Genomic DNA, 115,343 nt, shown 5'->3' on the forward strand with positions numbered 1-115,343 from the left:
TCTTTCATATTTTGCGTTAACGTATTGAATGACCAATTCCATGCATGAAGGATGGTCCCGTTTTTGACCGATGAATCGGTCACCTCATTCGATTTGTTTGCAGTTTCAGCGTTTGCAGCCGCCGGGCCTGACAAAACCAAATGAAACAGCAATAAAAATCCGGCGAATAACGGCAGTAAAGAGGTTTTGAATCGTTTTTTAAACATTTTTGACACTCCTTATTTGATTTTTGAAGACTGACTGCGGAGTCAAAAATTCCTCTTACTCTTTCTTCAGCTTCCTCCTTTCAATTATTGTGAAGACTGGAGAATTATGTTAACGCTTACATCTCAACTTATCACACCCTCTCTATCAAAGCAACGCGGCAGAGTGAATTCAAATCTATATTCCTATCAAATAAAAAGACTTTTTTCTCTTATAAACAAAAAAAGAAACCACCATCAAGATGATTTCTTCTTTACTTCTTCTTTTACCGCTCTTCTGTAAGCCAGCTTCACAATCACATATCGAAGCAGAAACAGAATGCCGCCGCAGACGATAAAAAGAAGGATCATTTTCAGCCAAGCGAAGAATGTATGGGGAATCCCCCTGTCGTACATCGTAAGCACCACTACCGCAAAGGCGACAGCTATTGATTCTATGAATTGCTGCTTCACCCGTTTATGCAGTTCTTCCTCGGTGTCTATTCTCGGCATCAGCATTCCAGAAGCTGATGCCCTGATGCAGTAATATAAGATGATAATGAACAAAAACACAAGGCTCGAGACCCATTCTTTAAACGGAAATTCAAACATAATGCCGCGGATGATCACATCCAGGAGCGCAAACGCCCCGGCTAACTTGCCGATCTCCGACCAGATCTTTTGTTCTTTTTCTTTTACTCTCTTATTTTTCCCATTCACGCCTGAAAGTCTGTTATGCAGATTATTCATGACCTTCCTCCCGCACTTTTACGAATGGCTTATGGCTTACATGTTACAATAACAGCCCGCGCTTCTGCAACGAATAAATGAAAAGCCCGCCGTACAAGCCGGCGGGCAGCAATGTTTAAAACGGCCCCCAATTGATCAGGACACCGATACAAATAAACACAAGCCCGATTAAGAACCAAATCAGAGCGAGCGGCAGCATAAACCGAAGCCACTTGACGTACGGAATTCCGCTGGCGGCAAGCACTGCCATCAAAACGCCGGACGTCGGGTTCACACAATTGACGACCCCTTCTCCAAGCATAACCGCTTCCACCGCGACCTGTCTCGTGATGCCCATCAAATCAGCGAGCGGCGCCAGAATCGGAATGAATACAACCGCTTCGCCCGATCCTGAAGAGATGAGAAAATGAAGCAGGGCGCTGGCGATATACATGCCGATTGCGCCTGCCATCGGACTGAACCCGTCCAAAACCGAAGCCAAAGCATTGACGACTGTATCCAGCAGCTTCCCATTTTCAAGAATGACAGAAATGCTCCGCGCCATCCCGACAATCAGCGCACCGTATACAAGGCTCTGACAGCCAATAATAAAAGTTTTGGCAATATCGTTTGCCGCAAGTCCTCCAATGAATCCGGCAAGGACAGAAATAAAAATAAACGTCGCAGCCATTTGGGAATCTGACCAGCCGAGCTTCAATGCGCCGTACAAAAATCCGATCAGCGACAAACCCGCCACTCCCAAAATCAGCTTATGGCGAACGGTAAACGGCACAGACTTATCTTCTTCTTGATTCGCATCGCTCAATCCTGCCGCCGGGAACCAGTTTGTGCCTAACACACTGGCATCCTTTGATTTCTTTAATTTTCTTGTATACCAATAGATATAAATAATAGAAGACACCAAAAAGCATAAGTATATGACCACACGAAGGCCGATCCCCGAAAACAGAGGCAGCTCCGCAATCGATTGAGATAAGCCAAGCGGAGACGGTGATAAAATGGTAGAGTTAAACCCGGCATAGCAGCCAATATAAATAACAGCCGCACCCGCGACCGCATCCCATTTTAAGGAGCGTGCGACAATAAGGCCGATGGGGATGAATCCGATCACTGAATTCACGACAATTCCAGTCGTTCCAAGAATAGAAAACAACGCACCAACAATACAAATAAATAATAATTGCTTTGTGCGGAACTTGCTGATGACATTGTAAATCAGTCCGTTGATGGCACCTGTTTTTTCTAAAATAGCGATCGTGCCGCCTGTGAATAAAATCAGAAAAATAATAGACGCTGATCCGACCATTCCATCCTGAAGAGAAGTGAAAAAGCTGATCAGGCTGACCGGAGACTGTTCAATTGAATGGTAGCTTCCCGGCACCGCAGTGGTAACCTCCCCCTTCGTCACACGGTCAAATTCTCCCGCCGGCACAATATACGAAGCAACGGCGCAAATGAAAGCGATGATAAATAAGAGGACATAGGCGTCAGGCATGTTAAAGGCGGTGCGTTTTTTCTTTGGCTGTGTTTCGGCTGCTGGCATACTCATATTTCGATCCATCCCCCTTTTTTAGAAAATAGTTATTATTCTGAAAAATATAAATATGTGCTATATTATAAACAGCCTATCTACCTGTTTCAATATAAAAAAAAAGAATGAAGGAGGTTTTCCTTGCCATGCAAAAACTCTCAGAAGAAATGAAACAAACCGTAATGGACATCTTTGAACATCTTCACGCCAATCCAGAAGTCAGCTGGAAAGAATATGAGACAACTGAATTTCTTAAACAAAAACTCGAAGATGCAGGGTGCCGCACGCGCATGTTTTCAGATTGTACCGGAGTTGTCGGCGAAATAGGTTCGGGTTCGCCTGTTGTAGCTGTCCGCGCTGACATTGATGCATTATGGCAGGAGGTCAACGGCACATTTCGCGCCAATCATTCCTGCGGGCATGATTCGCATATGACAATGGCTTTAGGTACGTTAATGCTGCTGAAAAAACAGCCGCAGCTTCCGAGCGGAACGATACGTTTTATCTTTCAGCCAGCAGAAGAAAAAGGCGGAGGCGCTCTGAAAATGATAAAGGAAGGCGTGCTTGATGACGTCGACTATTTGTATGGCGTCCACGTCCGTCCAATTCAGGAAACCCAAAACGGCCGCTGCGCTCCATCCATTCTGCACGGGTCAAGCCAGCACATTGAAGGCACAATCATCGGAGAGGAAGCTCATGGCGCGCGGCCGCATCTTGGCAAAAACAGCATCGAAATCGCGGCATTTCTCGTCCATAAGCTGGGGCTGATTCACATCGATCCGAAAATCCCGCACACTGTCAAAATGACAAAGCTTCAAGCCGGCGGCGACAGCTCCAACATCATTCCCGGAAAAGCGACCTTCAGCCTTGACCTGCGGGCGCAAACAAATGAAGCCATGGAGACGCTGATCGCCGAAACGGAAAGAGCCTGCGAAGCGGCCGCCGCGGCATTCGGCGCGAAGATCGAGCTGCAAAAGGAACACAGCCTTCCTGCGGCAACACAAAACAAAGAAGCTGAAGCGATCATGGCAGAAGCAATTACAGATATCATCGGGGCTGAGCAGCTAGATGAACCGCTTGTCACAACCGGCGGTGAGGATTTCCATTTTTATGCCGTAAAAGTGCCGAACCTTAAAACGACCATGCTTGGCCTCGGCTGCGGACTTCAGCCAGGACTCCATCACCCGCATATGACCTTTGACAGAAACGCGATGTTTACAGGGATTCACATATTAGCAAACGCCGTCTTAAAAACGTTTCAAAAAGCGGATACACTCGCATCAGCCAATGCTTCTTAAATCAAAAAAGCAGCCTGCGAACAGGCTGCTTTCTTCATTATTTCTTCAAATCTTCAATTGAGTTGACGTTTTTCATATATTGAGGCACAACAAGACCCATCTTCACGCCAGTCATACTGGTGCCTATATCGTCATATTTGCCTTTGTATTTAGCGGCGTATGCTTTATGGGTATTCGGCAGCCATGCGGAAAGGGATGCGTCGGCGCTTCCCGTCGCAACCGCGGTCCACATTGGACCAGCCTCTACCTGAGTAAGCGTTACGTCATAGCCCAAGTCTTCTAAGACTTTGCCAACCACGTTTGTACTTGCAATCTCACTGTCCCACGCCACATAGGCAAGGTTGATTTTGTCTCCCTTCACCTTTTGAACGCCTTTTGTCCACTCCGCAACCTGATCTTTGTGTTTCTTCACATACTCAGCTGCGGCTTTGGCAGGTTTTTCGCCTTCTTCCACCTTGATCATGACTTCGCCCATGTCGTCTTGCGACCATTTAAACTGGCTCAGTAGCTTTACGGCATTCGGCTGTTCTTTGCTGAAGCCTTTGCGCGTGATCGTATGGATTTCCTCTGCGCTGCCATAAGATTGTTTCGAATCATCGAGATATTTCAGCTTATATCTGGAGAACATCCAGTGCGGTGTCCATCCTGTAATGATGATCGGTTTCTTACGGTCGTATGACTTTTTGAGCGTAGCAGTCATCGCGGCGCTTGACGCCGAAATCAATGTCCAGTCATTTAGGTCATAATCCTTCATCGCTTGATCGGTCAGGGCCATAATCCCTGAACCAGGGTCAATACCGATGATGGTCTTATTCACCTGTTCAGCCGCGGATGCATTTTCGTCGTTTTCTGACCCGCAAGCCGCAAGTGAGAGCGCCAGCATGGCGGAAACGCCGATACCGATGATTTTTTTAAACATCAGGCATTCCCCCTGCTTTTCTTCTTCACCTTAATATTTTGAGTAATGCGGTCCAGCGTAATGGCAACGATAACGATAGCGATACCTGCCTCTACGCCGACCCCGGTTTTCAGCTGTGTAACTGCACTGTATACTTCAGAACCAAGCCCAGGCGCACCGACCATTGCGGCGATAACAACCATTGATAACGCAAGCATAATGCTTTGGTTGATTCCGGCCAGAATGGTTTTTGTCGCAAGCGGAAGCTGAACTTTAAACAATCGCTGAGCTGTTGTAGAACCGAACGCCTCAGTCGCTTCAATCAGATCCGCCGGCACTTGTTTAATACCGAGAACCGTCATGCGGATTGTCGGCGGCATCGCGAAGATAACAGATGCAACGACACCCGGCACAACACCGATGTTGAAGAAGAAAATCGCCGGCAATAGATATACGAAAGCAGGCATTGTCTGCATTAAATCAAGAATAGGCGTTACAATACGGCGAACCGTTTCTTTCTGGGACGCCCAAATTCCGATCGGAACCCCGACCACAATCGAAATAATGACAGATGTCAGAACAAGCGCTAATGTTTGCAGCATTGGGTCCCAATATCCTAAATAATCGATCAGGAGGAATCCAATCAATGTAAATAACGCAATTCCCCTTGTACTGATCCACCACGCAAGTGCGGCGAAAATAATCGTTAACAAAATAGATGGAATAAATCCAAGTCCGCTGACAATTCCATTTACAAAAGCGGCCAAACCGTTTGCGATTCCATCGAAGAATCCGCCAAACGTCATCGTAATCCAGTCAACAAAACGGTCAATGATATCTGCTAAAGGTATTCTAGGCAGTCTATCCATTTTACTTCACCTCCTGTGCAGAAGGATCTTGTGTTTGCTCATCAGTGCCTTCAACATTGATATAATCGTTATTGCCCGCAAGTGCGCCAATCAGCGCGCCTCTTACGACAATCCCTTTCATTCTTTGCTTTTCATCTACAACCGCAATTGGAATATTCGCGTCAGACACAACGTCAAAAATCTCAGTCAGATACGTATTCTCTGGTACAGTCGTAAATTCCGTATTCAAGATATCCTGAAGGGATAAATCAGACTCGGCTGCTTTTTTCGCATCAGCTGCGTAAATGACACCTAACAATTGTTTCTGTTTATCGACTGCATAAATAGATGAAATCCCCAGGTTTTTCATCAGTGTTAACGCAACGCGAGGCCCTTTATCAATCCGCACCGTTTCAGCGCGTTTCATAATGTGGCCGGCAGTTAATACTTTAGACAAATCAACGTCCTCAACGAATTTCTCAACATATTCGTTGGACGGATTCATGAGGATTTCTTCCGGCGTGCCGATCTGAACGATATTTCCGTCCTTCATCAGAGCGATTCTGTCGCCGATGCGAAGCGCTTCGTCCAGGTCGTGCGTAATAAAAATAATCGTTTTTCCGACATTATCATGCAGATCCAGAAGCTCATCCTGCATATCTTTACGGATTAAAGGATCAAGCGCACTGAATGCTTCGTCCATCAGAAGGATGTCCGGATTATTCGTCAAAGCGCGGGCAAGGCCGACACGCTGCTGCATTCCGCCCGAAAGCTGATCAGGGTATTGGTGTTCAAAGCCTTCAAGTCCGACAAGTTTAAGCGACTCCAGCGCTTTTTGCTGGCGCTCCTGTTTGTCTACACCTTGAAGCTCCAGTCCGTATTCTGTGTTTTCAAGTATCGTTCTGTGCGGGAACAGAGCGAACTTTTGGAAGACCATACTGATTTTTTTCCGGCGGACTTCCCGGAGCTGGTCTTTAGACATATTTGTTATCATGTCACCATCAATGTAAATTTTTCCGGCAGTCGGTTCAATAAGCCGGTTTAACAGCCGTACTAAAGTTGATTTACCGCTCCCTGATAGACCCATGATGACAAATATCTCACCATCATATACATCAAAATCTGCTTGGTTAACCCCAACGGTTGATCCGGTAGCTTTCAGGATCTCTTTTTTATTTTTTCCGTCGGCAAGCATTTGAACTGCTTTCTTGGTTTGTTTCCCAAAAATCTTAGAGACTTTCTCGACTTTTATCTTAATCGGTTTCTCATCTACACTCATATTTTCCCTCCATATTAAGCAATCTTTATTACCGTAACATTTATGTAACAACACATACAAACCGCATATTCTCTTTTATTCTGTACCATTTCATGATAAACATCCCTGTGACCCCAAGACCTTATTTATGCTTCTAAATACTCTGTAATCCTCCTTTATTATTGTATTTTACGGGTAAAATTAAGCCTTTTTTTAATTGAAAACGCTATTATTGAACCGAAAATCCTTATTCCTCTTATGACTTCAAGCTCCTATACTGGAAAAATAAGTTGCGTTTTCATCTCTATATAATGTATTATAGTTTCATGACTATGAAACTATCAGAAGACCATATCAGAGCTCACATATTTAAAGCATTGTCTGACGAATCCAGGCTTGCCATTGTTCGTACGCTTTATTACAGCGGAAAAGAACTCAGCTGCGGTGAAGTAGGTGAAAAATGCAATATTGTCAAAACCACAGCATCTTATCATTTCAAAACGCTGCGTGAAGCGGGATTGACTGCAACGCGAAAAGATTCACGGACAAAATATGTCAGGCTGCGTGAAGACACATTTCAAACATACCTGCCTGGCTTTCTGGAGACCCTCTAAGAAGGGTTTTCTATATACATATCTGTTTCATAGTTTCATAATTATAAAACTATAGGAGTGTTAAACGTGAAACTTATTTGGCTTTTTTTCAGTGTAATGTTTGTCATCGGCACAGATACCTTTTTGCTCTCACCGCTTCTCCCGCTTTTGCAGGACCAATTCCATGTCTCCACTGATTTGTCAGGCTGGATGGTCAGTGCTTATGCGCTCGGTTATGCGCTGTTTGCTTTGGCAGCCGGTCCGATCTCTGACCGCTTTAATCGGAAAACAGTGATGCTGTCGGGGCTTGCGGGCTTTATCCTTTCCACGTTTTTATGCGGCATCGCTCCCTCCTTTTCCGCCATGTGTGCTTTCCGTTTTGCCGCCGGCGTCAGCGCGGCGTTTGTGACGCCTCAAATTTGGGCATCCATCCCTGTCATCGTCCATCCCTCAAAAGTATTAAAAAGCATGGGGATTGCAACAGCAGGATTAGCTGCTTCACAAATGCTCGGGCTTCCGATCGGCGGATTTTTGGCTTCCTTCACTTGGCACACGCCCTTTTTCGTTCTGTCAGCAGGCTCGCTGGTTCTCCTGTTCATTTTGGCGGCGGCCATGCCAGATATTCGTCCTGCAGAAGCCGCAGCACACCGTTCATCTATAGCCAGCCCTTATCGTGAGCTGTTTTCACTGCCAAAAACATCGATGATCCTGCTTGCTTATTTTCTCTTTCAAACAGGGAATTTCGCCACGTTCAGCTTTCTCGGCACGTGGCTTTCTGCAGATTATCATTTAACCGTATCCCAAATCGGCGCCGCGATGCTTGTACTGGGGCTGGGAAATATGCTTGGAAGCCTAATAGGAAGCAAAATTGCATCAAAGCTCGGAACGTGTAAGACATTAATCAGCGGCATGCTGCTGATGGGCGCGCTCTATTTTTCCCTTCCTTTCTTTCCTAACTTATTTATTGTAGAAGCCAGCTTTTTTCTGACTTTCTTTATAGCGGGAATCATTTTTCCGTTAATGATGGGGATATTCCAATCCATTTCACCGAACGCGCGCGGAACGATTGCATCTCTTTCCAATGCGGCTATGTATGCAGGAACCACTGTCGGCACATGCCTTGCCGGATTTTTATATCAAAACACGCATCATTTTGGAGCTGTCACGGCGTTTACGGCGATTTTATTTGTCTTGTCTATGGCCCTTTATCAAACAAGCAGAAAAAACAAACCGCAAGCTGCCGGTTTCCATGTAAAAAGCACCTCATGAAGAGGTGCTTTTGTTATTCAAGCTCAGTTTGTTTCGTTTCTTTCCCCATAATCAAAATACACGCGACCGCCAGTAAAATGGCAATGCAAAAGATTGAAAAAATCACTGAAAACGAAATATGGCGGGCGGCGAGTGTTCCGACGAGCAGCGGGCCGAAAATGCCGCCGATTCTTCCAAACGCCGCTGTGGTTCCTGAACCTGTCGCGCGAATCGATGTTGGGTATTGCTCCGGTGTATAGGCATACAGCACGCCCCACGCGCCAAGATTAAAGAAGGACAACAGCATTCCAGCCGTCAGCAGCAGCCCTAAGGAATCTGCCGTTCCGAAGAAATACGCGCTTCCCGCTGTTCCGATCAAATAAATGACCAGTATCCATTTCCGGCCCGCCTTTTCGATCAGCCACGCAGCCGAAAAATAGCCCGGAAGCTGAGCAAGCGTCATCAGCAGAACATATTCAAAGCTTTGAATCATGCTGAATCCTTTTAACAGCATCACACTCGGCAGCCACAAAAACATCCCATAATAAGAAAAGACAACGCAGAACCAGACGATCGACAGCATTACCGTCGGCCGAATATACTGTTTCGCCCAAACGCTTTTCACGTTCTCCCACACCGATTTCTTTTTCATAGAAAGCGATTCGTACTTTGGCGAATCAGGCAATCCTGTCCGCAAGTACAGCGCATAAAATGCCGACAGTGCGGTTAAAAGCAAAGCCGTCTGCCAGCCGAAGCTTGGAATGACAAAATAGGAAATAAGCGCCGCTGCCAACCAGCCCACAGCCCAAAAGCTTTCGAGAAGCACAATGATCCGGCCCCGTTTTTCAGGCACAACCGCTTCCGAAACAAGTGTTGAAGCGACAGGCAGTTCGCCGCCAAGTCCCATCCCAATTACAAAACGCAGAATGAGAAATGCCGATAAGCTTGTGACGAAAGCTGATATACCGCTTCCGATTGAAAAGCATAAAAGGGTAATGATAAATACTTTTTTGCGGCCGATTCGATCAGCCAGCAATCCAAACAAAAACGCACCCACAGCCATGCCGATGGAATTTACGCTTCCGATCCATTTCATTTCTTCAGGTGAAAGATTCCACTCCACATGGAGCGCGGCGATAATAAACGATAATATTCCGACATCCATTGCATCAAACAGCCACCCTAAACCGGCGACACCCAGCAGCTTACGCTGGGATATAGGCTGTTGTTTTCCCATAGCCAACACCTCTGATATGCAAAATAATTACCGTTTAAGTTTACACCTGTCTTTACACGTTGTCATTACCTAATTGATGTCAATCAAAAACCCCGCTTATGATTCACAAGCGGGGGTCTTTTTATTGCTGTAATGCTGCTTTTTTAATATTATCCTGCAGCTGGGCAATTCGTCTTGCGCCCTCTTCCCGAAGGCGTTTGTTTTCTTCTTCGATTTGTTTTGTTTCCTGCATGCCGCTGACAATCGTGTTCCAAGAGGATTCGATCGTTTCTATATCAATGCTTGGTCTGCCGGCCATTCTGGCAATTTCAACACTCTGGTTCGAGATGTTCTCCGCATTGCGTTTCAGCATCTCATTTGTCCGGCGGTCAAGCTCGCTCATAGAGTCAGCCACAAGCTTTTGGCGTTTCACCGTAACAGCCTGAATAATGCCGTTTTTGAAAATCGGAATCGTGATGATAAAAGCGGAGTTGATTTTCCCGATCAGCTTAGCGTTACCGCGCTGGAGCAGTCGGATCTGCGGTGCGGTTTGAAGCGCCACCATTCGCGCCATATCAAGATCATACACGCGTTCCTCAAGCGCCTGAATGCCGTTGCGCAGCGTATCGAGCTGCATTTGCGCAAGCTGGTTTCCGCTTGCCGCTTTTTCTTCATATGAAGGAAGGATTGACTGCATCTCTTCCAGCTTCATTTGACCGGCAACAACGTATTTTTCAAGCTCCATGTAGTAGTTGATATTGTTTTCATACATTTCATCGAGCGTGTAGTTTGTTTTTGTCATCTCATCTTTATATTTGGAAATCTCAACGTTGATTTTTTCAATTTCTCCGCCGAGCGTCTGGTACTTTTTAAAGATTTTCTCAATCATGCTGCCGCCGCGTTTGAAGATTTTGGCCATCAGTCCCTTGGGTTCGTCAAAATCATTTTTGTCAAAGCGGTCCATGATTTTTCCAAGCTGAGTCAGCATTGTGCCTGAATCTGTCACGCTTGTTGTTTTCATCATTCCCAAGATGCGGTCAGAGAACTTGGAAATTTCAACAGCCGGCTCCTTTCCATACTCCAGCAGCTCCATTTGGTTTTTCACGTCAATTTGCTGGGCGAGGCGCTGCACCTCTGGTTCCTGGCGGAGCTGCAGGCGGATATCGTCTGCCTTTTGCTGAGAAATTTCTTCGTTTTTATCGAGAACAAGCGGATTTTGATTTTCTGTTGTCATGCTTTTCTTCTCTCCTTACTTTTGGGTAATCGTTCTGAACAGCCTTTTCACGAGCGAAGGCTCTTTATAGTCCTGCTGAAACACCATGTCGTCCAGCCAGTGGATATCATACTGATCCTCTTCAATATAATGCTCAATGTCTTGATGTCCGGGTGGATTATAAATGACGATATCAATGCCGATTTCATTCAAAAACAGCAGGGCTGCGGCGTCTGATCGTGTGAGCTCACCGTTCATTTCCGTATGATACAGCACCAGTTTCGGAACAGTCTGCGCATAGTCGAACATTTGAATCAATTTCAACAGGTTAGCGGGAAGGTTTGTTGTTTGTTTAAATAAGTAGATCTGAACATCCTTGACCTGTTCCTGATGCAATGCCTTCAGCCGCGGGTGTCTGCACATTCTCGAGATCGTTTTGGCGATCGCGGTCTGAATGCCTGCCGGAAGCTGTTTGTACTGCCACACATTGCTTGCGATCAGCTTTTCCGGATCGATGTTTCCTTCATGATCAAGCGCGTGGCTGTAATGAAATTGATAGTTTGATTTGATTTCTTCTGTAAACGGAAAGCTTCGAACCATTTCCGTTTCTGGATAATCCGCCATTGTATGAAGTCTGTTCCAATATTCTTTATTGTCCTTCGACACACCCATCATTTTGGCAAACACATTCGGAATATCGATCGAATGTTTATCGGCTTTGAAATTCGGGCGAATAAACGCACGTTCTTTCGCAATTAAAAACAGTTCATCATAGGTCGTTTTCAGCGTCACGGAAACCGGTGTGTGGTCTCTGAACTGCCAAGGTTTGTACAGCATGGATTCCTCGTGATTCAGCACATGCTCAAATTCCTTTGTCGATCGATACGCCACCGTTGATTTACGGTCAGGTTTTTCTTTCGGGAATGGCTGAAGATCTGAGACATCCGGAAGCTTTTCCGTGAAGCTTAGCTCCTGCTTAGGGTCAAGGAGCGTCAGCTGATCGGTTCCCGCCGGATGGAACAATAGAACATCACAGCCGACAAGCATCAAATAATATAAGAAATACAGCTGGCTTTTCGTCGCGTCTCCATACCAGACCACCTTCGGCATCTCCTGCTCTATATCGGCTTTTTCCAGCCAAGGATTCAGGTGGTTCAAGGAAAACTTTGAAACATCAAGAAGCACTCTGCGAAAATCAGGATGATTCAGCCCCTGCTCATGATTTTCGGCAAAAGTATGTAAAAGCGTCATCAGTGCTTTTCTTAAATGGCGGTGCAGCAAAGGATTGGAATGCTTCGCAATCAGCTGTTCCCCGTCCAGAAAGGCGACAAAGCGGCTGATCGAAAGGCCTTTTTCCTTCTGGTTGATGGAATGAATATGCTGAAGCGCCTGAAATGTTTCGGGTGCAATTGTTTTATCAAGTGTTTCGCTCAGGACATAAATATGATCGTTTACAGAAAGTTCATACAGCTCGTTAAAGTAGTCGGTCTCATCAATGGGCGTGCCCAGTATTTGCCCGGCAAGCCGCGAAAAAGAAAGACCTTGTTCATTCTCATAGTGATCCCGCTCCGGCAATGGCTGAAACAGTATGCTTTTCCAATCCCCATCGGCCGGAACAGCTTTATGAATAATTAGCTCTTCTTGTCTCATCATATCCTCCTTTCTGGTTTGTTTGTGTATATTACACGTGTTTTAATTTGGATATTTGCGATAAAACTGACGCTGTGATTTCTTCACCCGCCAGCATGCCGCTTGCAATCGTTTTGCGTAATTCCGGATCGTGACTCAATACCTCTCCGTGCGCGGGTGCGATGCCAAAATCGGCTTCCCGGATCAGTTCAAGATCAAGCAGCGAGTCTCCAGCCGTATAGATTTCATCAAGAGAGAGCCTGGATTTCAGGTATTCAACTGCTTTCCACTTATTAAGCGGATTGGGAATAAAGTAAAGCTTCCGCCCCTGCAGAGATACTTGCCAGCCCTTATCGGCGCCCCACTCTTTCACAGCGGATATATCGATACACGGTATTTTTTCCTCATGTAAAATGAGATACACGAAATAGTGATGGGCGATTCGGGTTCTTTTTACCGCCTCTGATAAAGAGAGACCTGCGATTTCCCTCAGCATGGCCTCGATCGGCAGACACGACGCCAGCTCCTCTTTCATCAGCTCGTCCCACTCTTTCAGAGGCTCGCCGTCTTTTAAGATGCACCCGCCATTTGTTGTCACCGCGTATTCCGGCACAATGTCCTGCTGGAAACATACGATTCTCTTATACTGTTCGTTTGTACGCGTGGTGACGGGGATAAAATAGTGATCCTTCTGAATCTGATTTAAATGCTCTTTTACGGCTGAGGAAATATAAGAAAGCTCCCGCCCATTTAATGTTTCAATCAGCTCAATCCCGGCTTCCTTATCGGGCGTGCCGATCATGCGCCTTGAATAAATTAATGTTCTGTCTAAATCGCTGGCAAACGCGTTCATAGGCTTTTCTCCGCCGGACGAATCAGCCCGCAGCAGCTGTAAGACATGTTCTCGTATTCTTCTACAGGCACTCCCCGATCCTTTGCCAGTAAAAGAATGTGTTTCAGCGTTTCTTCAGCGCCAGGCTGAATCAGTATTTTCCAAGGCACTCTGCGAAGAAGCACACGGGTCGTTTCTCCGACACCAGGTTTAATCAGATTCGTATTGCTGATGCCAAATTGCTTTCGGATCGTCTCAATGGAAGCCAAACCGTCCCAAGCCGGTTTCATACGTGCGCGCTGCAAGCCAATCGCCAGACGTTCTGCTTCTTTAAAAATAGACGGAAATTGCTCGGCTATCGTTTCAATATAGAATACAGAAACATCCTCTTCGCTCAGCTCACGGTAATATTTCGCCCCGTGAAAATCATCCGGCCCGATCCATTTTTCATTTAAGACCGTGCGGCTGACAAGACCCGAGACCGTAGAGTTCAAGCAGGCACTCGGAATCAGAAAATCCTCCTTCGTTCCGTAGATGTCCGCGCAATCACCCGGATCGGCAAGCACCGCAATTTCTGAGGATAGTCTCGTGTTCCAGCGCTGGTTAAACTGTTCGATGGATCGATTCAGTTCTTTAGTAATAGCGCCTTTGCCTGTCCAGCCGTCGATAAAGGCGATTTTTCCGTCTGGATGATGCTTCAGCATATACTGCAAGGCGTTTTCATCAATTCCCCTGTCCCGAATAATCGATATGCTGTAGTGCGGAACTGAGACGTGATACTTCATCTTGATGTACCGTTTGATCAATACACCGATCGGTGTGCCCGCCCTTGCCAGACTGCACAAAACTGTATGCTCACCGTGTTTGGCGAAAAGCTGCTCCGCTACAGCTCCGGCCGCTGACGCAACCTTCTGTTTACTGTCTTCAAGCGAGGCATAAAACAGTTTCATATATTCATCTGTCGGCTTATATTCGATCGGCAGCATCTCTGAGTAATGGGTGCCGCTTTGGATCGAGCGTTCCCGTTCTTCCGTGCTTTTTTCAATCGAAACGGCGGACAAATCTTTTAATAGAAAGGTGACATCCTCCTTCGGATAGCTCCCAATCTGGTCAATTATCTCTGTCAATTCAGATCACGCCTTTCCTGAAAGAGTTACAATGTGGACATGCGGCACTTCTTTTTCTTTGAATATATGAAAAATCGGCTGTAACGCCTCATCCGAAACGGTCTTTTCAAGACAGAAAAAGACCTCGTCATACGCTCCGGCGGGGAGGTTATAGATAAAATGGCGAACCGCCTCATCTTCGGGATTCATAAATGAATAACCGTTTTGCACAGCATAGCCCGCTTTGACAACAGGGTGAATCGGGCTGCGGGTAGTAGAATGACAGGAAATGGAGCCCTGAAGATGCGCCGCGATTTTCATAGGAATGTACATCAGCTCTCCCGTTCCAAGCACAAGCGTCCTTCTCCCCTTCCGATACTGCTCCACATGCTGCGCAGCTAGGCAGCAGGCCTCGTGAACTGCCTGCCTGTCACTCGCCTTTAAGCCAAACCGCCCTGTTTCCTTCACATAAAAATGCTCGTCTGCGAATATGGCCGGCTGATAAGGTAAGGATGCAAAGAAGCCGGACAAGTCGATGTCTGTTCTGTTTATTGCTGATTCCTGCGGCTTCGGTCTGTAATCGTAGGAGGACTCTGACAAAAGCTCTCCCTTAAAAGAAATGCGCCCAGACAGTAAAGCTGTTGTTGATATGGTAACCCCTAGTTCCCGTTCCGCTTCAGCATAAGCTTGTTTGTGCTCCTCAGTGCGCCAATCCAATAAAGACAAAACAGCGTATTCTTTGCGGGGGAACTTCGATTGTATATCCCGAATGATATGCAGTGCGGTTTTTCCTGTCGTGATTTCATCATCCACGAGAATCACCGGGCAATCGTTGTTAATCATATGAGGTTCCGCATAGCACAGCTGGTCGGTCGCATGGGAGTGCTCCTCGACAAAGGTAATGGAAGGCTCGTTGTTTCGTATCAATTCACGTGTTGTATGGACATACGACGCATTCTCAATGCAGTCATAAACCGCGTGTCCAAGGGCTGTCGCCGTTTCCGCAAACCCGATCACAAGCGGCGCCTCCTCTAGTGCAATGCGCTGGTTTTGCAATATTCGATAAGCAGCCCGAAGCCCGCTGTCCGTTCCTGAAAGAAACCCGTTCAAAATGTCGGCCTTCTCCTTCAGCTCACGGCCCGTTTTTCGTTCAGCGTACTCCAAAGCAAGCAGCCCTGACGCCAAAAGCGGCTTCAGCGGATGAACTGGAATATGCTTTCCCAGCACTTTGCTGACAAATAAAAAACCCCTTTTTTTGTTCACCCGCGCCGCCATTTCAAATAAGACTTGCTCCGGAATAGAAAGCGGATTGTCAGTGACCGACAGATCAACCGCCATATTGTCCAATATTTGAAGTGTTTTGCTGTTCGTTGAGCAAATCGGAGAAAGATCGGTTTTCATGATACACCCCATAGATTTCTGATTTTATTATGATGTTCTCAGCCCATTTCATATGGGGCTTCATCTCATTCATTTTGTTGGAAAAATGGCTTTTCATCACACCGATTGAACCGTTTCCGTGATGAATAATGCTTAACGCATCCATATAGTCTTCCTTTGATACAACATACAGGCTGTTTACCGCTTTAAGCTGAGACGGGTGAATGACTGTTTTTCCGTGAATCCCGTTAGCGATATCAAGCTCTGTTTCCTTCACCAAACCTTTGACATGCTCATTCAGCTCAGTAGGCTGGTGTGCTGACAGAAGGTGAGGCTTTTGCGCTGTCTGGAAATATTCCCAGACCGGTCCAGAAACGACAAACGTCCGGCCGAAATAATTGATGACATCCGCCATAAAATCGGAAATCAGGCGAATATCATAGATGGTTTGCCCCGGCTTTCTCCGGATGCCGTATAACCCGCACAAATCAGTCGCACCGATTCGCACATTTAAAATCAAGTCCTGATATTGATGCAGAACCGCACTCAGCTCTCCGAAAGCCTCCGGCCGCGTCTCTTTAGAAAGCAAATCGGGCGTTTCTAAAATCGGCATTCCATAAATCGGCGCTCTCATACCGCGAGAAATGTTGTCCAGCGTTTCCGCATAGTCACGGGCGTTCACTCCTGAACATTTCGGAAACACAAAACCGGTTAACAAATGAAGAAAGCGCTTCAAGCGGCCCGCCAGCTCCTGCAGCTGCTGCGGAGAACGCACCCTTACAAACATGAGTGGAAGATTATCCGGTTCTATTTTGTTTTGCTGAATCGCCTGTTCTATGCGCTCAAGCTGAATGTTGAGATTATGTTCAGCCTGCTCGACTTCATGATCCCCAATCGCATCCTCTAAGCAGAAAACAACGGACGTTAGATCCTCGTACTTTTGTTCAGTAATCATAGCGGCTATGTCGTGGCGGGTTGCAGGCATATATAATAGGGCTCCCAGCGCTTGTTCAAGCCATTTTTTAGGCGCCTCTTTCGTGACCTGTTTCGCCACTTGATAAAATACATGTTCTTCTTGACGCGCTGATAAATAGTGGAAATACCGCAAACCAGTCACCCTCTTTTCTGTAACAAAAAAGGAAGGACATGAAACTCCCTCCTTGTTTTGTTTTATTCTTCTTTTGACGCAGCTGTTTGTTCGCGCACCTGCTTTTGTTTGTTGATATAGTGAATGATAAATGTCACCGCAAATGCAGCGATAATGATAATGAAGAATACAGAATGCGGCATTTCATAATGGAAAGCGCTCCCTGCCATTTTCAGCGCGATAATTCCGATTAACACGAATGCTGTGTTTTCAAGCTCAGGGATTTTATCGATCAGCACAAGGAATACTTTTGCGACTGTACGCATCATTAAAATACCCAGCATACCGCCGATCAAAAGAACCCATACTTTTTCAGATACCGCAAACGCGGCCAAGATGCTGTCCACAGAAAAGGCAAGGTCCATCAGTTCAACTGAAATAACAGTTGCCCAGAAGATACCGAATGTACGGACCATCCAAGAGTTTTTCTTAATACCGTCTGCTTCCTCTTCTTTTTCGCCGATCCAGAAGTGCTTAATGACGAGCCAAGCCAGGTAAAGCGCGCCAAGCACCTTGATCCACCAGAATTTAATGAGAAGCATACCGAGTCCGATGAATATAAATCGGAAAATGTACGCTCCGAATAAACCATACGTTAACGCTTTTTTACGCTGTTTTTCCGGAAGATGTTTCACCATAACCGCAAGAACTAACGCGTTATCGGCCGATAAAAGGCCTTCCAGCACAACAAGGGAACCGATCAGACCCCAGGAAACAGGATCAGACAATACCTCTCCCCACATTTTCCAATCGAAAAATGAAGCATACGTAGACATGATGTGATGTAAAAATTCCAAGTTTTTTCCTCCTATTAATTGAAAACGGTGACTGCTTTATTTGTCACTCGCTTACACCTGCAAACCGTAGTTCCGGCACAATGAAGCAAGGCCGCCGGAAAAACCGCTGCCGATCGCATTGAACTTCCACTCGTTTCCGTGTCTGTACAGCTCACATACGACAACGGCTGTTTCAATCGAGAAATCTTCTCCCAAATCGAAGCGAAGAAGCTCGTTTTGAGTCTCTTCATCCGCAACGCGTACAAACGCGTTTGACACTTGTCCAAAGTTTTGGCTGCGTGCTTCCGCGTCATGAATTGTAACTGTGATGCCGATTTTCTCAATGTGAGCGGGGATTTTTGAAAAATCAACGATGATCTGCTCATCATCTCCGTCGCCTTCACCGGTGCGGTTGTCACCCGTATGGATGACACCGCCGCTCGGATGCTCAAGGTTATTATAGAAGACGAAATCGAGATCATTCACACAGTTATCATGCGCATCCACTAAAAAGGCTGAAGCATCCAGGTCAAAATCGTGTCCGCCTGAGTACTTATTTGTATCCCAGCCTAAACCGATCACCGCTTTTGTGAGTCCCGGGTTTGTTTTCGTTAAGTCAACACGCTGTCCTTTTGCTAATTGAATGGCCATACTGCCTCTCTCCTTTCTGCTCTCCGTAATATGTCTTAACCGACTTGCAAGCCGTAGTCTGTTGCGATGCGGGCAAGACCGCCTTGGTAGCCTGAGCCGATAGCAGAGAATTTCCATTCTCCGTTGTGTCTGTAAAGCTCGCCAGCGATAATTGCCGTTTCAATAGAGAAATCTTCCGCAAGATCGTAACGAATAAGCTCTTCATTTGTTTCTTCATTGACAATGCGTACAAACGCGTTTGACACTTGTCCAAAGTTTTGGCTGCGCGCTTCCGCTTCATGAATCGTGATAACAAATGAGATTTTGTCGATATTCGCAGGTACGGCGCTGAGATTGACTTTTACATTCTCGTCATCACCCTCGCCAAGACCTGTCAGGTTATCGCCTGAATGAACAACTGAACCGTTTCCGCCTTCAAGCTGGTTATAGAAAATAAAATCATTTTGACTTGCGCATTTTCCAGACGCATCTAAAAGGAATACACTTGAGTCAAGGTCAAAGTCATGTCCGCCGTCATACTTATTCGTATCCCAGCCTAAACCGACAACAACCTTTGAAAGACCCGGATTTGTTTTTGTTAAATCTACTTTTTGTCCTTTTGCCAATGAAATTGCCATGTTTCATCCACTCCTTTTTCTTTTATACGTACCGGTTGACAATATCTTCTAATCTCGTATCGTTTGTGCCTTCGCCGACCGCCGCGAATTTCCACTCGCTGTCCTGGCGGTAGATTTCAGCCGTAATCAGGCTTGTTCTGCCGGCATAATTGTCTTTCAAATTGTATTTGAGCATTTCTTTATGATTCGATTCATCAACAACACGGATAAAAGCATTTTGAATCATGCCGAAATCCTGTTTTCTTCTTACGCAATCATAAATATTCACAACAAATACAAGCTTATTAATGTTGGCAGGCACTTTCGCCAAATCAATTAAAATCTGCTCATCATCGCCCGCTCCGTCGCCTGTCAGGTTGTCACCTGTGTGCTTGACACTGCCGCAGCGGCTTTTCAGGTTTCCAAAATAAATGACATTTTTCTTATCAGTGAACTTGCCGTTTTCCAGCATCAGCACTGATGCGTCACAGTCAATATTTGGTCCGCCTCCGCCGAGCAGCTTTCCAAAAAAGCCGCCGCCTGATGAAACCGGGTCCCAGCCGAGACCGACCATCAATTTTGACAGACCCGCTTTTCCTTTTGTTAAATCAATTCGCTGACCTTTTTCTAAAGAAATCGCCACACGATTCACTCCTAATCATCGATATGTGAATATAGTCACATTTATTTTTACGTACAAACGTAACTTGAGTATGCCGTAAATTATTAATATATACGTTTTTTATTATATCAAAGTTTCGTAAAAGTTAAGAATAATTGACGAAAATCCTCGAAAAAAATCTCCCATATTTGATATATGTTTTGCAAATCATATGAATGGCGGATCTTAAACAAACCATTTGACGTGAGCGAGTCATTTTGCCTATTCTTGTATCACATTCTAAAAAGCAACGGAAAGGAAGCGGCCTTTTGATTCATTTAAGCATACTTGATCAGGCACCTGTTTCTAAAGGAGAAAGCCCCGTGACAACCCTTCAGCATTCGGTCGAGCTGGCCGGACGAAGTGAAGAATGGGGCTATAAGCGTTATTGGTTTGCCGAACACCACAGCACGAAAGGACTGGCAAGCACGGCACCGGAAATTATGATCGCCCGCATCGCGGCTCACACAAACAAGATTCGTGTCGGGTCTGGCGGTGTGCTTCTGCCTCAGTACAGCCCGTTTAAGGTGGCCGAGACCTTTCGCCAGCTTGAGGCCTTGTATCCGAACCGGATTGACCTTGGCCTCGGGCGTTCGCCGGGCGGAACGACGAAGACCCGGCTCGCACTAACCGACGGCATCAAAAAAAGCTTAACCGATTTTAACAGACAGCTTCAGGATGTCTCTTATTTTCTGACCGATTCGCTTCCCGCCGGGCATCCGTATGCCGGGATCAAAGCGGCGCCTCTTATTGACACAGTACCGGAGCTTTGGGTGCTTGGATTGGGGGAGAACAGCGCAAGGCGAGCGGCCCATCAGGGAATCGGATATGTGTTTGGACATTTTATCAACCCTGAACGAGGGGAAAGCGCGTTTCGGGTCTATCGTGAAAACTTTCAGCCATCAGCCCATTTCACATCTCCGGCCGCACTGTTTACGATCTTTGTCATTTGCGCAAAAACAGATGAAGAGGCAGAGGAGCTCGCGTTAAGCCAGGATTTGTGGCTTCTTCGCGTCGGGAAAGGCTTGGACAGCAGGGTGCCAAGCATTGAGGAAGCGAAAGCATACCACTATACTGAATCAGATAAAAACCAAATACGAGAAAACAGAAAGCGCATGGTCATCGGTTCTCCCATCACTGTAAAACAGCAGCTTCTAGAGCTGGCGGACCGATATGAAACAAATGAAATCATGGTTCTTTGCAATGTGTTTGATTTTGAGGCGAAAAAAGAATCATATGAACGTCTTGCCGGGTTATTTCTATAAAAAAAGCAGTTTTCCCCAAAGGAAAAACTGCTTTTTATTTTTATCTGCGCCCTTTTTTACGCTGGGTTTCTTTTTTGATAAACGTCCATATCCCCTGAACTGCAAATCCGATCAGGAGCAGAACAATTAACAGCAGGGTAATGGAAGGCCCTGGCGGTGTGCCAAGCTGATAAGATGATGTCAGTCCCATAAATACACTGAATAAGGAAATGAGTATAGCTGACATAAATACCATGTTAAAGCCTTTTGCGATTCTAATGGCGAAAGCTGCCGGCAATACGAGCAGTGCCGATACGAGCAGTACGCCGATAATCGGAATAATAACTGAGATCGCAAGACCAGTGACAATGCTGAATGACATCGACAAAATGTTTGTATTGATTCCGGACGTTTTGGCTGTCGCTTCATCAAATGTCAGCAGGTAGAGCGGCCTTTTCAGCACGATAAAATAAAGCAGGATCAACAATGTAATGATGCCGATAATATAGACCTGCTGCTGGTTAACCGTCACGAGCGACCCGAATAAGTACTGATCAATGCTCATATTGGCGGCGCCTTTCGAAAGGCTGATTAAAAACATCGCGAAGGACAAACCAGCCGCCATTAAGATGGCAATGGATACTTCCGAATATGTCCGATATGCCCGCCGCATGTATTCAATTCCGACCGCGCCGACGGTCACAACGACTATGCTCGCCGCGGTAATATTGGTGCTGAGGAAAAAGCCGATGGCAACACCCGACAGTGAAATATGCGAGAGTGTGTCAGCCATTAAGGCCTGCCTTCTAAGCACAAGATATACCCCTAAAATCGGGGCCATGATGGCGATCATGCCGCCTGCTAGAAAAGCTCGTCGCATGAATTCCAAGTCAAACATTTCCATCCGCCTTTTTCTCCTCTCTCTAATCGAATCACTTTATCTAAAAATTGCTGTACTTCATTTTGTTCATGAGTGACCATCACAACTGTGCGGTTGTGATTTTTCACCAAGTGGTGCATGAATTCGTAAAACCCTTTTCTGCTGTCATAATCAACCGCTGTCGTCGGTTCGTCCAGCATTAAGAGATCGGGATTGCTGGCAAGCATTCTGGCAATACAGATTTTCTGTTTCTGGCCGCCCGACAAGTCCCCGATTTTCCGATGGCGAAGCTCCCACATTTCCACCATTTTCAGGGCTTTTTCTACTTCGATATGATCTTCTTCATTCAAACGTTTAAACCATTTCCCTTTTGTGTACCGGCCGGATTGGACAAGCTCAAGCACGGTGCTCGGAAAACCTGCATTAAATGAAGAGATTTGCTGCGGGACATACCCTATAGTCAGACGTTTTCCTTCTGCATTCTTTTTACTGATTGTTACCTTGCCTTCCCACGGTTTCAGCATGCCGAGCATCACTTTGATCAGCGTTGATTTAGAAGCGCCGTTTGGACCTGTGATGCCGACAAACTCGCCGCTTTCAATATCAAGAGATACTTTATCCAACACAGGCGTGTGGGAATAGCCAAAAACGATATCTTTCAATGAGACGAGATTCATGTCAATCTTCCTTTCTCACAAAGAAATAGTGTGCACCCTCCGGCGCACACTATCTTTTTATTTATCCAATAGTGAATCTTTCAGGGCATCGAGGTTTTGCTTCATGATGTCGATGTACCCTATACCTTTATCCTGTTCTTCTTTGCTTAAGCCTTCCAGCGTATTCAGCACTTCTGTTTTCGCGCCGATTTCACTGGCCAGTGTATCTGCCACCTTGGAGGAGGCAATTTCTTCAAAATATATAATATTCACGTCATGCTCTTTGGCATACGTTTTCAGTTTTGCTAAGTCAGCTGCACTCGGCTCTTGTTCAGGAGAAAGCCCTGCAATCGGAACCTGAGTCAGGCCGTATTCTTTTGCCAAATAGCCAAAAGCTGTGTGCTGTGTGATAAATTCTTTCTTCGCCGCTTTTTTTACGGTTGTACGATATAGTTTATCAAGATCCTGCAGTTTTGCAATATATTCTTTACTATTTTTCTCATAGTATTCTTTGTTATCCGGGTCTTGCTTCACGATCTGCGCAGTAATATTTTCAACTTCCTTTTGCGCTAAAACAGGGCTGAGCCATACATGAGGGTCCATTTCATGGCTGTGTTCATGCTCTTCGTGATCTCCGTGTTCATGTTCGTGTTCTTCTTCAGAGCCCTCCATTAAATCGATGCCCTTGCTCGCATTTACGAAAACCGCATGATCTTGGCCCATGCTTTTTTCAGTTGAAGGAACCCAAGTTTCCATGTACTCGCTATTATAAACGAACAAATCTGCGTCCTGAATGCTTGCAATGTCCTTCGGCGTCGGCTCCCAGTCGTGCGGTTCGACAGAAGACGGAATTAAAAGATCCACATCGCCCTTATCTTTCACAATTTGTTTCGTAAATTCATACATCGGGTAGAACGTCGTGACAATGTGCAGTTTATCACTCTTTGAATCCGCTGACCCTTTTGTTGATGAGTTGCCGCATGCCGCGACCAATAAGAAGCACGCTGCAATCACAAACAAACCGCTCCATTTTTTAAACATAACGAATATCCCCTCTTTTTCACAATGACTTTAAATCAAAATGATAACGATTTTGTAATCCTTAATAATAATAAACCGAAGTCATTACGTTTTGCAAGATTAATTTTATGTTGACGCTATGTTTTTATTCTTCCCGCGTGCAGCGCGGATATATGTACTGAAAAACCCGGCAAACTGCGCCGGGCTGACTTCTTATTCTCTTGTGTTCAAAAGATATACTCTGCTCTCGTAAGGCTGAAACACCATTTCATCAGCAATATCACCGTTGTTTTTATAATTGCTGAGTAAAAGGGACGCCTGATCCTTGCTGCTGCACTCCGGCCATTGGAATACAGCCTGCTCTTTTGAAAAATTATTCACCGCCAAAAGCTTCTGCCGGCCGTTCTCTCTGACGTACACAAACAGCTGCTTATCATCAGGGAGCAAGAGATCGTAGCTTCCTTTTATGAGATCTGCATACTGCTTTCTCAGGCTGATCACCTTTTTGTAATAGGCTAAAATGGAATCGGGGTCGGCCTCCGCTTCCTCGGCATTGATGGATGTATAGTTCGGATTGACCTTCAGCCATGGCGTTCCGTCCGTGAATCCGGCATTCTTCCCGCTGCTCCATTGCATCGGCGTCCGGGCGTGATCCCGGCTTTTGGCCAAGATAGAAGTCATCACTTCTTCAGGATCATAGCCGTTCTCAAACACCCGTTTATGATACATATTAATCGTTTGGATATCTTTGTAGTCCTCAATTCTCGTAAACGGCGCGTTTGTCATGCCGATTTCTTCTCCTTGATAAATATACGGTGTTCCTTTCATAAAATAAAGGACAGTGGCAAGCATTTTCGCAGATTCTTTGCGATATCTCCCTTCATCTCCGAAACGGGAAACGATCCGCGGCTGGTCGTGGTTGCACCAAAACAGAGTATTCCAGCCTTTATGTTCAAGCGTCTTCTGCCACTTTGTTAATACAGATTTTAAATCAGAAAGCTCCAGGGGCTTCAGATCCCAATGTTCTTTTCCCGGCTGCTGGTCAAGCTCCATATGCTGAAAGTGAAAAATCATATTCAGTTCATGCTTATCAGTTCCCGTATATGTCAAGCCTTCCTCCGGTGTGACAGAGCCAACCTCGCCGACCGACATGACATCGTATTGTGAAAATACTTCGTCTGTCATCTCTTTTAAATAGTCATGGATGCGTTCGCCGTTCGGCTGGAAGGGTTTCGGTTCTGCACACTGATTGACGTAGTCCTCATATGAAGGAAGGAACTCTTTCTTTGAGATCAGATGAAGCTGGTCTATACGCAAGCCGTCGACCCCTTTATCGAGCTAAAACTTCATCATGTCACATACTGCTTGGCGAACGTCAGGGTTTTCCCAGTTTAAATCAGCTTGTTTGACGGCATTCATGTGCAAATAATATTCACCAGTGTGCTCCTCATATTGCCAAACCGGACGTCCGTAGTCTGACACCCAGTCTGTCGGCGGGCCATCTTCGGTTCCGGGGCGCCAAAAGTAATACCTGCGGTACTTGCTGTTTTTGTCCAGCTCCGCTTCTTTAAACCACGGATGCTCGACTGAGGTGTGATTGAGGACAAAATCCATGACAAGCTTTAAGCCGCGCTGATGCACCTCGTCAAGCAGATCATGAAAATCCTGCATCGTGCCGTAAGACTCCATAATCGTCTTATGGTCAGTCACATCATAACCGTAATCAACATTGGAGAAGGGTAGATGGGACATATCCAAATCACATCTGCCCCAAGCTCCTTTATGTAGTCCAGCCGGGAAATAATCCCCCGCAAATCCCCGATCCCATCTCCATTACTGTCCTGAAAACTTCTTGGATATATTTGATAAACGACTGCATCCTTCCACCAGTCTTTTTTCATCCCGCACTCCCCCCTGTTTTTTCTTTCTACTCGAGCTGAGACGGATAAAGTGTCATTCCTCCGTCTACAAACAATGTTGTGCCGGTGACGTAACTCGCTTCTCCCGATACGAGCCAAGCCGCTGCAGCAGCCACTTCTTCCGGTTTACCGAAGGCTTTCATCGGAATTTTTTTCAATTGCTTTTGTCTGTTTTCTTCTTTTTTCGTGTCGACGTTGGACTCTGTGGCGATGGTGCCCGGCGCTATCGCGTTGACGCGAATTCCCTTGTCTGCATAGTTAAGCGCCAGCGTTTCCGTCATCATCTTGATGCCGCCTTTCGAAGTTGAGTATTGAACATTGACTGGGCGCGGAATCTGCTGATGAACACTTGAGATATTGAGCACATTGCCTTTGATATTGTTCTTCATCATGTGATTGAGCGCGGCTTTTGCCCCCATAAATGTTCCCGTTACGTTTACATCAATGACCCTTTGCCAATCTTCAAGGTTCATCTCATGCGGCATGGCTTCTGTACCGTTGAATCCTGAATTGTTCACCATTACATCAAGCGTGCCAAAGTGTTCTAAAGCGGCATCCATCAGCGCCTGAATCCCTTCTTCCTTTGACACGTCCGCTTCGACTGTGACGGCTTTCCCTCCATTTTGCTTAATGATGTCCACTGTTTCATCGGCTCCTGACGGGTCATTGTGATAATTCACCACCACATTCATTTTCTCGTGCCCAAAACGTTCCGCTATGGCTTTCCCGATTCCTTTTGAAGAGCCTGTTACGATGGCTGTTTTGCCGATTAAATCTTTATACATAAATGATGTCCTCCTCTGATTTTCCATTGTGTATCTGGAAAATACCCCATTTTTCCGGGTTGAAAACAGCATAAAAAAAGCAGAGAACCTTTTTCGGTTCTCTGCCATCTCTTATTGGAAGCGCTGCTCGGCAAGTGTCTTTTTTATGTCCATCAGCCTGCGGTAAAAGAAAGCGGCGGACTCGTAATTTTGCTGCTGATTGAAGCGTTCTGCCGCGTCCAGCAGCAGCTCCTCTGCATCAGCGAGAAGCTGGCGGGATTCGAGAAGGTCAAAGCATTCTTCGAGTACCTTCCTGTCGCCGCTGCCAAGATAAAGCTCGTGAATAAGGCGGAATTTTGTTAAGTACATGTCATCCGCCCATTCTGCCGCGCTTTTTACCCCGTGTTGATACGTTTCTATTGCTTTGTCGTATTTTCCTTCTTTACAGTAGATATGTGTCAGTGAAAATACAGCTTGAACGGTCTGCTGAAATTTGTGCTCTTCGAAAATGGCGGCGGCCTTCTTGAAATAGCCCTCCGCTTCGCTAAGATCTCCCAAGCTGTACTTACAGTGGCCTACGTTATAATGAGCGGCGGCAATCATGTATGCTTCCTCAAGCTGTCTTGCATGATCCAAAGCGCTGCACAAGTGCTTGAGCGCCTTTTCATGATGGTAGACATCCGTCAAATTTCCGGCAATGATAAATTCACACTGCACGCGGCGGCGGCCGTACAGTTCGTATTTCGTATAGATATCAAGCGCCTGGCTTGCATAATTCATCGAAAAATACGTTTGTTTGATGTGATAATACACTTCTGCGACCTTAAAAAGAAATTCAGCTTTTTCAATCTCATCTTCCACATACTCCAGCTTTTCCTCGGCGTGCTTATAATGATTGATGGCTAAAATGAAATTTTTCTGCTTAAATTCGTACATCCCTCTGAAATAGTAAAAATAATATTCTAATAAGCCCGTCAGTTTTTGCTGATTGCTTTCAATTTCGTTCAGCATGTCAGAGAACGGAGGCTCGGTGTCGCTGTCTTTCACCGGCATCAGCTTGTCCAGCATGATCCGATGCCGAAATTCCATCAAAGAAAAATATAATAGCAAATCCTGATTTTCTTCCATGTCTTCTAATTCGTACTCGATCTCCTGCTTTAACGCTTCCGCTTTAACTGCTTCAAACGCACGAATGTGTTTGTACCATTCGTTTAGTTTTACCGCCACTTCTTCAGATGGAATCTTTGCTCTCATTGTTCTGCCTCCTTCCTCCTGCTACTATTTATGTTATATTTTATCATAGCTATTCTCTTTTAGAGAGAGTCAATGGCTTAAAACATAACATTCAGCACCTCATGAGAAAGTGAGATCGATATGAAATTAATAGCAAAAACATCCTTCATCTTATGCCTCCTGTTTGTGGCAGACCTTTGTTTTTCATATGTGCGGCACGCATGGCACGCTCAAACCGCCCTTCAGGACAGGCCTGTTCCGTCTGCTCTTGATCCGATTGTGAAGCAGAACGCCGATACCCTCAAGGCGGCCGCTGCGAATAAAGGCATCTCAATCGTGATTACCGAAGGATTCAGATCCTTCAAGGAACAAGACGAATTATATAAGCAAGGACGTACAAAAAAAGGGAATATTGTCACCTATGCAAAAGGAGGGGAATCGTATCATAACTATGGTTTGGCGATTGATTTCGCTCTTCAGAAAAAGGATGGAAGCATCTTATGGGATATGGATTACGACGGCAATCAAAACGGGAAATCAGATTGGCTGGAGGTCGTCACCATCGCTAAAAAACTCGGATTTGAGTGGGGCGGGGATTGGGAACGGTTCAAGGATTACCCTCACTTGCAGATGATTCCTGACTAGACACCTCACAGCCTCTTCTTTTTTCTTTTATGCGCGTCAATATATGAAGGATAAATCGGCTTATACACAAGCTTATAATGCTGATGGCTGCCTGCTGAAAAATCAGGCTGCCACTCCAGCTTCACATCAAAAGCAGATAAAAATGCTTCTCTCGCTTCGTCAGCTGAAACATCCGGTTTGTGGTTGATTGTTTCTAATTGCTCTGGGTCTATATCCGGAGCCATAAAAGCGTCAATTTTTCCGGTTTCCGGGTTGACGATAATGCGGGCAGCGCCGAACCGCAACGGTATTCCTTTATACCAGACAGAAAAATGATTACGGACCCTGCCTCTTTCGTCGATTCGGATTGGGTTAACTCTGAAAAACTCATCAGCTCTCGGATAGAGCGCGTACAAAAACTGAAGCGCTGTCTCTTGGCATTCTTCCATTGAGTAATGTGCAGAACCCTGCTGTTCCATAAAAGAAATAGCTGCTTTTAATTTTCCTGTTTTTTTATCAGTCTTCATCTTGATTGTATTTTTATTTCTCGCTGCAAAATAGCTTCCTATGCTTAAATCCTTTCGCTCCGGCGCACTGCCTTTGCGCCAAGTGCTTCCAAGTTCCTCTCCGAAGTCCTTTTCACCGACTTTTTTCATATCAGGGGTAAATCCCAGCATTCCATATATATCGGTTTCTTCTATTTTTTCATGCGGCGGGAGAGGCGCCCCGTTTTCCGTTCTTTCATCCGATATATGCTGGTCAGGCACGATTTCATCTACATCCGCTGGATAGCTGTAACCCGGCAAAATCGGTTCATAGACGAGTCTGGGCGACTGTTCATCATCAATGATGTCATACATGAGCCGTAAAGACATGGTATTGACGTAATGGGAAACGACCTTCTCTTTCTCTACGAATTCCTTTGGGTTGTCGGCTTTGTTCCCTTCTCCGTAATATAAAAAATGGACAATCTGTCCGCTGCGGGTGATATCTATTAAAAATCCTGAATTAGGAAGCGAGAGGCCCAGCTGTTTTTTTGTATAAACAAACCGGATGTGATGCCCTCGTTCTTCCTTGGCTTGAAATTGAAATTTCATAAATGTGGCCGGATGGTGGGCTGCGGCAAACTGAAGAGCTGTCAGCTTCAGCTCGGCATCTGGGAGCTTTTTGTCCTGCTCGAGGCCGGCGGCTGTTGAAAATGTGAGCAAAGCGCCGTCATTCGAGAGTTCTACGATAATTTGCTTTTCCGGATCTTCGGGGTCCTTCCAAATGAAGTATGCATGCCCCTTCTTCTTTTGTTTTTGAGCATAATCTTCGATCTCAAGCTCATAATGCGGCGGTACATTTCCGATCTCTTGCGCCTTCTTTTTCAGCTGTTTGTTTACCAATGAAGTCATCCTTTCAAAGAGTCTACGACAAAGAGAACCTTGTTTATTATATAAAAAGACCCTTCTTCTTTGAAAGTGAAGAAAGGTCCTTTTCTATTAAGGGAACTGGGTTTCCATATTCTTTCTATTACTTTTTTCATACATCAGCCAGTACACACGCCGGAAATGTGTGACTTTTGACTGTTTTAGAATGCACTTATGACAGCCTCACCAGTATGGGCATCAATCAATCTCGGATATACCGGCTTGTAGACGAGCCGGTAGCTGTATTCTTCATCTTCTTTGTATTCTCTCTCCCAGCCAAGCTCCACTTTAAAATGGCGCCAAAAGATGGACTTGGCTTGTTCCGGTGAAATGGATGGAACAGGGTCAATAGCTTGGAGCACTTCAGGGTCAATGTCCGGTCCCATGTAAACGGTAATAAGTCCTGTCTGGCGGCTGACGCAGATTTTGACCTGCCCAAACCGAAGCGGAACTCCGTTACAGTGCACGTCAAACGTAAAGACGGCTGACGACCTTTCTTCATCCTGTTCATCGTATTTGATCTTAAAATATTGTTCAGCATTCGGAAACAACGCAAACAGAAAACGAATGGCGATTTTTTCGCACTCTTCCTCACTTACGGTATACGGCCCTTTTTCGTCTATAAACGACATAACACCTTCAAGTTTTCCGGTTTCTTTGTTATGGATGGTTTTCAGCACTTGGTGAATCCGTCCTCTTAACCAGCTGTCCATGCTTTTATCCGCCGGCTGATACACAGGATTATCCGGATTCCGCCAGACGACCCCGATTCTCCCATCCCCTAGATCCGTTTCCCGCTCTTTGACTAAGCCTTTTTCGACCCCGATCATGCTGCCAGGATCGGCCTTTTCGTGAATGCCCTCGAATAAAGGGAGAGGAAAGCTTTCCCGCTCCCTGTAATCGTCATCATCAAATTCTTTTTCTTCTCGAACCAAATCAGCAGGCACGGTAATGGCCCTACATTCAGGCTCATACACCAAATGCGGCTGATCGTCCCCGTTTTTGTAAACAGAACGATGAAGGATCTCAAACAGGAGAGTGACATCTACATCTTTCTTGAAATAAGCCAGTGCTTCTTTTTCATTTGCGACCTGTTCCGGCTTGATTATATTGCACGCTTTCCCGTAATACTGAAAATACACCACCTCCCCTGATAAGGAGACATCAGCCATAAATCCGCTCATAGGAAGCGGCAGCCCGTCTTCCATTTGAACATATGAAAACCTTACTTTATCATCATACGCCTCATCATTTTCTTTACGGACAAACGCAGACGGAGCTTCAGGATAATGAGAATTCACGAACTGAATCAAGATATCCTCTATTTGGTCTTCGGACAGCTTCTCATCGCTTTCAAGCTCAATATCACGAGAAAGCCCTTCCAGCTGTCCGTCCGGTCCAAGCTCTACGACGATCCCTTTGTGTTCATCCTGCGGATCTATCCAGCAAAAATACGACCTTTTCCGTTCATCACCATAATCTTCAATTTCCAGCTTTAAGTGTGTCGGCACACGGCCGATTTCCAGTGCTTTTTGTTTCAATTCCTCTTTTTTCACCAAGGCGGCCCCCTTCTTCGTTCGAATGTCACTCTTCGAATGATCACAAAGTAATAGTCTAATATACACAAATTTCTGTGTTTTCCAGTTTTACCAGAACATTTTTCACCAAAAATAGTATGATGAACCTATTCAATATAAAAGCCAATAATCTTAAAATTAATTCCGTTGCAACTTTTTATAGGTCATCAATCGCAAAGAAGGACGGAGTTTCCAGAAATATGGGTAAAACCGTGAGAAAAGAACCGATTTTTTTGGCTGCATGATGTCAATCCATTCAAAAAGATCCAATTCTCAAAGACAAAAGACTCCCCCTTTCCTAAAACCATTTGAGGAGGAAAAATGAATGTTTCAGAAAAAAACGTACGCTGTTTTCCTTGTTCTCCTGCTGATGCTGTTTACAGCTGCTTGTTCCGGAAGTAAAACAAGCGCGGAGAAGAAAAATTCAGAAACAGAAAAAAGCGCAGATATAGCTCAAGTTAAGATCAAAGATGTCTCTTATACACTTCCGTCTCAGTATGATAAGTCAACTTCAGATGATCAGCTCGTGTTAAAGGTAAATGTCGCTGTGAAAAACACAGGGAAAGAACCGCTTAATGTAGACAATATGGATTTCACTTTGTACCAGGGTGATACCAAAATGTCTGACACAGATCCTGAAGACTATAACGAAAAGCTGCAGGGCAGCACGATTAACGCTGACAAATCCGTTGAAGGAAATCTTTTCTTCGTTGTAGATAAAGGCGAAAAATACGAGCTGAATTATACGCCGGAATCTTACGGTGATAAGAAGCCAAAATCAGTTACATTCAAAATTGATGGAAAAGACAAAAAAATCCTTGCGACAGCAGATCAGCTCCAAGACTCTGCGAAAGCTTTATCGGCATATATAGATGTCCTTCTTTTCGGTAAAGATAACAAAGATTTTGAAAAAATCACCGGCGCTAACAAAAATGAGATTGTGAACGACTTTAACGAGTCAGCAAAAGACGGCTACCTCTCAGCTTCAGGCCTTTCAAGCACATATGCGGACAGCAAAGCGCTTGATAATATCGTGAACGGCATTAAAGCGGGATTAAGCAAAAACTCATCGATTCAAGCGAAAACAACTTCAATCTCTAAAGATGAAGCCATTGTTGAAGCCACAGTTAAACCTGTAGATGCGTCTTCTCTTTCAGACCGCATCGAAGACAAAGTGAAAGACTACTACAGCAAAAATTCTAATGCCAGCTATGAAGAAGCTGTGAAATACGCGCTTCAAGTATATCCTGAGGAATTCAAAAAGCTCGGACCGGCTTCATCTGAAAAAACAGTTGAAGTGAAAATGAAGAAAAATAACATCGATCAATGGCAGCTTGATATGGACGATTACAGAGCAGCAGAATTAGTTGAAGCATTCATTAAAGAATAAACATCAAAAGGAAATAGCCCCAATGCTATTTCCTTTTTTATTTAAAAATCTCGCTGATGAAATCTGCTTCATCATCCGTCAGTTCAACATCTAAGGTTTTCAGGTTAGCCTTCAGCTGTTCCGGGCGCTTAGCACCTGGAATAATGGCGTCTACAGCCGGTCTCGTTAACAGCCACGCCAAGGCGACATGAGCCGTTTCCACATTCTTTTCCTCAGCTGCCGCTTTGAGCTTGTCCACTTTTTTCAGGTTTTGAATAAAGGTGTCTCCCTGGAATTGCGGCTTGTCCTTTCGAATGTCGTCAAAGGCATCATCTTTTGTAAACTTTCCGGTCAGCAGCCCGGATGCAAGCGGGAAGTACGGAATAAAGGAAATCCCGTGTTTTTCACAGTATGGGAGCAGCTCCTTCTCAGCATCACGCTGAATTAAAGAGTATTCTGATTGAAAGACCTCCAAGTACCCGTCCGCATTACATTCCTGCAATTGCTGATAATTCAGATTCGAAGCCCCGATGGCTTTGATTTTCCCTTCATCCTTCAGTTCCTTCAGCGTGCCCGCGACTTCCGCAAGAGGTGTCTTGCCATCCGGAAAATGAACATAATACAGATCGATGTAATCTGTCTTCAGCCGCTTCAGGCTCTTTTCCACCTCGCCGCGAAGAAAGTCCCGGCTGTTGTCTAATTCAATGCTGCCGTTTACTTCTTTATGGGCTCCTTTAGAGGCGATAATGAGCTGGTCCCGGACACCGCGTTCCTGAACGACCTCACCGATTAATTCTTCGGATCGCCCCAATCCATATATAAAGGCGGTATCGATAAAGTTCACGCCGCCGTCCAATGCCGTGCGAACCAAGTCCTTGCCAGTTTCATCATTCAGATTCGGAAACAGATTATGCCCGCCGACCGCATTTGCGCCGAATCCGATCCGTTTCACCTGTAAATTCGTTTGTCCAAGTGCACGTGTTCGATCCATTGTCCCTTCTCCTTCCGAAATGATTGGATGAAAAATAGCGCAGGTTCCACTTTCTGTATTAGATATCCTTTTTCTATTTTCCTTCTTTTTTCAGCATACACAAAAAGGAGAAAGTGTATTTCTCCTTTTGCAAGTTTATTTTGGCAGAACCCATTTGTCTTTCAAGAAGCAGGCTCTGGCCAGTAAAAAGAAAATGGCGATGAGCACGATGATGGTTCCGCACGTGTATAGAATGGCAGGCGGATTTATCATCCCGAATAACAGCTGTTTAAATAAGGCGTGCAGGTTTAGGAACGGAATAAGAAAGTAGGATAGATCGATTTGATTCGGCGCCTTATTGAAGATGAAAAACATCGGGAATATAGGCAGAAAGACGACAAGAGACATATAGCTCTGCGCTTCTTTTACCGTGCCGGAAATGATGCTGATCATAAGCTCCATTGCGGCAATCAGCATTGCAGAAAGCACGATGATCAAGGCTGAAGCTCCGATAATGACCCATAAGTGATCTCCCAGCTGAAAGGCTGTTCTTAACTTTTCCGTAAATAAGACGGTGCACAGAATCAGAAAGATCAGTGACAATACGCCAGAGGCTATCCCGAAGGTAGAAACCGCAAGCCACTTGCCGACTAACACTTTGTTTCTGCTGACCGGGGTTAACAGCAGCGCTTCTATGGATTTCCGGTCCTTTTCTCCGGCAATAATATCAAGAGCGATCGGCATGGCACCGGAAACGATTGATGTTAAAAGCAGCATCGGAAGAATGGCGGAAAGCATGATCGCGGAAACGCCTTGCTCTTCATCTGCTTCTTTTTGCTGAACCGAAAACGGCTGGATCACCGAGTGGTCAATATGTTTACTCGTTAAACGTTCTTGCACAATTTCATTTTTGTACTGCTCTAAGGCAGATTGCACAAGCTGCATAGCATTTGATGAACCTTGATCGACCGAGCTGCCGTAAACGTCAACCTCAAAAGATGTCATACTGGTGATATAAGAATCAAACTCTTTCGGGACGTTCAGATACACATCCGCTTTGCCGTCATCGACGGCCTGTTCAGGTTTTGCGAATGTCTTTACACGGATTTCGTCAATCGCATTCAGCTTATGATCCAGCTCAGACGGCAGGGACTTGCCGACAGCGATCGTGTACTGCTCCCCTTTGTCCGACAGCATACTTTCGTAGAAAAACACAAGGCCCAGCATCGTAATCATCGGAACCAATATCGTCAGTAAAATTGTTTTTCTGTCCCGTAAAGCGTCGATCATCTCTTTTTTATAAATCTGTCCTACCATTTATGAAATCCCCCTGACCAGCTTAGACATAAAGATGTAGTTCAAATCGTCGCTGCGTTCGCTCTCGTATAGTGTTTCAAGTGCTCCTCTGTAAATGACCTCTCCGCTGTGCATCATAATGACACTGTCACAGAGCGCCTGTACCTCCTCCATAATGTGGCTGGAGAACAGGATGGTTTTGTGTTCTCTTTTCAGCTGCTGAATAAATTCACGGAAGATATTGCTTGACGTAATATCTAGTCCTGTCGTCGGCTCGTCAAATAAAATGATATCCGGATCGTGAATCAGCGCCCTGGCAATGGCGACTTTCTGCCTCATTCCTTTTGAAAACCCGCCCACTCTCCGGTCCATATAATCACGCATGCCGAACCGTTTTGATAAATCTTCAATTCTCGCTTTGATTTCGTGGCGGTTCAGCCCGTACAGCCGGCCAAAGTACTGTAAATTTTCTTTTGCAGTCATCCGGTCATAGAGTCCTGTTTCTCCGCCAAATAAGACGCCGATTCGTTTCTTGACCTCCGCCGGCTGCTTGGCCGTGTCAAAGCCGTCTACTGCGATCGTGCCCTGTGTCGGTTCAAGCAGGGTTGCGATCATTCTCAGCATCGTTGTTTTGCCGGCTCCGTTTTCTCCGAGAATGCCGACGACTTCTCCTTTTTGAATCGTTAAGCTTACATCACGCACAGCTTTGACTACTTTTTTCTTATCTGTAAACCTGCGGCTGCAATCCGTCAGTGTAATCATGTCACAATCTCCCTTTTCGTTATTTCTAGTAATGACTATATACGAAAAGCTGGATTTGTTGGATAAAGTTGTCGCGAAGAGTTCTTTTTATGTCGCGAAATGGGATAAAATAAAGATGATTCTATTTAACTAGGGGAATGATAATGGTAAAAGTCGGACTAGTCGATGATTATCGAGTAGATTTAGAGAAGCTGGAAGCAATCGTGTCCAGAATGCAGGATGTCGAAATTGTCTTTGCCGCCGATTCGGCGGAGGAAGCTTACAGCCGGGTGAAGAACGGGGACATTGATCTTCTGCTTGCCGATATTGAGATGCCTCACATGTCAGGCTACGAGCTGGCGGATTTAATCAGATCTCATTCGCTGGATGTGGATGTGATTTTCGTCACCGGCAACAGCGGCTATGCGGTTCACGCATTTGATCTGAACGTCCACGACTATATTATGAAGCCGTACCACGCCGATCGTCTCAGCTCTTCCTTCGAACGTTATTTCAAAAAGAAAACGGAAACGAGCTTAAACGGGCGGATTTTGATTAAACAAAAATCTAAAATGCATGTGCTGCAAAAGAAGGATATCATTTTCGCCGAACGCACAGGACGGTCGACGACGATTGTGACAACAGCTGAAGAAGTGCAAACGTATCAAACATTAAACGATATTAAAGGCGATCTGCCGGAGAAAGATTTTCTTCGTTCGCACCGCTCCTTTATTATCAACATTCATTACATTAAGCATTTTTCCGCTTATACGAAGCATTCGTTTACGGTTTCGTTTGAGGGAACATCTAAAAAAGCGATGATTACCAAACAGCAGCTTGATTATTTTCAAAACTATTATTTTTGAGGAGCGCAGGTTGTGATAACTCTGTTTCAATGTCTTTATTTGTTTTTATTCAGTTTCCTATTTTATCAGTCGGCTGCCATTCTATCGCACAGCACAGCCGTTTCTTGGCTCGCCGCTGCTTTAGGCGCGGCGGCAGCGGTTTTATACATATGGAAAACGAAGCATATGCGGGATCACTGTCCGCTTCAACTCTATTCATGTATCGCCGTGATTCACATTCTGTCGGCGGCGTTTTTGCTGATCGCACCCTCTGGATTGGCGGTGCTGCTTGTGATTGTGATATTCGCAACGTGTGAATGGCTCCGCATCGGGCTGTGCCGCTCGCTGACAAAGCTTTTTGAACAAATCGATCGGCTGACTCAGGCTGAACAGCACGCCAATCGAATGCTGATGGATGTCAGGAGCCGGAATCACGATATAATGAAGCATATCACAGCGCTCAGCTCGGCGCTGTCAGAGCCGGACACACAAACATACATAAAACATTGGGCGGGCCAGTACAGTCAATATGACCGGTTTTTAAAAGGAGAGAGTGCGTACATTGCAGGAGTGCTGTATGACTTTCTGGAAAAAGCAAACGCTTCGAATGTGAACGTTTCACTGCATTTGCATACGCCGCTTTCTGCCCTCCCTTTCTCTCCCGCTGATCAGGTCAGCCTGGCCGGCAACATATTAGAAAATGCGCTCGACAGCGCTGCAGAGGCCCCTGAGAAAGCGGAGATCAAGCTGGAGACATCACTGCGAAGCGGGCTTTATGTGCTGATTTGTGAAAATACGACACCCGGCATGGAACCGAAAGTGCTCGATACACTGTATCAGTCATTCGGCTATACGACGAAAAGCGGCACTCATGAAGGAATCGGCACCTATGTGATCCAAAAGCTGGTGAACCAAGCTTTTGGCAAGCTTGATTTCACATATCGCCATCCTGTCTTCCGATTAGAAATCAAAATTCCGTTCCAAAATAAAAAACCTTGAAAAGCTTGGCTTTTCAAGGTTTTTTGTTCGTCATTAAGATGTTAATGATTGTGCAAAGCGATCCGCTTCATCTTGAAGCGTGCTTTCAATTTCTTTGTAGCGGCTTGAAATCGTTGATGCGCTTACGCCGTATTTTTTCGCCAGTTTGGCTTGGGAAACAGTTGCGCCGTTAAGTGAGATTGCATTCACATAATATTCAACTGCCGCCGCAAAAGCTTCCGGCTTTCTGATGACAGGTGATTTTTTCTCGCAGAACGATTTCCAAATGTCAATGACTGCCGGAATCAGCTCATTCGGATATTCATCTCCGCTCATGCCTTTTTCGATCGCCGCGGCTGTTTCTTTCTCCATGTCGTTTGCCCACTCAACGCTGCTTTCTTGAACAGGCTCCGCTTGCTGCGGCTGTTCATCTTTTTCAGCTAACAGCGCGAAAAGCACGTTGTTGAACTCCTGCTTCATGAAGTCCTCCGGCGTTTTGCCGTTTTTCACTGCAGCATCCGCATATGTCTTCACCTTGCTGATCAGTTCTTCCGTTTTCTTCACTGGGAAGATTGTGAACTGCATGAAGAATTCCGCTTTTTCCGCTTCGTGAATCGGATAGCCGAGAATCAAGCTTCCCACTGGAGGGAGGTCTTGACTTGTGACGTCCATTTCCACGTTGAATTGTTTTTTCGTAATAACATCTTCAAAATGAACAACTGCTTCTTTCATATCCTTCAGCAGCAATAAAGCAGGCGTCATGCTCTTCCAAGATTCAACGATCTCACGTGTTTTCGGGCGGGTGATCGAATCGCCTTTTTTCTGAAGGTACTCTTCAAAGATCGTTTTGTCACCAGCGAGCGGGTGGAAGAAGATTCCCCAGACTCCTAAATTAAATACACTAATGTCCTTTGTCTGCCTGTCCATAGTAGAAAGAAAATCATGCTGGTTGATAAAACCTGAAATGCTTTCTCTATGTACTGTGAAGGCATACTCCACTAAGTCTTCCTGAATTTGTTTTGCTTCTTTTGCCGCTAATTCTGTCGGGAAGTCGACAACTTTATTTCCGCAGCATTTTTTATATTTCTTACCGCTGCCGCATGGGCAAGGGGCATTTCTTTTCACTTTTCCCACAATAAACCCTCCGAATTCTGTTGTAACTTTTCTATTTTAACAAAAATAACTTCTGAGGGCTTGGTTTCGGGCTAAAAAAGAATTTGGTAATGTGACAGCCTGGTTCACTATGTAAATTTATCTATGACTTTTTCATTAACTTTTGTGACGTAAGACTTATAACCTATTCCCGCTTTAGGCCCTTCTTTTTTACAATCGTTAGGTGTTTATCTAAAATTTTTAAGGAAGTGTTTATGTTGGAACTAGCTGGTTTTATGCTGCGCGCCTGCGCTCTTGTGCTTGACGTGATCATTGCGGCCGCAGTGATTGTAGCATCCGGATTTATGTTTGGCGACGGGTCCGCTGGCGTCATTGCTGTCGCCATATTGATGCTGCTTGTGTATCCTTTGCTGATGCCGCTGACAAATTGGAAGGTACGCTGGGGAAAAAATCATCGGGCTGCAAATCGTGAGAGATGAAACACACGAGAAAATCTCCCTCAGGCCACGTCCGTTACATGATAGCGTGGGTGCATGTGTTTTCCCGCCTGGTCTATTTAACAGCCGCATTTACGAAGAAAAAACAAACCGTTCATGATATGGCTGTGAAAACGATTGTGCTGAAAGCAGAATAACCTTGAAGAATAGGATTCTTCAAGGTTATGTTTCTCATTAGTTCGTATTTTGTCCGCCGCCGTTCAGTCCTTCTTTAATCAGGCTGTTGACTTGGCTGCTGTACAGAAGGCCGATATGTCCGACACCGTGGATACGAACGTTTTTTGCCCCTTCTAAGTTAGACAGATAGTTCATAACAATCATGTCCGCCGAGCTGTAAATGGACGTATATAAAATCTTTTGATTTGGGTCCGTTCCCGGAAGCGCCTTGTTTGAAACGAGACGGTTCGCGCCGCCAAGCGTTACAACGTTTTCAATTTTATTACCGCCGTCCAGTTTTTTTATGTAATAAAGCGTGTTGGCGCCCCCCATGCTGTGAGCGACAATGTCCACTTTTTTCGCACCGGTTTCATCTAATACCTTTTGCACAAAACGTGATAACACTGGGCCGTTGTTTAAGTTATTGCCTGTCTTGTCCCAAAAATCTACAGCATACAGCTTGTCCCGTGACCAGCCTTGTGATGCCAAATAAGTTTTAATACCGGCAAAGTTAAAAGAAGCTCCGCCAATTCCGTGAACCATCACCACCGGATTATGTTCAGCAGCTTTCGCTGACGGCTGCATCGCAAACATGGATGTAACTGACAGTGCAACAATTGTTACAAGTGCAATGATCTTACCTCTTAAAAGTTTCATAGTTTCCTCCTTTTTTTGTAACAAATTCATAAATTATATTACTTTTACAGATTAATTAAGTAAAGGGTAAATTTGACTTATTTTTAAAGAAATTTTAAGGTTGAGAGAACATTTCAGCTGTTTATGATCCCGAAAATGCAAAAAAAGAAGGCTTTTTCGCCTTCTTCTCTTTAATATTCATTAAAATAGTCTTGGATTTTTTCAGGATCATCTGTTTTGGTGAGCGCGAGCATTAACAATATCCGGGCTTTTTGCGGATTTAAGGAGTTTGATGCCAAAAGCCCGTTTTTCACATAGTCGCCGTTCGGTGTGACGACACCATTTCCCGTACGGGTTGAGCGAACCACTGTGACGCCTTTTTTGACCGCGCTGACTGCTCCTTTTTCGGCTGCGTCAGATAAAGATCCGTTGCCTGATCCTGCGAACACTATGCCTTTTGCTCCGGCTTTCACAGCTGCATCAAACAGATAGCTTCCGTCATTTTGGTAGCCGTACAGAATGTCTACTTGCGGCAGTTTATCAAGGCCGGAAATCGATAACTCGGTATCCTTTGTATGCTTGCGTGTCATTTCATTATGGAAATAAATGTCATTGGCAATCGTGCCGACGTATCCCATTTCTTCTGATTTAAAGGTGTCTGTTGCGGTTGTGTTGGTTTTTGTAACGTACCGTGCTGAAGCAATGCGGTCATTGAGAACGACGAGCGTCCCTTTCCCTTTTGCGTCAGGTGCGCCTGCCACTTTAACTGCGTTGTACAAGTTGGACGGGCCGTCAGCACTGATGGCTGTAGACGGCCTCATTGAACCGGCAACAACAACCGGTTTATCACTTTTCACAATGAGGTTCAGAAAATAAGCCGTTTCTTCTAATGTATCTGTTCCGTGGGTCACGACAATACCGTCAACATCTTCTGAAGAAAGCAGTTTGTTGACTCGTTTTCCGAGCTCCAGCAATGTTTTGTTATCAATGTTTGTGCTTCCGACGTTAACCACTTGCTCGCCGCTGACATTCGCAATGTCCTTCATCTCTGGCACCGCTTCGATCAGAGACTCAACGCCGACGACACCTGCTTTGTATTCAGTTGTAGAGGTTTTTGATTTATCGGCTCCGGCAATCGTACCGCCTGTCGCCAGTATTTTAATATTTGGAAGATCATTTTTTTTGGAAGCAGAAGCTGAAGAAACTTTTTGTGTCTGCGGTTTTTCTTTTGGGGATTCTTTTGCTTCAGGAGATTGTGAGCACCCGATAAAAGCAAGCAATAGTGCGGCAAAAAGGGTCAGTAAGAGGAATCGTTGTGTTTTCATGTTTTTCTCTCCTTTTGTATGGTAACGTCTTTACGCCTTTTCATAATTGAATATTTCATCTGTTCAGTCAAAATGTACGTCAGGTTATCTCTCAGTTTTTTTATATGCTTACTTTATTTTCTTATACAAGTTTCTTTATCTTGACAATAGATGTGGAAATCAAGATAATAGACCAGTCACTATATTTTATAATCGCAATGAGTAAGGTGGGAATGTTATGAGCTATGGAGATTCTCGTGAGAAAATCCTTTCCGCAGCTACCCGGCTTTTTCAGCTGCAGGGGTATTACGGCACGGGACTGAACCAGATTATTAAAGAAAGCGGTGCACCTAAAGGCTCTCTTTACTACCACTTTCCCGGGGGTAAAGAACAGCTGGCCATTGAAGCCGTGAATGAAATGAAGGAATACATCCGCCAGAAAATCACAGATTGCATGGACGTGAGCACCGATCCCGCAGAAAGCATTCAAGCCTTTTTGAAGGAGCTCTCCTGTCAATTCTCATGCACAGAGGACATCGAAGGCCTGCCCGTCGGCTTGCTTGCGGCCGAGACATCATTAAAAAGCGAGCCTTTGCGAAAAGCCTGTGATGAAGCCTACAAAGCGTGGTCCCTTGTGTTTGAAGAAAAATTGCTGCTGTCGGGTTACAGTGAGAGCCATGCCAAGGAATCAAGCATCGTCATTAACGCGATGATTGAAGGCGGCATTCTTTTATCATTAACGGCAAAAGACAGCACACCGCTTCTTCATATCTCCAGCCGCATTCCCGCTCTGTTGAAGAAATAAAAAAAGAGACATACTACTACAAGCTGAGTGAATACATTCAGATGAACGAGAGGAGAAATAGATTTGGAAACAGCAACTAAAGCATCTCAGCAATATAAAGTGATGCCCATTATGATATCTTTGCTGACGGCTGGTTTTATCGGCATGTTCAGTGAAACAGCGCTGAATATCGCGTTAACCGATCTTATGAAGGAATTGAACATTACAGCGGCAACCGTTCAATGGTTAACAACAGGCTATTTGCTTGTGCTCGGTATTCTTGTTCCTGTTTCAGGTCTGCTATTGCAGTGGTTTACAACTAGACAGCTTTTTACTGTGTCACTGATTTTTTCAATCATAGGCACCTTGATTGCGGCGCTTGCGCCTAGCTTCTCATTTTTATTAGCGGCGAGAATCGTTCAGGCGCTTGGAACGGGACTCTTATTACCGCTCATGTTTAATACGATTTTGGTGATTTTCCCGCCCCATAAACGGGGAGCGGCCATGGGAACAATCGGACTTGTCATTATGTTTGCGCCGGCAATCGGCATCGCCTACATTTTCCGGGTTGGTTCTTGAGCACCTTAACTGGCACTGGATTTTCTGGATCTCTCTTCCGTTCCTTGTGCTTGCGCTCATTTTCGGTATCCTGTACATGCAAAATGTGTCTGATATCACAAAACCGAAAATTGATGTCCTGTCTATTATCCTGTCGACGATCGGTTTCGGCGGCATTGTGTTTGGATTCAGCAACGCGGGTGAAGGCTCTGGCGGATGGTCCAGCCCGACTGTGATCGTTTCACTTATTGTCGGTGTTATCGCCCTTATTCTATTTTCAATCCGTCAGCTGACGATGAAGCAGCCGATGATGAACCTGCGTGCATTCAGATACCCGATGTTTATTTTGGGCGTCATTATGGTCTTTATTTGCATGATGGTCATCCTGTCATCCATGCTGCTTCTGCCGATGTATCTGCAAGGCGGCTTAGTCTTAACAGCATTTGCCTCAGGACTTATTCTCTTGCCGGGCGGTATTTTAAACGGATTTATGTCACCTGTCACAGGCCGTCTGTTTGATAAATACGGACCGAAGTGGCTTGTTATTCCGGGATTTTTGATTGTGACTATTGTTCTGTGGCTCTTCTCAAATCTCACGACAGCTTCAACAGCAGTGCTGATTATCGTGCTGCATACCTGCTTGATGATTGGGATCTCCATGATTATGATGCCTGCTCAAACAAACGGTTTAAACCAGCTTCCGCGTGAGTTTTATCCGGACGGCACTGCCATTATGAACACACTTCAGCAAATGGCGGGCGCGATCGGGACAGCTGTTGCGGTCAGCATCATGGCTGCCGGTCAGCATGACTACATGAGCAGCGTAAAAAATCCAGCCGATCCGGCAGTCATTCCGCAAGCATTGACAGCTGGCGTTCAGCATGCGTTTGTCTTTGCGATGATTGTTGCGATTATCGGTTTAATTGCCGCTTTCTTTTTGAAGCGAGTAAAGGTTGATCATCAATAAGAAAACCCCCTGATCTTGAGGTCAGGGGGTTTTCTATACCTATATCGGACAACATACTCAAGCTAGACGCGAGCGGCGCCGAAGGAGGTGAACATCTATTTTTAGGTGATCTCTTTTAACGCGCGGATAAAATCGCAGCCATTTCATCAATCGCATAACGCAGTTCGCCCTTCGTATTATAAAAGTGAGGAGCGAGACGGATGACATTGTCCCGCGGAGCGCAAATCACGTTTTTCTTCTTTAGTAACGCCGCCGTTTCCGATGCCCGTTCATCCCGAATGGAAATCATGCCCGGCTGCTGTCCTGATGGCGCCCCCGCAAGCTTCAGCCCTTTTTCAGCAGCATATTGAAACGCATCGGCACTCACCGCTTTTATATGATCGCGGATACGGGACATTCCGATATGATTCAGCAGCGATAAAGCCGCAGCCGCTGCATACACGCTAATAAAAGCAGGGGTTCCTGTTTGAAAACGCCTCGCGCCTTCTGCATAAGACGACGCCCCAAACCCGTTTTCCCGCCCGAACCAAGCGGATGCTTTGGGCTTCAGCTCGTTCGCCAGCTCTTTTCTCACATAAAGAAACGCCATGCCCGGTATGCCGAGCATATACTTTCTGGTGCCTGCCGCCAGCATATCTATGCCCCATTCTTTCACATCAATAGGAATATGCCCGGCAGATTGATATGCATCCACAAATACCATCGATCCCTTTCTCTTGGCGATGGCAGCGATGGCTTTTATATCCTGAATGCAGCCGTCACGATAATGAACGTGCGGAACACAGGTCAGCACCGTCTCTTCCGTGATATACCTTTCATATTGTTCGAGCGGCAGCTCACTGTCTATTGAAGGGATCACAGATACATTATAATCAGATTGTGCCTGCCAAATATGAGACACCGCCGGGAAATCCATCTCCGTGTATACAACCTGTTTCTTTTGAACAGCAGACAAGGATGATGCCACGGAAATCACCGCATCAGAAACTGACGGCACAATCGCAATCTCTTCCGGCTCAGCCCCTACCAGCCTCGCAAACTCGTTTCTGGCACTCTCTGTCTTTTCAATCGCTTCATTCCAGTTCGTCCCCCTATGCAGCAAGCTGTCATGATAATCTTGTATCGCCTTTGACACCGGCTCTGCCAACGCGCTCTGTGAGCAGCTGGCAAGCATGATGCGGCTCTGCACGGTTGGGAACAGATGTCGGTACTGCTGCGGCAAATGTTCCATTCTGATTCACTCCTTTTTATTATTTTGATGAAAAATCCAGAAATAAACAATAGAATAATAGAAAAAAGGAGATGGTTACCATGAGAAAAAAAGTGCTCTTCACAGGTTTTGACCCTTTTGATCAGGAAACTGTCAATCCATCGTGGGAAGCGGTGAAACAGCTGAATGGCTTTGAAACGGATCAGGTGATCATCGCTTCGGCACAAATTCCGACTGTGTTCAGAACCGCTCTCGACACTTTGCAGCAAGCGATTCATAAACATCAGCCGGACATCGTGATCTGCGTCGGGCAAGCCGGCGGCCGGATGCAGGTGACACCGGAACGGGTCGCGATCAATCTTGCAGACGCGCGTATCCCGGATAATGAAGGAAACCAGCCGATTGATGAAGAGATTTCTCCCGGCGGGCCTGCCGCTTACTGGACAGGGCTTCCGATTAAACGCATTACATCTCAAATGAAGGAAAACGGCATTCCGGCGGCTGTTTCCTTTACGGCCGGCACATTTGTATGCAACTATCTGTTCTACGGGTTAATGGATCACATCCACCGTACGTCTCCGCACATTCACGGCGGGTTTATCCACATTCCGTACATTCCGGAACAAACAATCGACAAAACAGCGCCGAGCCTGAGCCTCGACATGATCGTCAAAGCATTGAGGATCGCCGCTGTTACGGCCGCACAATATGATCAGGATACGAAGTCACCCGGCGGCGCGCTGCACTAAGCGGCGGCCGCTTCACTGGTCAGTCTCTTTTTGTATACAAACGCTGATAGTGTGACGCTCACTTCGAACAGGACAAGCAGCGGAATCATCACGAGAAAATCAGAAATAAAATCTGGCGGGGTAATCAATATGGACACCACGATCAGCAGAAAATAGGACAGCTTTCTCGCTTTGGCCAGCCGGTATGGATTTAAGATGCCTAACCTTGTCAAAAACATCACCACAAGGGGCATTTCAAACAGAAAACCGAACGGCAAGCTCAAATTCACCATAAACCTGAAATAGCGGTCGGCGGTAAACATCGTTTCAAAATGGTCGGCAGACAAATGGGTCAAAAAGCCGAGAACGATCGGAAACAACACAAAATATCCGAACGAGATGCCGGCCAGAAACAGGGCGAATAATCCCGGTATGTACATCAGTGTCACGTTGCGTTCCGTTTTTGTCAGCGCCGGCGCTACAAAACGCCAAAGCTGATAGGCGGCAACGGGGATGGAAGCGGCAATCGCACAAATGCCGGCAAGCATCATATATACCCAGAGAATTTCACTCGGTCCGAGAACAGCTAGCTTCCCGTCAAAATCTCTGATCAGCCAATCATAAATGTCCTCCACAAACAAAAAAGCCGTAATTAAAAACAGAAGAAAAGCCGCAAGTGTGAAGATGATCCGACGGCGAAGCTCTTCTAAATGTCCGATCAGATGAGTTTCTTTTTTATCCATTCAAAAAAGGCCTCCCTTTCATGAGAAAAAGAGGCAGACCATGCGTCTGCCTCATCAGCACTCAGCCTGCGTTTTTGTCCTGCTTCACCGCTGACAGCTCAGCTGATTTTTCTTCTTTTTCATCACCAGACACAAGTGATTTTGTGGCGCTTTTGAATTCCAGCAGAGTCCGACCGGCGGCTCGCCCGATTTCCGGAAGCTTTGAAGGGCCAAAAATAATGAGGGCGATGACAAAGATCAGAATCAAGCCTGGTATTCCAATGTTTGAAAACATTATGTTTCACTCCTTAATGCGTAATTTTTGCCCGTTTTTTGATCATTTGTTTTTCATGGGCTTTGTTGTGCTCAAAGAAACGATCCTCTTCGACTTCATTGGATTGTTTCACTCCGCCTTGAACCATTGTCGAGGATACCTTTCTCAATCCGGTTTGGTCTTTTTGATAGACAAATGAAGCCCGTGTGGAAATGGCTGCTCCCGGCTCTGTCACAAATGGCATTACCCGATAATCAGCTTTCCACTGGTGAGGCGTTACTGTACAGCGGACATATCCGCGGTAATCGTTAAAGAACTTGATATGTGGATTTTCCTTTAAAATTTGATCGGTATCCGCCCGCTTATCCGCTCCGTTTCCTCCGGATGTGATGGAAGTGCCGACAAATTCAGCCCCGAAAATTTTTGAGCTTGTTTTATTAAAATCGACATGCAGATTCGATGCCCAGCTTGCGTGTACATCTCCTGTCAGCACGACAACATTGTTTAAATTTTTGCTGTTAATGTAATTGACGACCCGTTCGCGCTGAGCCGGATAACCGTCCCATGAATCCATACTGTAGATCGGGCTTGAGCTTGTCCCGAAATTCCACTTCGCAAAGAAGATTTGCTGTGCCAGCACATTCCAATATGCAGTCGAGCTGCTCAAATTGTTAAAAAGCCACTGCTCCTGTTCTTTTCCTAACAAGGTCCGATTCGGATTGAGCGATTCATCAGAAGGCGGCTTATTGCCGTCGTTATTGGCTTGGTCATCTCTGTACTGGCGTGTATCCAGCACATTAAATGATGCCAGATTTCCATACGTAAAGTGGCGGTACAGCTGCATATCCGGACCATTCGGCAGAGAGGAGATACGGAGCGGCATATGTTCATAGTACGCCTGATATGCTGCCGCGCGGCGGAGCACGAATGCTTCAACCGACTGTCCTTTTTCCGGTATTTTATTGGCATAGTTGTTTTCGACTTCATGGTCATCCCATGTTACAACCCAAGGGAACGCCGCATGTGCAGCTTTCAAATTGGCGTCAGAACGGTATTGGGCATGACGGTTCCGATAGTCTTGCAGCGTGATGATTTCCGCGCTGCTATGCGTGCGGACATTGCCTGTTTTTGATACATATTCATTTGGGCCGTATTCATATATGTAATCACCGAGATGGAAGACAAGATCAAGCTTTTCCTTCGCCATATGCTTGTAGGCTGTATAATAGCCATGCTCATATTGCTGGCAGGAAGCGAAGGCAAAGGTCATTTTCGGCACATTGGCACCTGGGGCCGGCAGTGTTTTTGTTTTACCGACAGGGCTTAGTTCATGCCCGGTTTTGAAACGGTAATAGTACACTTTGTTCGGCTCAAGCCCGTCCGCTTCCACGTGGACAGAATGGGCGAGACTCGGTTTGGCCATTTCAGTGCCCTTTCTCACGATCTTGCGGAAATGCTCATCCTTTGCGACTTCCCATTTGACTGGAACCGCCTTGTTCGGCATTCCTCCGCCGTTCAGCGGATCTGGCGCCAGACGTGTCCAGAGTACGACACTGTCAGAAAGCGGATCACCTGACGCTACCCCTAATGTAAACGGATAGCTTGAGAATTTAGGCGCAGCATTTACTTCAAAGGCCCCAACCGACTGGGCAATCGTTAATCCAAGAGAAAGTCCTGCAATCTTCCCCGCTCCTTGAATAAATTTGCGGCGGTCAAACGTATTATTCTGAAAACTTTCGTCTTTCAATTTCTTTACCCATTCGTCAAAACGACTGTCATATGCCATTCCAGATCCCCTCTCTTCTCATTGATCGCTTTCATTATAGAAAACGATTGTTAATTAGCTGTGAAGAAGTATGAACGGATTGTAAGCACTGAACATGGGAAACAGGACTTCCTTCACAGCCCTTTCGCCGAAACATGCCGACAGCTGGCAAAACGGCGTATTTTCTGCAAATCCTGTCGTTTGCAAGCTGCCCTTTTTACCTATTTTTCTTCACATGATCTTAAAAAAACAAAAACACCGAGCGATTTTGCAGAATCACTCAGTGTTCGGGAAGGCTGTCTGTTATTTAGAAAACAATCTGCTGAAAAAGCCCTTTCTTTCCGGTTTTGCAGCAGCAGGCTCTTGTTCTATTAAAATTCCTTTTTCCTTCACTTCTTTCAGCCAAAATGGAAATTCAGTAAGCAATGCATCATAAAGCTCATCATCAGAGATGCGTTCAATGTCTTCGATATGCAGGAAGTTTGCGTTATCAACAACACGTCCTTCTAGCGTATCCAGTTTATGAAGAAAATCGAAGTTGCCGTTACCGATGCCGACAAACTGCCAAAACACCGGTTTATCAGAGGCCGCTTCAATAATGGGTTTGATCGTTTTTTTACACCCGCCATCATTAATAAAAACGATAAAAGCGGGATATGAACTCGGTTCTTCCACAACATATTTATGTAATACATCTTTCATGACCGGCGGCTCATCATTTCTCCCGAATTTATGCAAGAGTTCATTATTCAAAATTTCGCGATCAACATAGCCTGAAAAATCGATTTCAGAGACTGGCTTTAACCGGGAGAATTCATTATCATAAACCCATACATCAAGCAGGCCGTTATCATCAAACTGATCAGCCACAGCCAAAATCCGCTCCACCGCTTTTTGAACCGTTCCGTTTTTATACAGCGTTCTCATTGAACCGGTAATATCCAGCACCAGCCCGACACGAGCCGTCACCTTGGTTAACTGTTTTTTCTCCAGTACGATTTTTACGCTCTTCTTTTGCAGGTCAATTGTCGCCATCTTTGTCATCTCCTGTAGTTCTTTTCTACGATTATCTCACAGAAATATTTTCCAATAAAGAAAAAACACCGTTCAAATGCGAACGGCGTCCTGCCCCTAAAAAGTGTTATATACGTTTTCACATGTTTCGGCCGTCGGCTGATAAAAACAATGTGATTTGAATCTGGCCACAAACGGCTGGTTATACCAGGTCGGCGGGCAGTTTCCTTCCGGCTTGAAATACCACAAGCTGAATTTTGCCGGCCAGAACCTCTCCCCGTTTATCGTCCGGCGCGCCAAGGCCCGCTCGCTTTCCCGCGGTCTTTGATAAAAGTACCCATGGGTTACCGCTTCAAACGCATGCGGCTGAAAAATCATCTGCCTGATGGTGCGGAGGCCTTTAAAATCAGAGCAATTGGCCCTCAGCCGATTAATCCCAACATTTCCGACAAGCAGCATCCCCTGCTTTCCTTCACCTTCCGCTTCCGCTCTGAGCAGCCGTGCCATCAAGTTGACATCAGCGCTTGTTGCTCTCACAACCGCCATCACGTCACCTCCCCTTTTTCTCCTTTCATCATATTGCAATACCCAAAGAGTGATGACGGAGGGACAGGAGAAGTTTTAAAATTTATTCTCCCGGTACTGTCACAAACCATAAAGATCGGTAATTGCAGAAGAAAAGTGGACATCTGGCCGTCAAGGAAATCTAATGTAAAATCCCGGATTCCACGGGCATGGCAGATGCAGATTCCCCCCCCCGATCCATAACAGTTCTTCAGCCTTTTTCCACCCGTAGCCGAAAACGCTTTGTACAGAACACAAAGTAATGTTTAACTTTCCGTATTTGAGGAATCATACATAACATATCAGATAAAAGAAGGAGGAACCTTATCATGACACATGTGAAAGCGCTCGCGATTAAAGGTATTATGACGATTATTGTTTTGTATTTGGTGCTGGGTCTTGGCTTTGGTTTCACGTTTGGTGATACGCTGCTGATGACGGTTGTGTTAGGGATCATTTCTTATTTGCTTGGAGACCTTTATGTATTGCCCCGATGGAACAATATGATCGCCACTTTGGCTGATTTCGGTTTGGCATTTCTCGTAATTTGGCTGATGGGCATGCCGCTTTCTATGGGGATGACTGGCGGAGAAATTGCGCTGGCGGCTCTATTTGGAGCAATCGCCATGGCCATCGGTGAATATTGCTTCCATTTCTATATGATGAGCAAAGAAATTGGCAAAAAGCATTATCTTGAAACAAGAACAGATTCATAATCAAAAGGCCGGTGCTGACAGCATCGGCCTTCTATCATAAAGCATCTTCCCGGTCTATGTTTCGGACAGACCAAATCGCTATCAAGATGCCGATCGCACCTAAAGAAAGCGGAATGTAGATAATCGTTGCCAGCGATAACTCGGGGCTTTGCTGGCTGATCAGTATCGTCAATATAACCGATGAAATGATAGCAGCCGGAACAGAGCGTTTCCTCATCCCAAAATATAAAGGAATAAAACTCAAGCACGCAGCCGAAGCGGCATATATCGCCATACTGCCGACCTCCCGCCCGATAGTCTGGACTGATAACATAGCAGGTGTAAGTTGATAATATTGATTGATTTGCGCAAAGATGAATGCAAGCGCAAGTTCAGACACCATAATGGTGATAAACGTCAGTCCGCCTGTAATCAGCAGCTTGGCAGCAATCAGTTTTTTCCGGCTGATGGGATATGTAAACATGACGGTAATCGTTTTATTTTTGTACTCGCTAATAATCAATTTGGCAATCAGCACACTGGCGAAAACAACAAATACAGATCTTACAAACGTTCCAAGCAAAAATAGCGTGGATGCCGCATCAGTCATCATCTCGGGCTGCGGGAGTTTTTTTTCTTCTGATGCGATCAAGCACATAAATCCGAGAATACATAGATTTGTAATAACGGCGCCTCTGTAATACCTGCCTAATTTCATTTTTTTCAATTCAAGTTTCATTAAATTCAACATGTTATTTCAACTCCGTATTTAAGCATCTTGCCAGTCTGCTTTCCTGACTGCCATGTATGAAAAAAACAAACCGACAGCAGCTAGAGATAATGGAATATATACAATGGAAGAAATGGACAGGCCAGGGCTTGTTGAGCTCATCAGCATGACGAGCACGACAGATGAAATGATGGTTGCCGAGACAGAGTGCTTACGCATCCCAAAAAAGATGGGAACTAAACTGGTGCCAGCGGCGCCAAAAGCGAAAACCGCCATTTTTACCGAATGCTGAGAAATGACATCGGCGCTCAATTCTCCCGGAATGACATGGTAGATCGAGTTCAGCATATAGAAAGCGGCTGCTACGAACGCATTTGAGACTAAAATGGTGATAAACGTCAGCCCGCCTGAGATGCTAAGCTTAGCAGCGAGCAGTTTTTTCCGGCTGATCGGGTACGTGAACATCACTTGAATCGTTTTGTTTTTATATTCCGATATGACTAATTTGGCGATCAGTACTGCGCCAAAAACGATAAACACCGCTCTGACAAAAGTGCCAATGACGAGAAATGCTTCATCCATGCTTTGGAGCGATTCAGTGCCCTCCGCTTTTTCTGTGTAACTGACCAACCACATAAAGCCAAGGATAATCAGGTTAGCAATGATGACTCCTCTCACATACCATCCCATCTTCATTTTCCTTAATTCGATTCTGATCAAATTCAGCAACGGTCTCGCCTCCTTTACGCACTGATGTGATTGCCGTTGATCAAGCTGATGAAGTAGTCCTCAAGTGACGTATACTTTTTATTCATTGATTCAATGTCTACATCATTTAAAATCAGCGCTTTTGATATGGCACCCTGTGATTGTTGAGCATCATAAATACGAATGGTTTTATCATTTAAGATTTTAAAGTTGGCAATGTGAAGTTCTTTCTCAAGCACAAAGCAGGCTTTTGTCTGATTCGATGTAACGAGTTCGATGTATTCTGTGTTATGCCCCCTTACATCTTCCATCGACACCTCTTCCAGCAGCCTGCCGTCACGAATGACGCCGATTGTGTCCGCAATTTGTTCGATTTCACTCAGCATATGGCTGGAGATCAGCAGTGTCATTCCGTACTCTTTGCTTAATACTTGAAATAAGTTTCTGATCTTTTTAATGCCGACAGGATCAAGGCCGTTTACCGGCTCATCCAATATAAGCAGATCAGGTTTGGTGAGGATGGCGCGCGCTATGCCGAGGCGCTGCTTCATTCCAAGTGAAAATGTTTTGACGGGTTTCTTGTCGATCTGTTTTAAATTCACCATATTGAGCACTTCTTGAATGGCTTTTTTATTGTGATATCCCATGTATGCACAATGCAGCTCTAAATTTTCGATAGCCGTCAGGTTTTCATAGAAAATCGGATATTCAATCATGCTGCCGATCTTGCCGAGCACCTCATATGATGTATGGGTGAGATTGTTTCCGAGGATATTGATTTCACCGCTTGTCGGTTTTACAAGACTTGTCAGCATTTTCATGATGGTTGTTTTCCCCGCTCCGTTCGGGCCGAGAAAGCCGTAAATTTCACCTTTTTTGATATGCATGCTGACATCTGATACGACTTCTTTGCCTTGAAACGTTTTGGTCAGTCCGTTTGTTTGTACGATGTAAGTCAACGTTGTTGCTCCTTTCCTCTTTTTCCTGTTTTCTATTGTAGCGGCGGGCCCTGTCATTTTTATTTCTTCATTCTTAAGAAATTCTTACGATTGTTAATAGGTCATTCGTTTTAATGTAATCGTAAACGCTGTCCGTTCATACGGCTTGCTTTGAAGAGAGATAGAGCCCCCCATTTTTTCCACTAGCCTTTTCGTGATCGTCAAACCGAGACCGCTCCCTTGGAATGCTTTGTTTCTTGATTCTTCAAGTGTGTACAGCCTCTCAAATACCCGCTGCTGGTCTGTTTCACTGATTCCTTTTCCGCGGTCCCATACGGAGATGGCAATGCTTGTCTCGTCATAAGAAAGTGATAATCCGATAAACTTGCCAACCTCGCCATATTGAATCGCGTTGGATAATAAATTTTGCAGGATACGGTCCAGCGCCTCTTCATTTGCATGCGCGTATACCGGCGTATCCGGAATATCAATCTCCGCGTTAAAACCTTTTGCCTGAACGGCATCATAATAATGCAGGATATTTCGTTTGCATACTTCGTTGATATGTATTTTTGTGATCGGGATTTGTTTGTCTTCAGATTCCAATTTGGCTAAATCAAAAAAAGAGTGGATCATTTGGATGAGTTCATTTGTTTTTTGGTGCAGCTTCTCAAGCAGTCTTTCCCGCTCGCTGTCCGGCATATCCCGGTCACTTTGGATGGCTTCGATATAACCGAGAATGACCGTCAGAGGTGTTTTGAGATCGTGTGACATATTGGTCAGCATCCGTCTCATGGATTGCTCTGTTTTTGCAAACCGGGCGTTGATATGCTGATGGTCCTCAGCGAGCAGATTGATGTTGACGAGCAGGTCCCTGAGCGCACGGTCATCTGTATGAAGTAAAACCTGATCGGCCGATTCGTTGTCAAGCATGGCGCTAAGCTTTTCTGCCGTATACGTCAAATTCCTGTCCCGGTTCTTTTTCATCATATATTGAATGACATTCAGACACGCCAAAGCGATGATAGCAGCAATTGTTAATACTGCCATTCTAAAACTCTCCCCATTTATAGCCGATGCCCCATAATGTTTTGATATATTGAGGTGACGATGGATCATCTTCAATCTTTTCTCTCAGCCGCCTCATATGTACATTAATGATGTTTTGGTCGCCAAAGTACTCCTCATTCCATACGGAACGATAGATTTGTTCTTTCGTAAACACCTTTTTAGGATTTGCTGCAAATAGTGTCAGCAGCTGCCATTCGGTTGACGTCAGCTGAAGCGGTTCGCCGTTTTTCTGAACGGATACATTGTCTATATCGATCGTAAGCTGGTGAACACGAATCACCTGATGTTCAGCCGATTCACTCGATGAATATTGCGTCGCCCTCCTTATCGCTGCTTTGACTCTGGCTGTCAGTTCAATCATCGAAAACGGTTTGGCGATATAATCATCCGCCCCGAATCCCAGCCCCAGTGCTTTATCAACATCTCCGTCTTTTGCTGAAATCATTAAAACAGGAATCTTGCTTTTTTCCCGAATGATTTTTAAAACATCCATTCCATTCAGCTCCGGAAGCATAATATCAAGCAGAATGAGGTCGTACGGCTGCTCTTGAAACCTCCGAATGCCCTCTTCACCGTCGAAAGCATGCACGATTTCAAAGCCTTCTTTTGTTAAATAATGGTCCACCATTTCACTGATGGAATGGTCATCCTCCACAAGCAATATGCGCTGCATCCTCTCACCTAACCTTTTTCATAGTCAAAAAAACACACATGTCATTACGCTTATTGTAATTGAAAAACATGTGTGTTTTACAAAATTTATTCTTTTTTTCCTGTTTTCAGCTTTCTATATTCCATGCCCGTTATGACAATAAATACAGCTGCGCATCCAATGGTTTGAGTAAACTGGAGCCGTTCACCGAGAAATAAGGCTCCAAAGAAAATTGTCAGAACGGGCCCTGCCATTGAAATAGTGGCAGCTCGCAGTGCCCCGATTCGTTTTATGCCCTCAAGCATCAGCACAAATGGAATCACAGTAGAGACGATTGCGATGAACACAAACAAACCGTACACAGCAAGCGGATATGCTGTCATTGGCGGATTCATGCCGATCGCCGCCTTGATGCCTGTGTAAAGCATCATGGCCGCTCCGGCTGCTGTCATCCCGTAAGCATTGAGTCGGATGCCGCCGATTTGATGGACGAGACGCCCGGAAAGGACAAGATAACCAGCATAAACGGCCGAGGATAACAAAATGAATACAGATCCAATCATATTCGCCTGAAAAAGCTCAGCATTCCAGCCGCCGAGCGCAAAGAAAAAGCCGATCATGACCATCAGCACTGCGAAAAGGTCTTGGATGGAAACCATTTTCCGGTCACGACACGCGTTGAATCCGATCATAAACACCGGATAGCTCATCAGCAAAATACGCTCAACCATCGCGGATACATGGTTCAGCCCGATAAAATCAAACAAGGGAGACAGAAAAAAACAAAACACTCCCGCGACACACGCCCTCCATAGATCCCCTTTTTTCATACCGTCTGGGATTGGCGGTCGGTATAACAAATAAATCAGCCAAAACAGCGGAACAGCAAACAGCTGCCTGTATAACAATACCGCGTCTGGCTCAGCACCCATTTCATATGCGCATTTAATCCAAATCGACTTAGATGCAAAACAAACCGTTCCGACCAGCAAAAAAACCGTCCCTGCCGATGCCTTGCGAATCTCACTCTGCTCTTCTAATCTCATCTCAGCTCAGCTTTTCTCCTTTACTTGTTCATATGTTTTTGGATAAAATCCAAAAGCGTATTTCCTTGCGCGGTAAGAATGACGCCCTTCCCGCTGCATGCCGGACAAGGTTTGCCTTCTATTTCTCCGGATCTTTCACAATGCGGACAAGCAACCTCCAGATCATCAGTTGCGATCACCATTTGAATTCCTCCTTTCCCATTGATTAAACATGGACCACCAGCCTTCTTCCATCGGCCGTCACCTCCTTTAAGAAACACAAAAACCCCCGTCCTATCAAAGGACGAGGGTCTCGCGGTACCACCTTTATTAACAGCTAAAAAGCCATTCACTCATCAGTATAGAAAACATCCGTTTCGATACTCCTCTCTTGGTAACGGGGAGAGCATCCCGGCATTGCCTACTATCTATTCAGCAAAGCAATTCAGAAGCCCATTCGGCATCAGGGGAGGATCGGTTCACACCTGCCACCGACTCTCTGAACCCCGCTCACTGATGCTTACTTGCTCTTCCTCACAATTGTTAATCCGTTCTTTCGTTTGTAAAATTTATAATACTCCGTCAATTTACAGAAGTCAATTCTTAATCCATTTTAGATTCGCCAAGTGCTTCCAAAGCCATATTTACGTGCTCCTCCTGCTGTGTCTGAAGAGCGAACTTGGCAATTTCCAGCGGATACGCCGCCCGCATCTCTGAGATGTGATCCTGCATTTTTGACCATACACGGCCGCCTGCTTGATCATAGCATTCAAGCAAACGGGCTGTTTCTTTTTCTCCGAAAATCATGTGGTAAAAGACAAAATCCTTGGCTGGATCGGCGACTTTCGCTTCTGTCCAATCCAGCAGGCCTGTGACGTGTTCGTTTTGATCAATAAGGATATGCGGCGGATGGAGATCGCCGTGTATCAGCGCGGAGAAAGCGGGCCAGTATGCATCATCATTGATCCACGTTTGCCATCTTTCCCAAAGCTGCTTAGATACGCCAAACTTATTCTTCACATCAGCCATAGATTCAGCTGTCATTTTCCTGAAATCTTCTGGCATCACCCCTTCTATTCCGGATTGGCCGGCAGATGTTTGATTCATGCCATGTAATTCTGCCAGTATTTCGGCAAGTGTATGAACAAAATCGTCTGACGGCGGCTGATGACTCATATTCCATACATACTGTTTCTGTTCCAAATCAATCCCAGCAGCAGGCGTTCCGCTAAGCTTCGGGTAAGCGATCAATTCCGGCGTATGAATTTTCCAATCCGGCACATCAGCTGTGAGGTTCGCGCGGAGAAAGGCAAGTGTTCTGCCTTCTGAAGCTGCTCTTTCAACTACATCGCTTCGCCGCGGTTTTCGCAGCACCCATGGCATACCTGTATCGTCCTCGGCGAATACAACTTGAAAATCCATTCCTGTTTCATTCAATTGAGCGTTATCACAGTGAACCGTCAAACCTTGATTGCGTGCAAGCGCGACAATCTCAGTGATTAGCTGCCTTTCGTTCGGGTTTGTCATCTCTTTTCCCCTTTCACATATTCCGCCTGTCGTTAGAGAGAAGGGATGTTTTTAAGGAACAAAAAAAGAGGGCAGCATCGCCACCCTCTTTTCATTACAATATAAGGGTGCATACATAGGCAGATTCATCCCGATTCCCCGCATCCAGGCGAGTGTCGGTCACTATTGAATTCGTGTCAATCGGAATCTAATGAATGCCATGTCGGAACCCCTCCGTTCATTGTAGTTGATCTCCATCTTACATCATATTCCAGTTTGAATCTACTATAAAAAATGAATCAAGTCACAGGCGCGGGGTTAAACAAACACAAATCATTATGAAGGCCCCAATGGTCTGCCCATGTTTGTTTCCTGCCGCTCGCTACATCTAAGACCATCCGAAAAATCTCCCAGCCGACTTCTTCGATACTGGCCTCTCCGGTAGCAATTCGCCCGGCATTGATATCGATTAAATCCGCCCAATGCTCTGTTAATGAATGGCGTGTAGATACTTTCAGCACCGGCGCAGCAGCCAATCCATACGGTGTTCCTCTGCCTGTCGTAAAGACCTGCAGATTCATGCCTGCCGCCAGCTGAAGGGTTCCGCACACAAAGTCGCTTGCCGGCGTCGCTGCAAACAGCAAACCCTTTTTCTCCGCCTTCTCCCCAGGCCCGAGCACACCGGAAATGGGGCTTGTGCCTGACTTTGCTACCGATCCTAACGCTTTTTCCACCACATTGGATAAACCGCCTTTTTTATTGCCAGGTGACGGATTGGCACTTCTGTCTGCTTCCTCCCGTCTCAGATAGCTGTCATACCACTTCATCTCATCGATCAGCGAACGTCCGACCTCTTCGCTGACAGCCCGGGGCGTTAATAAGTGAATCGCATCCCGCACCTCAGTCACTTCAGAAAACAAGACCGTTGCGCCTGCCCGAACCAATAAATCAGCCGCATATCCCACTGCCGGATTCGCCGTCACGCCGGAAAAGGCATCACTGCCGCCGCATTGAAGGCCGATGACCAGATCAGAAACAGGGCAGGTTACACGGACTCTGCTATTGAGTCTGATTAACCGCTCCTCCGCCATTTCCATCATCGATTGAATCATATTCGCAAAGCCTTGATGATCTTGAAGTGAAATGATGTGATCTTTTTTCTCAGGTGCAATCCGTGCCGGGAGGAGCTTTTCACATCCTAATCCGACCACCATCACTTCTCCGCCGAAGTTCGGATGCTTTGCCAGATTTTGAATCGTGCGGATGGGAATCACGGCGTCTGGGGCATTGATGGCCACGCCGCATCCATATTGATGATGAAGCGGCACGACATCATCGACATTTGGATATTTCGGAAGAAGCTCTTCTTTTATCCGTTTTACCGCATAATCCAGCACGCCGACGACACATTGAACACTTGTGGTGATACCGAGAATATTTTTTGTTCCCGCACTGCCGTCAGCATTTCGATATCCTTCAAACGTATAGCCTTCAAGGGGCGGCAGCGGTTCGGGCACTTTGTTTGCGATAGGGAGGTCATGGAGTTCCGGAGGGGCGGGCATTCTCACCAAAGCTTCCCGCACCCAGCTTCCGCGTTTGATCGGCTGATCTGCAAATCCGATCACTTCTCCATAACGCAGGATGGCATCCCCCTGATTCAAATCGGTTAGGGCCACTTTATGGCCTTGAGGAACATCTTCTTCAAGCATCAGCCCGCATGGAAAAACAATGCCCTTTTTCAGTCCGCCGTCATTTACAATAATCGCCGTGTTATCTTTTACATTCACTTTAATGTAAAGAGGCGCTTGATTCTGTCTGAGGTTCATCACCATAGGAATATCACTCCTCAATATTGTAAACGCTTTCCGATTTGGTTTAAAAAAAGCCGCAAATCCCGATTTCAAACTGCGGCTGTCATAACAATTATTTTTCATCTATTCCATTCAAAATTTTGTCACGGACGAATTTCAAATGCTCATACATGTGGTAATGAGCCTGGTAAGGGTCTCTTTTGGCAAGAGCGTCATAGATTTTTTTGTGGTATTCGACCGTTACATCCCTTTCCCTGTACGGAATCTGGCTGTCGATTTTCGCATGCGTGATCAGCAGAGATTGAATCATTCCTTCAACAACGGGATTATTAGCGCTTAATGCAATAACTCGGTGAAATTCTTTATCTGCTTCTCCATAATTGTTGTCAGTGCTGCTGGCGATGTCGTCGATTGTTTTCTGTAAACGCTTAAGCTCATCTTCATTTATCTTTTCCGCGGCAATCGTCACCAGCCCGAGTTCTAACGCCATCCGCGCTTCAATAATGGCCGGAAGATTATCAGTCGCCAAAGCAAGCATGACGGAAAAAGGCTGCATCCCGATTTTGTCGTTGAAATACGTGCCGCCGCGGGTTTTTCTCGTGATAACGCCCAGCGTCTCTAGTGAGCTAAGCGCTTCGCGAAGCACCGGTCTGCTGACATGTAAGATATCCATTAGCTCCATTTCCGTCGGCAATTTGTCTCCGGCCTTTAATTGTCCGCTTGACAGTAAATGGACAATCCGTTCAATGACCTGCTTGGCTAATGTTTTCCGATTGACTGTATCCACCTTCAGATCTTCTAAACCTTCGTACACGAACAACTCTCCCTTCAGTTGTTCAATTGTAAGACAAAAAATTCGTTATGACAATATTTAGAATAAAACTTATCGCACCAGACATGGGCGCTTGCGGTCAAATTCCCAATTGCTGATCAGAAACTGCATAGGGATTGCATCATTCCGTGCGCCTACATTCATTTTTCGATAGAGATCATGCGCTTTTTCCACTTGTTCCATATCAATTTCGATGCCAAGCCCAGGCCTATCAGGCACCTTCACACAGCCATCAGCAATTTCTAAAGGCTGTTTGGTTAAACGCTGTCCGTCCTGCCAGATCCAATGGGTATCAATCGCCGTGATGCGTCCCGGAGCTGCGGCCGCCACATGGGTAAACATGGCAAGAGAGATGTCAAAATGATTATTGGAGTGCGAGCCCCACGTCAGCCCCCAATCATGGCACATCTGTGCAACCCGCACCGAACCCTGCATCGTCCAGAAATGGGGATCAGCCAGTGGAATATCGACCGCATGAAGCTGAATCGCGTGCCCCATTTCCCGCCAGTCAGTCGCAATCATATTTGTCGCTGTCGGCAGGCCTGTCGCGCGGCGGAACTCAGCCATCACTTCACGTGCGGAATAACCGTTTTCCGCCCCGCACGGATCTTCGGCATAAGCAAGTACATCATGCTTTCCTCTGCATAATGTAACAGCTTCTTCTAGCGGCCAAGCCCCGTTCGGATCAAGGGTAATTCTCGCCTCAGGAAAACGTTTTGATAACGCGGTGACGGCTTCCATTTCTTCCTCGCCCCGCAATACGCCGCCTTTCAGCTTGAAATCTTGGAAGCCGTAGCGCTCTTGTGCCGCTTCTGCCAGACGTACAACGGCCTTAGGAGTCAGCGCTTCCTCATGGCGGAGGCGGAACCAGTCGCAATCTGACTGCTGATTGCTTTGATACGGCAATGTCGTCCGCTTTCGGTCGCCAATGTAAAATAGATAACCGAGCATCTTGACTACATCCCGCTGCTGTCCTTCTCCAAGCAAAGCCGCAACCGGTTCATTGAGAAATTTGCCGAGCACATCCAACAAAGCGGCTTCCAAGGCTGTGACCACATGCACCGCAGTGCGCAAATCAAATGTCTGGATTCCGCGGCCCCCTCTGTCCTGGTCCCCAAACTGCTTTCTGACTGTTTGCAAAATCGACTGGTACGCGCCGATCGATTTTCCGACAACAAGCGGCTCTGCAAGCTCCAGTGTGCGGCGGATCGCTTCCCCGCCCGGCACCTCGCCGACACCCTGATTCCCGCTGCTGTCCGTTAAGACGACAAGATTCCGGGTAAAAAACGGGCTGTGGGCGCCGCTTAAATTCAGCAGCATACTGTCATGCCCCGCGACTGGAATGACTCTCATTTCAGTAATTGATGGAATATTCGAACTTTTTTCTTTTTGAACCTGTTCCTGTATTGGTAAACTCATCTGTCATCCTCCTTTGATAAAGCGCTTTCATCATTATTAGACAGGCAGTGATTGTTCGGGGTCTTGCTCTTGTTTCTTTAATACGACCCGTTTGATCGGCCCGACCAGCAGCAAATAGCTGAGGACTGCTGCAATCGCATTAGCGCCGACAAAAACGAGCGCGCCATTAAAAGATCCTGTGGCATTCACGATGTAGCCGATCATAATCGGAGTCGTAATCGAGGCGATGTTTCCGAATGTGTTGAACAAACCGCCGCTTAATCCCGCACACTCTTTTGGCGACGTATCCGACACGACAGCCCAGCCCAAGGCGCCAAAGCCTTTTCCAAAGAACGCGAGCGACATAATTACAACGACGAGCCATGCTGAATCTGTATAGTTGCAAATAATCATGCTGCAAGACAGCAGCATACCGACAATGATCGGTCCTTTTCTCGCAAAGGTGAGGGAACGGCCTTTTTTCAGTAAAAAATCAGACACGATGCCTCCAAGCACGCCGCCCGCAAATCCGCACAGCGCCGGGAGGGAAGCCACAAACCCCGCTTCAAGAATGGACATTCCGCGGGCCTGAACCAAATATACCGGAAACCATGTGAGAAAGAAATAGGTGAGAGTCGTAATGCAATATTGCGCGATGTACACGCCAATCAGCATGCGGTTGGTTAATAACTGTTTGATATACGGCCATTTTGATTCTTTTTCCTGCTTGCTTTGACTGTCATCCATTGAAATCAGCCCGCCGCCTTCTTCAATGTACGCAAGCTCGGCTTTGTTGACCTTCGGATGTTTTTTCGGTTCATATACCGTTTTTAACCAGATAAAAGCCAGTAGGATTCCCGCGGCCCCCATCACCACGAAGACGGAATGCCAGCCAAAAGAGTGGGTGAGCCAGCCCATTAAAGGAGAAAAAATGACGATTGCGAAGTATTGAGCTGAGTTAAAAAAGGCTGAAGCAGTACCGCGTTCGGAGCTCGGGAACCAGGAAGCAACCACTCTGCCGTTTCCGGGAAATGAAGGCGCCTCAGAAAGCCCGACTAAAAAGCGCAGCGCAAACAGCAGGATAATCGCTGTGCCAGCGGTAAAAAATCCAATCGCCCCTTGTAGCAGCGTAAAAAATGACCAGAAAAAGATGCTTAACGCAATAACCGTTTTTGAGCCAAACCGATCCAGCAGCCAGCCTCCGGGAAGCTGTCCGATGACATAAGCCCAGCCGAATGCAGAAAACACATACCCCATGGCAACCGAATCCAGTCCAAGGTCATGCTGGACGGAATCACCCGTAATCGAAAGCGTCGCACGATCTGCGTAGTTAATAGACGTCACAAGAAACAGCATAAATACGATGAACCAGCGTACAGATGTTTTTTTGCCCGCCGGCGAAACATTCGCATGGTCTTTTTTCATAATATCTTCTCCTTTGTCAAAGTAGAGAATCATATGCTGGCTGGTGATAAGGCTTGGAAAGAGACAAGCGCCTCTTTCCAGCACCTTTACTGCTTCACAAATACGGTTTTGATCGCCGTGAAGAAGTCCTTCGCGGCCTCACCCTGTTCGCGGGAGTGGGAGCTTGATTGCTTCATGCCGCCAAATGGCGCCTGAAGCTCAACCCCTGCGCTTTCCGCGTTGATCCTGACAAGCCCGGCTTCAATCTCATCAACGAATGAAAGCATACGGCCGATGTTTTGCGTAAAAATAGATGCACTTAATCCGAACTTCACATCATTGGCGATGTCTAAAGCCTCCTCCATCGTGTCCACCTTTAACAGAGCGATGACCGGTCCGAAAATTTCCTCCTGGGCAATCGTCATGTCAGATGTCACGTTGTCAAAAATGGCAGGCTGCACATAATATCCGTTTTGATACTTTCCATCCTCCAGCTTTTCTCCTCCGATCAAAAGAGAAGCGCCTTCCTGCTTGCCTTTTTCAATATACGATAGACAGTTATCAAGCTGATTTTTGCTTGCGATCGGTCCCATCCAAACGTTTTCGTTCAAGCTGTCTCCGATCGTGATCTCCTTTGTGCGCTGCAGCAGTTTTTCTTTAAAGCGGCCGTAAATTCCGCTTTGGACAATGACACGGCTTGTTGCGGTGCACTTCTGGCCCGTTGAACGGAAAGCGCCTGTCACCACGGCTTCCGCTGCCGCTTCAAGATCAGCATCGTCCGCTACGATCACCGGGTTTTTCCCGCCCATTTCAAGCTGATATTTGGCGCCTCTCGCTAAAGCGGCCTGCCCGATGATTTTCCCGACCTGATTCGAACCCGTGAACGTAACGGCATTGACCCCGTCATGTTCGGCAATGCCTTGGCCGACAACTGACCCTTGGCCAGTCACCAAATTGATGACTCCCGCCGGAAATCCCGCTTCTTCAAAACAAGCAATGATCTTCGCACATGTAACGGCAGTTTCTGTTGCGGGTTTGATGACAACAGTATTGCCGTACACCAGTGCCGGCGCCATTTTCCAAATCGGGATCGCTACCGGGAAGTTCCACGGCGAAATCACGCCGACGACACCGAGCGGGACACGGGTGGTAAACATCAGTGCGTCTTTGTCAGTAGACGGGATAACATCGCCTGTTTTACGCATGCCCTCGCCGGCGTAATAGCGAAGAATCGCAATGCCGCGAGCGGTTTCTCCTTTTGCTTCCGGCAGGGTTTTTCCCATTTCACGCGTCGCACATGCGGCGATGTCCTCTAAGCGCCGTTCCATGATATCAGCTGTTTTGTACAGCAATTGGCCCCGTTCTGCACCCGTCAGCTTTCTCCATCCCGTTTTTGCCTCATGAGCGGCGGCGACGGCTCGGTCCACATCATCAGCCGTTGAACTCTGCACATAGCCGACGATGTCATTCACATCGGCGGGATTTTCCGATTTGATCATATCGCCTGATTGAGCTTTGACCCACTCTCCATTAATAAAATTGAGATATGTGTTTTTTTCCGTGATTACAGACATGCCCATTGCCCCTTTCATGCTTTTTATGTTTGTCAAACCGTCGCGGCCTTCTTCGGGAAACGATCCGCCGCTTGCTTCAAAATGGCTTCCAATTGCTGATAGTGTTCTTTTTCAACCGGTCCGACAGGCGGTCTGGCTGTATTTCTCACATTCATCCCCATAATCTCCATGCCGGCTTTGATCAAGGATACCGCGTACCCTTTCCGCTGCTTCCGGATATCGTTGATCGGCAGAATGACATGCTGATAGAGTTCCTTCACCGCATCGTTGTTTCCGTTTTTCAAAGCTTCATAGAACCTCCGGGAAATATGCGGAATATAATTCGAAATGGCTGAAGAATAAGAGTGAAAACCGATTGGCAGGTAGGACGGCATCGTCACTTCAGCCATCGGCATTCCATTAAGCCATCCCAAGCGGTCACCGATTGTATAAGCGAGGTTGATATTCAAATCCATGTTCCCCACCCCGTCTTTAACACCAACAAGCTGTTCAAGCTCCGTCAGCCGCTTGATCTGTTCAAGAGAAAATACGGCGTTGGCGCGCTGATACAGAATGGCATTCAAGTCCGTGCTTTCAATAATCATTTTGGCGTACTGATACAGCCCCTCCTGTTCGCCATGCACCAAATACGGAGGAAGGATCAAATAGCCGTCAGCGCCTTTTTTCTCCGATATACGCGCCCAATCAAGCGCGGTGCTGAGGTTGCCGCCCACTCCCGTATAGACCGGGACCTTTCCTCCCGCTGCCGAAACCGCGACTTCGACCATGTTTTCGTATTCTTTCTGGCTAAGGGACTGAAATTCCCCTGACCCGCAGGCGATAAAAATCGCTTCCAAGCCTTCTTCCAGCAAAAACTCAATATTTTGAAACAGAGCTTCTTCCTCCAGCTTTCCTTGTGTATCAAAAGGCGCAACCGGAAAACCTAAAATCCCTTCAGGTGCTTTTCTTATACCGCTCATGTACAAAACCTCCTGTCATTTGTGTAAACAGCTCAATTGAAAGCGCTTTAAAATCATGTGGTTGCATATTCTCTCCTTTCAACATATCTTATTGTTTAATTGTAAGACAAATAAACAATAAGTCAATAACTTTATTTTCAGACTTTTCATAAAAACGCTGAAAGCCCCCGTTTTCTGCATAAAAAAACAGCCGATGCTAGCCGGCTGTTTTTTCACATACTTCTTTCTTTCATCGTTTCGTTCAAAAGCTTTGCTTCCAAAAAAAATACGTGGATAAATTTTTTCATATTCACTCTGGCAGGTGCGAGGGGTTTTGCCTCTTTGGATTGAATTTCTTTCATTTTTTGGCTGACGACCGGAAAATCAAAGAATTTTGATGCGTAGGTTTCGAATTTAGGATTCGAAAAATCAGTTGTGCCCAGTGAGGCAAAATGGTCAAGCGAATGAATAATGGCTCTGCGGATTCGCTGTTCCGAGGCTTTCATTTCGCGGTTGATTTCCGTTTGTGATGCCGCAGCTCCAAGCTTTCGTTCCGCTACTTGTGTGAAGATTTGTTTTAAAGAAGGGATATTTTTTTCGTAAGGCTCCGATTGTTCATGCTCAGTTAAATACTGAAGGACCGCCATCATATCATGAGCGCCGCCTTCCCCCATCATGCCGAGCTCGGATAGCAAGAACGTTCCCGCTTCTTTTAAGCTGTTGTCATTTTTATACTGAGACCGTGCTTTTCGTTCGGTACGGCTGACCAGCCGGCTTAAAGAGTTTTGGATATCTCCGATCGAGTTTTCAAGCTCGATCCGTTCCTTCACCTTTTGCAGAACAGTTACAATTTCAATACGGTTAATCGGTTTATGAATAAAATATTCAATGCCGAGAGAATACGCTTCTCCGACCATTTCTTTAGCTTCCACTTGTGAGATCATTACGATTTTCCCGGAATAAGAGCCCTTGATCCGGCGTATGGTCTCAATTCCGTCCCGCCCGGGCATTAATAAATCGATTAACAAAATATCAATCTGCTTAAATTGCAATATATGCCCCTCCACTTGGCTTCCGTCTTCCGCTTCACCCGCAGCCTCTCCAAGGTCCTCATCCTCTATGATCTGCCTTAAAATCGACCGCACCGCGCGGTCATCATCAGCAATAAAAAAACGCATATTATCCGTTCATCCTTTCTGAATCAAATGTCTGGCAGGCAGCCTGATGGTAAAGACCACTCCTTGCTGCTGGTTGTGAAACTTGATGTCTCCCTCAAGCTCTGTCACGATTTCCTTGACGTAGGAAAGCCCAATTCCGGTTGAGGGTGTGCCAAACTCGTCATACGTTGAGGTAAAGCCCGGATCAAACACAATATCTCCGATTTTCTCCGAAATGCCGGGACCATTGTCTTCCACCTGAAATTCTATCGTACTCTCATCTGGCTTACGGAGCCTCAGGCTGACCGTTCCCTCATCCCCCATCGCCTCCACCGCGTTTGCCGTCAAATTATTAATGATAGAAAGAACAATAAATACATGATAATCGTCATGCTCGCCCTCTATTGAACAATGAAAATTGATCTGTTTGCCCAATGATTCAGCGTACTTTTCATTCATTCGAATGACAAGCCGGAAAAGGTCCGAGGCATTCATATAATCTTTAAAACTCTCATTGGAAATCAGTTTCGAAAGCCCGGCATATATCCTCTGGTTGTCCTTTTTCACTTCATGAATTTCTCCTGCCAGCCTTAGAATCCTGCCTCCGAGCTGATCGTCCTTGCCCTTCACTTCCCGGTAGAGCTGATAGGATTCGTTTGTCACGTGCTCTGTCGTTTTCAGCGTCTTTTTTAAATGCACTGTTTCTTCATATAAATTCGACACAATCATCAGCATGTGCTCATTTTGCCGCCTTGTCTGCTTTTCTCTGGACTGCGTTTCATACAGCTTCAGCACGTTAAAAAAACTGATGACAATAAATGTATGAGAAATTGCAACGACCGCGATATCCGTTATTTTCTCAGGCGTCACCACTGTATGAAAAAGAAGAAACTGAACGGCCAGCTCGACGCTATCGGAAGCAATTTCAATCATAAATCCATAAAAACCGAGCATTACCGGCCGATCACGATAGCGGTTCGCCCGCAACACATAAAACAGACATGCAAACGTCATGTAAAAGAAAAAACCGGACGCTTGATCATACAGGATTGGAATCAGCCCTGCGTGTCTTCCGTCCCATAATTCCAATAAAACACGAAATACGAAAACCGATGTTCCAGTCAAAAACCCCGGCAATACAGCGGACACATGCCGCAGCAGCACTAAGAAAAAGAAAAAAGCCGGCGCGCCGAAGCTGATTCGGAACTCTTCATTGAGGGGATAAAATTTCAGTTCGCCTGCAAGCGGCACAGTAACGATCATGAGCGCCATTATATATGCGTCTTTCTCAAAAAAACGTTCCAGTTTGATTATGATCACATCCTCATTTTTATTTTGAGGAAAGGACAAAAAACCTGCAAATTTCTTTCGACCCAGTAAGTAAGCTTTTTATAAAACCAACGGCTTATTTTCAAAAAATTTTTGTCGTATTTTGTATGATTCTGTAGTCTCCATTATACAGTTATGATACCTTTCCGCATTCATGAAAGCGTTTAACGCCTCGCCTGTCTTCGATTTTACTCCGCCTCAGTCCCTAATAGCAAAAACAGATAGGAGGAATTTGATGAAAGAACTGATAAAAGAACGCCCTGAAGAGAAGAATCTGGCGTCACAGCTGTATGAATGGGTAGAACATTACCGCCCCTTTGCCGCCAATGGACAAAGCGCAAATTATATCCCCGCGTTAGGAAAAGTCAATGACTCACAGCTCGGCATTTGTATATTGGAGCCTAATGGAGCAATGATACATGCCGGCGATTGGAACGTCCCTTTTACCCTGCAAAGCATTTCAAAAGTCATCAGCTTTATCGCTGCGTGCATGAGCCGCGGCATTCCTTATGTGCTTGACCGCGTCGATGTCGAGCCGACAGGTGACGCCTTTAATTCAATTATCCGTCTTGAAATGCACAAGCCCGGAAAACCGTTTAACCCTATGATTAACGCGGGCGCCATTACAATCGCCTCGCTTCTTCCGGGAGAGACAGCCCGCGATAGGCTGGAGTATCTGTACTCTGTCATTGAAACATTAATAGGGAAACGGCCCAGAATACATGAGGAAGTTTTCCGGTCTGAATGGGAAACCGCCCACCGCAACAGAGCACTGGCTTACTACTTAAAAGAGACAAACTTTTTAGAAGCCGATGTGGAAGAAACGCTGGAGGTTTACCTGAAGCAATGTGCCATGGAAAGCACGACAGAAGACATTGCATTGATCGGCCTGATTCTTGCTCATGACGGTTATCACCCGATTCACCGCCAGCAGGTGATTCCAAAGGATGTGGCAAAGCTCGCCAAGGCTTTAATGCTGACATGCGGCATGTATAACGCCTCCGGAAAATATGCGGCGTTTGTCGGGGTACCGGCCAAAAGCGGTGTCTCCGGCGGCATCATGGCGCTGGTTCCTCCAAGCGCCAGAAGAGAGCAGCCTTTCCAAAACGGATGCGGCATCGGCATTTACGGGCCTGCCATTGATGAATACGGCAACAGCCTGACTGGCGGCATGCTGCTGAAGCACATCGCACAGGAGTGGGAACTCAGCATTTTTTAAAATAAAAAACGAGGTGATTGTATGCAGCAATTCCTGGAACATATTGTCGGTTTCGCTAATGATTTTTTGTGGTCAAAGCTATTAATTGTATTGCTTCTTTCTTTGGGAATCTATTTTACGTTCAGGCTTAAATTTTTACAGGTTCGCATGCTGAAGGAAATGGTCAGGGTGTTAAAGGAAGGCGCTGCATCCCGGTCGAAAAACAGCATCTCTCCGTTTCAAGCGTTTTGTATCAGCATGGCAGCCCGTGTCGGCACCGGAAACATTACGGGTATTGCCATTGCGATTGCGCTGGGCGGGCCCGGTGCGATTTTCTGGATGTGGATTATTGCCATTATCGGGTCAGCGTCAAGCTTTGTCGAAAGTACACTGGCTCAGATTTATAAGGTGAAAGATGCAAACGGCTTCCGCGGCGGTCCTGCTTATTATATGGAAAAAGGGCTGAACAAAAGATGGATGGGCGCCTTGTTCGCCGTTTTAATCACCCTGTCGTTCGGTATCGTCTTTAACTCGGTTCAATCAAATACGGTCAGTCTCGCGTTTGAAAACGCGTTCGGCACAAACCGCTTGACACTTGGACTCATTTTAATTGCTGTGTTTGGAACGATTATCTTTGGCGGAGTCAAACGCATCGCAAAACTGGCTGAATATATTGTTGTTGTTTTGGCTGTCCTGTATATCGGAGTCGCTTTTTTCGTGATTCTCACAAACATCACCCAGCTGCCTGCCGTTTTTGCGCTTATTGTCAAAAATGCGTTTGGATTTGACCAGGCGGCCGGCGGCGCTTTGGGAGCGGCTTTAATGCAGGGTGTCAGACGGGGGATTTTTTCAAACGAAGCGGGAATGGGAAGCGCACCGAATGCCGCTGCCACCGCGACGACAAGCCACCCTGTAAAACAAGGGCTGATCCAGGCATTTGGTGTGCTTACTGATACGCTGGTCATTTGTACAAGCACGGCCTTTATCATCCTGTTTTCAGACGCCTATCATACACCGGGACTGAGCGGAATCGCATTAACTCAAGCCTCTCTCAGCTCCCATATCGGACCATGGGCGTCAGGCTTTCTCGCCATCCTGATCCTCTTATTCGGATTCTGTGCCTTGATCGGCAACTATTATTACGGCGAAACCAATATCGGCTTTTTGAACAAAAGCAAAAAACTGATCTTCGTTTACCGCATCGGCGTGCTTGCAATGATCGTGTTTGGCTGTGTAGCCAAGGTGCAGCTTGTATGGGATTTGGCCGATTTGTTTATGGGCTTGATGGTCGTCGTCAACTTAATCGCTATTTTCTTATTGTCGAAGGTGGTTTTTGCGGCTCTCAAGGACTATACCCGGCAGAAAAAAGCGGGCAAAGATCCCGTTTTTTATAAAAATGTCATAAAAGATCATGAGCGGATTGAATGCTGGGAGCTTTCAGAAACGCCTGCTGATCCTCATAACAAACAAATATCATAACGCAGAAGGTGTTCAGATCAATGGAATCTGAACACCTTTTACCTTTCGGTTGATTGACAAACATCAAGACGTCCTTTACCATTTTCATATCTTTTTAAAAAATCAGAAAGAAGGAACGGAACAGCCTATGAATCCAATTCAGCATCTATTAGATACATACCCGCTTATCGTGTTAGACGGCGCGATGGCAACCGAGCTTGAACGCAAAGGCTGCGACTTGAATGACAGTCTCTGGTCGGCAAAAATTCTGATGGAGCAGCCAGACCTGATTAAACAAGTTCATACTGATTATTTTGCGGCAGGCGCCGACTGTGCGATCACCGCCAGCTATCAGTCTACGTTTGAAGGCTTTGCCGCACGCGGGCTCAGCGAAGCGGAAGCTCGCCGGCTTATCCAGGTGTCCGTCAGTATCGCGGCCGAAGCCCGTGATGAATTTTGGGCACAGAAAGGTAACCGCTTGAATCGGCCAAAACCGATCGTTGCGGCCTCTGTCGGCCCGTATGGCGCCTATCTTGCGGATGGCTCCGAGTATCGCGGAAACTACGGAATCTCTGAGGATGAGCTGGCTGAATTTCACCGCCCCCGTATGAAAGCCCTGATTGACGCCGGTGCGGATGTTTTGGCATGTGAAACGATTCCATGTCTTACTGAGGCAAAAGCAATTGTCCGTCTGCTGAAGGAATTTCCTGAAACATACGCGTGGTTCAGCTTCAGCGCGAAAGACGGTCTGCGTATCAGTGACGGAACCCCTGCCGCTGAATGCGCGTCATGGCTTGATCAGCACAGCCAAGCGGCGGCGGTCGGGATCAACTGCACTCCGCTTCAGCATATCCCTTCATTGATTGCTGAGCTAAAGAAGAACACTTCTAAACCGATTATCGTCTATCCGAATTCAGGCGAACAATACGATCCGGACACCAAAACGTGGAGCGGCGCAGCATGCGGAGAGCCTTACGGACAAAGCGCCCGCATCTGGTATGAAAACGGAGCAAAGCTGATTGGCGGCTGCTGCCGGACAAAACCGGAGGATATTAAGGAAATCGCCGGCTGGGCCCGGACTTTAAAAACCACTTGACTTATCGGAATAGTTTGTATATTCTAACTTAAAAGCCGGCTTGCCGGAATCTCGTGTCACCCGCTGACATGAGATTTTTTATTAGGAAACCATAAAATCGCCGTATAGAAAGTTGGAAAAAGATGAAATCCGCTCACAACAAGAATGAGACAAACTTTCAGAGAAGTATGAAAAGCAGACACCTCTTTATGCTTTCATTAGGAGGCGTCATCGGAACCGGTCTGTTCTTAAGCTCAGGCTATACCATTCAGCAAGCAGGCCCTGCCGGAACCATCCTTGCGTACTTAGTCGGCGCGGGAATTGTCTATTTGGTCATGCTGTGCCTTGGCGAATTGTCTGTAGCCATGCCAGTGACAGGCTCGTTTCATACCTATGCAGCAACATACATAGGGCCGGGCACAGGTTTTACGGTCGCCTGGCTGTACTGGCTCACATGGGCCGTTGCATTGGGATCTGAGTTCACAGCGGCAGGCCTGCTAATGCAGCGCTGGTTCCCCGATACGTCTGTTTGGATGTGGAGCGCCGTTTTTGCTTTGTTGATTTTCTTGCTCAACGCGTTTTCAGTCAAGTTTTTCGCTGAATCAGAGTTTTGGTTTTCCAGCATTAAAGTATTAGCCATCGTATTATTTATTCTTTTAGGCGGCGCCGCGATGTTCGGCATCATCCCGATCAAAGACGGGGGCGCCGCTCCGATGCTGTCAAACTTCACAGCGGAAGGCGGGCTCTTTCCGAATGGATTTGTCCCCATTTTCATGACCATGCTGTCTGTCAACTTTGCCTTCTCGGGAACTGAGCTGATCGGAATTGCCGCGGGAGAAAGCGTTGATCCCGACAAGACCATACCAAAAGCGATTAAAACAACGGTCTGGCGCCTCTCACTCTTTTTTATCGGAACCATTTTTGTACTCTCAGGGCTGATTCCGATTCAAGAAGCGGGCGTTATCAAAAGCCCATTCGTTGCAGTCTTTGACAGAGTCGGTGTACCGTACGCAGCTGACATCATGAACTTTGTCATTCTGACAGCCATCCTGTCAGCCGCTAATTCCGGACTTTACGCTTCGTCCCGTATGCTTTGGTCACTGTCAAAAGAACAGACGCTTCACCCAACATTTGCAAAGCTGACATCAAAGGGAATCCCGCTAAACGCGCTGGTTTTCAGCATGATTGGCGGCATCCTGTCATTACTGTCCAGCGTATTTGCGCCAGATACGGTGTACGTTATACTCGTGTCGATTTCCGGCTTTGCCGTCGTTGCCGTTTGGATGGGCATCGCCGCTTCTCAATTCATGTTCAGAAAACGTTATCTGGAAGCGGGAAACAAGGTCACAGATTTGAAATACCGAACGCCTTGGTACCCATTTGTGCCGATTGCCGCATTTCTTTTATGCCTGGCATCCGTGATTGGCATTGCCTTTGATCCAAATCAAAGAATCGCGTTATATTGCGGTGTGCCGTTTATGGCCATCTGCTATGCGGTGTATTACACGAAAAACCGCAAAAGGCGTCCGGCCGCTGATATGACCCATTCAAAATAAAAGAACCTGCCCCAAGGCAGGTTCTTTTTCTATCTTCATACTTCCACTGTCCAATGAAACGGGTCTTTCACTTTTCCAAGCTGAATGTCAGTTATCGTTTGATACAGCTTTTTTGAGATTTCTCCTATTTGCCTGTCGTTCACAATCACCGTTCTTCCATGGATATTGAGTTCGCCGACAGGCGTAACAACTGCAGCCGTACCTGTGCCGAATACCTCTGTCAATTCCCCTCGTGCGGAGGCTGCATAGATATCATCAATCGATATCTTTTCTTCCCGGACCGGGATGCCCCAGCTTCGGATCAGCTCAATAGCAGAAGCTCGTGTAATCCCGCTCAAAATGCTTCCGCTTAATGCAGGAGTAACAACTTCTCCATTTATGACGAAAAAGATATTCATGCTCCCTACTTCTTCCGCGTATTTCTTTTCAATGGCATCCAGCCACAGCACCTGATCATAGCCTAATTCATTCGCCTTCTGCTGCGCCTGAAGACTCGCCGCGTAATTTCCTGACGTCTTGGCATTTCCGACTCCGCCATTAACTGCCCGCACAAACTCATCTTCCACATAGATGCTAATCGGCTGCAGCTGATCGCCATAGTAAGAGCCGACAGGCGAAAGCACGATCATAAATGTATAGTTTTTTGACGCCTTTACACCGAGACTCGGTTCGGTGGCAATAACAAACGGACGAATATACAGCGACGTTCCCTTTTCCCTCGGAACCCACTCTTTTTCCAGCTCGACCAATTGCGTCAGTGCCTCCAGCACCAGCTCTTCATCTAAAGGAGGCATACTCATTCGCTGACATGATCTGTTCAGCCTTTTCATATTTTGCTCCGGCCTGAACAGCAGCACCCTGCCATCTTCAGTTCTGTATGCTTTCAAACCTTCAAAAACAGCCTGGCCGTAATGAAAAACAGAAGAAGACGGATCGAGCATAATCGGTGCATAAGGAGTAAGTCTTGGACGATGCCAGCCCTTTTCCTCCTCATAATCCATCACAAACATATAATCTGTAAAGTATTTGCCGAACCCTAAGGATGAAGGGTCTGGTTTTTCCTTCTTTGATGTGATTTTCTCTCGTTCAATAAGCTTGTTCACTGATAAGCACACCTTTCTAGATGAATTTGTTTAAATTTTCTGTCAATTTTGAGCTGCAAATCGGTAATGCCTTTCTTTTTTTACAGGATGTTTCCGTTCTTATTTGATATAAGAGGGCTCAATTATAAATATCAGAATATTCTTTATCGTCTTCGGCTATTATACACTACATTTCGTGTAAGATGAAGGTGAAGTTAAAGAAAAAAACAGCCAGAGATTTTTCCGGCTGTTTTCGTTAAATTGCTAAAAACAAAATGACAGCATGACCAATCAGCAGAATATAAACCGCGATCCCTAACTGCCAGTTGACCTTCCGCGCCAATGCAAAAACAATCATCAAGGCCGGCAAAATAGCTGTTCCAGCCAGCTTATTGACCGTCAAATCCGGGCTGTTCGTTACATCATAATGGATCGGCATATCTGCCGGAAGAAAAGGATAAAACACCATAGAGAGTACGACAGCCGCAATGACAGACCCCCACACCGCTTTCTCATTCATCAATAGAAACATAGAACCAGTCCTCCTCATTACATCTTAAAACAATAAAGCGTTTTCTTTATCTCCCATTGCTTTACGATTGATATGACTGTTCTACGGTGAATTTCGTTCGATCTCCTCGTGTAATAATTTGTGCATATTCTACTACTTCTTCATTTTTATCATAGGTGAGGGATTCCGATAAAAACGCAGGCGCTCCAACATTGGTTAACAGGTGCCCGCTGATCGTTTCATCCGTTAAAATCGGCTCGATCGATTCCGTCCCCCTGCTGATTTCGATATTGTATTTTATTCTTAATAATTCAAACAGAGATCCGGTGCACTCTTCCTGCGCCAATCCCGGTGCCGCTTTCCAAGGTATATATGAGGTATGGTATTGCAAAGGTTCACCCTCGGCGTATCTGACTCTGACAAGCTTGTTGACAGGCTCATTCTCTTTCATTTTCAGCAGCTCGGCTATGGAATGATCGGCAGGGATCACCACAAGTTCAAGCACTTTTGACTCAGAACGCAGCCCCCTCATTTGTTCTGCAAAACTCGTAATTTTATGCGGAATCGGAGTTTGGATTTTAGCTGCCGATACAAATGTTCCTTTTCCTTGGATTCTCTGAATATATCCTTCAAGCTCAAGCTGCTGCAAAGCCAGCCTTACAGTTGTTCTGCTGACATCATATTGCTCGCAAAACTCGCTCTCTGTCGGCAGCTGGTCATTCGCCTGATATTTGCCCGACTTGATTAATTCAATGATTTTAAATTTGATAACAGAATATAAAGCTGCCATTTCATCCTCCCCATTCTGTATGTAAACCGATCTTTTTGAATGAAACCATAATACCATCTGCCTTCCTATTTTGAAAGATTTGCACTTCTTTTTGTAACAAATTTTCAGAAAATAACGTTGACAATTTTATGGCGATGGTGCTAAATTCGTAATGACAAATGTCATAAATTGATCATAACAAATATGATGCTTGTCTATTTCATTGAGGGGGTGTCAGATGAAGATCATCGTTGCTGATCATTATGAAGATCTCTGTAAGTTAAGCGCTAACATCATTAAGGAATATGTACAGGCAAAGAAAAACGCCGTTCTTGGCCTGGCTACCGGCAGCACGCCGATCGTCTTGTACAAACAGCTCATTTCAGACTATCAGGCAGGCGAAATTGATTTTTCAAAGGTTATAACATTTAATTTGGATGAATACGCAGGCCTCTCTCCATCTCATCCACAAAGTTATAACAAATTTATGCACGAACATCTTTTTCAGCATATCAATGTTCAGCCTGACCATATTCATATCCCGCAAGGAGACAATCCCCAGCTTGAGGCTGAGTGCACAGTGTATGAGGAACTTATCCGCCAGGCGGGAGGCATTGATGTGCAAATCCTTGGCATCGGCTCGAATGGCCATATTGGCTTTAATGAACCCGGCTCTGATTTTGAGGATCGGACACGAATCGTTAAGCTGTCAGAAAGCACAATACAGGCAAATGCCAGATTCTTCGGCGGCGATCCTGTACTGGTGCCGAGACTTGCGATTTCAATGGGCATTAAAACCATCATGGAATTCAGCAAACATATTGTGCTTTTAGCGAGCGGCGAGGAAAAAGCAGACGCCATTCAAAAGATGGCTGAAGGCCCTATCTCGACAGATGTGCCGGCCTCAATTCTTCAAAAACACAATCATGTAACCGTTATCGCCGATCAAAAAGCAGCTCAAAAACTAAAGAAAGCAACTTATAAAGGAGATTGTCATGTTTAAAAAGGCATTTCAAATTCTGCAGCAGCTTGGCCGCGCGTTGATGACTCCGGTTGCCGTCCTGCCGGCAGCCGGTCTTTTGCTCCGTTTCGGTGACAAGGATTTACTGAACATCCCTATTATAAAGGATGCGGGCGGCGTTGTATTCGATAACCTGCCGCTGATTTTTGCCGTGGGTGTCGCGATTGGTTTAGCTGGCGGCGAAGGAGTGGCCGGACTTGCCGCTGTCATCGGATACTTGATTTTAACCGTCACCCTGGATAACATGGGAAAATTACTCGGCCTTCAGCCTCCTTATGAAGGGGCCGAGCATCTGATTGATATGGGGGTATTCGGCGGCATTATCATCGGCCTGCTTGCCGCATATTTGTACAAGCGTTTTTCATCAATAGAGCTGCATCCCGTCCTTGGATTTTTCTCAGGAAAACGATTTGTCCCGATTATTACTTCGGTCAGTTCATTGGTCATCGGCGTCATTTTCTCATTTGTTTGGCCGCTAATTCAAAACGGAATAAACGCCGCCAGCAGCTTAATTGCCGATTCAACGGTCGGCCTGTTCTTTTATGCGACAATCTATCGCTTACTGATTCCTTTTGGACTGCATCATATTTTTTATACACCTTTCTATTTTATGATGGGCGAATACACAGATCCATCAACGGGCAATACCGTAACCGGCGATCTGACAAGGTTTTTCGCCGGAGACCCGACTGCGGGACGTTTTATGATGGGCGATTTCCCTTACATGATTTTCTGTCTGCCGGCAATCGCGCTTGCCATCATCCATACCGCGCGGCCCAAAAAAAAGAAAATGATTTCCGGCGTCATGATTTCAGCAGCGCTTACGTCTATGCTCACTGGAATTACAGAGCCAGTTGAATTTGCTTTCTTATTCGTCGCGCCTGTGCTTTATTTAATAAACTCTATTCTTGCCGGCGTCATCTTTGTCGTGTGTGATCTGTTCCATGTCCGTCACGGCTACACCTTCTCCGGCGGCGGAATTGACTATGTACTGAATTACGGGCTTTCGACCAACGGCTGGGTCGTCATTCCTGTCGGGATCGTCTTCGCCTTTATTTATTACTATTTGTTCCGTTATGCGATTTTGAAATGGAATCTGAAAACACCCGGCCGTGAAGCAGATGAAGATGATCAAAGTGAAGCCAAATCTCCTGTTTCAAAAGACCAGCTCGCCTTCCACGTGTTGCGGGCGCTGGGCGGCCAGCAAAATATCGCCAACCTCGACGCATGTATTACAAGGCTGCGTGTCACCGTTCATCAGCCAAGCCAAGTAAACAAAGACGAACTAAAGCAGCTTGGGGCGGTAGGTGTGTTAGAAGTCAACAACAACTTCCAAGCGATTTTCGGCACAAAGTCGGATGCTTTAAAAGATGATATCAAAACGATTATAGCTGGAGGTGTCCCGGCTGCCGCCGCGGCGCTTGATGCTGAAGCCGAGACCCAGAAGGAGCCTCCTGCCGAAGAGTCTTTTATCTATCCGGTACAAGGAGAAAAACTCTCCCTATCCGACGTGCCTGACCAAGTATTTTCAGAAAAAATGATGGGTGAGGGTTTTGCGATTGATCCAGCAGAAGGAAAAGTCGTTGCCCCCGCTGACGGCGAGATTGTATCGATCTTTCCGACAAAGCACGCCATTGGCTTTACAAGCGCTGGCGGCACGGAAATGTTGATTCATGTCGGCATTGATACGGTGAAGCTGAACGGAGAAGGCTTTGAAGCTCATGTCACGAGCGGCCAAACCGTCAAACAAGGCGAACTGCTTCTAACCTTTGATCTGAATTACATTAAGCAGCATGCCGCTTCCTCCATAACGCCTATTATTTTCACAAATGTATCTGAGGAAGAAATGAACCGTATGAACATGAAGTAAAAAAGTCCCCCTGACGCGGGGGACTTTTTATCCAACATAATGAAAGCGCTACCAAAATAAATTTTTAAAAAAGGGGTTTGCATTTGATTCACGAATGGTATGAATAAGCCTCATCATATCATTCTAAAGGGGGATTCATTTGAAAAAATTTATCGCGTTTCAAATTTTAATCGCATTGGCTATCGGCGCAGTAATCGGCCACTTTTTTCCTGATTTCGGAATGGCGCTCAGGCCTGTCGGTGACGGATTTATCCGCTTGATTAAAATGATTGTCGTGCCGATTGTATTTTCTACCATTGTCATCGGAGCTGCTGGAAGCGGAAGTATGAAAAAGATGGGCAGCCTCGGCGTAAAGACCATTATCTGGTTTGAAGTGATCACCACTTTGGTGCTGGGCCTGGGACTTTTATTGGCAAATGTCTTAAAACCAGGCGTCGGGCTGGATCTTTCTCACTTAGCGAAAAAAGATATTCATGAACTTTCCGGCTATACAGAGAAAGTCGTGGATATCAAACAAATGATCCTCGATATTATCCCGACAAACATCATCGATGTCATGGCCAGAAACGATTTACTCGCTGTCATTTTCTTTGCGATTTTATTCGGTGTCGCCGCCGCCGGCATCGGCAAAGCCTCTGAACCAGTGATGAATTTTTTTGAATCGGTCGCTCAGATTATGTTTAAACTGACGCAAATCGTCATGGTGACCGCTCCTATCGGCGTGCTTGCCCTGATGGCCGCCTCTGTAGGCCAATATGGCATCGAACTCCTCCTCCCCATGTTTAAATTGGTCGGTACTGTTTTTCTTGGTCTGTTTCTGATCCTCTTTGTCCTCTTTCCGCTTGTTGGTCTCATCTTTCACATTAAGTATTTTGAAGTGCTGAAAATGATATGGGATCTGTTTCTGATTGCGTTTTCCACAACCAGCACCGAAACCGTTCTTCCTCAGCTGATGGATCGAATGGAGAAATACGGCTGTCCGAAGCGGGTGGTATCATTTGTCGTTCCTTCCGGCTTATCGCTGAATTGTGACGGATCAAGCTTATACTTATCGGTTTCCTGTATTTTCTTGGCACAGGCCTTCAATGTAGACATGACGCTGTCACAGCAGCTTCTCATGATGCTTGTGCTTGTCATGACCAGCAAAGGCATCGCCGCTGTTCCGTCGGGCTCCCTTGTCGTTCTTTTGGCGACTGCAAACGCTGTGGGGCTGCCTGCCGAAGGCGTCGCCATTATCGCAGGCGTGGACCGCATCATGGATATGGCCCGAACAGGTGTGAATGTACCGGGACACGCGGTCGCCTGCATCGTGGTTTCTAAATGGGAAAAGGCCTTCCGCCAAAAAGAATGGGCCGCCGCAAACGGACAAACGGAAAGCATGTAAAAAAAGAACACCTCTCTGCATGAGAGGTGTTCTTTCCATATTATTCAGCAGCAGCGTGCTCTTCTTTTTCAATCGCTGCAAGTCTGGCACTAACTTCTTCCGCCGTCATATTGTGTTCTTGTACATATAAGTTTCTTGGGTTCGTGCGGCATTCGTGGCTGCAGCTGCGCATATATTTGTATTCATTTTCCGGTGTGCATATGATTTTCTTATTGCATGATGGATTTGCACAGTTGACATACCGTTCACACGGTTCACCTGTAAAGTAGTCTTTTCCGACAATGACATGCTCGACACGGTTGACCGGCACGCTGATTCTTTCATCGAATACGTAGCATTGGCCGTCCCAAAGCTTTCCTTGCACCTCAGGATCTTTTCCGTATGTGACGATTCCGCCGTCAAGCTGTGATACATCTTCAAAGCCTTGCTTCATCAGCCAGCCTGAGAATTTTTCACAGCGCACGCCGCCCGTACAGTATGTCAAAATCTTTTTGCCTTCAAGCATCTCTTTATTTTCTTCGATCCACTCTGGCAATTCACGGAACGCCTCGATGTCAGGACGGACAGCTCCTCTAAAATGGCCGAGATCATATTCATAATCATTTCTCGCATCAAGGACGACTGTATCAGGATCCTGCATCTTTTCAAAGAATTCTTTAGGCTTCAAATGCTTTCCTGTTGTTTCATTCGGATTGACATCATCCTCAAGGCGAAGCGTCACAAGCTCTTTTTTATGACGGACGAACATTTTCTTGAACGCATGATTTTCTTCTTCATCAATCTTGAACACCATATCCGCAAAACGAGGATCCGCTTTCATCGCTTGCATATATTGTTCAGTCTGCTCAAACGTACCTGATACCGTACCGTTAATCCCTTCAGCTGACACAAGAATACGGCCTAACAAACCAAGCTCCTTACAAAAAGCCAGATGCTGCTCTCTAAACACCTCCGGCTCTTCAATCGGAACATATTTATAGTAAAGTAATACTCTGTATTGTTTTTCCATGATATAAACACCCTGTTCAATGATATAGTTAGTTGTTATGCACACTCTTACTATATCATACAGGAAAACACCTCAAAGATGAACACATCCGCCCAGACTGATAAAAATATCCAAACTCTTACAAACCCAAGGGGCGAGCGGGTTTGTAGAAAAACAATAGTATTTTCCATTCATTTACTAATAAATTCACTTGTATTTTTCAGATAACTATATTTATCATTCTTCCTCAAACGATAAATTAACAGGCTCATCTAAAAGCTCTCCCGGCATTTCAAGATTTGTTGAAGGAACGCTCTCGTCTACCTCTTCAAAAACAACATGATCCAGCCACACTTGGCCCGGTCCCGATAGCTGAACGCCGAATGAAATGACAGCACTATTTTCAGGAACATCTAAAACAACAGCGTAATGATTCCAATTGGTTGTTCCTGTAATTGGCCTGTTGCTCATATTATCAAATTGAAGAACATCTTCAGCCGCACTGTCAACCCGCATCCAAAGCGACGCGAAATGCTTTACGCCTTTTGTTTTGATAAAACTTGATAGACGCAATCTTTTCCCGAGATAACGATCCGCCTTAAATTGCTGCATCATCGTCGCAAATTCGCCGATATCCTGCACCATCGTTGATTTTAAATACCCTGACACTTTTCCCTGGTGTACATTTTCCCGGTCAACCCCCATTTCGAATTGGAATGGATGGCTCCCGCTCAATACCCAGCCTTTCATTTTTTTCTTCATGCAAGATTCCTCCTTTTTTGAAGTCAAACGCTTCATAAATGTTCGATATGCTCCCGGCGGCATGTGATACATTTTTTTAAATGCCCGAGTAAACGCCTCTTGAGATTCAAACTGATAATGCAAGGCAATGTCGATAATGCGAACATCTGTATAAAGCAAAGCTGCCGCCGCATTCGCGAGACGTCTTAACCGAATATAAGAAGCAACCGACATGCCGACTTTTTTTTGAAAAATCCGATGAAAATGGAATTTGGAAAAGCCTGAAACACTTACAATATCCTCGTGTGATATTTGTTCATGTAAATGTGATTCAATCCAATCGATTGTTTTCTGGACAGCTTTTTCATAATACATTCACGCTTCAATCTCCTTTCTGTTTTAGACTAATGGATCACAGCTTTCTTGTTTTGATTATTTTTGCGATATGTAAAAATCCCCTGTTACCACAGGGGACATCTCTCACTTGATAATGACTGATGGCGTGATATGCTCCAGCCAAATGACACCGTCATATTGTTCCTTCAGGATCATCTGCTCTTCTTGATCCCCCCAATAGAGTGCTGTCCGCGGGGTGTACATCCACGAAGTGCCCTTCTTGTTTTTTGTATGGAGAAAATCAACAAATACAGCTGGATGGTCCGCAGCTTTCAGCAAAGCTTCAAGACTTCCTGGTGGCGGCGGGCTTGTAACCGGTATAACCGTCTTATTATCGACACTGTCAAGACTCGCACCTGAATACGCATAAATGCCAATCGTATACGTTTGTTTTTTCAGCCTGTCCGGTAAATAATCACCCATGTTAGGTCCGTTTGCGTACGTCCAATCTTGTATCATTTTGGTATTCTGTTTGCGAAGATGGTAATTGTGGCCCCAGACGATGATTTTCTGTTTCGGATAAAGGTTATCCGCGACCCACTGAAATTGTTCAGCCATCATGCGATCTCTTATAATAAACGGGACATCTTCTAATCTCTCCAGTGGTTCTTTTAGATTTTGTTTCATTTCTTGGGGCATATATATTTCCATGACGTCAATTCTCAGCTGAAGGGAATGCATAAACATCTGATAAGCTTTCGGCTCTTTCGGAAGATGTGCTTTTAGCGCTGAAGCGTTTTTTTCAGCGAACTTGATAAGCTCCTGATAGTTTTTTACAAGTCTTTCCTTTTTTTGTACAAATTCATCAAACGTGCTGCTGTCTGTCACCAATGTTGAAAAATCGTTTTCTGATTGGGAAAGCAGCTCCGCTTTTCCCGGGTCTACGGCTTTTACCCATTGATTCGCGGCATCATTGAATGAATTCTTCATGCCTTGAATATCAAAACCGGTAAGAATCAGCGGATGGCCTTTCTCTTTTTGCTCTTTCATATAATCAAACAGCTCAACGACATCTTCTGTGTGCCATACAGCATAAATGGAGTTTTTCATCGTGCTCTTAGGTGTGGATTGGTCCATATTGAGGTAGGAGGCATTAGTATCGGTAAAGGCAGATTCAAAGGCCAACACATCATATCCCAGTTCTTCATGAAGGTATTTGATCATGCGGACCTTTGTTGCATTCATCTCACCTGAGCCATGTGTGGTTTCTCCTAACTGGACGATTCGTTTTCCTTTCAGCACCTTCTTCAGAAATCGAAGATCTTTGTTTGAAGCGTCGGAAGAATCCAGCGGATGGGCATTCCGTTCAATCCAGCGATCCCAATGTTTTTCTTCAGAAGCAGCACGGGCGGGCGCCGCAAAAGAAGAAAACGCCAGACAGACGATCAGCAGCGGCAAAGTCATTTTTACTAACTTATGTTTCAATTCTATCTCTCCTTTTCTGCTAGGTTCTCTAGTAGTTACGAGATAGTTATAGAAAAAGTTTCCTTTTCAGTTATAAAAAAAAAGCTTCTGCTGATAGAAGCCGTTTTTTAAGAGCCTTTCATTGCCTGATGAAAATAAAACCGATACGTATTTCTCAAAAACGTTTCAATCGGGAGCTGCACATCCGATTGGTATTTGTTGATGATGAATGGAAACCGCTCCAATCCTTTTTGGCGCAAATCGTTCACTTGCTCTGCATCAGTTGCCGCCTCTTGCAGAACTGTTTCCACAATCGGCCAGCACGCTTCCTGCACCTTGTGAAGAGCCGCTCCATCTCCGGTTTGCTGATAATGTGTGATCCAGCTGACGATTTGTTTTTCCATCACGCTCACCTTTCTTCAAAAAAAGAGGCGCCGCTTCCATTTGCGAGCTCCTCTTCTTTACTCTCCATAGCCTATCAGTTGCCCGACTTGGACTTCTTGGCCTTCTGTTACATCAGCAGACGGCCGGAACGCGTCTTTTTCAAAGACCAAAATGACGGTTGAACCAAATGAAAAGTACCCCAGCTCCTCGCCGATCTTCAATTGATCACCTGTGCCGGTCTGCACGATTGAGTTAATATTCATCGCGCCGACAGGAATCATCAGCACGTTTCGATTGCCGCTATTCAACTCATAAACAACTCGGTAATTTTTCGACAGTACATCTTTTCCGTATTTTAATCCTAACTGATTCACCGGGTATGAACGGTTTCCGAGTTCAGCCAGCTTTTGATATGTGCAGCTGATCGGGGAATGAAAACGGTGGTAATGCCGCGGGCTTAAGTACAGCACGACGAAATATCCACCGTTGTATTGATGATCAGCGCTTTTACAGCCGGTCAATTCAGCAAATGAGTAGTCTTTTCCCTTTACCGTAAAGGTTTGATTCGGGTTTATCGTCCCTATCGTCTGAACGACACCGTCAACGGGGCTGACCACAGCATGCGCCTCTTCTGAAACAGGGCGCCGCTCCAAATTAATATTCCGAATAAACAATTCCGAAAGCGAACCGTAATCAGCGGCTGTTCCGTCTACATCATTCCAGTTAATTTGAAAGTGTTTAGAGAAGAGCGGAATGACTGGCTTACTGATTTTCGATTCGCAAAATCCTTTGATCAGGCAGGAAGATAATCGATGGTTCGTCAGTTCTATCAATGATCGGTACAGAATCTTTACAGCTGTATTAAACATGAATAACCCCTATAACCCTTCCGATTGTAATAAAAATAAAGCACCACAAAAAGGCGCCGATCGCTGCATACACGATATACGTTTTCAGCTCCATTTTGCCGATTCCTGAAAAATAACACGTCACATGCCTGACGCCTGGAATAAAATAACCTAATATAAGAGAATATGGTCCGTATTTCTTCATCCATTTTTCTACTTTCAGCATTCTCTTTTCTTTCAAACCGACCCATTTGCCATACTTATCGATAAACGGACGCCCGGCCTTTCTGCCGATCATGTAGCTGATCATCATCCCTAACAGGGCTCCGACAAAGCTGATAAAAATGGCAAGCTCATAATTCAGCACATCAATATGCGTAAAATAACCGACGATTGTCATCATGACTTCGTCGGGTATCGGCAATCCAATAATTCCAAGAACAAGCATCAAAAAAATAGCGAGATAACCATAATCCGCTATCAGCTGCTGCACTAATTCCATCTTTCGGACTCCAGATTTTCTGCCGCGTGTTTTTTAAAATGAGGAAATTTCACTTTGCTCACCATTAAATAAGACAGCCCGCATGTGCCGAGCGCCAGCAGAATCGGGTTATTCACAAAGCATAAAATGACGAGACACATTGCCGCAAATGGAATCGGCATTCCGATAAACGTCGGAAGCTTGCTTTGTTCAACATTAAATTTAGAGAGCCGAAGCATCCCGCAAATACTGTAAGCCAGCGCGCATAGTATCCCGATAAACGGCAGGGCATATAAAGCGACACTGTAGGCGAGCATGGATGGCGCCACGCCAAATGTAACCAGATCGGCAAATGAATCCAGTTCTTTCCCCATATCAGATACAGCATTCAGCTTCCGCGCAGCCATTCCATCGAAGAAATCGAGAAACATGCCGGTAAAAATGAAAATCACTGCTGAATGGATGTTGTGAAATATTAAGGAATGAACCGCCAAAAGCCCGCAAATAAAGTTTCCTATCGTAATCATACTGGGTATATAATTCACAGTGTAACCAAACCTCCAATTGAAAAAAACCTTATATCAACACGACGTTGTATATCGAATCAGCGTTACAGGAAAAATCTATCTATTAAGCATGATAACATAGACTGCCAGAAAAAAAGCAGCACTCAAATTCTATTATTATACAACATTTGTTACCTTTTGAACAATGAATGCCAGTCTTTTCAATTTATCTGCAAATTTCATTTTCGCCTAAAAATGACAAAACCCGTTCATTGACATAATCCGGCTGCTCCAGAGGTAACAAGTGTCCCGCGTTCTTAACCATTTCCGTCTGAATCCCCGTAACCAATACAGAAGCTCTTTCTAAAGCCATTTGCTGATGGTACATCACCTCATGCTCACCAAACATCACCAGCATCGGAACCGTGATCGACTTTAACTCCGCGTCTGTGAACACGTACGGGAAGCCATTTTCTCTCGGTGTCAGGCTTCTTTTCTCATCCTGCCACTTGACTCCAGCCTTGATCTGCTTTTGCAGCATGGGATGAAGCTGATAGCGGTCAGCTGTCAGCCACTTGATGTAAGCATCAGCCCCGCTCGGCTCACTAAGGCCTGCGGCATATTTATAGACATCCGGATGAAATGATATAAACGCTTCAGCAGGACTCATGACAACCGCCCGCTCCACTCTTTCAGGCATATCAAGCAGAAAGTTCACTGTATGAAGCCCGCCAAGGGAAAATCCGGCCAGATGTACTCTCTCAAGTCCAAGTGAATCAAAAACATCTTTCAGCCAGTGAGCGCAATCAGCCCTCGTATCCAGAGAGGCTGATGGTATACTTTTATTTTTGTCTCCTATGATATCGACTGCATATGTACGATATTGACCGCTCCACTCGGCGATATTCGGATACCACATGACAGAGCTGAAGAGCCCTCCGTGAAGCAGGACAAGCGAAGGTGCGTCCTTTGGCCCACTTGCCATGATATGTGTTTTTCCGAAACGAGTAGAAACATAGAAAGCTTCCATATCAATCGGCCACAAAGAAAGACTTTCATCATAAGCCTGATAAAAGCATGTACCGCCTTCAGCCGCGGCAAGCTGCATCGAATCTTGTTTCATCTTTTTCTTTTTCCTCCGACTGTCATTTATATATAGAGAAAGGAAACTGCCCTTTCTTGTAAGAAAAAATACCCATTCTTATTATCTCATATAACAATTTTCCAGTATATAGTTTGATCATATACGAAGATCAATAAAAAAAAGACGCCCTTCCTAAACTTGAAGGAAAACCGTCTATTCTTTAAAGACTAATGGAATAACCTTATCTTTTTTGTCCTTTGTTAATGACACTTGATGCGTCACAGACGTTTCATTCTTCGTTAAGGCAATGGAATAGTCACCCTTTTTCCCGGTATCCCATGTGATGTCTCCGTTTTTGTCTGTCAAACCGAGAATCTCACCGATCTCTATATTCGGCTCCTGATCTGATGCCGGCGCTTTGACAATCGTCACTTGAACGCCTTCCACCGGTAACCCGGCATCGTCTTCCACATGAAGGGTCACAGGGATCGTTGTTTCTTTCTGAGCAGAATCTGAATGCGCCTGAGAGGTGCATCCGCATAAAAACAAAATAGAAATGAAAACGGCCAGTTTGCCGTATTTATTGATTTGCCCAATATTGAATATTGTTGAATACATCATTCGTCACCCTTGTTCCCAAGTTATATGACGATCCTCCGTTGGTATGGATTGCAATGGCCGTCTGCCCCGTATCACTATAATTGCGGTAAACAGGCGAGCCGCTTTGGCAGCCGTACGTATCAGTTGTATAGGTCAGCTTATACGTTTCCGCAGAGCGAATCGGCTTTGTATCAGACCACATGGTGCCGAAAGTCTTGTCACACGGATATCCTGTAACTGATGTAGAAAGGCCGACGGGGCTGCTGCTGTTTGTTGTTCTATACCCATACCAGCCAACCGTGTTGCCAGGAGAACCATTTAGTTTAATTGCACCGTAATCATAATTGGTATCTTTGCTTTCCGTCCATCCTTTAACGGAGTAAAACATCGTGCCGGAATAAGTGCCGTATGGATACGATGAACCATTGCGGCCCGGAGCAGCAGTTATTGAAGATGCCCACCCGTGATCCTGGCTGTACACACAATGTCCGGCCGTCACCACAGTATTCGGGTTCACTAAAAAGCCTGTGCACCCATAAGTGCTTGAGGTATTGGGATATTTGATTGAGAGCTGAACCGTTGCTCTGTAAGGAAATGACGTAGTGCCTGAAATTCTGACGCGTTCATCAGATCCAATTACACTTGAAGGCTTTAAGGATTTAATGTTTTTTTCTGATTCTATAAGCTCGTGTAATGTTTTGCTTGTTTTTCCGGTTCCTTCATAAGGATCAGAAACCAATTCCGCTTTCGACGTCTGGTTATTGCTGACTTCAGCTTCCTTTCCCGTATTGGAGACAGAGGTTTGCGGGTTCTCCGCCGCTTCTGCCGGCGTTCCGAAAGATACCGCCGCTGCCGTTGCCAAACACAAAATCGTAAAACCTGCAAAGCATTTTTTTCCGAATCTTGAGACTACTCTCATTTTAGTCATCCCCCTCCTTTTGTGTCAACCAGCCATTTCATTGGAAGACTTTTACATTATAATCAAGAATTTGATTCTTATGATACAATTTTTGGCGGTGATGATAAAAAAAACGGGCCATGTATCAAGACAAGGCCCGTCTGTTTCATGTTTATTGAATCGATAGTTGATCCAGCGCTTTCTTCGCGTTCTCTCGCGCTTTTCCAACAGTGTCAGCCGCAGAAAGCGCAACCGCCATACGGCGTCCGACCTTCGTTATGGGCTTTCCAAACACGCGCACTTGTGTCTTTGGCACTGCCAGCGCGTTTTCCAAACCTTCAACAGTGTAATCCGCTGACTCTTCCGGTGCTTTGAGGGGCCGGCTGGCGCCTGGAGAAAGCTGTGTGATTTCTGTAATCGGAAAGCCGAGAATCGCCCGGACATGCAGCGCGAATTCCGACAAATTTTGCGTCACCAGCGTCACAAGACCTGTATCATGCGGTCGAGGAGACACCTCACTGAAATACACCTTGTCTTTCGCAAGGAAAAGCTCAACACCAAACAGACCGTACCCGCCAAGCTCATCCGTAATGGCTTTCGCAATATGTTTCGCCTCTTCAATTTGCTGCTCTGTCATATGATGAGGCTGCCATGATTCGATATAGTCTCCATCCTTTTGCACATGGCCGATCGGCGCACAAAATACCGTACCGTTCACTGCACGCACAGTTAAGAGTGTGATTTCTGATTCGAACGGGATAAACTCCTCGACGATCACGCGTCCGTTCTTCACTCGTCCGCCTTCCATCGCCGTCTCCCAGCAGCTCTCCAAATTCGCTTCTGAGCGGCATACGCTTTGGCCTTTTCCTGAGGAACTCATCAACGGTTTGACGACACAAGGAAAGCCGATATGAGCTGCCGCCTGTACAAATTCTTCATATGTATTCGCAAATTCATAGCCTGCCGTCGCAAGCCCGAGCGTTTCTGCCGCAAGCCGCCTGATGCCTTCCCGATCCATCGTCAGCTTTGCTGCACGCGCATTTGGGATAACGTGAAATCCTTCCTCTTCAAGCTTCAGCAATTCATCCGTCGCGATTGCCTCAACCTCAGGCACAATCAAATCAGGTTTTTCTTTCTCAATAATGTGTCTGATCTGCTCACGATCCAGCATGTCAATGACATAGCTTTTATGCGCCACCTGCATCGCCGGAGCATGCTCGTAGCTGTCTACCGCCACCGTCTCTACCCCGAGACGCTGGGCTTCAATCACAACCTCTTTCCCCAGTTCACCTGATCCTAACAACAAAACCTTCTTTGATTGATACATCTTTGCCCCTCCTATCTGTTCAAAAACCATTATAACTGAAATATTCAAAAAATAAATTTCGCAATAAAAAAGCTAAAATAAGAAAACCCTTATTATAGCTTATGATTCCAAAACATTGATTGCCGCCACAACATCCGCTTCACAAAAAGAACCCATCAAACATAACGATTCTTCCGGCTTGCACGCATGAGCCGCAATGACTTTCTTCGCTTGCTCTTGATCCTTATGGATGCCTAAATCACTCAGTTTCACCGGGAAGCCAAGCTGCTGATAAAACGGAATCAGCTCTTCAATTTCCTGATTTCTCTTCTCAAGCGCAAGCTGAATCAGTATGCCGTACGCCACCTTTTGTCCGTGCAGTACATGATGGGTTTCCGGGATAAAACTCAGACCATTGTGAACCGCATGGGCACCCGCCATCCTGCCGAAGCGTCCGGCATAACCGCCTACAGTTCCTGCCAATGTAATAATGGTTTCTGCTACAGCTGTGAAAGAAGCAGAGGCTTCCCCTCTCTCAAGGCTTTCAACAGCCTTAAGGCTTTCCTGCAGTAAAAGATCACGAATATAGACAGACTGCCTAAGCCCTGCTTCGACCATTAATGAAACAGGCTCCTTCGTATTTCTGATAATGGCTTCCGCTTCATACCACTTCGCAAGCGTGTCGCCAATTCCGCTTTTGACATATTCGATAGGAGAAGAAAGCAGCAATAACGGATCAACGAGTGTCAAATAGCTGGAACGTTTATGATAATCGACTCGGATAAAGTTGCCTTCTTGATCATAGATCACGCTCAGCGGCGTGCTTGCCGCGCACGTTCCAGGGATTGTCGGAACAGTTATGACTTCGATATCCAAACGATCTGCGACAGCTTTCGCGGTGTCTAACACTGTTCCGCCGCCAATCCCAATAATGAGATCAGCAGATGCCGCTTGTTCCGCAATCTCCCCTATTGCTTCAGGAGAGCTGTACCCTTTATGCTGAATCACTCTCCACTTTGGCGGAATCGCAGCATACGTTTGAAACGCCTCATACGACTTGATGCCCGTTACAACAACAGGATGCTTCCATCCCTTCACAAGTGCCGGCAGCTCTTTTACAATTCCTTGTTTGCATATGTATTGATTCGGACCGCTTCGGACAATATCTTCTGGCTGCATTTCCATCTCTCCTCCATTTTTTCATCAATCATCTCACTCTCCTTCAAATGGTGTCAATCCGCTTTCCCCGCAAACCACCCGCCAATGGCATAAGCGCTGAAAAATGGAGTAATCCCTGTAATCCCGCCTCATAGAGCAGTTCCTCTGCTATACGGGAACTGGATGAGTACTCATGCCTATGGAATCCACCCTGGGGTAGGTTATTGGCAAAAAAAATGTTCTTCCACGGAACGAATTGACATCTCAAAAATCGAAGCCAGCAAATGGCGCTTCTTTTATTAAACTATTAATATTCCTTTGGTAATTAATGTTGGGCAGTTTATTAGTACTTCACAAAGCTAATGGCGAAACATGACGTTAGCAGCAGGTAATGTAAATCACCTGCTTTCTCCTTGTCCTGCAGCAACATCATACAAGAAATCCCCAAAAATCATGCTACACTTAACCCAAGACCACCACACCGACAGGAGGCATCCCATGCAAAACGAAACCCGAACACTGCATCTTGATCCGCACCTTCATATAGAAGCCTACCGCTTCAAGGGAATTATGCAAAAATTCCCGAATCACTTTCACGATTATTATGTGATTGGTTTTATTGAAAAAGGGCAGAGGTACCTGGCCTGTCAAAATCAAGAATATATCATCAATCCAGGTGATCTTCTTCTCTTTAACCCCCGTGACACGCACAGCTGTGAGCAGATTGACGGGCGCACGCTCGATTATCGGTGTATCAACGTGATGCCGGATGTCATGAAGAAGGCGGTGGAAGAGATTACTGGCGCCGGGCATCTCCCTTATTTCTCCCACCATGTGTTATTCCGCCATGAGCTGACATCCAGTCTGCAGGAATTGCATATTCTGATTTCCAAGGAAAAGCAGGCTTTGCGCAAGGAGGAGCTGTTTCTTCATTTACTGGAAGAGCTGATCCGCCGATATTCAGACGTTACGTTCCCCGACAGCATTCCTGAACCATCCGACGAAGTCAAAATGGTTTGCGGATTTCTAGAAGAACATTATGCCGAGAACGTCACGCTCAATGATTTGAGTGAACTAACAGGCTGGAGCAAGTATCATTTATTGCGTTCATTTACAAAACAAAAAGGAATTACGCCTAATAGCTACCTGGAGACAATCCGGATTAATCAAGCGAAAAAACTCCTTGAACAAGGGGTTAGACCGATTGATGCTGCATTTCAGACAGGATTCAGCGATCAGAGCCATATGACGAAGTTTTTCAAACGTCAGGTGGGGCTGACGCCGAAGCAATACATGAAGATTTTCGAAAGGGAGTTTCAAAAATGAGCATTCAACGAGAAACTGCCGGCCATACAGCGGCGATTGTGACCATTTTGATTTGGGGCACGACCTTTGTTTCGACAAAAGTTCTGCTGGCTGACTTTACTCCGATGGAAATATTATTTTACCGGTTTTTGATGGGCTTTATTGCTCTGATCCTTGTACGTCCTAAAATGATCCCGTTCAAAAGCTTGCGGCAGGATGTTGTTCGCCGGAGCAGGTTTATTTGGCGTGACCTTATACTTTCTACTAGAAAATATAGCGCTCACGTATACATACGCATCCAATGTTGGCATGATTGTATCCATTATTCCGATGATCACTGCGGTTCTGGCTCATTTTCTGCTTGAAGGGGAAAAACTGCAGCTGACTTTTTTCATCGGATTCGCTGCAGCGCTGACCGGGCTTTTATTGATTACTTTCAACGGTAATGTCGTGCTTCACCTGAAGCCGCTCGGGGACATCTTAGCCGCCGCAGCCGCTCTCGTGTTTGGATTTTATTCGATATTTATGAAGAAATTAAGCGCTCACCGTTATCACATTATCGAGCTGACACAAAGAGTATTTTTGTACGGTTTGCTGTTTATGATTCCCGCTTTATTCTTGTTTGACTTCCATCTTGACCCGAGCCGCTTTTCAACCGCTTCAAATGTACTCAACATGCTTTACCTCGGCATTGGCGCTTCCGCCTTATGCTTTGCCTCATGGAATTACTCGGTTGGCGTGCTCGGCGCCGTGAAATCCAGCGCTTATATTTACATGGTGCCGGTTATCACAATCATCTCTTCCATCATAATTCTGCAAGAAAAAATGACATGGATTGCTCTTCTGGGAGGGGCGCTTACACTGTTAGGACTCTACATTTCAGAGCTGAAACCGAAAGCGAAATGGAAAGAAGAACGGGTTTAAAAAAGATGCCGTATCGGTATCCTTTTTTATTTCGTCCTACGTTTGCCACCTATAGATGAACGCGATCAAAAGAATGGAGGAATCGAAATGGATGAAATGGTTTTAATCACACAGCAGTGGCTGAACGAGACGTACAGAGGCAAACATGGGTATAACCCAGTAGAAGAAAGCGGGAAAACTGGGTGGGATACGATCTACGGTCTGACTCGGGCGCTTCAAATTGAACTAGGTATCTCAGAGCCAGCTAATAACTTCGGGCCAACAACACAGCGCTTATTTAAGCCTCTTAAACGCCAAGCTCCAGATTCAAAACCAAGCAACATGAATTTTATTTTACAGGGGGCTTTATGGTGCAAAGGCTTTAATCCCGGCGGTTTTACAGGCGTCTTTTACGAAAAAACAGAAAATGCGGTGAAGGAGTTTCAGAAAGCTGCAGGACTGACAACTCAGGACGGAATTGTCACCACCTTGATTATGAAAGCCTTATTGGACATGAGCGCTTTTAAGCTGGTGTCTGGGGGCGATTCAAGAATCCGCCAGATTCAACAAAACTTAAACCGGGACTACAATGACTATATCGGTTTAATGCCTTGTGACGGACTGTATGCCCGCGATACCAACAAGGCCCTTATTTATGCTTTGCAAAAAGAAGAAGGTATGAGCACAAGTGTCGCCAATGGATTTTTCGGAAACGGCACAACAAGCTTATGCCCTACTTTAACTCCCGGTGATTCGAGAACAGGCTTTGTTTTAATTGTTCAGTACGCCCTTTATTGCAACGGAAAATCATTCGACCCTGGTGAGTTTGACGGCAAATACGGCGTCGGTGTTGTTTCAGCCGTTAAAGCATTTCAAGCGTTCATGTGCCTGCCGCAAACAGGTTATGCAGATATGCCGACCATTAAAGCTTTATTATCAAGCTCAGGAGACACAACACGCACCGCTTCAGCTTGTGACACCGCTACTATTATAACTACAGAAAAAGCCCAAACACTGCGGAACAACGGTTATAAAACAATTGGCAGATATTTGACCGGAAATGTGCGGACAAGCAGCGGCCTCACATCAAAAGCCCTGACGGCTGAAGAACTTGCAGTTATTTTTAATGCCGGATTAAAGGTCTTTCCAATTTATCAAGACGGCGGCTATCAATCTTCTTACTTTGTAAAAGACCAAGGAACAAGAGATGCTTACAGTGCGGCATCAGCAGCTCGCAGACTAGGCTTCCCATCCGGAACGACCATTTATTTTGCTGTCGATTTTGATGCCTACGATTATGAAGTAACTGATAAAATTATTCCTTATTTCCAAGAAATCAAGTCAGCTTTTGCGAAAATGCAGACATTTTCTACTGCGCCTAAATACGAAATAGGCGTATACGGACCAAGAAATATTTGCATCCGAACCCAAGAAGCAGGACTCACAAAGTATAGTTTTGTGGCAAATATGTCAACTGGCTTCAGCGGCAATCTCGGTTATCCAATGCCGCAAAACTGGGCTTTCGATCAATTTTATGAGGGAACAATCGGAAGCGGTTCCGGAAGCATCGGCATTGATAAAGACGGTTTTTCAGGCAAAGACTCTGGAGTAAGCAGCGTAAATCCGCCTGCAGATCCGGTATATGATGCCAGACTGCGCACACTAACGGATATTTTATCTACCATCCCGGCTTTAGAGAATCTATCAGGTCTCGCAAACGCGATGTTTGAATTTGATACGACAGAAACCATTTTTACATCACCAGAGTTGGATATTATTCTATCCACATCACTTCTTGCAACCATACCGAGCGAAGGCTCACCAAACACAATTACCATTACAAATGGTAAACCAGGTGCCTATATCACGGGTTTATTGGGCGATACCCAAACGTCTCTCACTGCGTCACAAATTGATTCTTATCAAAACCTTTTAAACAGTCTCAGCTTGTCAGTACGTAATGGATTTTTAGAAATTTATGTGAACCCGACAGCTCAATCATTAAATATTCAATTTAAAATCTATACGCCTGATATTCCAGTAGGTGACAGTGCTACAACTGGACTTACGACTACGATTACGTTTAAAATAAAACAGAAGCACTTTAGATTACCAGATTCGGAAGAAGAAGTATACACACCAAATTGGGATACTATTGTAAACAACATGCTGCTGGTAGGTACAGGTATTATTGTAGTTGTAGGTATTGGTGCTTTAGTACTCTTAGCACCTGAGGCAGGAGCAGCGGCAGCACTGTTCGGTTCGTTATTAGCAGCTTTTAGATAGTTTTATAATCCATGAATACTCTATGAGTATTCATGGATTTATTTTCAAGGAGGATTCTACATGAAATTTGATATGCAAATTTATAGGGAAACAGTCAAAAAAATTGAAACTGAATTGTTTCCTGTCAGAAATAATGATAATGAATTATTGACATATCTTATGAAACAAGATTCATTGACATTAAACCAAATGAAAATGTGCTTAACTGAACCTGAACTCACCTTCAAGCATTCTATTAAAATCGTATTTTCCGTCACATTAATAACTCTATATATATTTTTTTTCAGCACTCATTATAATGACTTAATAGCCATGTCTATACAAATGTTGTTTGCGTTGATCGGGTTGTTTTGGATTGTTGCATCTTTTCCAAATGCTAAAAGAATTCAAATCTCCCAAAACTTCAAACAAAAATCCGAAAACACCCGCATTGTCGGTATGATCGACTTCGTATTAGAACAAAAATACAAAAAAAGCATCTCTGAATAATCCTCCAGAGATGCTTTTTCTCACTTACACCTTCTCCGTCACAGCCTGACTGTCACGATTCATCGCCGCAGGCTCCCTCAGCATCACGTTCATCACGCTTGCAAGCACAAGCATTCCAATCGATAAATAAAAAGCCAGCGTATACTCACCTGTTACGGTATAAATGACGCCGGGCACATATGCTCCGAGGGCAGAGCCGATCTGATGGGCAAGTGACAGCCAGCCGATCATGAGGCCGATCGAGTAATTTTGAAAGTACTGGGTGGCAAGCATTTGCGTCGGCGCTACCGTTGCAAAGTCCACCAATCCAAACAGAACCGCAAAGCCTAAAAGCAAGTAGGGTTCGTGGCTGTAAATCAGAATCACAATCGACAGCGCGCGCACCGCATATAAAAAACAGAGGATTTTCCGGCTGCTCCACCGATCCGCTATGATTCCGGACAGTAAGATACCAGCGATGTTAAAACCGGCCAGCAGACTGACAGCGGCGCTCGTAACAGTCGTAGAAAAACCGTGATCATGAGAAAAGGGAATCAAATGGGTATCCATCAGTCCGACGGTCGTAAAGCCGCAGATTAAAAACGGAAGGACCAACAGCCAAAACTGCCTCATACGAAACATCGCGGTTACTGAGCCTGCTTTGGTTTTTGAGCCTGATTCTAACTTCTCCTCAGCAGCCCCGCCGATCGGCTCTTCATTTTTTTCTGAAGGATGATTTCGCAGCAATAAAAGGGCTGCCGGAAGGACAACGACCATTAACAGCAACCCCAATGCCACAACCGTCAGCTTCCAGCTAAACCAATGGATCAGCATAAGCGAGCCGGGAACCAGCAGCATTTGCCCCGCTCCAAAGCCCGCTTCCATGATTCCAAAGGCAAGGCCGCGCTTTTTGCTGAACCAATTCACCACCAGCACACTTGTTGCTACATTCGACGCTCCGCCAACTCCGAGTGACACCCCCAACCCGTAAAGCAGAAAAAGCTGCCACGGTGAAGTGATCAAACATGTCGAGAAAATGCTGATCCCGGTCAGTAACGTGCTCCATGATAAAACCGCCCGTGCGCCCCATCTGTCCACAAGCCGCCCGATCACAGGCTGGGATATCCCGTAAACAATAAAGCTCAGCGTTGAAATCAGCGAGATGGTGCCCCTATCCAGCGAAAACTCCCGCTCCCAAGGCTCGACAAACGCACCAAACGACAGGCGCACACCTTGTACGGCCAATAAAATCAAAAAGGTGATAAAAACGATGATCCAGGCATAGTGGAGTCTTTTCATGACAGCTCTAAATCCCATCGTTCTTCTGTCAGATGCTGTCCCCATAATGGCGTTTCTTCCTTCACTTCACTCAGTCTGAATCCAAATTTCTCGTAAAGCGGACGAGCTTCAGCCATACTGCTCACTGTCCAAAGAAAAATCCGTTCAAACTTCATCTCTCTGCTATATGTAACGAGATGCTCAAGCAGTTGCGTGCCCAGCCCTCTGCCTCGAAACGCGGCATCAACCAAGAACCATCTCAGCTGCACCGTCTTTTTATCTTGTTTGACCAATCCCACACAGCCTGCAAATTTTCCGCCGCTTTCCGCGATCCATATCTTTTCAATTTCCGCGTCAAATGTCTCATGGAGATAAGCTAAAAATGTATCATCCCAGCCATGAGTCTCTGCATAAAATTGCCTTTGCTTTTCAATGAGAAGGTGAATATCATCCGAAAGATAATAATCTCTTACTGAAATGCCTGATGACCTGGATGAGAGCGACTGTGACAATATGGCTTCAATCTCCTCCATAGCCGTCGCAAGCTTGTGCTGTTCTTCATCATCGATTTCCTTCAGCATCAGCTCAACCTGTTCATTTGCTTTCTTCTCAAGCTTTTTATAAATGGCTTCCCCCGTTTCCGTCACATATATATAATGATGGCGGGCATCGGCTTTGCTCTTCTCTTTATAAATCAAATCTTCTTTTTCAAACTGTTTCAGCATCCTGCTGACATATCCCCGGTCAAGCCCCAGCTTATCCTGAAGATCTTTCGCCGTACAATTTGGCGTATTGTAAATCTCAAATAAAATCCGTGTCTCCGTTAAGGAAAACGGGCTGTCATAAATGTGTTCGTTAAGGAAGCCAAGAACATTCGTATAAAACCGATTGAACTTTCTGAATTTTAAGCCTGTTGCTGATTCATTGGTTTTCAAACTTCTCCCCACTTTCTTATATCGTTGATTAAAGCCATTATAATCATATATAGTTGCCATAGTCAACGATATATCAAAAAAGCGGGACGAAATTTCATTTTCCAGATGCCTTCCTCTTTCTCAGCACCATCAATGTAATATACGATAAAATCAGCGAAAACAAGCTATAGACAACGACCCAACCCAAAAAAGATTGATTGAAAACCGTAAACGTAAGCACGAGAGAAATGATCAAACTAACTAACGGCATCATATATACATTTTTACAAACATAAGTCCCGGCGACCGATAACACAATAATTGCTAACGGTAAAATGCCGAATGCGATATCTAATTTATCCACCTGCAACAGCCTCCCCCCAGATTTTTATGTTACTTGTAAAAAAACATAACTACCAAAAGGATAACATTTACTTTTTCACACAATTTAAAATTACCCGTTTACATTCACTCCAGACTATGATAATTTAAGAAAGCGCTATCATTATAAGTTAATAGCTTGGATGGAGATGAGGAGAGCCAGGAATTCCACCCCTTTTAATAAGGGGGTGTTTTCTGGCTCTTTTTGTTTTTCAGAAAGGGGGGCACGCCACACATCCAACACAAACAGCAAAGGGGATGATTTGATGTTTCACTTATTTAAACCGGCTCCGCACATTGAGAGACTGGATGATTCAAAGACGGATGCGGCTTATAAACGGCTCAGGCTGCAAGTATTCTTAGGTATTTTTATCGGCTACGCAGGCTATTACCTGCTGCGGAAAAACTTTGCTTTTGCCATTCCTTATCTGCAGGAACAAGGGTTTTCAAAAACCGAGCTGGGATTGGTGCTGGCCGCCGTATCCATTGCGTACGGCTTTAGTAAATTTATTATGGGCATGGTGTCCGACCGCTGCAATCCGAGGTATTTTCTCGCGACAGGCTTATTTTTATCTGCAATTGTTAATATTCTTTTTGTTTCTATGCCCTGGGTAACTTCGAGTGTCACCATCATGTTTATTTTTATGTTTATCAATGGATGGTTCCAAGGAATGGGCTGGCCTCCATGCGGCAGAACGATGGCCCATTGGTTTTCTATTAGTGAACGCGGCACGAAGATGTCGATTTGGAATGTCGCTCACAACATTGGCGGCGGGATCCTGGCTCCGCTTGTCACTCTTGGAATTGCGATGTTTGTCACTTGGAAAAGCGTGTTTTTCTTCCCTGCCATTATTGCGATTCTGATTTCATTTTTAATTGTCCTTTTGGTGCGGGATACCCCTCAATCTTGCGGGCTTCCGCCAATTGAAGAGTACCGGAACGACTATCCAACACACGCTTTCAAAGATCAAGAAAAAGAATTAACGACAAAAGAAATCCTTTTTCAATATGTACTTAATAATAAGTTTCTTTGGTACATCGCATTTGCGAACGTATTTGTTTACTTTGTGCGGTACGGCGTAGTGGACTGGGCGCCTACTTACTTAACAGAAGCCAAAGGGTTCTCCCCTGAAGACTCCCGGTGGTCGTATTTCCTTTACGAATACGCCGGCATACCGGGAACGATCCTGTGCGGCTGGATCAGCGACCGCTTCTTTAAGAGCCGCCGCGCACCGGCAGGCGTTCTGTTTATGGCAGGTGTTTTCATTGCCGTATTGGTGTACTGGCTGAATCCGGCCGGCCATCCGCTGGTAGACAACATCGCTCTGATCAGCATCGGCTTCTTAATCTATGGACCTGTGATGCTCATCGGTCTGCAAGCCATTGATCTTGCTCCGAAAAAAGCAGCCGGAACTGCAGCTGGTTTGACCGGGTTTTTCGGATACATCGGCGGGTCTGCTTTCGCAAACGCGATTATGGGATTTGTCGTTGACCGATTTGATTGGAACGGCGGCTTCATCATGCTGGTCTCATCTTGTATACTGGCCATCGTGTTCTTGGCTTTGACATGGAATACGGGAAAACGGGCGGAGCATGTTTAAGAGAGAATGATGATTTCAAGCTCGTTCCATACAGCAGCGAAAATCGAAAAAAATCTTAACGAAAATAAATAAAAGATTAATATTTTCTAAAAACGCTATTCATATCGTTTTTTTATGATGGGGATGGGTCACAATTGCTGCACTGTTTAACTTAAGGGGGATTATAGAATGAGGAAAAATAGATTACTAGTTTTGATATTGTTGTCTTTTAGCTTGGCGGCATTTATTTGTCCGCCTGTCTCTGCCAAGTCAAAGGGGGACCTGCTGTCTCCTGAGCGTATCGTGAATGTCGCCCACCGGGGAGCTTCCGGATATGTGCCGGAGCACACGATATTGTCCTACGAAACGGCTCAAAAAATGAAAGCCGATTATATTGAATTGGATTTACAGATGACAAAGGACGGCAAGTTAATTGTCATGCATGATGAAAAATTAGACCGTACTACAAACGGAGAAGGCTGGGTCAAAGACTACACGCTTGCAGAAATCAAGCAGCTCGACGCGGGATCATGGTTTAATGAAGCTTATCCGGAAAAAGCACAGACTCGGTACGTCGGCCTCCAAGTTCCTACTTTGGATGAGGTATTAGACCATTTCGGAAAGCATGCCAACTATTACATTGAAACAAAATCGCCTGATACGTATCCTGGTATGGAAGAAAAACTGATCGCTTCCTTACAAAAACATAAACTGATAGGAAAACATAAAAAGCCGGGACAAGTTATCATTCAATCTTTCAGCAAAGAAAGCCTGTTAAAAATTCATCAATTACAGCCTAACCTGCCGACTGTTCAATTGATGGAAGCAAAGCAAATAGCTTCAATGACAGATGCTGATTTGGAGGAAATCAAAACCTACGCTGTCGGCGCGGGTCCGGATTATAAAGCTTTAAATCAAGAAAACGTCCGTATGATCCGCAGCCACGGCCTCCTGCTTCATCCTTACACAGTCAATACAGAAGCAGATATGCGCCGCCTGCTGGACTTAGGAGTTACCGGGGTGTTTACGAATTACCCGGATGTGTTTCATTATGTGAAAAAATCCTATAAAAAGTAAAAAAAGAGCTTTGAATCTCTGGATTCAAAGCTCTTTTGATTTGTAAATATATTAAATGAAAAGCCGTCTTAATTTATTTAATACGCGCTTTATGATAGAGGGTCTTTCTTTATAATAAACTGGTACTCTTTTCTTATAGTGCCCTAGCGCAATATCCACATTCTTTTTTTGTCTCAGCTGCTTTAAATCACTCTTAGAGACTGCGAAGCGAAAGTGGCACAACTGTTCGCTGCCACTGGATTTCTGAAGTATAACTTCAGGTTCATAAGTAAGAAATTTTGAAAATATAAGTTGAAAGCGGCTTGATTCATCCAAAGATACACTCGATGGCAAACTGAAATACCCTTTCACTTCAGAATCATTGTATGATAATGAAAAATTTTTAATATCAAGCTCTTGAGTTTTTAAGACAAAAGAAAGATTTCCCCATTTGGTTAAATAGGAAGACAATAATACCCACTCTGTATGCTCTTGAGAAAGAAATAAGGACTCTTTTAATAACACTGTTGGTTTTGCTCTTAATCTTACCGATTTCGTATAATCTTCTATCTTACTAATTAATCTTACATCCAATATGTCTCCTTCTTGATTAAAACGGAGAAGGGACTGTACCGGGATAAAGGTGTGAAAATAGGTAACACGTTCTTTTTTCAAATAGGAGGACTCAATTTCTATTGGGCGATGTTTTTCATAGCTGTTTCTGAAGGCCGGTAACGCAACACTTCCTTCTTGCTGACCCCTTAAAGAGATTTCAATAAATAAATTTTCTTTTGATGAATCAACGTGAGAATGATAACAAAACCCTTCCAGTAAAAGAGTGTTTTCCATACGTTTTAATCTTGTTATTTCACCTTCAAATTTATTGAGCCGATGAAAGGATATGGATTCATTTAACGCTAGTTCATAAGCCATTTTGGGTTTTGGATATACTTGTCCATGAAAAACCACCATATTGCCCGTATGTTTTTCCGAATACCAAAAAGCAATCAAATCCTCCATCTTGCCATTGTCAATCAACCGAAATAATAGCTTCTGTCTGGAGGAAAATTGAGAGTAATAATCTAGATAATGATACTTATCAAGCATTTTCTTAAATGTATTGAAAATATAAAGTTTGTCCTCTACTAAAAACGATCTTGAGATGAGCGCACTCAGTTCTACATCTAAAACTCTCTCCCAGTAGTGGTGAAAAACCATTAATTTTTTATCCTTGTCGAGTTCTAACGCTTCAATAGCAGCCAATGTCTCTTCAATTCTCAGCATGAAAAGTTTACCGGATAAAGGTTTTTTCGTTAACTGGACTCTTCCAACTGTCTGATGATTCGTCAAGTAATAGCATACATAATCTTTCACCAATGCAATGGAATTTGAATAGGCATATGCCTGGATCATAAACGGCTGATCCTCTCCAAGGGAGAAATGTTCCGGAAAACGAATATTATGTTTCTTCAATAAATCAAGTTTGAATAATTTCTGAGCACTCGTTGTAAAAAGAGCGTTTGAACCAAAAAAAGAAAAACAGTCCGGGTTTCTCTTAAAAATTGAAACAGGTACGCCTCTATTAATCCCTTCATAACGCCCTATGACAATATCACTTTGGTACTCAAGTATCTTTTCTTCCATTCTTTCCAAGGCTTCAATCCCTAAATAATCATCTCCATCAACAAAATAGATATAATCTCCTGTTGCAATATCTATTGCCTTATTTCTAGGCCGGCCAGGCGCTCCGCTATTCTCTTGATGAATCACTTTTATACAAGGGTATTTACTCATGTATTCATCTAATATGGCACCGCTCTCATCGGTTGAACCGTCATTCACACAAATAATTTCAAGTCTGTCTTGTCCGATAGTTTGATTTAACACACTATCTAAACATGTTTTTATTGAGTTTTGGTCATTATATACTGGTATTGCAATTGAAAATTTCATACCTTTCCCCCTATTCCTTTCGACGTACACATATATTTATCCTAATAAATTTTTATGGATGTTCAATAAATTGCATAAATGTAATAAAAAAGAAGTATACATTTAACTAGACAATTTTACCACAATTCTATTTTTATTCAGTTTTTCCAGGATGTATTTAAAGTAAATTTAAACAAACAGCATGAACAGAATTAAGAGTGCTCCCGAAGCTTAACAATGAACCCGTTTCTTTGAATCCTTTGTCTGGTGTCATTCCATAACAAAAAAAAACCTTGCGATACCTATCGCAAGGTTTTCTTATGTCATTCTATTCTTTTCCCTCAGCAGCTTCTGACTGTGTGCTTATCAGCTGGCTATTAATCTCCTTCGCATCTTTCAAATACTCTGTCTTGAATCCGCTCTTCAGCGCCCACACATAGAATACAAGTGATACAACCGCAATCAGAACCATATCCCAGCCGTAATGAATGACGTTCAGACCGCCGAATTTGTCACTGCCCAAATAGGAAATCATCATCATGACAAGCAGGTAAAACACCATCCATATGCCACCTTTAACGTTTTGGCCAAATCCTTTCCATTTCGCCTTGGCCTGGTAATAGAAATAAATCGGAAGTCCGATCAAAATAATAAACAGAACCTGCCCTGTTAACGGCCAGCGCGCCCAATACAGCACGAGCGACGCAAAGATAAATCCAAGCGGCGCAATCACGCTTAAGCCTTTTAATCGAAGAGGCCTGTACAAATCCTTCCCTGTCCGTCTCAATGTCATCACTGTAACCGGGCCGGTGATATAAGAAATTAACGTGGCTACAGAAATAATTTCCGCTAACACACCCCATCCTCTGAACAGGAACAAAAAGATAAACGAAACAATCAAGTTAAAAAACATCGCTTGGCGCGGAACTCCGTAAATCGGATGAAGCTTGCCAAACACGCTCGGCATGTATTTGTTCTTCTCCATTCCGTAAATCATGCGGGAAGTCGTCGCCGTATATGTAATACCTGTTCCGGAAGGTGACACAAAAGCATCCGCATATAATACGATGACAAGCCAGTTAATATTTAATGCAATCGCCAAATCAGCAAAAGGAGAATTAAAATTAAGATGGCTCCAGCCGTGAGCGATATCAGACGGATTCACCGCTCCGATGAAAGCAATCTGCAGAAGCACATAAATGACTGTCGCAACTAACAGAGAACCGACAACCGCAATCGGAATTGATTTCCCGGGATTTTTGGCTTCTCCCGCCATATTGATCGGGCTTTGAAATCCATTAAACGCAAACACGATACCTGAAGTCGCAACCGCAGTCAGAACACTTGCCCAGCCATTCGGTGCAATGCTTTGTCCCGCTGTAAAGTTTTCTCCATGAAATCCGACAAAGAGCAAAGCGCCAATTGTCAGGCCTGGAATAATGATTTTAAAAATCGTAATTAATGAATTCGCTTTCGAAAACAAATTGACTGTCCAGTAGTTCAGCAGAAAATAAATCAGAAGCAAAACAGAAGCGAACACCAATCCTTCTCCTGTCAGCGTTCCGTTGTTCACCAAATCGCTTGTCCATTTCGCCCATTCCCATGGCCATGAACTCATATATTGAACAGAGGCTACAGCTTCAACAGGAATAACGGATACAATTGCAATCCAGTTGGCCCAGCCTGCAATAAATCCGATAAACGAACCGTGTGAATATTGCGTATATTTCACCATTCCCCCTGCCTCAGGGAACATAGAACCTAATTCACTGTAAGAAAGAGCAATAAATAAAATAACGATCATGCCAATAACCCATGAAATAATGGCAGCAGGCCCCGCAATTTGGGCAGCGCGCCACGCCCCAAATAACCAGCCTGACCCGATCATCGACCCGAGTCCGACCATCATAAGGGCAAACGTTCCCATTCTTCGATGTAACTGATTCATATCGTAAACACCTTTCATGTATGATGACATTCTGTTGCTAAGTTATATTATTATTCTGATTACTTTACTTTGTCAATATTTATCGAATGATAGCTAAAATAATAAAAAATCAATGGATCTCGCCTTCCAATATAGGAATTTAGTCACTAGCTTCACCTAAAATAGAATTTACTGTAAAACAATTGATAAAATACACAGAGGTTTAGCCTTAAGCAGAACGGGAATGATACAGGAAACATTATTTTTAAAATAGAAAGGAGTTATTACCATGAAACAAAAGCTGTTACTTTCCGGTCTCGCTGTTTCAACTGTCGGCATCACTTCTTATCTATTAAAAGACCCGTCAAACCGCCAAAAGGCAAGAGAATTCATTCACAGCATGAAAATGAAGATAACAAAACAACCAGATATGGAAACGTTCCCAGTCGATAAAGCCGGTCACCCGCACCCGCATGACATTGAGGACAACAAAATGGTATCCGAAGGCTCCATGTATCCTGTTCAATACTACGATGAAAAAAAGAAGTAATCAAAAAGCTCTCTTCAAAAAGGAAGAGAGCTTTTCTATTTAGCTTTTCCGTCTAATGCTGCTCATCACAAATCCGCTTTCAGGCAATGACGGCATTCTGGCAAGACTGTAATGCAGCGATTGTTTTGGCACGTCATATTCAACCTGATTGACAAGAAAATCCAGGCTCGCTTTCATCACTTCAATGGTAATCCCTTCCCCCGGACAGCGGTGGCCCTTCTCCGCGTTGCCCCCGCCTTGAGGGATGAAATCAAACGGATTGTCCTCCCGCTCTTTAAATCGCTCAGGCCGGAATTCATCAGGCTTGTCCCACATACGGGGATCATGATTCGTTCCATACACATCAAGCAGCACTGATGCACCCTTCTTAAACTCACAATCATTCCATCTAAAATCCTTTTTGACAACGGCTCCTAAAAACGGTCCGAACGGATAAAATCTGCGCACCTCCTGCACAAACATTTCTCTTTCCTGATTGCCTCCAGAACGAAGCCATTTCTTATACTTCGGGTGTTCATGCAGCGCCAACGCTGAAAACGAAATAAAGTAAGCTATCGCTATAATCGGACGCAGCACATTAATGAGCTCGATGGCTGCCATGCGGGCATCAAGCCGGCTCCCATTCTCTTGCGTATAAAAAGCCATTTCATGCAGCGCTGATCCATTTTCTGTTTCCAGCCTGCCGCCGCGGACCTCTTCAATCATTTTTTCAATCCACTCTTCTGTTCGGGGTCTTGCTCTTCTTCCCTTCCAATGCCGCGGTCCCACAGCACCGAACGCGTCTACCATATCAATGAAATCGTCCGCTCTCTCTTTCACTTCCGTTTCCTTCAGCGGAACACCCGCCCAATAGCACGCCACCCGGCATAAGATTTCTTTTGCTTCATCAAACAACACAACTTGATCCGCCATTTCCCATCTTGTTACAGCCGATTCCCACTGCTCTGTCATCAGCTCAGCCAGCCGTTTTTGATGGGGCGGTGTCATCAATGACAGAAAAAGCAGCTTCCGATGAATATGAGCGTCGCCATCCATTGTCTGGATCGCATTGACGCCAAACAGCGATTTCTGCACTCGTTTCGGGAGAGCACCCTGCCGCTGAAACCGTTCGGTATCATAAAATACCTTCGCAGCCTCCGCGCCGCTCATACAAATAAATGTTTTTCCAAGCAAACGTGCCTGGAACAAATCCGAATGGTAATGCTCTTTTCTATTCTTTATAAACAAATATCCTTCCCGCATCAAAGCCACACTGTTATCGAGGCTTTTGTCATGTGGAATCTGCTCATTCATCCCGCAACCCTGCCTTCCTTTTTTACTTCTGTTTTCACGTTATCTCACGAAGATAAACCCCATTACAGTATTTGCTTCCAAGCATTTTTTCATTACTTTTAAAGGTAGAAAAGCAGAAATGGAGAAAAGATAGATGATCATAACAAAGGGGAGATCAAAATGAAGAAATGGATATATGCTTTTCTTGTGCTGTTCATTGCCATGACAGGAGGTTTGTCCGTTCATGCAAAAGCGCCCGCCAATGAAACAAAAAAGCACCTGAATATCAGCCGAATGAATGTGGATAAGGAGTTCAAGGATACTGACGGAACCTTCATCCTTCATGATTTAGAAAAGGATAAGACATTTGTCTACAACAAGGAACGGGCCAACAAAAGACAAACTCCGCAATCTACCTTTAAAGTGACCAATGCCTTAATCGGCTTGCAGGTAAAAGCTGTCCGGGATGAATACGATGTCAAACGCTGGGATGGCGTCAAACGCGAATTTGAGTCATGGAACCACGACCATACACTTGGCTCAGCCATGCGGGAATCTGCCATCTGGTATTACCAGGCATTAGCGAGGGACATCGGCGAGGAAAGAATGAAAACATGGCTTCATACCCTGTCATACGGAAACGAAGATATCAGCGGTGGAATCGACCAGTTTTGGCTGCAAAGCTCTCTGACAATCTCTCCGTTGGAACAAGAAGCCTTTATGGATAATCTTTACAAAGAGAAGCTCCCGTTTAACAAAACGGTCATGAAAACGGTCAAACGCATGATGATTCAAGAAGAAGGAGATCATTATACGCTTTACGGCAAAACCGGAACCCGCCTGACAGACATGAGATTAGGGTGGTTTGTCGGATTCATCAAAACAGAGCACGGCTCCTATACGTTTGTCACCAATGTTGATGACTCCGGTATAACAGCCAAAAACATCACAATTGATATTCTAAAAAAATATGGCCTGATTACTTCATAAATGAATGAGCCCTGTAAACGTACAGGGCTCTTAAATGTCATGCTCAAAGCAATAATGATCCACAAGCTCTTCAATCAAATCATGATCCGGGTAATCCCCGTTAAACTCAAATTCAATTTCTCCAACAAATTCTCCATGATGATACACGTGGATCGCCCCATTTTGCCGGACGACACTAAACTCCGGCTGAAACGTATATCCGCTTCGTTCAATCGCACCCAATTTCATTCCCGCCTTTCTCAAAGCAGTAATTCATACACCTCATTTAACTCCTTGGCCCGTTTTTGATCCTGTTCGTCTTGGGCATACTTAATTTCCTTTTCCAGCACCTGGTTCAGGTATGACATCTCATCGTCATCCAAATCCTTTACAAACTCCTCTTCATTGGCATACCGCTTCGCCAGCATCTTCTTGCAAATTCGCAGACAGACTTCGTTTTCAAGATGATTTGAAAGTGACTCACGCAAATAACCGAGTGTAACATCCATATTATAAGCACCTTTCCTTTGCGTTCTTTATCCTATAGGTTGCTGAAATGAGAAAAATCCATACGCAAAAAATGAAAAAAGAGACATCAGTCAATGTCTCTTTTTCCTGTATTATTCAGCTGCTTGATTTCTTTTTGTAAGATCCGCCTGCACGCGCTTCCCAATTCCAAAAGCATAATAACTGATGACCACAAGAGCTAAGAAAATAATCCCTACAATTAGAGATATCCGAGTATCATCATTAAACCACATGCCGACAAGAACCATCAGCAAGAAAGCAATCGTCAAATAATTTGTGAAAGGTGCAAACGGCATTTTGAACGGATGTTTATCTAACGCCGCGCCCTTCGCTTTTCTGAATCCGAGGTGGCTGATCAAAATGATAAACCAAGGAATCATCCCCGGCAGCACGCTTGCGCTGTATACATAAACGAAAATCTTCGGCGGCGCAACATAGTTCAGCACAACACCGACAGCTAATCCGATCAGCACCGCGATTGTGCCATACAGCGGCACACCATTACGTGAAATCTTCTTAAAAAATTTCGGGGCTTGTCCATTGACGCCTAATGTATAAAGCATGCGGCCCGCGCTGAAAATACCGCTGTTACAGCCGGACATTGCCGCCGTGATAACGACAAAGTTAATAATGCCGGCGGCTGCCGTAATTCCAACTTTAGAAAACGTAGACACAAACGGGCTTCCAAGTGAATTCAGCTCATCCCAAGGATATACCGTCACGATCACAAAAATAGCACCGATATAGAAAATCAAAATACGCCAGATAATGCTTTGAATCGCGTTGCGCAGCGTGTTTTGCGGGTCCTTTGCTTCTCCGGCAGTAATCCCGATCAGCTCAACCCCTTGATAAGCCGCAATAACCAGAGACAATGCAAAGAAAAATCCTGAGAAACCGCCCGCAAAGAAGCCTCCGTGAGACCACAGATTAGACAAACCGATGGCATCTCCGCCGTTGCCAAAGCCGAAGAAGATAATCCCGATTCCGGCAATAATCATTAAGATAATCGTCACGATTTTAATCATCGCAAACCAAAACTCAAATTCCCCAAACGACTTAACAGAAATTAAATTCGCCGCGCCAAGAATCACCATTGCCACGATACCAGGTATCCAAGCAGGCAAATCCGGGAACCAATACTTCATATAAGAACCGACAGCGATAATTTCTGACATGCCGACGATAATCCACTGGAACCAGTTGCTCCATGCTGTTATATAACCTGCCATCGGATGAATATATTGATGGCCGAACGTCGCAAAAGAACCTGTGCTCGGCTCGACATACAGCATTTCACCCATCGCACGCATGATAAAAAAGATAAAAATTCCACATATTGCATAAGCCAGAAGGACAGACGGGCCAGTCCATGAAATCGTGCTGGCAGAACCCATAAACAAGCCAACACCGATCGTGCCGCCCAAAGCGATCATCTGAATGTGACGGGCGCTCAAACCTCTCTTCAATTCTTTATTTTCCACTCCGCTTCCTCCTCTTAAAAACGAATACATGTACAGCTCAACCGAAATAGGATCAAGGCCGTCCAGCCTCCAAAACGTTCTTCATTTCTTATTAAGCTGAAAATAACAGAAAATTCAATCATAAAATTGTTAGATAATCTCCAAAATTACTTATTTCATCATAATAAATTTCTCTGGAAAATACAATTGTTTTTTTCAGAGAAACACCTATATTCGTAGTTTCGAATTGTGAACTTTATTTACATTCTTTTATATAGATATAATGTAATGTTTATATTTCATCGTTTCTCATAAAAAATAAGCTGTTCATCAAGAACAGCTTGCCTACTTAATAATGTACGCCCGGTTGACGCTGTCACAAACCACTCAGTATCTCCGGTGCCATAATTCCATGAATGGAGCTGTAACTTCGCGATAGCTGCTTGACCATTTTGCTATATGCAGCAGAGTTTATACTTAAACAACAGCAACATCCAAATGAATTTATTGATTCATCATATGATCCTCTGTTACGTGAAGATAATATGTTTGTTTGACTAAAGCTAGTAGATGCTGGACTTCATTCTCATTTTCTAAACAAAAATAAAGTCTGGCCAGATCAAAACTTGAACTTTGCTTTTCATCAACAACATCACCTTCTTGGTATAACAATTCAACCTCCATTATGCCATCGAGCTTTTCCCAGTCCTCAATGGGAGTAAATTCTTTTATTGTTCCGTTTCGGCAAGGCAGGCTAAAGTACCCGACAGTCCCCTCTATTGGATTGACCATGAGATTTGGATCTTTACCTATGGAAGCGTTAAGAGAACTTTCCCATAAAGAAATATTGAATTTTTTTTCTATCATGCGGCTGATCCCTCCGCCCCCAATGCGCATCGCAATCTCACCGACGATCAATTCACCTGAAGGAGTTCTGTATATTTCAAGATGCCCGGGACCGTCTGTGATTCGAAATGCTTGAGCAACAGACTTCTGAAGTTCTAATATTTCAGCATAAAGCGGATCATCTTGACTTAAAATGAATGATCCTTGGATTTTAGCCATTCCTTTTAGCAAAGGCACTGTATATTTTGATATTGATACAAAAAGAATCTCTCCGTCAGCGTATAAAGTATCGCAATGAAACTCTTCCATTTCTATACATTTTTCGACAATCATAAGAGAGTGATTCTTCTTTAGTTCACCTAAACCGTCCGATGTTGAATATAGGCTTTCAAAATGATGTAAGGATTCGATTATAAAAGTATTTAAGGCACCCGAACCAAGAGCCGGCTTTACAATTATAGGCCAGCCTAGTTTCTCGCCTGCTGCAGGGATATCTTCTACCTGACTTAAGCACAAAAAATCTGCAACAGGAATCCCTTCCATTTTAAGTTTTGTCTTCATCGCCAATTTATTCGTCATATAAAGAGATGTTTCAAATTCAGGACCGGCTATCCCAAAATAAGAGCGAAGAAACCCGCCTGTTAATATACTCTTTTCGGTTGTGGTAACAATATGATCAATTGGCCCCACTTTTAATATCTCAAGCATCAAACTCTTCATAACCGTTACATCTGTTATATCATCAACGATGTATACATGATCCGCCCAATGTGAATAAAGAGGAGCATAACACGATCTCGTAATGACAGATATATTGATCGTATCATTTGTTTCCTTATCTTTTTGAAAAAACTGAATAGGCTCTGGTTTATCGGAATTAATGAGTAGAATACGATGCATCAGAATAAACTCCTTTTCAATACAATATATTGTAAGTAATCTGATTTTCCAATGTATCCAAAAGCATCCAACTAGGGTGATCATATTTCATATCACCTATATTGATCAAATAACGAGATGCAGCGTCTAATGTGATAGGCTTACCATTTATAATGTGTTTTCGTTCGTAATAAGGATGATTCTTTTTCTCCTGAACTTCAAACAGTACATTTTGATGGTTATGGCCATAAAAAATCCACGGTCTGCTCCAATAATGAATATGGCTGGGCCTCCAATAGTCTTCTTCCTCCATCCAGTCAAATGTATGACCGTGCGTTAATCTGACCACTGGAGTTAAATAAATGTCTAAAGGCATGTGAGTCAAAAAGTTATAAAAGTCTATCGGAATTTCTTTCTCAGGGATCAGACTTAATATCCTCTCCTCTTGATTGCCTTTTATCACTCGTATACCTTTTAACAAATCAATTAACTCCCAATCCAAATCTAAAACTTGTTCTATGGACTGAAACTGAAAATCTTTTAAATCCTTTTTAGGAACCTTAACTTCAAAAACATCTCCCAAACAAATGATCTCATGTATAGAAGAAAAGGTTTGGATATGCTCCAAAACCTTTTCAAGATTATTACGTTTCCCATGTATATCTGTTATGAAGGCATAGCGCAAGAAGCAGAATCCCCCTTAACGATTTTGGCCAAACTTTTTTTCTATATAATCCAAGACATGCTGGTTGTATTCCAGTTTGCCTGGAATGACCACATTATCTTCTTCATCAATTAAAGCGGGTATATAAGGAACGCCTGTTTTTTCTATTAATTCTGTCCGCAAAGTCCGATCCTTCGGAAGGTTTACATTGATATACGTTACATTCAGCTCAGTTAACTTCTCTCTTACCGGTTTGCAATAAGGACATGGCTCCCTCTGATATAATTTAAGCATTTTGTATGACCTCCGCTCCTAATGCTTCACTCAAAGCAGTCATGCTGGTCCCAGGCTGAACCTGATAACCCATTTCTGTTAACACCAACTCTATTATCCCGAATATTCCGAACAAATCGATTTCATCAACAGCTCCAATATGCCCAATCCTGATCATTTTTCCTTTAAATTCACCTTGACCGCCTGTTATCGTAAGCCCATATTCTTTATTTAGTTTTTGTAATAATAGAGCTGCGTCAATTCCCGATGGAGTCAACGCTGCTGTCACTGTATGACTTCTCACATGAGGAGATTGTACAAAAAGGTGAAAACCTAATGCTTCCAATCCTTTTTGCGTTGCCCTGGCGATACGGGCATGCCGCCTCGTCGCATTCGAAAGGCCTTCTGCTTTCAATAAATCTAGTGACTTTTTCAATGCTAATAATAAAGATACACCCGGACTTGAAGGCGCCATAGGATAAAACTTTTTAAATCTTTTAAATGAAAAATAGTAAGTGGAAGGCTGAACATCATCAATCAACTTCCAAGCTTTCGGCGAAATAGCAACAAAAGCGAGGCCCGGCGGCATCATAAATCCTTTATGAGAGGCTGCTAATACGATGTCTAATCCCCAATCATCCATTGATAGCTCATGAGAAATGAGACCGCTTATAGCATCAACAATCACCAGCACATCTGTATCTCTGAACAATGCCCCGATGGCTTGTACATCATTAACTGCTCCTGTTGAGGTTTCACTATAAACAGCGAGCACTCCCTTTATATTCGGATGCTGCTTATACGCTCTTTCAACTTCTTCAATATTTACAGAAGTTCCCCAAGGAGCGTTTACGGTGACCACCTCTAATCCGAAGACTGTACAGATATCTGTAAAACGCTCTCCAAAGTAACCATTAGAGACGACTAAGACTTTATCTCCCCTGTTAAAGGAGTTTGATACAGCTGCCTCCATCGCCCCCGTACCTGAAGATAACAAAATATAAATATCTTGTTTTGTCAAAAAAAGATCTGGGAGTTCGCGATTAATTTCATTGATAATATCTTCCATTTGCCGAGATCTGTGATGAATCATTTCCTGTGCTCCCGCCAATAAAATGTCCTGCGGAACTTGCGTAGGTCCCGGCGTAGCCATCCGTAACTTCCTCATCTCAAACAACTCCCCTCATATATTCATTACCGATCAACATAGATTTTTCGTTCTGCTTCCCTTAAATCAAAATCAAATAATACGATCCTATGGCTTTCCGAACAAGCCAGCTTATGATTTTTGTATGGAACCATCACACTTGTCCCCATCATTGAAGACCATACATGTGAAAAACCATTCGGGTCACCGGTCGTGTTAAAGTGCTCGTATTGTTTATTTTTTGAAGCAATTGATTCTAAACATTGAAGCAAGTCTTGTATGGTGCCTGGTTCATAACGCATGACAGTGAGACCTACTGTACTGCCGGTTACACAAACCTTTGCTACACCTGAAGATGGCTCTAATTGAGATAATGAGTCTGTTACTTGTTCTGTAATATCATAACTTTGATTAAAGCCTTTTGATTGAATCGTGATTTCAACCACTTTATTTTCTCCTTTATTTTCTTTTTTCCGAAAATTACAGGGCGTATCTCTCGCTGAATCCTGAACCTTCCAAAACACCTGACCCGCTCACTTCAAAACCAGAAAGCTTTCCCGCAAGCTCAAGACACTGATTTATTTTTCTCTCCAGTTCATTCTGGTGTACAGGGCGTATAAAATGGTTCCACATGTTGTTTCCTTCCGTAAAAATCCTTTCTATATGCGGTACAATCAATTCTTCATGATTACTTACCCGCTTAATTTCGCAATCTGTTGAAGGGAATAAATCAGGATAAATCATAGACTCAACCAAAAATGATTCTCCTCGTTCTGCAAAAGGAATAACCTTCTTAAAAAAAACCGGGTCAATGGCCATTTTATGTTCAGTTGACCACAGATTTTCTTTTACAGATTCAATTTGATGAGAGAGACCGAAGTATTCAACAAACTCCGGATATTTAGAAAGTGTGCCGAGTCCCAAATGAGGATAATCCGGCCACCCTGCGGCCCGTAACTTTCCGTCTTCGATCCAAAGGAACGTCTTATCACCGCTTATGAGCTTGTATCCATGTTTACTCACTAATTCCAGCAATAAAGTTGATTTGCCTTTCCCTTTTGAACCTATGATGAGGGTTGCTTTGTCATCTTTTAACGCGCTGGTTGCATGCACCACTGCCACCCCATAGTTCTCTTCATTTTTCAATACTAAATCTCTAATGAACTCAATGAAAACCAGTTCATCCTGCTCTGTATGCTGTAACTGTGTAGAAATAATGATTTTCTTGTTTTCTCTATCAAATGAGAGAATCGTATCTGTTTTTGTACATTTCACATATTCAATTCCTTCAACTGTTACTCGTTTACAAGGAATGGTAAAATACTCAGTCGCACTTTTTCTGATATAAATATCCTCACCGTTATGAAAGTCTATCGCTTGAACTTCTTCTTTATGAGGAGTGATGTAAACATCAGCCAAACGATCTTCTTCATGCCTTCCCTTGTTAATAAAAAAGTGTGTACTGAAAAAATCAAAAACATGATCTAATGATAATGACGGTTCAATAAAGAAATTGATTTTCGAATGTAAATAGGCTAGTGAAACAATATGATATTGGTCAGACATCATTCTAAAATGACTCCTCTCGTATTTTATTTGATCGTACTGGTGACAGAAGCGCCGGAGTTATACATATCTTCCTGTTTTCTCATGTCATACATGCCTTGAAGTTCGAAAACAGTTTTCATAGGCACAATGTGATCTTCTACACCAACAGTATTTCCATCAAGAAGAATCTGAGAAAATGTCTCCTGCATGGCCTTAATAGAGCTTCTAAGACCGTGGTTGGCATAAATGACCATATCGATGCCTAATGGTTTCATTTCGTCTACAGTTATATGCGGGTATGTCGTAGGTACAATCACAATAGGTACTGCTCCAGTAAACTGTTTGACGAATTCTTTAATTTCGTTTGGCTGGTTTTCTTTTGAATGGATCAGAATGGCATCAGCTCCTGCTGCCTCATAAGCATAGGCTCTTTTTAATGCTTCCTCTAATCCTTGGCCCGCGATTAAAGCTTCTACTCTAGCAATAACAACAAAATCAGGATTTCTTTGAACATCTTTTGCCGCTCTGATTTTATTTGAGAATTCATCAATAGAAGCTAATTTCTGCGATCCCTTTACGAAACTGTTTAATTTAGGAAACAGCTTGTCCTCTATGCAAATACCCGCAATTCCGTTCCTCTCATATTCTTTTACCATACGTATCACATTGTTCACACTTCCATAACCAGAATCGCAATCACAAATGATTGGAATTGATGTAGATTCATTCATCCCGATCGCAGCTTGCAGATTTTCTGTCATCGTCAAAATATTAGCATCAGGAACAGCATAAGATGCCGAAATTTCTAATCCGCTGGCCCATATTGCATCGAATCCGGCTTGTTCAGCAAGTTTAGCGCTTAAACCGTTATGCGCCCCCATGACTCTCACGACTTGATCGGAATATAACAACTCACGTAATTTTTTAGCTTTCATTTTGCACTCTCCTGTCTAAAGTTTTGATCGATAACTGATTCAATGGAAGACATGTCAACTTTTTTAGGTAAGCTTTTTCCGAGTAAGGTTGATACTTCTAAGGGGTCAAGATTGACTTCTTGG

The 115,343-nt window shown here is 44.9% G+C and carries 109 protein-coding genes, 7 pseudogenes and 1 other annotated feature (2 of these 117 only partly in view); of the genes and pseudogenes, 30 read left to right on the top strand and 86 right to left on the bottom strand.

Annotated elements, in window-relative coordinates; genetic code table 11:
• The 3 genes and pseudogenes from amyE to M1D69_RS19450 all read right to left on the bottom strand — a co-directional run.
• A pseudogene (gene amyE, locus M1D69_RS19440) lies at nt 1-206 on the bottom strand (alpha-amylase); it reaches 1,776 nt to the left of the window's first position.
• 234 nt (nt 207-440) lie between these two features.
• Nucleotides 441-932 carry a DUF6773 family protein gene (locus M1D69_RS19445; protein WP_458105133.1) on the bottom strand — a complete coding sequence of 164 codons (492 nt, stop codon included), beginning with the start codon at nt 930-932 and terminating at the stop codon, nt 441-443.
• A gap of 115 nt (nt 933-1,047) precedes the next feature.
• Complete coding sequence (locus M1D69_RS19450) at nt 1,048-2,481, bottom strand: YfcC family protein (protein WP_458105132.1); 1,434 nt, start codon at nt 2,479-2,481, stop codon at nt 1,048-1,050.
• A 128-nt stretch (nt 2,482-2,609) separates the two neighbouring features.
• Here M1D69_RS19450 and M1D69_RS19455 point away from each other — a divergent pair, with 128 nt between their 5' ends.
• The gene (locus M1D69_RS19455; protein ID WP_458105131.1) at nt 2,610-3,761 is read left to right on the top strand and encodes a M20 peptidase aminoacylase family protein; all 1,152 of its coding nucleotides are present in this window, start codon (nt 2,610-2,612) and stop codon (nt 3,759-3,761) included.
• A gap of 37 nt (nt 3,762-3,798) precedes the next feature.
• Here the strand turns inward: M1D69_RS19455 and opuAC are convergent, their stop codons facing one another.
• Genes opuAC through opuAA form a run of 3 tightly spaced genes read right to left on the bottom strand, consistent with a single transcriptional unit; the run spans nt 3,799 to nt 6,786 of the window.
• Entirely contained in the window at nt 3,799-4,680 is an 882-nt protein-coding gene (gene opuAC, locus M1D69_RS19460) for a glycine/proline betaine ABC transporter substrate-binding protein OpuAC (RefSeq protein WP_458105130.1), read from the bottom strand.
• Entirely contained in the window at nt 4,680-5,528 is an 849-nt protein-coding gene (opuAB, locus tag M1D69_RS19465; protein WP_003241221.1) for a glycine/proline betaine ABC transporter permease subunit OpuAB, read from the bottom strand. The genes opuAC and opuAB overlap by 1 nt, the downstream gene beginning before the upstream one ends.
• 1 nt (nt 5,529) lies before the next feature.
• Nucleotides 5,530-6,786 carry a glycine/proline betaine ABC transporter ATP-binding protein OpuAA gene (gene opuAA, locus M1D69_RS19470; protein ID WP_105991780.1) on the bottom strand — a complete coding sequence of 419 codons (1,257 nt, stop codon included), beginning with the start codon at nt 6,784-6,786 and terminating at the stop codon, nt 5,530-5,532.
• Nucleotides 6,787-7,076: 290 nt separating this feature from the next.
• Between opuAA and M1D69_RS19475 the strand changes: the two genes are divergently transcribed.
• Both M1D69_RS19475 and M1D69_RS19480 read left to right on the top strand, forming a co-directional pair.
• Entirely contained in the window at nt 7,077-7,379 is a 303-nt protein-coding gene (locus tag M1D69_RS19475) for an ArsR/SmtB family transcription factor (protein WP_458106108.1), read from the top strand.
• Between the two features lie 66 nt (nt 7,380-7,445).
• The gene (locus tag M1D69_RS19480; protein ID WP_458105129.1) at nt 7,446-8,627 is read left to right on the top strand and encodes an MFS transporter; all 1,182 of its coding nucleotides are present in this window, start codon (nt 7,446-7,448) and stop codon (nt 8,625-8,627) included.
• A 13-nt stretch (nt 8,628-8,640) separates the two neighbouring features.
• On the opposite strand, the gene niaP is transcribed toward M1D69_RS19480, so the two are convergent.
• The 11 genes from niaP to M1D69_RS19535 all read right to left on the bottom strand — a co-directional run bounded on the left by niaP (nt 8,641) and on the right by M1D69_RS19535 (nt 19,795).
• Nucleotides 8,641-9,843: a niacin permease NiaP gene (gene niaP / locus M1D69_RS19485; protein ID WP_458105128.1), complete on the bottom strand. Its 1,203-nt coding sequence runs from the start codon at nt 9,841-9,843 to the stop codon at nt 8,641-8,643.
• Between the two features lie 121 nt (nt 9,844-9,964).
• Nucleotides 9,965-11,056 carry a toxic anion resistance protein gene (locus tag M1D69_RS19490; protein ID WP_010332934.1) on the bottom strand — a complete coding sequence of 364 codons (1,092 nt, stop codon included), beginning with the start codon at nt 11,054-11,056 and terminating at the stop codon, nt 9,965-9,967.
• 15 nt (nt 11,057-11,071) lie between these two features.
• Nucleotides 11,072-12,685, bottom strand: a complete 1,614-nt coding sequence (locus M1D69_RS19495; protein ID WP_458106107.1) for a YceG family protein — start codon at nt 12,683-12,685, stop codon at nt 11,072-11,074.
• Nucleotides 12,686-12,716: 31 nt separating this feature from the next.
• Nucleotides 12,717-13,517: an HAD family hydrolase gene (locus M1D69_RS19500; protein ID WP_059292010.1), complete on the bottom strand. Its 801-nt coding sequence runs from the start codon at nt 13,515-13,517 to the stop codon at nt 12,717-12,719.
• Entirely contained in the window at nt 13,514-14,623 is a 1,110-nt protein-coding gene (locus M1D69_RS19505; protein ID WP_458105127.1) for a cysteine protease StiP family protein, read from the bottom strand. Before M1D69_RS19505 ends, M1D69_RS19500 begins: the two co-directional genes overlap by 4 nt.
• A 6-nt stretch (nt 14,624-14,629) precedes the next feature.
• Nucleotides 14,630-15,940 carry a phosphoribosyltransferase family protein gene (locus M1D69_RS19510; protein WP_458106106.1) on the bottom strand — a complete coding sequence of 437 codons (1,311 nt, stop codon included), beginning with the start codon at nt 15,938-15,940 and terminating at the stop codon, nt 14,630-14,632.
• Entirely contained in the window at nt 15,930-17,090 is a 1,161-nt protein-coding gene (locus tag M1D69_RS19515) for an HpcH/HpaI aldolase/citrate lyase family protein (protein WP_458106105.1), read from the bottom strand. Before M1D69_RS19515 ends, M1D69_RS19510 begins: the two co-directional genes overlap by 11 nt.
• Before the next feature lie 62 nt (nt 17,091-17,152).
• Nucleotides 17,153-17,926, bottom strand: a complete 774-nt coding sequence (locus M1D69_RS19520; RefSeq protein WP_044162031.1) for a TerC family protein — start codon at nt 17,924-17,926, stop codon at nt 17,153-17,155.
• Between the two features lie 51 nt (nt 17,927-17,977).
• Nucleotides 17,978-18,556: a TerD family protein gene (locus M1D69_RS19525; RefSeq protein WP_010332927.1), complete on the bottom strand. Its 579-nt coding sequence runs from the start codon at nt 18,554-18,556 to the stop codon at nt 17,978-17,980.
• A 35-nt stretch (nt 18,557-18,591) separates the two neighbouring features.
• A complete protein-coding gene (locus M1D69_RS19530; protein ID WP_010332926.1) occupies nt 18,592-19,173 on the bottom strand; it encodes a TerD family protein in 582 nt (193 codons plus the stop codon).
• Between the two features lie 22 nt (nt 19,174-19,195).
• Nucleotides 19,196-19,795, bottom strand: a complete 600-nt coding sequence (locus tag M1D69_RS19535) for a TerD family protein (RefSeq protein ID WP_458105126.1) — start codon at nt 19,793-19,795, stop codon at nt 19,196-19,198.
• Between the two features lie 287 nt (nt 19,796-20,082).
• Here M1D69_RS19535 and M1D69_RS19540 point away from each other — a divergent pair, with 287 nt between their 5' ends.
• Entirely contained in the window at nt 20,083-21,078 is a 996-nt protein-coding gene (locus tag M1D69_RS19540; protein WP_458105125.1) for an LLM class flavin-dependent oxidoreductase, read from the top strand.
• Between the two features lie 40 nt (nt 21,079-21,118).
• Here the strand turns inward: M1D69_RS19540 and znuB are convergent, their stop codons facing one another.
• From znuB to M1D69_RS19570, 6 genes and pseudogenes are all read right to left on the bottom strand, one after another.
• On the bottom strand, nt 21,119-21,961 hold the full coding sequence (gene znuB / locus M1D69_RS19545) for a zinc ABC transporter permease ZnuB (protein ID WP_044162037.1): 843 nt from the start codon (nt 21,959-21,961) through the stop codon (nt 21,119-21,121).
• Nucleotides 21,919-22,614 carry a zinc ABC transporter ATP-binding protein ZnuC gene (gene znuC / locus M1D69_RS19550; RefSeq protein WP_024120122.1) on the bottom strand — a complete coding sequence of 232 codons (696 nt, stop codon included), beginning with the start codon at nt 22,612-22,614 and terminating at the stop codon, nt 21,919-21,921. Before znuC ends, znuB begins: the two co-directional genes overlap by 43 nt.
• Before the next feature lie 57 nt (nt 22,615-22,671).
• Nucleotides 22,672-23,634: a metal ABC transporter substrate-binding protein gene (locus M1D69_RS19555; RefSeq protein WP_283912774.1), complete on the bottom strand. Its 963-nt coding sequence runs from the start codon at nt 23,632-23,634 to the stop codon at nt 22,672-22,674.
• A 192-nt stretch (nt 23,635-23,826) separates the two neighbouring features.
• Nucleotides 23,827-25,514 (bottom strand): annotated as a pseudogene (locus M1D69_RS19560) (glycoside hydrolase family 13 protein).
• Between the two features lie 26 nt (nt 25,515-25,540).
• Nucleotides 25,541-26,317, bottom strand: coding sequence for an SDR family oxidoreductase (locus M1D69_RS19565; RefSeq protein WP_059292016.1), 777 nt, complete (start codon nt 26,315-26,317; stop codon nt 25,541-25,543).
• A gap of 111 nt (nt 26,318-26,428) precedes the next feature.
• Entirely contained in the window at nt 26,429-27,550 is a 1,122-nt protein-coding gene (locus M1D69_RS19570) for a response regulator aspartate phosphatase (RefSeq protein ID WP_458105124.1), read from the bottom strand.
• A 120-nt stretch (nt 27,551-27,670) separates the two neighbouring features.
• Between M1D69_RS19570 and M1D69_RS19575 the strand changes: the two genes are divergently transcribed.
• On the top strand, nt 27,671-28,174 hold the full coding sequence (locus tag M1D69_RS19575; protein ID WP_044162047.1) for a M15 family metallopeptidase: 504 nt from the start codon (nt 27,671-27,673) through the stop codon (nt 28,172-28,174).
• 5 nt (nt 28,175-28,179) lie between these two features.
• Here the strand turns inward: M1D69_RS19575 and M1D69_RS19580 are convergent, their stop codons facing one another.
• Together M1D69_RS19580 and M1D69_RS19585 are read right to left on the bottom strand one after the other, a co-directional pair.
• Nucleotides 28,180-29,541, bottom strand: a complete 1,362-nt coding sequence (locus tag M1D69_RS19580; RefSeq protein ID WP_458105123.1) for a YcdB/YcdC domain-containing protein — start codon at nt 29,539-29,541, stop codon at nt 28,180-28,182.
• A 185-nt stretch (nt 29,542-29,726) separates the two neighbouring features.
• Nucleotides 29,727-31,148 carry a YcdB/YcdC domain-containing protein gene (locus tag M1D69_RS19585; RefSeq protein WP_458106104.1) on the bottom strand — a complete coding sequence of 474 codons (1,422 nt, stop codon included), beginning with the start codon at nt 31,146-31,148 and terminating at the stop codon, nt 29,727-29,729.
• A gap of 164 nt (nt 31,149-31,312) precedes the next feature.
• Here M1D69_RS19585 and M1D69_RS19590 point away from each other — a divergent pair.
• Together M1D69_RS19590 and M1D69_RS19595 are read left to right on the top strand one after the other, a co-directional pair.
• Nucleotides 31,313-31,467 (top strand): annotated as a pseudogene (locus M1D69_RS19590) (hypothetical protein).
• On the top strand, nt 31,468-32,532 hold the full coding sequence (locus M1D69_RS19595) for a DUF4352 domain-containing protein (RefSeq protein WP_458105122.1): 1,065 nt from the start codon (nt 31,468-31,470) through the stop codon (nt 32,530-32,532).
• Nucleotides 32,533-32,569: 37 nt separating this feature from the next.
• Here the strand turns inward: M1D69_RS19595 and M1D69_RS19600 are convergent, their stop codons facing one another.
• The 3 genes from M1D69_RS19600 to natA form a co-directional block, all read right to left on the bottom strand.
• Entirely contained in the window at nt 32,570-33,502 is a 933-nt protein-coding gene (locus M1D69_RS19600) for an aldo/keto reductase (protein ID WP_458105121.1), read from the bottom strand.
• A gap of 135 nt (nt 33,503-33,637) precedes the next feature.
• The gene (locus tag M1D69_RS19605) at nt 33,638-34,798 is read right to left on the bottom strand and encodes an ABC transporter permease (protein WP_458105120.1); all 1,161 of its coding nucleotides are present in this window, start codon (nt 34,796-34,798) and stop codon (nt 33,638-33,640) included.
• Nucleotides 34,799-35,539: a sodium ABC transporter ATP-binding protein NatA gene (gene natA, locus M1D69_RS19610; protein WP_059292022.1), complete on the bottom strand. Its 741-nt coding sequence runs from the start codon at nt 35,537-35,539 to the stop codon at nt 34,799-34,801.
• A gap of 143 nt (nt 35,540-35,682) precedes the next feature.
• Here natA and natR point away from each other — a divergent pair, with 143 nt between their 5' ends.
• Together natR and M1D69_RS19620 are read left to right on the top strand one after the other, a co-directional pair.
• Nucleotides 35,683-36,384 carry a two-component system response regulator NatR gene (gene natR, locus M1D69_RS19615; protein ID WP_199398558.1) on the top strand — a complete coding sequence of 234 codons (702 nt, stop codon included), beginning with the start codon at nt 35,683-35,685 and terminating at the stop codon, nt 36,382-36,384.
• A gap of 12 nt (nt 36,385-36,396) precedes the next feature.
• Complete coding sequence (locus tag M1D69_RS19620; RefSeq protein WP_458105119.1) at nt 36,397-37,362, top strand: sensor histidine kinase; 966 nt, start codon at nt 36,397-36,399, stop codon at nt 37,360-37,362.
• A gap of 33 nt (nt 37,363-37,395) precedes the next feature.
• Here M1D69_RS19620 and M1D69_RS19625 read toward each other — a convergent pair whose 3' ends face one another.
• Nucleotides 37,396-38,475 carry a helix-turn-helix domain-containing protein gene (locus M1D69_RS19625; protein WP_458105118.1) on the bottom strand — a complete coding sequence of 360 codons (1,080 nt, stop codon included), beginning with the start codon at nt 38,473-38,475 and terminating at the stop codon, nt 37,396-37,398.
• Nucleotides 38,476-38,711: 236 nt separating this feature from the next.
• Between M1D69_RS19625 and M1D69_RS19630 the strand changes: the two are divergent.
• Nucleotides 38,712-39,088: pseudogene (locus tag M1D69_RS19630) on the top strand (RDD family protein).
• Between the two features lie 37 nt (nt 39,089-39,125).
• Here M1D69_RS19630 and M1D69_RS19635 read toward each other — a convergent pair.
• Both M1D69_RS19635 and M1D69_RS19640 read right to left on the bottom strand, forming a co-directional pair.
• On the bottom strand, nt 39,126-39,764 hold the full coding sequence (locus M1D69_RS19635; protein WP_044162064.1) for an esterase/lipase family protein: 639 nt from the start codon (nt 39,762-39,764) through the stop codon (nt 39,126-39,128).
• Nucleotides 39,765-39,934: 170 nt separating this feature from the next.
• Nucleotides 39,935-41,068, bottom strand: coding sequence for a type II asparaginase (locus M1D69_RS19640; RefSeq protein WP_458105117.1), 1,134 nt, complete (start codon nt 41,066-41,068; stop codon nt 39,935-39,937).
• A gap of 217 nt (nt 41,069-41,285) precedes the next feature.
• On the opposite strand from M1D69_RS19640, the gene M1D69_RS19645 reads away from it, so the two are divergent.
• Nucleotides 41,286-41,852, top strand: a complete 567-nt coding sequence (locus tag M1D69_RS19645; protein WP_458105116.1) for a TetR/AcrR family transcriptional regulator — start codon at nt 41,286-41,288, stop codon at nt 41,850-41,852.
• A 57-nt stretch (nt 41,853-41,909) separates the two neighbouring features.
• A pseudogene (gene lmr(B), locus M1D69_RS19650) lies at nt 41,910-43,356 on the top strand (lincomycin efflux MFS transporter Lmr(B)).
• Between the two features lie 115 nt (nt 43,357-43,471).
• Here lmr(B) and M1D69_RS19655 read toward each other — a convergent pair.
• Entirely contained in the window at nt 43,472-44,587 is a 1,116-nt protein-coding gene (locus tag M1D69_RS19655) for an aminotransferase class V-fold PLP-dependent enzyme (RefSeq protein WP_458105115.1), read from the bottom strand.
• Nucleotides 44,588-44,667: 80 nt separating this feature from the next.
• Between M1D69_RS19655 and pcp the strand changes: the two genes are divergently transcribed.
• The gene (pcp, locus tag M1D69_RS19660; RefSeq protein WP_458105114.1) at nt 44,668-45,315 is read left to right on the top strand and encodes a pyroglutamyl-peptidase I; all 648 of its coding nucleotides are present in this window, start codon (nt 44,668-44,670) and stop codon (nt 45,313-45,315) included.
• Here pcp and tatC read toward each other — a convergent pair.
• The 6 genes from tatC to M1D69_RS19690 all read right to left on the bottom strand — a co-directional run bounded on the left by tatC (nt 45,312) and on the right by M1D69_RS19690 (nt 49,615).
• Nucleotides 45,312-46,037, bottom strand: coding sequence for a twin-arginine translocase subunit TatC (gene tatC, locus M1D69_RS19665; RefSeq protein ID WP_458105113.1), 726 nt, complete (start codon nt 46,035-46,037; stop codon nt 45,312-45,314). The two genes, pcp and tatC, sit on opposite strands and share 4 nt — an antisense overlap.
• Before the next feature lie 61 nt (nt 46,038-46,098).
• A complete protein-coding gene (gene tatAD, locus M1D69_RS19670; RefSeq protein WP_010332899.1) occupies nt 46,099-46,311 on the bottom strand; it encodes a sec-independent protein translocase protein TatAD in 213 nt (70 codons plus the stop codon).
• A 13-nt stretch (nt 46,312-46,324) separates the two neighbouring features.
• Complete coding sequence (phoD, locus tag M1D69_RS19675) at nt 46,325-48,076, bottom strand: alkaline phosphatase PhoD (RefSeq protein ID WP_458105112.1); 1,752 nt, start codon at nt 48,074-48,076, stop codon at nt 46,325-46,327.
• Between the two features lie 54 nt (nt 48,077-48,130).
• Entirely contained in the window at nt 48,131-48,280 is a 150-nt protein-coding gene (locus tag M1D69_RS19680; protein WP_458106102.1) for a hypothetical protein, read from the bottom strand.
• A gap of 78 nt (nt 48,281-48,358) precedes the next feature.
• Nucleotides 48,359-49,090 carry a vWA domain-containing protein gene (locus tag M1D69_RS19685; protein ID WP_458105111.1) on the bottom strand — a complete coding sequence of 244 codons (732 nt, stop codon included), beginning with the start codon at nt 49,088-49,090 and terminating at the stop codon, nt 48,359-48,361.
• 96 nt (nt 49,091-49,186) lie between these two features.
• Complete coding sequence (locus tag M1D69_RS19690; protein WP_044162074.1) at nt 49,187-49,615, bottom strand: cell wall hydrolase; 429 nt, start codon at nt 49,613-49,615, stop codon at nt 49,187-49,189.
• A 347-nt stretch (nt 49,616-49,962) separates the two neighbouring features.
• Between M1D69_RS19690 and M1D69_RS19695 the strand changes: the two genes are divergently transcribed.
• Nucleotides 49,963-50,349: a YndM family protein gene (locus M1D69_RS19695; RefSeq protein WP_458105110.1), complete on the top strand. Its 387-nt coding sequence runs from the start codon at nt 49,963-49,965 to the stop codon at nt 50,347-50,349.
• Nucleotides 50,321-50,383, top strand: a pseudogene (locus tag M1D69_RS19700) (hypothetical protein); the annotation flags it as partial. The gene M1D69_RS19695 and the pseudogene M1D69_RS19700, both read left to right, overlap by 29 nt.
• On the opposite strand, the gene M1D69_RS19705 reads toward M1D69_RS19700, so the two are convergent.
• From M1D69_RS19705 to M1D69_RS19780, 16 genes are all read right to left on the bottom strand, one after another.
• Complete coding sequence (locus M1D69_RS19705) at nt 50,384-51,079, bottom strand: ABC transporter permease (RefSeq protein ID WP_458105109.1); 696 nt, start codon at nt 51,077-51,079, stop codon at nt 50,384-50,386. It abuts the pseudogene before it with no gap.
• Nucleotides 51,080-51,097: 18 nt separating this feature from the next.
• Nucleotides 51,098-51,784, bottom strand: a complete 687-nt coding sequence (locus M1D69_RS19710; protein ID WP_458106101.1) for an ABC transporter permease — start codon at nt 51,782-51,784, stop codon at nt 51,098-51,100.
• 17 nt (nt 51,785-51,801) lie between these two features.
• Nucleotides 51,802-52,725, bottom strand: coding sequence for an ABC transporter ATP-binding protein (locus M1D69_RS19715; protein WP_458105108.1), 924 nt, complete (start codon nt 52,723-52,725; stop codon nt 51,802-51,804).
• A gap of 93 nt (nt 52,726-52,818) precedes the next feature.
• On the bottom strand, nt 52,819-53,754 hold the full coding sequence (locus tag M1D69_RS19720) for an ATP-binding protein (protein WP_458105107.1): 936 nt from the start codon (nt 53,752-53,754) through the stop codon (nt 52,819-52,821).
• 1 nt (nt 53,755) lies between these two features.
• Nucleotides 53,756-54,436 (bottom strand): response regulator transcription factor, encoded by a 681-nt coding sequence (locus M1D69_RS19725; RefSeq protein ID WP_458106100.1) that lies wholly within the window; start codon nt 54,434-54,436, stop codon nt 53,756-53,758.
• Nucleotides 54,437-54,534: 98 nt separating this feature from the next.
• On the bottom strand, nt 54,535-55,473 hold the full coding sequence (locus M1D69_RS19730) for a DMT family transporter (RefSeq protein ID WP_458105106.1): 939 nt from the start codon (nt 55,471-55,473) through the stop codon (nt 54,535-54,537).
• A 20-nt stretch (nt 55,474-55,493) separates the two neighbouring features.
• The gene (locus M1D69_RS19735) at nt 55,494-55,655 is read right to left on the bottom strand and encodes a tryptophan RNA-binding attenuation protein (RefSeq protein ID WP_458105105.1); all 162 of its coding nucleotides are present in this window, start codon (nt 55,653-55,655) and stop codon (nt 55,494-55,496) included.
• Nucleotides 55,656-55,749: 94 nt separating this feature from the next.
• Nucleotides 55,750-55,999, bottom strand: a binding site (T-box leader).
• Between the two features lie 56 nt (nt 56,000-56,055).
• Nucleotides 56,056-56,979, bottom strand: coding sequence for a macrolide 2'-phosphotransferase MphK (gene mphK / locus M1D69_RS19740; RefSeq protein ID WP_458105104.1), 924 nt, complete (start codon nt 56,977-56,979; stop codon nt 56,056-56,058).
• A gap of 278 nt (nt 56,980-57,257) precedes the next feature.
• The gene (gene garD / locus M1D69_RS19745) at nt 57,258-58,790 is read right to left on the bottom strand and encodes a galactarate dehydratase (RefSeq protein ID WP_458105103.1); all 1,533 of its coding nucleotides are present in this window, start codon (nt 58,788-58,790) and stop codon (nt 57,258-57,260) included.
• 91 nt (nt 58,791-58,881) lie between these two features.
• Nucleotides 58,882-59,583 (bottom strand): FadR/GntR family transcriptional regulator, encoded by a 702-nt coding sequence (locus M1D69_RS19750; protein ID WP_458105102.1) that lies wholly within the window; start codon nt 59,581-59,583, stop codon nt 58,882-58,884.
• 69 nt (nt 59,584-59,652) lie between these two features.
• A complete protein-coding gene (gene gudD, locus M1D69_RS19755; RefSeq protein ID WP_458105101.1) occupies nt 59,653-61,020 on the bottom strand; it encodes a glucarate dehydratase in 1,368 nt (455 codons plus the stop codon).
• A gap of 36 nt (nt 61,021-61,056) precedes the next feature.
• Nucleotides 61,057-62,424 (bottom strand): glucarate transporter GudP, encoded by a 1,368-nt coding sequence (gene gudP / locus M1D69_RS19760; RefSeq protein WP_458105100.1) that lies wholly within the window; start codon nt 62,422-62,424, stop codon nt 61,057-61,059.
• Nucleotides 62,425-62,510: 86 nt separating this feature from the next.
• Entirely contained in the window at nt 62,511-63,977 is a 1,467-nt protein-coding gene (gucD, locus tag M1D69_RS19765; protein ID WP_458105099.1) for an alpha-ketoglutaric semialdehyde dehydrogenase GucD, read from the bottom strand.
• Nucleotides 63,978-64,009: 32 nt separating this feature from the next.
• Nucleotides 64,010-64,936: a 5-dehydro-4-deoxyglucarate dehydratase gene (gene kdgD, locus M1D69_RS19770; RefSeq protein ID WP_458105098.1), complete on the bottom strand. Its 927-nt coding sequence runs from the start codon at nt 64,934-64,936 to the stop codon at nt 64,010-64,012.
• Nucleotides 64,937-65,148: 212 nt separating this feature from the next.
• Nucleotides 65,149-66,093 (bottom strand): DNA-binding domain-containing protein, encoded by a 945-nt coding sequence (locus tag M1D69_RS19775; protein WP_458105097.1) that lies wholly within the window; start codon nt 66,091-66,093, stop codon nt 65,149-65,151.
• Between the two features lie 9 nt (nt 66,094-66,102).
• Nucleotides 66,103-67,335: an ATP-binding protein gene (locus M1D69_RS19780; protein WP_458106099.1), complete on the bottom strand. Its 1,233-nt coding sequence runs from the start codon at nt 67,333-67,335 to the stop codon at nt 66,103-66,105.
• Between the two features lie 301 nt (nt 67,336-67,636).
• On the opposite strand from M1D69_RS19780, the gene M1D69_RS19785 reads away from it, so the two are divergent.
• The 4 genes from M1D69_RS19785 (at nt 67,637) to mmuP (ending at nt 72,688) form a co-directional block, all read left to right on the top strand.
• Nucleotides 67,637-68,620, top strand: a complete 984-nt coding sequence (locus tag M1D69_RS19785; RefSeq protein WP_458105096.1) for a glutaminase — start codon at nt 67,637-67,639, stop codon at nt 68,618-68,620.
• Between the two features lie 21 nt (nt 68,621-68,641).
• Nucleotides 68,642-70,078, top strand: coding sequence for an alanine/glycine:cation symporter family protein (locus tag M1D69_RS19790; RefSeq protein ID WP_044162103.1), 1,437 nt, complete (start codon nt 68,642-68,644; stop codon nt 70,076-70,078).
• A 127-nt stretch (nt 70,079-70,205) separates the two neighbouring features.
• Entirely contained in the window at nt 70,206-71,153 is a 948-nt protein-coding gene (mmuM, locus tag M1D69_RS19795) for a homocysteine S-methyltransferase (protein WP_458105095.1), read from the top strand.
• 122 nt (nt 71,154-71,275) lie between these two features.
• Complete coding sequence (gene mmuP / locus M1D69_RS19800; RefSeq protein WP_458105094.1) at nt 71,276-72,688, top strand: S-methylmethionine permease; 1,413 nt, start codon at nt 71,276-71,278, stop codon at nt 72,686-72,688.
• A gap of 35 nt (nt 72,689-72,723) precedes the next feature.
• On the opposite strand, the gene M1D69_RS19805 is transcribed toward mmuP, so the two are convergent.
• The 3 genes from M1D69_RS19805 to gamR form a co-directional block, all read right to left on the bottom strand.
• The gene (locus M1D69_RS19805; RefSeq protein WP_458105093.1) at nt 72,724-73,791 is read right to left on the bottom strand and encodes a branched-chain amino acid aminotransferase; all 1,068 of its coding nucleotides are present in this window, start codon (nt 73,789-73,791) and stop codon (nt 72,724-72,726) included.
• 235 nt (nt 73,792-74,026) lie between these two features.
• Entirely contained in the window at nt 74,027-74,302 is a 276-nt protein-coding gene (locus M1D69_RS19810) for a DUF1648 domain-containing protein (protein WP_458105092.1), read from the bottom strand.
• Nucleotides 74,303-74,363: 61 nt separating this feature from the next.
• A complete protein-coding gene (gene gamR / locus M1D69_RS19815; protein WP_099043642.1) occupies nt 74,364-75,071 on the bottom strand; it encodes a transcriptional regulator GamR in 708 nt (235 codons plus the stop codon).
• Between the two features lie 217 nt (nt 75,072-75,288).
• Here gamR and nagB point away from each other — a divergent pair, with 217 nt between their 5' ends.
• The 3 genes from nagB (at nt 75,289) to gltP (ending at nt 79,325) form a co-directional block, all read left to right on the top strand.
• Nucleotides 75,289-76,053, top strand: a complete 765-nt coding sequence (nagB, locus tag M1D69_RS19820; protein WP_458105091.1) for a glucosamine-6-phosphate deaminase — start codon at nt 75,289-75,291, stop codon at nt 76,051-76,053.
• Nucleotides 76,046-77,941, top strand: coding sequence for a glucose-specific PTS transporter subunit IIBC (ptsG, locus tag M1D69_RS19825; RefSeq protein ID WP_202656623.1), 1,896 nt, complete (start codon nt 76,046-76,048; stop codon nt 77,939-77,941). The genes nagB and ptsG overlap by 8 nt, the downstream gene beginning before the upstream one ends.
• A gap of 139 nt (nt 77,942-78,080) precedes the next feature.
• Nucleotides 78,081-79,325, top strand: coding sequence for a glutamate-aspartate/proton symporter GltP (gene gltP / locus M1D69_RS19830; protein ID WP_024120072.1), 1,245 nt, complete (start codon nt 78,081-78,083; stop codon nt 79,323-79,325).
• Nucleotides 79,326-79,365: 40 nt separating this feature from the next.
• Here the strand turns inward: gltP and trhO are convergent, their stop codons facing one another.
• The 12 genes from trhO to M1D69_RS19890 all read right to left on the bottom strand — a co-directional run bounded on the left by trhO (nt 79,366) and on the right by M1D69_RS19890 (nt 90,140).
• Nucleotides 79,366-80,334: an oxygen-dependent tRNA uridine(34) hydroxylase TrhO gene (gene trhO, locus M1D69_RS19835; RefSeq protein ID WP_105955625.1), complete on the bottom strand. Its 969-nt coding sequence runs from the start codon at nt 80,332-80,334 to the stop codon at nt 79,366-79,368.
• Between the two features lie 216 nt (nt 80,335-80,550).
• Nucleotides 80,551-81,429 (bottom strand): helix-turn-helix domain-containing protein, encoded by an 879-nt coding sequence (locus M1D69_RS19840; protein ID WP_458105090.1) that lies wholly within the window; start codon nt 81,427-81,429, stop codon nt 80,551-80,553.
• Between the two features lie 105 nt (nt 81,430-81,534).
• Nucleotides 81,535-82,854, bottom strand: coding sequence for an erythromycin esterase family protein (locus M1D69_RS19845; protein ID WP_458106098.1), 1,320 nt, complete (start codon nt 82,852-82,854; stop codon nt 81,535-81,537).
• Between the two features lie 128 nt (nt 82,855-82,982).
• Nucleotides 82,983-83,258 (bottom strand): hypothetical protein, encoded by a 276-nt coding sequence (locus tag M1D69_RS19850; protein WP_458105089.1) that lies wholly within the window; start codon nt 83,256-83,258, stop codon nt 82,983-82,985.
• Nucleotides 83,259-83,315: 57 nt separating this feature from the next.
• A complete protein-coding gene (locus tag M1D69_RS19855; protein ID WP_458105088.1) occupies nt 83,316-84,107 on the bottom strand; it encodes a phosphatidylserine decarboxylase in 792 nt (263 codons plus the stop codon).
• Nucleotides 84,100-84,588, bottom strand: coding sequence for a DedA family protein (locus M1D69_RS19860; protein WP_458105087.1), 489 nt, complete (start codon nt 84,586-84,588; stop codon nt 84,100-84,102). Before M1D69_RS19860 ends, M1D69_RS19855 begins: the two co-directional genes overlap by 8 nt.
• A complete protein-coding gene (pssA, locus tag M1D69_RS19865) occupies nt 84,579-85,112 on the bottom strand; it encodes a CDP-diacylglycerol--serine O-phosphatidyltransferase (protein ID WP_095714500.1) in 534 nt (177 codons plus the stop codon). The genes M1D69_RS19860 and pssA overlap by 10 nt, the downstream gene beginning before the upstream one ends.
• A gap of 187 nt (nt 85,113-85,299) precedes the next feature.
• Entirely contained in the window at nt 85,300-86,196 is an 897-nt protein-coding gene (locus tag M1D69_RS19870; RefSeq protein WP_458105086.1) for an alpha/beta fold hydrolase, read from the bottom strand.
• Between the two features lie 174 nt (nt 86,197-86,370).
• Entirely contained in the window at nt 86,371-86,775 is a 405-nt protein-coding gene (locus M1D69_RS19875) for a DUF2606 family protein (protein WP_458105085.1), read from the bottom strand.
• Entirely contained in the window at nt 86,738-87,676 is a 939-nt protein-coding gene (locus M1D69_RS19880; RefSeq protein ID WP_256766594.1) for a trypsin-like serine peptidase, read from the bottom strand. The genes M1D69_RS19875 and M1D69_RS19880 overlap by 38 nt, the downstream gene beginning before the upstream one ends.
• 151 nt (nt 87,677-87,827) lie before the next feature.
• Nucleotides 87,828-88,982, bottom strand: coding sequence for a phosphoribosylglycinamide formyltransferase 2 (gene purT, locus M1D69_RS19885; protein WP_458105084.1), 1,155 nt, complete (start codon nt 88,980-88,982; stop codon nt 87,828-87,830).
• Between the two features lie 99 nt (nt 88,983-89,081).
• The gene (locus tag M1D69_RS19890) at nt 89,082-90,140 is read right to left on the bottom strand and encodes an iron-containing alcohol dehydrogenase family protein (RefSeq protein ID WP_458105083.1); all 1,059 of its coding nucleotides are present in this window, start codon (nt 90,138-90,140) and stop codon (nt 89,082-89,084) included.
• 477 nt (nt 90,141-90,617) lie between these two features.
• Between M1D69_RS19890 and M1D69_RS19895 the strand changes: the two genes are divergently transcribed.
• The 4 genes and pseudogenes from M1D69_RS19895 to M1D69_RS19910 all read left to right on the top strand — a co-directional run bounded on the left by M1D69_RS19895 (nt 90,618) and on the right by M1D69_RS19910 (nt 95,102).
• On the top strand, nt 90,618-91,445 hold the full coding sequence (locus M1D69_RS19895) for an AraC family ligand binding domain-containing protein (RefSeq protein ID WP_429659695.1): 828 nt from the start codon (nt 90,618-90,620) through the stop codon (nt 91,443-91,445).
• Nucleotides 91,442-92,403: pseudogene (locus M1D69_RS19900) on the top strand (DMT family transporter). Before M1D69_RS19895 ends, M1D69_RS19900 begins: the two are co-directional and overlap by 4 nt.
• A gap of 32 nt (nt 92,404-92,435) precedes the next feature.
• The gene (locus M1D69_RS19905) at nt 92,436-94,613 is read left to right on the top strand and encodes a glycoside hydrolase domain-containing protein (RefSeq protein ID WP_458105082.1); all 2,178 of its coding nucleotides are present in this window, start codon (nt 92,436-92,438) and stop codon (nt 94,611-94,613) included.
• Between the two features lie 60 nt (nt 94,614-94,673).
• On the top strand, nt 94,674-95,102 hold the full coding sequence (locus tag M1D69_RS19910) for a hypothetical protein (RefSeq protein ID WP_458105081.1): 429 nt from the start codon (nt 94,674-94,676) through the stop codon (nt 95,100-95,102).
• Between the two features lie 24 nt (nt 95,103-95,126).
• Here M1D69_RS19910 and M1D69_RS19915 read toward each other — a convergent pair whose 3' ends face one another.
• The 3 genes from M1D69_RS19915 to M1D69_RS19925 all read right to left on the bottom strand — a co-directional run bounded on the left by M1D69_RS19915 (nt 95,127) and on the right by M1D69_RS19925 (nt 97,637).
• Complete coding sequence (locus M1D69_RS19915; RefSeq protein WP_458106097.1) at nt 95,127-96,380, bottom strand: MFS transporter; 1,254 nt, start codon at nt 96,378-96,380, stop codon at nt 95,127-95,129.
• A complete protein-coding gene (locus M1D69_RS19920) occupies nt 96,377-97,294 on the bottom strand; it encodes a bifunctional helix-turn-helix transcriptional regulator/GNAT family N-acetyltransferase (RefSeq protein WP_059334399.1) in 918 nt (305 codons plus the stop codon). Before M1D69_RS19920 ends, M1D69_RS19915 begins: the two co-directional genes overlap by 4 nt.
• 94 nt (nt 97,295-97,388) lie before the next feature.
• On the bottom strand, nt 97,389-97,637 hold the full coding sequence (locus M1D69_RS19925; RefSeq protein WP_059292064.1) for a YbeF family protein: 249 nt from the start codon (nt 97,635-97,637) through the stop codon (nt 97,389-97,391).
• A gap of 283 nt (nt 97,638-97,920) precedes the next feature.
• Between M1D69_RS19925 and glpT the strand changes: the two genes are divergently transcribed.
• On the top strand, nt 97,921-99,255 hold the full coding sequence (gene glpT, locus M1D69_RS19930; RefSeq protein WP_458105080.1) for a glycerol-3-phosphate transporter: 1,335 nt from the start codon (nt 97,921-97,923) through the stop codon (nt 99,253-99,255).
• A gap of 168 nt (nt 99,256-99,423) precedes the next feature.
• Nucleotides 99,424-100,311: a glycerophosphodiester phosphodiesterase gene (locus tag M1D69_RS19935; protein WP_458105079.1), complete on the top strand. Its 888-nt coding sequence runs from the start codon at nt 99,424-99,426 to the stop codon at nt 100,309-100,311.
• 51 nt (nt 100,312-100,362) lie between these two features.
• Here the strand turns inward: M1D69_RS19935 and M1D69_RS19940 are convergent, their stop codons facing one another.
• Both M1D69_RS19940 and M1D69_RS19945 read right to left on the bottom strand, forming a co-directional pair.
• Entirely contained in the window at nt 100,363-102,243 is a 1,881-nt protein-coding gene (locus M1D69_RS19940; protein ID WP_458105078.1) for a glycosyltransferase family 2 protein, read from the bottom strand.
• 307 nt (nt 102,244-102,550) lie between these two features.
• On the bottom strand, nt 102,551-104,170 hold the full coding sequence (locus M1D69_RS19945) for an APC family permease (RefSeq protein ID WP_458105077.1): 1,620 nt from the start codon (nt 104,168-104,170) through the stop codon (nt 102,551-102,553).
• 268 nt (nt 104,171-104,438) lie between these two features.
• On the opposite strand from M1D69_RS19945, the gene M1D69_RS19950 reads away from it, so the two are divergent.
• A complete protein-coding gene (locus tag M1D69_RS19950) occupies nt 104,439-104,699 on the top strand; it encodes a hypothetical protein (protein ID WP_024120051.1) in 261 nt (86 codons plus the stop codon).
• A 39-nt stretch (nt 104,700-104,738) separates the two neighbouring features.
• Here the strand turns inward: M1D69_RS19950 and M1D69_RS19955 are convergent, their stop codons facing one another.
• Entirely contained in the window at nt 104,739-105,992 is a 1,254-nt protein-coding gene (locus M1D69_RS19955) for a cytochrome P450 (RefSeq protein ID WP_458105076.1), read from the bottom strand.
• A 159-nt stretch (nt 105,993-106,151) separates the two neighbouring features.
• On the opposite strand from M1D69_RS19955, the gene blaOXA reads away from it, so the two are divergent.
• Nucleotides 106,152-106,961: a class D beta-lactamase gene (gene blaOXA / locus M1D69_RS19960; protein ID WP_458105075.1), complete on the top strand. Its 810-nt coding sequence runs from the start codon at nt 106,152-106,154 to the stop codon at nt 106,959-106,961.
• A 30-nt stretch (nt 106,962-106,991) separates the two neighbouring features.
• Here blaOXA and M1D69_RS19965 read toward each other — a convergent pair whose 3' ends face one another.
• From M1D69_RS19965 to M1D69_RS20015, 11 genes are all read right to left on the bottom strand, one after another.
• A complete protein-coding gene (locus M1D69_RS19965) occupies nt 106,992-107,183 on the bottom strand; it encodes a YbxH family protein (RefSeq protein WP_458105074.1) in 192 nt (63 codons plus the stop codon).
• A 17-nt stretch (nt 107,184-107,200) separates the two neighbouring features.
• Complete coding sequence (locus M1D69_RS19970) at nt 107,201-107,449, bottom strand: sigma-G-dependent sporulation-specific acid-soluble spore protein CsgA (protein ID WP_010332841.1); 249 nt, start codon at nt 107,447-107,449, stop codon at nt 107,201-107,203.
• A 111-nt stretch (nt 107,450-107,560) separates the two neighbouring features.
• Nucleotides 107,561-108,949 (bottom strand): amino acid permease, encoded by a 1,389-nt coding sequence (locus tag M1D69_RS19975; RefSeq protein ID WP_099043629.1) that lies wholly within the window; start codon nt 108,947-108,949, stop codon nt 107,561-107,563.
• A gap of 483 nt (nt 108,950-109,432) precedes the next feature.
• Nucleotides 109,433-110,674: an ATP-grasp domain-containing protein gene (locus tag M1D69_RS19980; protein WP_458105073.1), complete on the bottom strand. Its 1,242-nt coding sequence runs from the start codon at nt 110,672-110,674 to the stop codon at nt 109,433-109,435.
• Between the two features lie 16 nt (nt 110,675-110,690).
• A complete protein-coding gene (locus M1D69_RS19985; RefSeq protein WP_458105072.1) occupies nt 110,691-111,338 on the bottom strand; it encodes a metallophosphoesterase in 648 nt (215 codons plus the stop codon).
• A gap of 15 nt (nt 111,339-111,353) precedes the next feature.
• Nucleotides 111,354-111,611, bottom strand: a complete 258-nt coding sequence (locus tag M1D69_RS19990; protein ID WP_202646896.1) for a glutaredoxin domain-containing protein — start codon at nt 111,609-111,611, stop codon at nt 111,354-111,356.
• A complete protein-coding gene (locus M1D69_RS19995) occupies nt 111,604-112,659 on the bottom strand; it encodes a pyridoxal-phosphate-dependent aminotransferase family protein (protein WP_458105071.1) in 1,056 nt (351 codons plus the stop codon). Before M1D69_RS19995 ends, M1D69_RS19990 begins: the two co-directional genes overlap by 8 nt.
• Nucleotides 112,660-112,784: 125 nt before the next feature.
• Nucleotides 112,785-113,183 (bottom strand): YjbQ family protein, encoded by a 399-nt coding sequence (locus M1D69_RS20000; protein ID WP_202646895.1) that lies wholly within the window; start codon nt 113,181-113,183, stop codon nt 112,785-112,787.
• A 34-nt stretch (nt 113,184-113,217) separates the two neighbouring features.
• Entirely contained in the window at nt 113,218-114,306 is a 1,089-nt protein-coding gene (locus tag M1D69_RS20005) for a phosphoenolpyruvate carboxykinase (ATP) (protein ID WP_202646894.1), read from the bottom strand.
• A 23-nt stretch (nt 114,307-114,329) separates the two neighbouring features.
• Nucleotides 114,330-115,220: a phosphoenolpyruvate mutase gene (aepX, locus tag M1D69_RS20010; protein ID WP_316275128.1), complete on the bottom strand. Its 891-nt coding sequence runs from the start codon at nt 115,218-115,220 to the stop codon at nt 114,330-114,332.
• A protein-coding gene (locus M1D69_RS20015) for a beta/alpha barrel domain-containing protein (protein ID WP_202646892.1) crosses the window boundary here: on the bottom strand, nt 115,217-115,343 show its end. The gene runs 884 nt beyond the window's last position; the window shows 127 of its 1,011 coding nt (coding positions 885-1,011); the start codon falls outside the window, past its right edge; its stop codon occupies nt 115,217-115,219. The genes aepX and M1D69_RS20015 overlap by 4 nt, the downstream gene beginning before the upstream one ends.

Source organism: Bacillus sp. PK3-037 (assembly GCF_054161355.1).

Coding starts and splice junctions, on each gene's coding strand:
- M1D69_RS19970 (WP_010332841.1), bottom strand. CDS start 107,449: ATGGATGTTACACTCGGTTATTTGCGTGAGTCACTTTCAAATCATCTT.
- mmuM (WP_458105095.1), top strand. CDS start 70,206: ATGAATCCAATTCAGCATCTATTAGATACATACCCGCTTATCGTGTTA.
- phoD (WP_458105112.1), bottom strand. CDS start 48,076: ATGGCATATGACAGTCGTTTTGACGAATGGGTAAAGAAATTGAAAGAC.
- M1D69_RS19850 (WP_458105089.1), bottom strand. CDS start 83,258: ATGGAAAAACAAATCGTCAGCTGGATCACACATTATCAGCAAACCGGA.
- M1D69_RS19455 (WP_458105131.1), top strand. CDS start 2,610: ATGCAAAAACTCTCAGAAGAAATGAAACAAACCGTAATGGACATCTTT.
- M1D69_RS19785 (WP_458105096.1), top strand. CDS start 67,637: ATGAAAGAACTGATAAAAGAACGCCCTGAAGAGAAGAATCTGGCGTCA.
- M1D69_RS19780 (WP_458106099.1), bottom strand. CDS start 67,335: ATGATCGTTACTGTGCCGCTTGCAGGCGAACTGAAATTTTATCCCCTC.
- glpT (WP_458105080.1), top strand. CDS start 97,921: ATGTTTCACTTATTTAAACCGGCTCCGCACATTGAGAGACTGGATGAT.
- tatC (WP_458105113.1), bottom strand. CDS start 46,037: ATGGATAAAAAAGAAACTCATCTGATCGGACATTTAGAAGAGCTTCGC.
- M1D69_RS19695 (WP_458105110.1), top strand. CDS start 49,963: ATGACACATGTGAAAGCGCTCGCGATTAAAGGTATTATGACGATTATT.
- M1D69_RS19445 (WP_458105133.1), bottom strand. CDS start 932: ATGAATAATCTGCATAACAGACTTTCAGGCGTGAATGGGAAAAATAAG.
- M1D69_RS19635 (WP_044162064.1), bottom strand. CDS start 39,764: ATGAAACTTTTAAGAGGTAAGATCATTGCACTTGTAACAATTGTTGCA.
- gudD (WP_458105101.1), bottom strand. CDS start 61,020: ATGAGTTTACCAATACAGGAACAGGTTCAAAAAGAAAAAAGTTCGAAT.
- blaOXA (WP_458105075.1), top strand. CDS start 106,152: ATGAAGAAATGGATATATGCTTTTCTTGTGCTGTTCATTGCCATGACA.
- M1D69_RS19705 (WP_458105109.1), bottom strand. CDS start 51,079: ATGTTGAATTTAATGAAACTTGAATTGAAAAAAATGAAATTAGGCAGG.
- M1D69_RS19575 (WP_044162047.1), top strand. CDS start 27,671: ATGAAATTAATAGCAAAAACATCCTTCATCTTATGCCTCCTGTTTGTG.
- M1D69_RS19655 (WP_458105115.1), bottom strand. CDS start 44,587: ATGGAACATTTGCCGCAGCAGTACCGACATCTGTTCCCAACCGTGCAG.
- M1D69_RS19530 (WP_010332926.1), bottom strand. CDS start 19,173: ATGGCAATTTCATTGGCAAAAGGACAAAAAGTAGATTTAACAAAAACA.
- M1D69_RS19910 (WP_458105081.1), top strand. CDS start 94,674: ATGAAATTTGATATGCAAATTTATAGGGAAACAGTCAAAAAAATTGAA.
- M1D69_RS19840 (WP_458105090.1), bottom strand. CDS start 81,429: ATGTATTATGAAAAAGCTGTCCAGAAAACAATCGATTGGATTGAATCA.
- M1D69_RS19600 (WP_458105121.1), bottom strand. CDS start 33,502: ATGGATCGAACACGTGCACTTGGACAAACGAATTTACAGGTGAAACGG.
- M1D69_RS19595 (WP_458105122.1), top strand. CDS start 31,468: ATGTTTCAGAAAAAAACGTACGCTGTTTTCCTTGTTCTCCTGCTGATG.
- M1D69_RS19555 (WP_283912774.1), bottom strand. CDS start 23,634: ATGTTTAAAAAATGGAGCGGTTTGTTTGTGATTGCAGCGTGCTTCTTA.
- M1D69_RS19640 (WP_458105117.1), bottom strand. CDS start 41,068: ATGAAAACACAACGATTCCTCTTACTGACCCTTTTTGCCGCACTATTG.
- M1D69_RS19645 (WP_458105116.1), top strand. CDS start 41,286: ATGAGCTATGGAGATTCTCGTGAGAAAATCCTTTCCGCAGCTACCCGG.
- M1D69_RS19955 (WP_458105076.1), bottom strand. CDS start 105,992: ATGAATGAGCAGATTCCACATGACAAAAGCCTCGATAACAGTGTGGCT.
- opuAA (WP_105991780.1), bottom strand. CDS start 6,786: ATGAGTGTAGATGAGAAACCGATTAAGATAAAAGTCGAGAAAGTCTCT.
- M1D69_RS19890 (WP_458105083.1), bottom strand. CDS start 90,140: ATGCAGCCAGAAGATATTGTCCGAAGCGGTCCGAATCAATACATATGC.
- kdgD (WP_458105098.1), bottom strand. CDS start 64,936: ATGAGCGGTATAAGAAAAGCACCTGAAGGGATTTTAGGTTTTCCGGTT.
- pcp (WP_458105114.1), top strand. CDS start 44,668: ATGAGAAAAAAAGTGCTCTTCACAGGTTTTGACCCTTTTGATCAGGAA.
- M1D69_RS19990 (WP_202646896.1), bottom strand. CDS start 111,611: ATGCTTAAATTATATCAGAGGGAGCCATGTCCTTATTGCAAACCGGTA.
- znuC (WP_024120122.1), bottom strand. CDS start 22,614: ATGAATCTCGTCTCATTGAAAGATATCGTTTTTGGCTATTCCCACACG.
- M1D69_RS19730 (WP_458105106.1), bottom strand. CDS start 55,473: ATGAGATTAGAAGAGCAGAGTGAGATTCGCAAGGCATCGGCAGGGACG.
- M1D69_RS19855 (WP_458105088.1), bottom strand. CDS start 84,107: ATGTTTAATACAGCTGTAAAGATTCTGTACCGATCATTGATAGAACTG.
- M1D69_RS19490 (WP_010332934.1), bottom strand. CDS start 11,056: ATGACAACAGAAAATCAAAATCCGCTTGTTCTCGATAAAAACGAAGAA.
- M1D69_RS19450 (WP_458105132.1), bottom strand. CDS start 2,481: ATGAGTATGCCAGCAGCCGAAACACAGCCAAAGAAAAAACGCACCGCC.
- purT (WP_458105084.1), bottom strand. CDS start 88,982: ATGTATCAATCAAAGAAGGTTTTGTTGTTAGGATCAGGTGAACTGGGG.
- natA (WP_059292022.1), bottom strand. CDS start 35,539: ATGATTACACTGACGGATTGCAGCCGCAGGTTTACAGATAAGAAAAAA.
- M1D69_RS19915 (WP_458106097.1), bottom strand. CDS start 96,380: ATGAAAAGACTCCACTATGCCTGGATCATCGTTTTTATCACCTTTTTG.
- M1D69_RS19870 (WP_458105086.1), bottom strand. CDS start 86,196: ATGAAACAAGATTCGATGCAGCTTGCCGCGGCTGAAGGCGGTACATGC.
- M1D69_RS19605 (WP_458105120.1), bottom strand. CDS start 34,798: ATGGTAGGACAGATTTATAAAAAAGAGATGATCGACGCTTTACGGGAC.
- gudP (WP_458105100.1), bottom strand. CDS start 62,424: ATGAAAAAAGACCATGCGAATGTTTCGCCGGCGGGCAAAAAAACATCT.
- trhO (WP_105955625.1), bottom strand. CDS start 80,334: ATGGAAAAACAATACAGAGTATTACTTTACTATAAATATGTTCCGATT.
- M1D69_RS19845 (WP_458106098.1), bottom strand. CDS start 82,854: ATGACTTTGCCGCTGCTGATCGTCTGTCTGGCGTTTTCTTCTTTTGCG.
- M1D69_RS19565 (WP_059292016.1), bottom strand. CDS start 26,317: ATGTATAAAGATTTAATCGGCAAAACAGCCATCGTAACAGGCTCTTCA.
- M1D69_RS19510 (WP_458106106.1), bottom strand. CDS start 15,940: ATGGCGGTTGATCTGTCGGTCACTGACAATCCGCTTTCTATTCCGGAG.
- M1D69_RS19875 (WP_458105085.1), bottom strand. CDS start 86,775: ATGTATTCAACAATATTCAATATTGGGCAAATCAATAAATACGGCAAA.
- M1D69_RS19995 (WP_458105071.1), bottom strand. CDS start 112,659: ATGGAAGATATTATCAATGAAATTAATCGCGAACTCCCAGATCTTTTT.
- M1D69_RS19905 (WP_458105082.1), top strand. CDS start 92,436: ATGGATGAAATGGTTTTAATCACACAGCAGTGGCTGAACGAGACGTAC.
- ptsG (WP_202656623.1), top strand. CDS start 76,046: ATGTTTAAAAAGGCATTTCAAATTCTGCAGCAGCTTGGCCGCGCGTTG.
- M1D69_RS19860 (WP_458105087.1), bottom strand. CDS start 84,588: ATGGAATTAGTGCAGCAGCTGATAGCGGATTATGGTTATCTCGCTATT.
- M1D69_RS19980 (WP_458105073.1), bottom strand. CDS start 110,674: ATGCATCGTATTCTACTCATTAATTCCGATAAACCAGAGCCTATTCAG.
- M1D69_RS19935 (WP_458105079.1), top strand. CDS start 99,424: ATGAGGAAAAATAGATTACTAGTTTTGATATTGTTGTCTTTTAGCTTG.
- M1D69_RS19500 (WP_059292010.1), bottom strand. CDS start 13,517: ATGAACGCGTTTGCCAGCGATTTAGACAGAACATTAATTTATTCAAGG.
- M1D69_RS19525 (WP_010332927.1), bottom strand. CDS start 18,556: ATGGCCATTCAATTAGCAAAAGGACAGCGTGTTGACTTAACGAAAACA.
- gamR (WP_099043642.1), bottom strand. CDS start 75,071: ATGGCAGCTTTATATTCTGTTATCAAATTTAAAATCATTGAATTAATC.
- natR (WP_199398558.1), top strand. CDS start 35,683: ATGGTAAAAGTCGGACTAGTCGATGATTATCGAGTAGATTTAGAGAAG.
- M1D69_RS19690 (WP_044162074.1), bottom strand. CDS start 49,615: ATGGCGGTTGTGAGAGCAACAAGCGCTGATGTCAACTTGATGGCACGG.
- mphK (WP_458105104.1), bottom strand. CDS start 56,979: ATGACAAACCCGAACGAAAGGCAGCTAATCACTGAGATTGTCGCGCTT.
- nagB (WP_458105091.1), top strand. CDS start 75,289: ATGAAGATCATCGTTGCTGATCATTATGAAGATCTCTGTAAGTTAAGC.
- znuB (WP_044162037.1), bottom strand. CDS start 21,961: ATGGAAATGTTTGACTTGGAATTCATGCGACGAGCTTTTCTAGCAGGC.
- M1D69_RS19895 (WP_429659695.1), top strand. CDS start 90,618: ATGCAAAACGAAACCCGAACACTGCATCTTGATCCGCACCTTCATATA.
- M1D69_RS20005 (WP_202646894.1), bottom strand. CDS start 114,306: ATGATGTCTGACCAATATCATATTGTTTCACTAGCCTATTTACATTCG.
- M1D69_RS19475 (WP_458106108.1), top strand. CDS start 7,077: ATGTATTATAGTTTCATGACTATGAAACTATCAGAAGACCATATCAGA.
- M1D69_RS19775 (WP_458105097.1), bottom strand. CDS start 66,093: ATGCGTTTTTTTATTGCTGATGATGACCGCGCGGTGCGGTCGATTTTA.
- M1D69_RS19735 (WP_458105105.1), bottom strand. CDS start 55,655: ATGGTGATCGCAACTGATGATCTGGAGGTTGCTTGTCCGCATTGTGAA.
- tatAD (WP_010332899.1), bottom strand. CDS start 46,311: ATGTTTTCAAACATTGGAATACCAGGCTTGATTCTGATCTTTGTCATC.
- garD (WP_458105103.1), bottom strand. CDS start 58,790: ATGGTGATGAACCTCAGACAGAATCAAGCGCCTCTTTACATTAAAGTG.
- M1D69_RS19940 (WP_458105078.1), bottom strand. CDS start 102,243: ATGAAATTTTCAATTGCAATACCAGTATATAATGACCAAAACTCAATA.
- M1D69_RS19945 (WP_458105077.1), bottom strand. CDS start 104,170: ATGAATCAGTTACATCGAAGAATGGGAACGTTTGCCCTTATGATGGTC.
- M1D69_RS19685 (WP_458105111.1), bottom strand. CDS start 49,090: ATGGCGACAATTGACCTGCAAAAGAAGAGCGTAAAAATCGTACTGGAG.
- gucD (WP_458105099.1), bottom strand. CDS start 63,977: ATGTCTGTAATCACGGAAAAAAACACATATCTCAATTTTATTAATGGA.
- opuAC (WP_458105130.1), bottom strand. CDS start 4,680: ATGTTTAAAAAAATCATCGGTATCGGCGTTTCCGCCATGCTGGCGCTC.
- M1D69_RS19810 (WP_458105092.1), bottom strand. CDS start 74,302: ATGTTTCTATTGATGAATGAGAAAGCGGTGTGGGGGTCTGTCATTGCG.
- M1D69_RS19495 (WP_458106107.1), bottom strand. CDS start 12,685: ATGAGACAAGAAGAGCTAATTATTCATAAAGCTGTTCCGGCCGATGGG.
- niaP (WP_458105128.1), bottom strand. CDS start 9,843: ATGGGAAAACAACAGCCTATATCCCAGCGTAAGCTGCTGGGTGTCGCC.
- opuAB (WP_003241221.1), bottom strand. CDS start 5,528: ATGGATAGACTGCCTAGAATACCTTTAGCAGATATCATTGACCGTTTT.
- M1D69_RS19720 (WP_458105107.1), bottom strand. CDS start 53,754: ATGGCAGTATTAACAATTGCTGCTATCATCGCTTTGGCGTGTCTGAAT.
- M1D69_RS19790 (WP_044162103.1), top strand. CDS start 68,642: ATGCAGCAATTCCTGGAACATATTGTCGGTTTCGCTAATGATTTTTTG.
- M1D69_RS19570 (WP_458105124.1), bottom strand. CDS start 27,550: ATGAGAGCAAAGATTCCATCTGAAGAAGTGGCGGTAAAACTAAACGAA.
- M1D69_RS19950 (WP_024120051.1), top strand. CDS start 104,439: ATGAAACAAAAGCTGTTACTTTCCGGTCTCGCTGTTTCAACTGTCGGC.
- mmuP (WP_458105094.1), top strand. CDS start 71,276: ATGAAATCCGCTCACAACAAGAATGAGACAAACTTTCAGAGAAGTATG.
- M1D69_RS19880 (WP_256766594.1), bottom strand. CDS start 87,676: ATGAGAGTAGTCTCAAGATTCGGAAAAAAATGCTTTGCAGGTTTTACG.
- aepX (WP_316275128.1), bottom strand. CDS start 115,220: ATGAAAGCTAAAAAATTACGTGAGTTGTTATATTCCGATCAAGTCGTG.